The 113,172-nt window shown below is 63.6% G+C and carries 96 protein-coding genes, 1 tRNA gene and 1 pseudogene (1 of these 98 running past the window's edge); 52 read left to right on the forward strand and 46 right to left on the reverse strand.

Going from position 1 to position 113,172, the window contains the following annotated elements; translation table 11 throughout:
* A protein-coding gene (locus VM621_RS02505; RefSeq protein ID WP_325467414.1) for an ATP-binding protein crosses the window boundary here: on the forward strand, positions 1 to 137 show its 3' end. It extends 1,249 nt beyond the left edge of the window; the window shows 137 of its 1,386 coding nt (coding positions 1,250–1,386); the start codon falls outside the window, past its left edge; the stop codon is at positions 135 to 137.
* A gap of 36 nt (positions 138 to 173) precedes the next feature.
* Here VM621_RS02505 and VM621_RS02510 read toward each other — a convergent pair whose 3' ends face one another.
* Entirely contained in the window at positions 174 to 938 is a 765-nt protein-coding gene (locus VM621_RS02510; protein WP_325467415.1) for a M90 family metallopeptidase, read from the reverse strand.
* A gap of 19 nt (positions 939 to 957) precedes the next feature.
* Positions 958 to 1,296 (reverse strand): hypothetical protein, encoded by a 339-nt coding sequence (locus VM621_RS02515; protein WP_325467416.1) that lies wholly within the window; start codon positions 1,294 to 1,296, stop codon positions 958 to 960.
* A 203-nt stretch (positions 1,297 to 1,499) separates the two neighbouring features.
* On the opposite strand from VM621_RS02515, the gene VM621_RS02520 reads away from it, so the two are divergent.
* From VM621_RS02520 to VM621_RS02535, 4 genes are all read left to right on the forward strand, one after another.
* Positions 1,500 to 2,480, forward strand: a complete 981-nt coding sequence (locus VM621_RS02520) for a biotin--[acetyl-CoA-carboxylase] ligase (RefSeq protein WP_325467417.1) — start codon at positions 1,500 to 1,502, stop codon at positions 2,478 to 2,480.
* Positions 2,477 to 3,235, forward strand: coding sequence for a type III pantothenate kinase (locus VM621_RS02525; protein WP_325467418.1), 759 nt, complete (start codon positions 2,477 to 2,479; stop codon positions 3,233 to 3,235). Before VM621_RS02520 ends, VM621_RS02525 begins: the two co-directional genes overlap by 4 nt.
* 65 nt (positions 3,236 to 3,300) lie before the next feature.
* A complete protein-coding gene (locus VM621_RS02530) occupies positions 3,301 to 4,161 on the forward strand; it encodes an SPOR domain-containing protein (RefSeq protein ID WP_325467419.1) in 861 nt (286 codons plus the stop codon).
* Positions 4,162 to 4,177: 16 nt separating this feature from the next.
* Positions 4,178 to 4,253, forward strand: a tRNA-Thr gene (locus tag VM621_RS02535).
* A 50-nt stretch (positions 4,254 to 4,303) separates the two neighbouring features.
* Here VM621_RS02535 and VM621_RS02540 read toward each other — a convergent pair.
* On the reverse strand, positions 4,304 to 4,750 hold the full coding sequence (locus VM621_RS02540) for an RES family NAD+ phosphorylase (RefSeq protein WP_325467420.1): 447 nt from the start codon (positions 4,748 to 4,750) through the stop codon (positions 4,304 to 4,306).
* Positions 4,750 to 5,205 carry an antitoxin Xre/MbcA/ParS toxin-binding domain-containing protein gene (locus VM621_RS02545; RefSeq protein ID WP_325467421.1) on the reverse strand — a complete coding sequence of 152 codons (456 nt, stop codon included), beginning with the start codon at positions 5,203 to 5,205 and terminating at the stop codon, positions 4,750 to 4,752. The genes VM621_RS02540 and VM621_RS02545 overlap by 1 nt, the downstream gene beginning before the upstream one ends.
* Before the next feature lie 254 nt (positions 5,206 to 5,459).
* Between VM621_RS02545 and rocF the strand changes: the two genes are divergently transcribed.
* From rocF to VM621_RS02560, 3 genes are all read left to right on the forward strand, one after another.
* On the forward strand, positions 5,460 to 6,380 hold the full coding sequence (gene rocF, locus VM621_RS02550) for an arginase (protein ID WP_325467422.1): 921 nt from the start codon (positions 5,460 to 5,462) through the stop codon (positions 6,378 to 6,380).
* Between the two features lie 106 nt (positions 6,381 to 6,486).
* The gene (locus VM621_RS02555) at positions 6,487 to 7,860 is read left to right on the forward strand and encodes a tryptophan--tRNA ligase (RefSeq protein ID WP_325467423.1); all 1,374 of its coding nucleotides are present in this window, start codon (positions 6,487 to 6,489) and stop codon (positions 7,858 to 7,860) included.
* A gap of 2 nt (positions 7,861 to 7,862) precedes the next feature.
* Positions 7,863 to 8,189, forward strand: a complete 327-nt coding sequence (locus VM621_RS02560) for a hypothetical protein (protein WP_325467424.1) — start codon at positions 7,863 to 7,865, stop codon at positions 8,187 to 8,189.
* A gap of 197 nt (positions 8,190 to 8,386) precedes the next feature.
* Here the strand turns inward: VM621_RS02560 and VM621_RS02565 are convergent, their stop codons facing one another.
* The 4 genes from VM621_RS02565 to pdhA form a co-directional block, all read right to left on the reverse strand.
* Positions 8,387 to 8,848, reverse strand: coding sequence for a DUF1456 family protein (locus VM621_RS02565; protein ID WP_325467507.1), 462 nt, complete (start codon positions 8,846 to 8,848; stop codon positions 8,387 to 8,389).
* Positions 8,849 to 9,114: 266 nt separating this feature from the next.
* A complete protein-coding gene (locus tag VM621_RS02570) occupies positions 9,115 to 10,503 on the reverse strand; it encodes a dihydrolipoamide acetyltransferase family protein (protein ID WP_325467425.1) in 1,389 nt (462 codons plus the stop codon).
* A gap of 13 nt (positions 10,504 to 10,516) precedes the next feature.
* The gene (locus VM621_RS02575; RefSeq protein WP_325467426.1) at positions 10,517 to 11,497 is read right to left on the reverse strand and encodes an alpha-ketoacid dehydrogenase subunit beta; all 981 of its coding nucleotides are present in this window, start codon (positions 11,495 to 11,497) and stop codon (positions 10,517 to 10,519) included.
* Positions 11,498 to 11,509: 12 nt separating this feature from the next.
* The gene (pdhA, locus tag VM621_RS02580) at positions 11,510 to 12,589 is read right to left on the reverse strand and encodes a pyruvate dehydrogenase (acetyl-transferring) E1 component subunit alpha (protein WP_325467427.1); all 1,080 of its coding nucleotides are present in this window, start codon (positions 12,587 to 12,589) and stop codon (positions 11,510 to 11,512) included.
* A 225-nt stretch (positions 12,590 to 12,814) separates the two neighbouring features.
* Between pdhA and VM621_RS02585 the strand changes: the two genes are divergently transcribed.
* Positions 12,815 to 13,663, forward strand: coding sequence for a tryptophan 2,3-dioxygenase (locus tag VM621_RS02585; RefSeq protein WP_325467428.1), 849 nt, complete (start codon positions 12,815 to 12,817; stop codon positions 13,661 to 13,663).
* Between the two features lie 69 nt (positions 13,664 to 13,732).
* A complete protein-coding gene (locus VM621_RS02590; RefSeq protein WP_325467429.1) occupies positions 13,733 to 15,241 on the forward strand; it encodes a peptide MFS transporter in 1,509 nt (502 codons plus the stop codon).
* A gap of 316 nt (positions 15,242 to 15,557) precedes the next feature.
* Here VM621_RS02590 and VM621_RS02595 read toward each other — a convergent pair whose 3' ends face one another.
* Positions 15,558 to 16,007 (reverse strand): MarR family winged helix-turn-helix transcriptional regulator, encoded by a 450-nt coding sequence (locus VM621_RS02595; RefSeq protein WP_325467430.1) that lies wholly within the window; start codon positions 16,005 to 16,007, stop codon positions 15,558 to 15,560.
* Between the two features lie 89 nt (positions 16,008 to 16,096).
* On the opposite strand from VM621_RS02595, the gene hppD reads away from it, so the two are divergent.
* The 3 genes from hppD to VM621_RS02610 all read left to right on the forward strand — a co-directional run bounded on the left by hppD (position 16,097) and on the right by VM621_RS02610 (position 19,582).
* A complete protein-coding gene (hppD, locus tag VM621_RS02600; protein WP_325467431.1) occupies positions 16,097 to 17,185 on the forward strand; it encodes a 4-hydroxyphenylpyruvate dioxygenase in 1,089 nt (362 codons plus the stop codon).
* A gap of 90 nt (positions 17,186 to 17,275) precedes the next feature.
* A complete protein-coding gene (gene hmgA, locus VM621_RS02605) occupies positions 17,276 to 18,586 on the forward strand; it encodes a homogentisate 1,2-dioxygenase (protein WP_325467432.1) in 1,311 nt (436 codons plus the stop codon).
* 15 nt (positions 18,587 to 18,601) lie between these two features.
* On the forward strand, positions 18,602 to 19,582 hold the full coding sequence (locus VM621_RS02610) for a fumarylacetoacetate hydrolase family protein (protein WP_325467433.1): 981 nt from the start codon (positions 18,602 to 18,604) through the stop codon (positions 19,580 to 19,582).
* Positions 19,583 to 20,799: 1,217 nt separating this feature from the next.
* Here VM621_RS02610 and gap read toward each other — a convergent pair.
* A complete protein-coding gene (gap, locus tag VM621_RS02615) occupies positions 20,800 to 21,816 on the reverse strand; it encodes a type I glyceraldehyde-3-phosphate dehydrogenase (protein WP_325467434.1) in 1,017 nt (338 codons plus the stop codon).
* Between the two features lie 173 nt (positions 21,817 to 21,989).
* Between gap and VM621_RS02620 the strand changes: the two genes are divergently transcribed.
* From VM621_RS02620 to VM621_RS02635, 4 genes are all read left to right on the forward strand, one after another.
* Complete coding sequence (locus VM621_RS02620; RefSeq protein ID WP_325467435.1) at positions 21,990 to 22,811, forward strand: S1/P1 nuclease; 822 nt, start codon at positions 21,990 to 21,992, stop codon at positions 22,809 to 22,811.
* Positions 22,812 to 22,815: 4 nt separating this feature from the next.
* Positions 22,816 to 24,285: a pyruvate kinase gene (gene pyk, locus VM621_RS02625; protein ID WP_325467436.1), complete on the forward strand. Its 1,470-nt coding sequence runs from the start codon at positions 22,816 to 22,818 to the stop codon at positions 24,283 to 24,285.
* A 390-nt stretch (positions 24,286 to 24,675) separates the two neighbouring features.
* The gene (locus VM621_RS02630; protein WP_325467437.1) at positions 24,676 to 25,119 is read left to right on the forward strand and encodes an energy transducer TonB; all 444 of its coding nucleotides are present in this window, start codon (positions 24,676 to 24,678) and stop codon (positions 25,117 to 25,119) included.
* A gap of 107 nt (positions 25,120 to 25,226) precedes the next feature.
* On the forward strand, positions 25,227 to 26,252 hold the full coding sequence (locus VM621_RS02635; protein WP_325467438.1) for a class I fructose-bisphosphate aldolase: 1,026 nt from the start codon (positions 25,227 to 25,229) through the stop codon (positions 26,250 to 26,252).
* Between the two features lie 125 nt (positions 26,253 to 26,377).
* Here VM621_RS02635 and VM621_RS02640 read toward each other — a convergent pair whose 3' ends face one another.
* Together VM621_RS02640 and VM621_RS02645 are read right to left on the reverse strand one after the other, a co-directional pair.
* A complete protein-coding gene (locus tag VM621_RS02640; RefSeq protein WP_325467439.1) occupies positions 26,378 to 26,959 on the reverse strand; it encodes a porin family protein in 582 nt (193 codons plus the stop codon).
* Between the two features lie 216 nt (positions 26,960 to 27,175).
* The gene (locus VM621_RS02645; RefSeq protein WP_325467440.1) at positions 27,176 to 27,907 is read right to left on the reverse strand and encodes an outer membrane beta-barrel protein; all 732 of its coding nucleotides are present in this window, start codon (positions 27,905 to 27,907) and stop codon (positions 27,176 to 27,178) included.
* A 225-nt stretch (positions 27,908 to 28,132) separates the two neighbouring features.
* On the opposite strand from VM621_RS02645, the gene tkt reads away from it, so the two are divergent.
* Complete coding sequence (tkt, locus tag VM621_RS02650) at positions 28,133 to 30,145, forward strand: transketolase (RefSeq protein WP_325467441.1); 2,013 nt, start codon at positions 28,133 to 28,135, stop codon at positions 30,143 to 30,145.
* Between the two features lie 222 nt (positions 30,146 to 30,367).
* Complete coding sequence (locus VM621_RS02655) at positions 30,368 to 32,470, forward strand: acyltransferase family protein (RefSeq protein ID WP_325467442.1); 2,103 nt, start codon at positions 30,368 to 30,370, stop codon at positions 32,468 to 32,470.
* On the opposite strand, the gene VM621_RS02660 is transcribed toward VM621_RS02655, so the two are convergent.
* From VM621_RS02660 to VM621_RS02670, 3 genes are read right to left on the reverse strand one after another with little or no spacing between them, the layout of a single operon-like run.
* Positions 32,467 to 34,383: a hypothetical protein gene (locus tag VM621_RS02660; protein ID WP_325467443.1), complete on the reverse strand. Its 1,917-nt coding sequence runs from the start codon at positions 34,381 to 34,383 to the stop codon at positions 32,467 to 32,469. The genes VM621_RS02655 and VM621_RS02660 overlap by 4 nt on opposite strands.
* A gap of 49 nt (positions 34,384 to 34,432) precedes the next feature.
* Positions 34,433 to 35,083 (reverse strand): HAD hydrolase-like protein, encoded by a 651-nt coding sequence (locus tag VM621_RS02665; protein ID WP_325467444.1) that lies wholly within the window; start codon positions 35,081 to 35,083, stop codon positions 34,433 to 34,435.
* The gene (locus VM621_RS02670) at positions 35,083 to 36,264 is read right to left on the reverse strand and encodes a phosphoglycerate kinase (RefSeq protein WP_325467445.1); all 1,182 of its coding nucleotides are present in this window, start codon (positions 36,262 to 36,264) and stop codon (positions 35,083 to 35,085) included. The genes VM621_RS02665 and VM621_RS02670 overlap by 1 nt, the downstream gene beginning before the upstream one ends.
* 394 nt (positions 36,265 to 36,658) lie before the next feature.
* Here VM621_RS02670 and maiA point away from each other — a divergent pair, with 394 nt between their 5' ends.
* Positions 36,659 to 37,306: a maleylacetoacetate isomerase gene (gene maiA, locus VM621_RS02675; RefSeq protein WP_325467446.1), complete on the forward strand. Its 648-nt coding sequence runs from the start codon at positions 36,659 to 36,661 to the stop codon at positions 37,304 to 37,306.
* Between the two features lie 345 nt (positions 37,307 to 37,651).
* Here the strand turns inward: maiA and VM621_RS02680 are convergent, their stop codons facing one another.
* Positions 37,652 to 38,761 carry a PilT/PilU family type 4a pilus ATPase gene (locus VM621_RS02680; protein ID WP_325467447.1) on the reverse strand — a complete coding sequence of 370 codons (1,110 nt, stop codon included), beginning with the start codon at positions 38,759 to 38,761 and terminating at the stop codon, positions 37,652 to 37,654.
* Between the two features lie 220 nt (positions 38,762 to 38,981).
* Between VM621_RS02680 and VM621_RS02685 the strand changes: the two genes are divergently transcribed.
* The 6 genes and pseudogenes from VM621_RS02685 to VM621_RS02710 all read left to right on the forward strand — a co-directional run.
* On the forward strand, positions 38,982 to 39,386 hold the full coding sequence (locus VM621_RS02685; protein ID WP_325467448.1) for a DUF4398 domain-containing protein: 405 nt from the start codon (positions 38,982 to 38,984) through the stop codon (positions 39,384 to 39,386).
* Entirely contained in the window at positions 39,386 to 40,042 is a 657-nt protein-coding gene (locus VM621_RS02690; protein WP_325467449.1) for a DUF4398 domain-containing protein, read from the forward strand. Before VM621_RS02685 ends, VM621_RS02690 begins: the two co-directional genes overlap by 1 nt.
* A 293-nt stretch (positions 40,043 to 40,335) precedes the next feature.
* The gene (locus VM621_RS02695; RefSeq protein ID WP_325467450.1) at positions 40,336 to 40,563 is read left to right on the forward strand and encodes a YdcH family protein; all 228 of its coding nucleotides are present in this window, start codon (positions 40,336 to 40,338) and stop codon (positions 40,561 to 40,563) included.
* Positions 40,564 to 40,749: 186 nt separating this feature from the next.
* Positions 40,750 to 42,120, forward strand: a complete 1,371-nt coding sequence (locus VM621_RS02700) for a pyridoxal-phosphate dependent enzyme (protein ID WP_325467451.1) — start codon at positions 40,750 to 40,752, stop codon at positions 42,118 to 42,120.
* Between the two features lie 15 nt (positions 42,121 to 42,135).
* Positions 42,136 to 43,965 carry a glutamine--fructose-6-phosphate transaminase (isomerizing) gene (gene glmS, locus VM621_RS02705; protein ID WP_325467452.1) on the forward strand — a complete coding sequence of 610 codons (1,830 nt, stop codon included), beginning with the start codon at positions 42,136 to 42,138 and terminating at the stop codon, positions 43,963 to 43,965.
* Positions 43,966 to 43,985: 20 nt separating this feature from the next.
* A pseudogene (locus VM621_RS02710) lies at positions 43,986 to 44,456 on the forward strand (acyltransferase); the annotation flags it as partial.
* On the opposite strand, the gene rfbD reads toward VM621_RS02710, so the two are convergent.
* From rfbD to rfbB, 4 genes are read right to left on the reverse strand one after another with little or no spacing between them, the layout of a single operon-like run.
* A complete protein-coding gene (gene rfbD, locus VM621_RS02715) occupies positions 44,444 to 45,361 on the reverse strand; it encodes a dTDP-4-dehydrorhamnose reductase (protein WP_325467453.1) in 918 nt (305 codons plus the stop codon). The pseudogene VM621_RS02710 and the gene rfbD overlap by 13 nt on opposite strands.
* Positions 45,358 to 45,915 carry a dTDP-4-dehydrorhamnose 3,5-epimerase gene (gene rfbC / locus VM621_RS02720; RefSeq protein WP_325467454.1) on the reverse strand — a complete coding sequence of 186 codons (558 nt, stop codon included), beginning with the start codon at positions 45,913 to 45,915 and terminating at the stop codon, positions 45,358 to 45,360. The genes rfbD and rfbC overlap by 4 nt, the downstream gene beginning before the upstream one ends.
* Complete coding sequence (rfbA, locus tag VM621_RS02725; protein ID WP_325467455.1) at positions 45,912 to 46,799, reverse strand: glucose-1-phosphate thymidylyltransferase RfbA; 888 nt, start codon at positions 46,797 to 46,799, stop codon at positions 45,912 to 45,914. The genes rfbC and rfbA overlap by 4 nt, the downstream gene beginning before the upstream one ends.
* Positions 46,796 to 47,839, reverse strand: coding sequence for a dTDP-glucose 4,6-dehydratase (rfbB, locus tag VM621_RS02730; protein ID WP_325467456.1), 1,044 nt, complete (start codon positions 47,837 to 47,839; stop codon positions 46,796 to 46,798). Before rfbB ends, rfbA begins: the two co-directional genes overlap by 4 nt.
* 201 nt (positions 47,840 to 48,040) lie before the next feature.
* Between rfbB and VM621_RS02735 the strand changes: the two genes are divergently transcribed.
* The 8 genes from VM621_RS02735 to VM621_RS02770 all read left to right on the forward strand — a co-directional run bounded on the left by VM621_RS02735 (position 48,041) and on the right by VM621_RS02770 (position 59,424).
* Complete coding sequence (locus VM621_RS02735) at positions 48,041 to 49,210, forward strand: PLP-dependent aspartate aminotransferase family protein (protein WP_325467457.1); 1,170 nt, start codon at positions 48,041 to 48,043, stop codon at positions 49,208 to 49,210.
* Positions 49,211 to 49,264: 54 nt separating this feature from the next.
* The gene (locus VM621_RS02740) at positions 49,265 to 50,059 is read left to right on the forward strand and encodes an ABC transporter permease (protein ID WP_325467458.1); all 795 of its coding nucleotides are present in this window, start codon (positions 49,265 to 49,267) and stop codon (positions 50,057 to 50,059) included.
* Positions 50,059 to 51,285 carry an ABC transporter ATP-binding protein gene (locus VM621_RS02745; protein ID WP_325467459.1) on the forward strand — a complete coding sequence of 409 codons (1,227 nt, stop codon included), beginning with the start codon at positions 50,059 to 50,061 and terminating at the stop codon, positions 51,283 to 51,285. Before VM621_RS02740 ends, VM621_RS02745 begins: the two co-directional genes overlap by 1 nt.
* Entirely contained in the window at positions 51,282 to 52,631 is a 1,350-nt protein-coding gene (locus VM621_RS02750) for an FkbM family methyltransferase (RefSeq protein WP_325467460.1), read from the forward strand. The genes VM621_RS02745 and VM621_RS02750 overlap by 4 nt, the downstream gene beginning before the upstream one ends.
* Before the next feature lie 25 nt (positions 52,632 to 52,656).
* Complete coding sequence (locus VM621_RS02755) at positions 52,657 to 56,043, forward strand: glycosyltransferase family 1 protein (RefSeq protein WP_325467461.1); 3,387 nt, start codon at positions 52,657 to 52,659, stop codon at positions 56,041 to 56,043.
* A gap of 99 nt (positions 56,044 to 56,142) precedes the next feature.
* Positions 56,143 to 57,177 (forward strand): GDP-mannose 4,6-dehydratase, encoded by a 1,035-nt coding sequence (gene gmd, locus VM621_RS02760; protein WP_325467462.1) that lies wholly within the window; start codon positions 56,143 to 56,145, stop codon positions 57,175 to 57,177.
* Positions 57,155 to 58,075 carry an NAD-dependent epimerase/dehydratase family protein gene (locus VM621_RS02765; protein ID WP_325467463.1) on the forward strand — a complete coding sequence of 307 codons (921 nt, stop codon included), beginning with the start codon at positions 57,155 to 57,157 and terminating at the stop codon, positions 58,073 to 58,075. Before gmd ends, VM621_RS02765 begins: the two co-directional genes overlap by 23 nt.
* Positions 58,072 to 59,424: a phosphomannomutase gene (locus tag VM621_RS02770; protein ID WP_325467464.1), complete on the forward strand. Its 1,353-nt coding sequence runs from the start codon at positions 58,072 to 58,074 to the stop codon at positions 59,422 to 59,424. The genes VM621_RS02765 and VM621_RS02770 overlap by 4 nt, the downstream gene beginning before the upstream one ends.
* A gap of 53 nt (positions 59,425 to 59,477) precedes the next feature.
* On the opposite strand, the gene VM621_RS02775 is transcribed toward VM621_RS02770, so the two are convergent.
* Together VM621_RS02775 and VM621_RS02780 are read right to left on the reverse strand one after the other, a co-directional pair.
* Positions 59,478 to 60,890 (reverse strand): mannose-1-phosphate guanylyltransferase/mannose-6-phosphate isomerase, encoded by a 1,413-nt coding sequence (locus tag VM621_RS02775; protein WP_325467465.1) that lies wholly within the window; start codon positions 60,888 to 60,890, stop codon positions 59,478 to 59,480.
* A gap of 81 nt (positions 60,891 to 60,971) precedes the next feature.
* Entirely contained in the window at positions 60,972 to 61,856 is an 885-nt protein-coding gene (locus VM621_RS02780; protein WP_325467466.1) for a class I SAM-dependent methyltransferase, read from the reverse strand.
* 256 nt (positions 61,857 to 62,112) lie between these two features.
* Here VM621_RS02780 and VM621_RS02785 point away from each other — a divergent pair, with 256 nt between their 5' ends.
* The 7 genes from VM621_RS02785 (at position 62,113) to VM621_RS02815 (ending at position 69,758) form a co-directional block, all read left to right on the forward strand.
* Positions 62,113 to 63,063 carry a UDP-glucuronic acid decarboxylase family protein gene (locus VM621_RS02785; protein WP_325467467.1) on the forward strand — a complete coding sequence of 317 codons (951 nt, stop codon included), beginning with the start codon at positions 62,113 to 62,115 and terminating at the stop codon, positions 63,061 to 63,063.
* Positions 63,060 to 64,013, forward strand: a complete 954-nt coding sequence (locus tag VM621_RS02790) for a glycosyltransferase (RefSeq protein ID WP_414674478.1) — start codon at positions 63,060 to 63,062, stop codon at positions 64,011 to 64,013. The genes VM621_RS02785 and VM621_RS02790 overlap by 4 nt, the downstream gene beginning before the upstream one ends.
* Positions 63,997 to 64,395 carry a GtrA family protein gene (locus tag VM621_RS02795; protein ID WP_325467469.1) on the forward strand — a complete coding sequence of 133 codons (399 nt, stop codon included), beginning with the start codon at positions 63,997 to 63,999 and terminating at the stop codon, positions 64,393 to 64,395. The genes VM621_RS02790 and VM621_RS02795 overlap by 17 nt, the downstream gene beginning before the upstream one ends.
* Positions 64,392 to 64,991, forward strand: a complete 600-nt coding sequence (locus tag VM621_RS02800; RefSeq protein ID WP_325467508.1) for a hypothetical protein — start codon at positions 64,392 to 64,394, stop codon at positions 64,989 to 64,991. Before VM621_RS02795 ends, VM621_RS02800 begins: the two co-directional genes overlap by 4 nt.
* Positions 64,992 to 65,007: 16 nt before the next feature.
* On the forward strand, positions 65,008 to 67,062 hold the full coding sequence (locus VM621_RS02805; RefSeq protein ID WP_325467470.1) for a hypothetical protein: 2,055 nt from the start codon (positions 65,008 to 65,010) through the stop codon (positions 67,060 to 67,062).
* A gap of 32 nt (positions 67,063 to 67,094) precedes the next feature.
* Positions 67,095 to 68,420, forward strand: coding sequence for a hypothetical protein (locus tag VM621_RS02810; protein ID WP_325467471.1), 1,326 nt, complete (start codon positions 67,095 to 67,097; stop codon positions 68,418 to 68,420).
* A gap of 171 nt (positions 68,421 to 68,591) precedes the next feature.
* The gene (locus tag VM621_RS02815; protein WP_325467472.1) at positions 68,592 to 69,758 is read left to right on the forward strand and encodes a nucleotide sugar dehydrogenase; all 1,167 of its coding nucleotides are present in this window, start codon (positions 68,592 to 68,594) and stop codon (positions 69,756 to 69,758) included.
* 134 nt (positions 69,759 to 69,892) lie between these two features.
* Here the strand turns inward: VM621_RS02815 and VM621_RS02820 are convergent, their stop codons facing one another.
* The 10 genes from VM621_RS02820 to VM621_RS02865 form a co-directional block, all read right to left on the reverse strand.
* Positions 69,893 to 71,506, reverse strand: coding sequence for a DUF7024 domain-containing protein (locus tag VM621_RS02820; RefSeq protein WP_325467473.1), 1,614 nt, complete (start codon positions 71,504 to 71,506; stop codon positions 69,893 to 69,895).
* Between the two features lie 347 nt (positions 71,507 to 71,853).
* Positions 71,854 to 73,188 (reverse strand): NAD(P)/FAD-dependent oxidoreductase, encoded by a 1,335-nt coding sequence (locus tag VM621_RS02825; protein WP_325467474.1) that lies wholly within the window; start codon positions 73,186 to 73,188, stop codon positions 71,854 to 71,856.
* A complete protein-coding gene (locus VM621_RS02830; RefSeq protein ID WP_325467475.1) occupies positions 73,185 to 74,240 on the reverse strand; it encodes a lysylphosphatidylglycerol synthase transmembrane domain-containing protein in 1,056 nt (351 codons plus the stop codon). Before VM621_RS02830 ends, VM621_RS02825 begins: the two co-directional genes overlap by 4 nt.
* Positions 74,241 to 74,242: 2 nt before the next feature.
* Positions 74,243 to 75,010 carry a glucose-1-phosphate cytidylyltransferase gene (gene rfbF, locus VM621_RS02835; protein ID WP_325467476.1) on the reverse strand — a complete coding sequence of 256 codons (768 nt, stop codon included), beginning with the start codon at positions 75,008 to 75,010 and terminating at the stop codon, positions 74,243 to 74,245.
* A gap of 11 nt (positions 75,011 to 75,021) precedes the next feature.
* Positions 75,022 to 75,981, reverse strand: a complete 960-nt coding sequence (locus VM621_RS02840) for a glycosyltransferase family 2 protein (protein WP_325467477.1) — start codon at positions 75,979 to 75,981, stop codon at positions 75,022 to 75,024.
* The gene (locus tag VM621_RS02845) at positions 75,978 to 76,919 is read right to left on the reverse strand and encodes an NAD(P)-dependent oxidoreductase (RefSeq protein ID WP_325467478.1); all 942 of its coding nucleotides are present in this window, start codon (positions 76,917 to 76,919) and stop codon (positions 75,978 to 75,980) included. Before VM621_RS02845 ends, VM621_RS02840 begins: the two co-directional genes overlap by 4 nt.
* Positions 76,916 to 78,019 (reverse strand): CDP-glucose 4,6-dehydratase, encoded by a 1,104-nt coding sequence (gene rfbG / locus VM621_RS02850; protein WP_325467479.1) that lies wholly within the window; start codon positions 78,017 to 78,019, stop codon positions 76,916 to 76,918. The genes VM621_RS02845 and rfbG overlap by 4 nt, the downstream gene beginning before the upstream one ends.
* A gap of 136 nt (positions 78,020 to 78,155) precedes the next feature.
* A complete protein-coding gene (locus VM621_RS02855; RefSeq protein ID WP_325467480.1) occupies positions 78,156 to 79,100 on the reverse strand; it encodes an electron transfer flavoprotein subunit alpha/FixB family protein in 945 nt (314 codons plus the stop codon).
* 22 nt (positions 79,101 to 79,122) lie between these two features.
* Complete coding sequence (locus VM621_RS02860) at positions 79,123 to 79,869, reverse strand: electron transfer flavoprotein subunit beta/FixA family protein (RefSeq protein WP_107912800.1); 747 nt, start codon at positions 79,867 to 79,869, stop codon at positions 79,123 to 79,125.
* 135 nt (positions 79,870 to 80,004) lie between these two features.
* Entirely contained in the window at positions 80,005 to 80,958 is a 954-nt protein-coding gene (locus tag VM621_RS02865; RefSeq protein WP_325467481.1) for a glycosyltransferase family 2 protein, read from the reverse strand.
* Between the two features lie 354 nt (positions 80,959 to 81,312).
* Here VM621_RS02865 and VM621_RS02870 point away from each other — a divergent pair, with 354 nt between their 5' ends.
* The 3 genes from VM621_RS02870 to VM621_RS02880 are packed head-to-tail and all read left to right on the forward strand — an operon-like array spanning position 81,313 to position 85,663.
* Positions 81,313 to 82,386, forward strand: a complete 1,074-nt coding sequence (locus VM621_RS02870) for a glycosyltransferase family 4 protein (RefSeq protein WP_325467482.1) — start codon at positions 81,313 to 81,315, stop codon at positions 82,384 to 82,386.
* Positions 82,383 to 83,357 (forward strand): lysylphosphatidylglycerol synthase transmembrane domain-containing protein, encoded by a 975-nt coding sequence (locus VM621_RS02875; RefSeq protein ID WP_325467483.1) that lies wholly within the window; start codon positions 82,383 to 82,385, stop codon positions 83,355 to 83,357. Before VM621_RS02870 ends, VM621_RS02875 begins: the two co-directional genes overlap by 4 nt.
* Entirely contained in the window at positions 83,354 to 85,663 is a 2,310-nt protein-coding gene (locus VM621_RS02880; RefSeq protein ID WP_325467484.1) for a hypothetical protein, read from the forward strand. The genes VM621_RS02875 and VM621_RS02880 overlap by 4 nt, the downstream gene beginning before the upstream one ends.
* Positions 85,664 to 85,703: 40 nt before the next feature.
* Here the strand turns inward: VM621_RS02880 and VM621_RS02885 are convergent, their stop codons facing one another.
* The 4 genes from VM621_RS02885 to VM621_RS02900 are packed head-to-tail and all read right to left on the reverse strand — an operon-like array spanning position 85,704 to position 91,550.
* Positions 85,704 to 88,442, reverse strand: coding sequence for a glycosyltransferase family 1 protein (locus tag VM621_RS02885; protein WP_325467485.1), 2,739 nt, complete (start codon positions 88,440 to 88,442; stop codon positions 85,704 to 85,706).
* Positions 88,439 to 88,675: a hypothetical protein gene (locus tag VM621_RS02890; RefSeq protein WP_325467486.1), complete on the reverse strand. Its 237-nt coding sequence runs from the start codon at positions 88,673 to 88,675 to the stop codon at positions 88,439 to 88,441. The genes VM621_RS02885 and VM621_RS02890 overlap by 4 nt, the downstream gene beginning before the upstream one ends.
* On the reverse strand, positions 88,672 to 90,024 hold the full coding sequence (locus VM621_RS02895; RefSeq protein ID WP_325467487.1) for a glycosyltransferase: 1,353 nt from the start codon (positions 90,022 to 90,024) through the stop codon (positions 88,672 to 88,674). Before VM621_RS02895 ends, VM621_RS02890 begins: the two co-directional genes overlap by 4 nt.
* On the reverse strand, positions 89,943 to 91,550 hold the full coding sequence (locus VM621_RS02900) for an electron transfer flavoprotein-ubiquinone oxidoreductase (protein ID WP_325467488.1): 1,608 nt from the start codon (positions 91,548 to 91,550) through the stop codon (positions 89,943 to 89,945). Before VM621_RS02900 ends, VM621_RS02895 begins: the two co-directional genes overlap by 82 nt.
* A 150-nt stretch (positions 91,551 to 91,700) precedes the next feature.
* On the opposite strand from VM621_RS02900, the gene VM621_RS02905 reads away from it, so the two are divergent.
* Entirely contained in the window at positions 91,701 to 93,101 is a 1,401-nt protein-coding gene (locus VM621_RS02905) for an amidase (RefSeq protein WP_325467489.1), read from the forward strand.
* A gap of 313 nt (positions 93,102 to 93,414) precedes the next feature.
* Here the strand turns inward: VM621_RS02905 and VM621_RS02910 are convergent, their stop codons facing one another.
* Genes VM621_RS02910 through VM621_RS02925 form a run of 4 tightly spaced genes read right to left on the reverse strand, consistent with a single transcriptional unit; the run spans position 93,415 to position 96,908 of the window.
* Entirely contained in the window at positions 93,415 to 94,023 is a 609-nt protein-coding gene (locus VM621_RS02910; protein ID WP_325467490.1) for an ABC-type transport auxiliary lipoprotein family protein, read from the reverse strand.
* Positions 94,020 to 94,958 (reverse strand): MlaD family protein, encoded by a 939-nt coding sequence (locus VM621_RS02915; RefSeq protein ID WP_325467491.1) that lies wholly within the window; start codon positions 94,956 to 94,958, stop codon positions 94,020 to 94,022. Before VM621_RS02915 ends, VM621_RS02910 begins: the two co-directional genes overlap by 4 nt.
* Positions 94,959 to 94,962: 4 nt before the next feature.
* Positions 94,963 to 95,769: an ABC transporter ATP-binding protein gene (locus VM621_RS02920; protein ID WP_325467492.1), complete on the reverse strand. Its 807-nt coding sequence runs from the start codon at positions 95,767 to 95,769 to the stop codon at positions 94,963 to 94,965.
* The gene (locus VM621_RS02925; protein ID WP_325467493.1) at positions 95,766 to 96,908 is read right to left on the reverse strand and encodes an ABC transporter permease; all 1,143 of its coding nucleotides are present in this window, start codon (positions 96,906 to 96,908) and stop codon (positions 95,766 to 95,768) included. The genes VM621_RS02920 and VM621_RS02925 overlap by 4 nt, the downstream gene beginning before the upstream one ends.
* A 108-nt stretch (positions 96,909 to 97,016) precedes the next feature.
* On the opposite strand from VM621_RS02925, the gene gcvT reads away from it, so the two are divergent.
* Positions 97,017 to 98,126, forward strand: coding sequence for a glycine cleavage system aminomethyltransferase GcvT (gene gcvT / locus VM621_RS02930; RefSeq protein ID WP_325467494.1), 1,110 nt, complete (start codon positions 97,017 to 97,019; stop codon positions 98,124 to 98,126).
* A 71-nt stretch (positions 98,127 to 98,197) separates the two neighbouring features.
* Here the strand turns inward: gcvT and VM621_RS02935 are convergent, their stop codons facing one another.
* A complete protein-coding gene (locus VM621_RS02935) occupies positions 98,198 to 99,361 on the reverse strand; it encodes a DUF3103 family protein (RefSeq protein WP_325467495.1) in 1,164 nt (387 codons plus the stop codon).
* 218 nt (positions 99,362 to 99,579) lie between these two features.
* On the opposite strand from VM621_RS02935, the gene gcvH reads away from it, so the two are divergent.
* The 3 genes from gcvH to VM621_RS02950 all read left to right on the forward strand — a co-directional run bounded on the left by gcvH (position 99,580) and on the right by VM621_RS02950 (position 102,365).
* A complete protein-coding gene (gcvH, locus tag VM621_RS02940) occupies positions 99,580 to 99,981 on the forward strand; it encodes a glycine cleavage system protein GcvH (RefSeq protein WP_325467496.1) in 402 nt (133 codons plus the stop codon).
* A gap of 432 nt (positions 99,982 to 100,413) precedes the next feature.
* Complete coding sequence (metJ, locus tag VM621_RS19530) at positions 100,414 to 101,058, forward strand: met regulon transcriptional regulator MetJ (RefSeq protein WP_345786043.1); 645 nt, start codon at positions 100,414 to 100,416, stop codon at positions 101,056 to 101,058.
* Between the two features lie 275 nt (positions 101,059 to 101,333).
* Positions 101,334 to 102,365: an energy transducer TonB gene (locus VM621_RS02950; protein ID WP_325467497.1), complete on the forward strand. Its 1,032-nt coding sequence runs from the start codon at positions 101,334 to 101,336 to the stop codon at positions 102,363 to 102,365.
* 48 nt (positions 102,366 to 102,413) lie between these two features.
* Here VM621_RS02950 and VM621_RS02955 read toward each other — a convergent pair whose 3' ends face one another.
* Complete coding sequence (locus tag VM621_RS02955; RefSeq protein ID WP_414674480.1) at positions 102,414 to 103,772, reverse strand: serine hydrolase domain-containing protein; 1,359 nt, start codon at positions 103,770 to 103,772, stop codon at positions 102,414 to 102,416.
* A gap of 285 nt (positions 103,773 to 104,057) precedes the next feature.
* Here VM621_RS02955 and VM621_RS02960 point away from each other — a divergent pair, with 285 nt between their 5' ends.
* Positions 104,058 to 105,341, forward strand: a complete 1,284-nt coding sequence (locus tag VM621_RS02960; RefSeq protein ID WP_325467498.1) for a translocase — start codon at positions 104,058 to 104,060, stop codon at positions 105,339 to 105,341.
* Here the strand turns inward: VM621_RS02960 and VM621_RS02965 are convergent.
* From VM621_RS02965 to mtgA, 3 genes are all read right to left on the reverse strand, one after another.
* Positions 105,338 to 105,766, reverse strand: a complete 429-nt coding sequence (locus VM621_RS02965) for a CBS domain-containing protein (protein WP_325467499.1) — start codon at positions 105,764 to 105,766, stop codon at positions 105,338 to 105,340. The two genes, VM621_RS02960 and VM621_RS02965, sit on opposite strands and share 4 nt — an antisense overlap.
* Before the next feature lie 78 nt (positions 105,767 to 105,844).
* Complete coding sequence (locus tag VM621_RS02970; protein WP_325467500.1) at positions 105,845 to 106,789, reverse strand: glycosyltransferase family 2 protein; 945 nt, start codon at positions 106,787 to 106,789, stop codon at positions 105,845 to 105,847.
* A gap of 9 nt (positions 106,790 to 106,798) precedes the next feature.
* The gene (gene mtgA / locus VM621_RS02975) at positions 106,799 to 107,539 is read right to left on the reverse strand and encodes a monofunctional biosynthetic peptidoglycan transglycosylase (RefSeq protein WP_325467501.1); all 741 of its coding nucleotides are present in this window, start codon (positions 107,537 to 107,539) and stop codon (positions 106,799 to 106,801) included.
* Between the two features lie 106 nt (positions 107,540 to 107,645).
* Between mtgA and VM621_RS02980 the strand changes: the two genes are divergently transcribed.
* The gene (locus tag VM621_RS02980; protein ID WP_325467502.1) at positions 107,646 to 108,560 is read left to right on the forward strand and encodes an Hsp33 family molecular chaperone HslO; all 915 of its coding nucleotides are present in this window, start codon (positions 107,646 to 107,648) and stop codon (positions 108,558 to 108,560) included.
* A 37-nt stretch (positions 108,561 to 108,597) separates the two neighbouring features.
* On the opposite strand, the gene VM621_RS02985 is transcribed toward VM621_RS02980, so the two are convergent.
* A complete protein-coding gene (locus VM621_RS02985) occupies positions 108,598 to 111,498 on the reverse strand; it encodes a bifunctional diguanylate cyclase/phosphodiesterase (RefSeq protein ID WP_325467503.1) in 2,901 nt (966 codons plus the stop codon).
* A 260-nt stretch (positions 111,499 to 111,758) separates the two neighbouring features.
* Here VM621_RS02985 and VM621_RS02990 point away from each other — a divergent pair, with 260 nt between their 5' ends.
* Positions 111,759 to 112,715 (forward strand): hypothetical protein, encoded by a 957-nt coding sequence (locus VM621_RS02990; protein WP_325467504.1) that lies wholly within the window; start codon positions 111,759 to 111,761, stop codon positions 112,713 to 112,715.
* The last annotated feature ends 457 nt before the right edge of the window (positions 112,716 to 113,172 follow it).

The following is a 113,172-nucleotide window of genomic DNA, read 5'->3' on the forward strand; positions in this document are numbered from 1 at the left end:
ATGAGCGCGTGCAGGGCCACGGCATCGGCTTGTCGATCGTTCAGGACATCGTCAAGGCGTACCAGGGCGAGCTGCACGTCGATCGCTCCGAAGAGCTTGGCGGCGCGCGTTTCAGCGTTCGCCTTCCCCCCGGCTGACCTCGATACGCTCGGGCCCAGGCCCAGGCCCAGGCCTCAGCCTGCGGGCGACGGCCCGTAGAACGCTTCGAGCAGGCGGGCCACGTCGGCAGCCGCTTCGCGAAGCAGCGCGGGCTGCGAGAAATGAAGCTCGCTGGTCACGGCGAAGTACTCTTCCGGCGCCTCGGCGGCGTAGGGGTCGATCGCCGTCTTGCGGCCGCGGTCGACCTGTTTCGATAAGGTGTCGAAGCCGCGCTGCATGGTCTGGATCCACTCGCGGCGGTTCATCGATGCCGGCAGCGGCGGCACGCCGTTCGCGGGCCCGGCGAGCATGTCGAGCTTGTGCGCCATCTCGTGCACGACCACATTGAAACCGTCCCACGGCGCTTCGATGTCGAGCGCCACGTCGGCCAGTGAGAGCACCATCGGTCCGCGTTCCCATGCCTCGCCGATCAGGGTGTCGTCGCTGTCGGTGACCACGCCGGTGGGTGCGTCGTAGTGATTGCGCCTTACGTTGAACTCGCCGGGGTAGACCAGCACGTTGGTCCAGCCCTTGAAGGCTTTTGGGCCGTGGGGAAGGGCGGGCAGGCTGGCTTGCATGGCGATGACCAGGCGCCAGAAATCGTCCAGCGCCGCATCGCCCAGGGCATGGAAGCGTTTGGTATGCAGAAACCCCGCGGCAAGCTGGCGCAGGTAGCGGGCGCGGGGCTCGTCCAGCGCACGCACCAGGGGAAGCCGGGAGACCGCCTGGCGCCACAGGGTGTCGTCGATGGGCGGAACGGGCGCACGAAAGCGCGCTAGCAACGACTGGACGAAGCTCACTAGGGACGACCGGGCAAACTCAGAGCATCGAGCCCGGCAGCATCGACTGCCAGCTGGGCGCCGGCGAACGCATCGGTGCCGCTCCATCGTGCGGACCGTCTTCGGGGTCGACCGGGGAGGGCGTGGGTGCCGGTCCGCCATTCCGCTGGGGCGTGCCACTCGAGCGATTCGACATGACGTCGGACGCGCTGGTATCGCGGCTACCCGATGAGGAGCGCGCGCCGTTGCTATCGAACGACGACGAAACGGATCCGCCCAGCGAGAGCAGGCCACCTGTCGGGTCGATGTCGGAAGCGGCGGCGGTGCCGGCGGCACCGACGAGGCACAGACATCCGAAGATGTAAGGTCTGGCGTTCATCGGTAAACCCTGAAGAACCTCCGGACGTGCCGGGGGACGACCGATCCTCTCAGATATTTCACAAAGCTGCCAGTGCTGGAGGTCCGTCCGTGCGGGGTCGCCCCGTCGATAGGGGCGAAAATCCCGCCACTGTCCTAGAATCGCCGGATGTCCCGGCTTCCCCACCCCCCGACAGCGGCCGCCTGACGGCCCGACGGCTACCCATGCTCGCACGCGATCTTCTCGAAGCCCTTGCTGGAGGCGACGCCGTGTCCGGCGCCACCCTGGCCAGGACGGCCGGCGTCACGCGCGCGGCGGTCTGGAAACAGATCGAGGCCCTGCGCCTCAAGGGCGTACCGGTCGAGGCCAAGGTCGGTGGCGGCTATCGCCTGCCCTGGCCGACCGAATTGCTCGAGGTGCCGCGCATACGGGCCCATATGTCGCCGTCCGCGTTGGCCGATGTCGGCATGCTCGAAGTGCATTGGGAGATCGACTCCACCTCCAGCGAGCTGGCCCGGCGCATCCCCGTGCTGGACGACCTCTCGTTCGTCCTAGCCGAAACGCAATCGGCGGGCCGGGGCCGGCGCGGGCGCACCTGGCTCTCGCCGCCGGGCATGAATCTCTATCTCTCCGTCTTGAAGCGCTTCGATGCGGGTTTCGCGTCGTTGTCCGGGCTGTCGCTGGCCGTCGGCGTGATGTTGATTCGTGCGCTGGACGATCTGGGCATCCGCACCGCAGGCCTGAAATGGCCCAACGACGTGCTGGCCGGCAATGCCAAGCTGGCAGGCATTCTCGTGGAGCTTTCCGGCGAATATTCCGGTCCCTGCGCAGCGATCATTGGCGTCGGCCTCAACATCCGCCTGCCGGATTCGCTGCACGAACGCGCCGGCCAGCCGATCACCGATCTCGCCTCGCTGAGCGGTGGGCTGCCTCCGGGACGCAATCGCGTCGCGGCGGCCGTGGTCGCCTCGCTCGGCGAGGGGCTTCGCAGCTTCGAGCGGCATGGCTTTGCCGCTTTCGCCCAGGAGTACGGTTTCAACGATCTGCTGATCGGGCAGGCGTTGCGTGTCATCGATCCACGTGGCGAGTACCACGCCACGGGCGAAGGTGTCGACGAGCGTGGCGCCTTGCGCGTGCGCCGCGCCACGGGCGAGGTGGTGACGGTGGACAGCGCTGAAATCTCGGTGCGACGGAGCGGTGCATGATCCTGCTTCTCGACCTCGGCAATACACGGCTGAAATTCGCCCTGCTCGACGGCGAGGCCTTCGTGCATCGTGGCGCCTTCGGCTGGGACGCGGACATCGCGCACGAGCTGGCGACGCTGTGGTCGGAGTGGCCCCGGCCAACACGCATCGTCGGCGCCTCGGTGGTGGATACGGCGCGTGAGACCGCGGTCGCGGTGGCGGCCGGCAATGCCTTCGGCCATGCCCCGGTATGGGTGCGCACGCCGGCCGAAGCCTGCGGTGTCGTCAATGCCTACGCGGAGCCGCACCGGCTCGGCGTGGACCGGTTCCTCGCCATGGTCGATGCCCGTGCCGCGGGACGCGCGCCTTGCGTGCTGGCCAGTGTCGGAACGGCACTCACCCTGGATGCGCTGGATGCGGACGGACGCCATCTCGGCGGATGGATCGCGCCGGGGCCCCTGCTCATGCAGCAATCCGTGCTCGGCGCCACCGTGCAGGTGCGGCCAGGGCACGCGGGTTCCGTGCGCGACCTCGCGGACAACACGGCCGACGGTCTCGCGTCGGGTTGCTGGCAGGCCTGTGCGGCCCTGGTCGACCGCTTTGTCGACCGCTCCGCCGGGCTGCTTGGCGGTGCGCCGACGGTCACCCTCGGCGGAGGCGACGCCACCGTGCTCGCGCCGCTGCTCCAGCGCGAGGTGCTACTGGTTCCCGATACGGTCCTGCGTGGGTTGGCCGTCTGGGCCACGACGCACACCCAGGCGGATCATTTCGCCTAGAATCGCGACGCCACCGGTTCTTACAGGGGAACGCGCGCTGGCCCAACCGGAAATCCAAGGTCGCCATGCTTCTGCGCTTGATGTTCGTTCTGTTGATCGCCCTCAATATCGCCGTGGCCGCATGGCTGCTGCTGGGCGAATCGGGCACGCATGCGGTGGATCCGGTCGATAAGGGCGTGCCCAAGCTCAAGCTGCTAGCCGAGATCCCGGCACCGGCGTCCACCGCGCCAGCGGTTTCAGGCTCTGCCGCGACCTCGGCTCTGGCGGCAGCCGCAGGCGCTGCCACGGCTCCCGCTCCTGCGATGGAGCGCAGCACGGCTATCGCCACCCCTCCCGTCGCTCCCGCGGCAACGTCGGCCAAGCCGCTTCCGCGCGCGCCGGAGAAGAAGGCGCCCGCCGAAACGCCCGCCGCCCCCGCACTGCTCGCCGCGGCGCCAAGTGCGAACGCGCCGACCAGCGCCAAGCGCAGTTATCGTTGCCTGGCCATCGGCCCCTTCACCAACCAGGTGGACCTGCGCAGCATGCGTGCCGCTATCGCCGCGCGGACGGTGCGCAGCCGCCAACGGCAGGAGCAGACCAGCGAGTCGCACGGCTGGCGTGTGTTCCTTCCCGCCCAGGCCACGCGCGATCTCGCACTGGCCCAGGCGCGCCGGCTGGAGGCCAAGGGCATCAAGGATTATTTCGTGGTCACGGCCACTGGCGAATTGCAGAACTCCGTCGCCCTGGGCCTGTTCCACGACCCCGCGAACGCGAAGAAACGCCGCGACGAAGTGATCGCCGCCGGCTTCCCGGCGCGGATGGCCGAGCGCACCGAAATCACACCCGTCTGGTGGCTCGATGTGGTGGTCCCCGACGATGCCAATGCCGACGTTCGCCGCGGCATCCGAAGTCCCGGTGCGAGCGCCAAACCGACCGGCTGCTTCTGATAAACTCCCCGCCTTCGCCGGCATAGCTCAGTTGGTAGAGCAACCGCCTTGTAAGCGGTAGGTCCCCAGTTCGAATCCGGGTGTCGGCACCAGCGCATCATTCCAAGACGTCGTGCAACGCGGCGCAAACGAAACCCATGGCTCAGCGAAGGTAGCGTCGGTCGAACCAGAAGGGCTCGATCTCGACTTCGCTCAGCAGCGTGGGCGCTTCGGGATGCGCGGGATTGACCAGGTAGTTCGTCGAGTGCGCAAGGATGGCCGAGGGCAGTCGCAGGAGAAGGGTTTCTCCACGTGCTATCCATGCATCGCCGATAGCCTGGCTGGTCGGCTCGTTGGCTTGCCATCCGGCAGGAAGATCGGGGGTTGGCGCGATGCTCGCGGCGTCCGATACATCGATCGCGATCAACTTCAACGTGAGCGGTATGGCCGTGACGCCAAGCCGCATGTGCGCCATCGCCTCGACCATGGCCAGCGCAGGATGCTCGGAGGCGTAGAGGATGGGTTTGCCGCGCGTGTGCCAGCGACCATCCGCATGGTGTCCGCCCACCCCGCTCAGGCCGGGGTAGGACGAGATGCGCCAGAGCCGCATCAGAACATGCCGTGGGCGGTGCGCAGGATGCGCGATTCGATCAGGCGGGCGCCATTGTCGGTGGCGGCCAGTGCCATCGGGGTGACCGGTTCGTCGCCCTCGAGGTAGTCGGCGGGCGTCGTGAACCATGCCAGCGCCATGTCTTCACTGCCGAACAGTTCGACCGCTTCGGCGAAGACCCGTGCCACACGAACGACGCGTTCCGACTCGATTTCGCTGAAACGGCCTTCGGTGAGCCGCCGGCGTACGGTGCTCTCGGGGGCGACCAGGTTGACCGGAAAGCGCAGCCTCTCGGCGACGTGTTTGTAGGCGTGAACGGATATGCCCTTGTTTACGAGGCGGATGGCGTCGGCGTCCGACTCGAGCTTGAGATCGAGCAGGCGGCCCATCCGGGTGAAGACGGTTTCCCGCACCAGGTAGGGCATGGGATCGGCATCGGCGATGTAGGCGATCATGGCATCCTCCATTTGAGCGATATTCTACGCCAATTGGTGGATCGTGGCGCTATCGGCCCCGAGCCCGTTAAGGCAGCAGGGTAGACGGACGCTCGCGTAGGCCATCCCTTGGCTGCTGCACGGCATCGTCGCCGACGCGTCACCCCGTCGGATCGTCCTCGGCGTACGCATTGGAAACAACGGCCTATCCTGCCGTTTTCCGTGCCTGACGCAGTGCAACGTAGGTGTTGTAGAGGCCGGTGTAAACTTGGCGGATGAGTCCAACAACACGTTCGGTCGCCCTTATCGGCGCCCCCACCGATATCGGTGCAGGTCACCGCGGCAGTTCCATGGGTCCCGAAGCATTACGCGTGGCTCGCCTGGGCGAGCGGCTCGCCAGGCGCGGCATGCACGTCGTCGACCGGGGCAACCTCTCCGGCCCACTCAATCCATGGCTGCCACCCACTGACGGCTACCGTCATCTGGGCGAGGTGGTCGCCTGGAATACCTCGGTGCACGAGGCGGTCTACGCGGAACTGAGTGCGGGGCACCTGCCGATCATGCTCGGCGGCGATCATTGCCTGGCCATCGGCTCGATTTCCGCCGTGTCGCGCTACTGCCGGGATGCCGGCAAGAAGCTTCGCGTGCTCTGGCTGGATGCTCATGCCGATTTCAACACCAGCCAGATCACTCCGTCCGGCAACATCCATGGCATGCCGGTGGCCTGCCTGTGCGGTTACGGCCCCGACGAGCTGACCCACATCGGCGGCACCGTGCCGGCGACTACGCCGGATGTCTTCCGGCAGATCGGTATCCGTTCGGTGGACGAGGGCGAGAAACGTTTCGTCCATGAAGTCGGCATCGACATCTACGACATGCGCTACATCGACGAGATCGGCCTCAAGGCGGCGATGGAAGAAGCCCTGGCCGGCGTCGACCAGGACACCCATCTGCACGTCAGCTTCGATGTCGACTTCCTCGACCCGAGCATCGCCCCGGGCGTGGGCACCACCGTGCGCGGCGGCCCCGGCTATCGCGAGGCACAGCTGTGCATGGAGATGATCGCGGACACCGGCCGGGTCGGCTCGCTGGACATCGTCGAACTCAATCCGGCGTTCGACAAGCGGAACCAGACCGCGAAGCTGGCGGTGGATCTTGTCGAGTCGCTGTTCGGGAAGTCGACGTTGATGCGGTGAGCTGGCGGCCGCCAGCGAAGGGCAGGGTAGCGTCCGTCGCCGCTGAAGCGGCTCCCACACATGGGCTAAACTCGAGGGGTTATCGTCTGTCGCCCCCAAGGTCCCCATGCACACCCGCGTCCTCACCGGCATCACCACCACTGGCACGCCGCATCTCGGCAACTACGTCGGCGCCGTTCGTCCCGCCGTCCTTGCCAGCAAGGATCCGAACGTCGACGCGTTCTACTTCATGGCCGACTACCACGCCCTGATCAAGAGCGACGACCCGGACCGCATCGAGGCCTCGCGCTTCAAGATCGCCGCGACCTGGCTGGCCGCCGGCCTGGACCCTAACGTGGCCACGTTCTATCGGCAGTCGGATATCCCCGAGGTGCCCGAGCTGATGTGGCTGCTGACCTGCGTCACCTCGAAGGGCATGCTCAATCGCGCGCACGCCTACAAGGCGGCCGTGGACCGCAATGTCGAGGCGCAGGAGGATGCCGATGCAGGCGTGACGGCGGGGCTCTACATGTATCCCGTGCTGATGGCGGCCGACATCCTGGCGTTCAACGCGAACAAGGTGCCGGTGGGGCGCGACCAGATCCAGCACATCGAAATGGCGCGCGATATCGCGCAGCGTTTCAACCACACGTTCGGTCGCGAGTTCTTCGTCATGCCGGAAGCGTTGATCGAAGAGCAGGTCGCCACCTTGCCCGGCCTCGACGGCCGCAAGATGTCGAAGAGCTACGACAACACCGTTCCACTGTTCGAGGGCGGCTCGAAGGGCATGCGTGACGCGATCATGAAGATCGTGACCGACTCGCGCGCACCGGGCGAGCCCAAGGACACCGGAGACTCCGCGCTGTTCACCATCTTCAAGGCCTTCGCCACGCCCGCCGAAACCACGGCTTTCGCCGACGCGCTGCATGGCGGCATCGGCTGGGGCGAAGCGAAGCAGGTGCTCTTCGAGCGTGTCGAGGCTGATGTCGCTCCCATGCGCGAACGCTACGAAGACCTGATCCGCCGCCCGGACGACATGGAAGACATCCTGCTTGCCGGCGCAGCCAAGGCACGTGCGATCGCCGCGCCGCTGGTGGAAACCCTTCGCGATGCCGTCGGCCTGCGCAGCGCGCGTCATCGCAGTGCCCCCGTCGCGGAATCGGCGGCCTCCAAGCCGGCGACCAAGGCGAAGCCGCCCCGTTTCGCCAGCTTCCGCGACGAGGACGGCAGCTTCCGTTTCCGCCTGTTCGCAAGCGATGGCGAGGAACTGCTGCTGTCGAAATCGTTTGCCGACCCGAAGGCGGCCGGCGTGCTGCGCCAGGCGCTTTCGACGGCGGGTGGTTCCAGCGCGGCTATCGAATCCCAGGGCGATCATGTCGCCTTGCTGGTCGACGGTGAAGTGGTCGCCAATGGCGCCTCGTATCCGGACGAGGTGGCGCGTGCCGCCGCCGTGCTCCGGCTGCGCAGTGCGCTCGACGCACTCGCCGCCGCGCAGGATTGATCATGCGCTACCTCGCCCTGATGCTGCTGGCGCCCTGGCTGATCGTGCTGGGTTGGGCGTATTGGCACTATCCCAAGGCGCTGATAAAGAACGCTACGCGCCGCTCGTTCGACGTGCTGGCCCTGCTCGCGGCGATTGTCGTGGCGGTGCAGGCGGCAATGGCATCCTTCGATGCCGTGGTGATTCCGGCGGCGGACAAGTTCGGTCCGAAGAGCGGGGCGATCTGGCAACAGGTCGTGCCGGCGCTATGGGGCTACGGCGCGTTCCTCGCCGTACTCCTCGTCGCGTTGATCGTTCGCCAGTTCGTCTGGAAACCGCGCACCCCCTAAGTTGCGGCAGCCGCTTCAGCGTCGTCCAATGTGGAAGCCGCTTAAGCGTCATCCAATGTGGGAGCCGCTTCAGCGGCGATGCCAGACCACCTTAACCTGTAGGAGCCGATTCATCGGCGATCCCGCGGCGGCGGGTCAACCCGAGGCAGGCTCCCAATCGCCGATAAATCGGCTCCCACAAGAGCAACAAGCGGCAGTCAGCCGCGCAGGCGCTTCGTCAAACCCTTGAGGAAATTGCGCAGGAACTGGTCGCCGCAGAGACGGAAGTTGCTGTGTTTGGGCTGGCGGAAGAGCGCGTTTATCTCGCCGCGGGTTACCTTGAATCCCGCCTCGGCCATGATCGAGAGGATGTCGTCTTCCTTCAGTTCGAAGGCGACGCGCAGCTTCTTCAGCACGACGTTGTTATTGATGCGGCTTTCCACGGGCCGTGCCGGCTGGCTTTCGTCGCGACCGCGACGCTGCAGGATCAGCCCGTCGAGGAAGTGCGCCATGGCCAGGTCGGGCATCTCGACGAAGCCGGGTTCGTCTTCCTTGAGCAACCAGGGATCGACGGATTCACGGCTGGTTTCGAAGCCGCTGAGCTTGAGGATCTCGACCACATGGACCTCGCCGAGGTCGAGCATGTAGCGGATGCTGCGTAGGGTGTCGTTGTTGAGCATTTGCATAGGGTAGCACCGGGGCCAGCCCCCAAGTGGATCGCGGCTGCGCCGCGCATGCCCTCATTCGCCGATGAATCGGCTCCCACAAAAGACGGCTCCCACAAGAAAAGAGGCTCCCACAAGAAAAGAGGCTCCCACAAGAAAAGAGGCTCCCACAAGAAAAGAGGCTCCCACAAAAAAGAGGCCCGGCTTGCGCCGGGCCTCGGAACCGCACTCGCGGGATTGCTCCATGTGGGAGCCGCTTCAGCGGCGATTCCCCACAGACTTCAGTTCGGCAAGCCCAGATCGTCGATCATCGCCTTGAGGAAGCGCGCAGCCTCACCACCCGTGGCGGCGCGGTGGTCGAAGGTCAGCGACAGCGGCATACGGCGGTGCACTTCGATACCGCCCATCACCGCGACCACGTCGTGGCTCAGCTTGCCGGCGCCGATGATGGCGACGGTCGGCGGGACGACTACCGGGGTGGCGTAGCGACCGGCGAACATGCCGAAATTGGACAGGCTGATCGTGTAGCCCGACAGCTCCGACGCGGCGATGCTGCGATCTTCGACCGAGCTACGCAGGCGCTTGATCGCGGCACGGATGCCGGCACCGTCGAGCACGTCCGCATTGCGCAGGGCCGGCACGAACAGGCCGTCGTCGGTGTCCACGGCAATGCCGATGTCCACGTGCGGGTGCAATGTGCGGGTGAGGTCCTTGCCGTTGAACCAGGCGTTGAGTGCCGGCACAGCCTTGCAGGCGACCACGACCGCGCGGATGAGGCGGGCGGTGATGTCCTGCTTGCCGATCCAGGCGTGCAGGTCGGCGTCGTCGACGATCGACGTCGGGACGACCTGGGCATGTGCATCGGCCATGACGCGAGCCATGTTGCGGCGAACGCCCTTGAGCTGTTCCGGCTGGCCCATCGCTTCCTTGCCCGGGGGCGAGGTGCGAACCGCCTTGCCGGCCAGCGACACCGGCGTACGCGTCGGTGCCGGACCCGGCTCCGGAAGCGTGGGTGCGAGGTGCTGCGCCGCGGCCGGACGCGCGGGCGCCGAACCCACGGCGGCGCTGCCGTTGGCTGCGGCGTTCTTCACGTCGTTCATGGTGATCACGCCACCGGCGCCGGTCGGCTGGACGCGGGTGAGGTCGATCTTCATCTTCTTCGCGAGCGCGCGCACCGCCGGGACCGCCTTCACGCCGCCGGCGCTGGAGACCTGCTCGGTGTGCACGGCGTTGCCGCTGATCATGGCGCCGACGACGGTACCTTCGTCCTCGCGCTTGGCCGGAGCCGGACCGTCGGCATCGATCTCGCCACCGTCATCGGAGGCGACGACCTTGGACGCGTCGTCCGGAGCCTGGCTGCCGACGCCCTTCTTCGGGCCATGGTGATGACCGGTCGACTCGGCCTCGGCGCGCTGGCGCGCGTTCGGGTCGATCTCGAAGTCGGCCAGCTGCGAGCCGGTCTCGATGATGTCGCCCACGCCGCCGTGGAGCTTCTTCACGGTGCCGGAGTAGGGCGAGGGGACGTCGACGACGGCCTTCGCGGTTTCCATCGATACCAGCGGGGCATCGAGCTTGATCGTGTCGCCTTCCTTGACGTGCCATTCGACGACCGTCGCGTCGGGAAGGCCTTCGCCGAGGTCCGGCAGGTAAAAGGTCTTGATGTCGGCCATTGCGATAGGTTCCTCAGGATGCCGCGAGCGTACGCTCGGCGGCCTCGACGATGCGTTCGACGCTGGGCAGGTACTTCATTTCCAGGCGGAACAGCGGGATGTGGGTATCGAAACCGGTCACGCGCTCGACCGGCGCGAGCAGGCTGTAGAGGCATTCCTCGGACAGGCGGGCGGCGATTTCCGCGCCGAAACCGGCGGTCTTCGGCGCTTCGTGCACGATGACGCAGCGGCCGGTCTTGCTCACCGATTCGGCGATCGTGTCGAAGTCGAGCGGCGTGAGCGTGGCCACGTCGATCACTTCGGCGCTGATCCCCTTCTGGGCGAGTTCGTCCGCGGCTTCAAGGCATTCCTTCACCTGCGCGCCCCAGGTCACCAGGGTCACGTCAGTGCCGTCGCGCAGCACGAAGCAGACGTCGAGCGGCAGCGCCTCGCCGTCATCGGGTACTTCTTCCTTGTACTGGCGATAGATGCGCTTGGGCTCGAAGAAGATCACCGGATCCGGATCGCGGATGGCGGCGAGCAGCAGGCCGTAGGCACGCGCCGGCGACGATGGCATGACCACGCGCAGGCCCGGGATATTGGTGAACAGGTGCTCGTTGGCCTCGGAGTGATGCTCCGGAGCACGAATGCCGCCACCCCAGGGGGCGCGCCACACCGCCGGCACGGTCATGCGACCACGCGTGCGGTTGCGCATGCGGGCCGCGTGGCAGGCGATGTGCTCCATCATCGGGTAGATGAAGCCTTCGAACTGGGCTTCGGCGACCGGCTTCATGCCCTGCACCGCGAGGCCGATAGTCAGGCCGGCGATGGTGCCTTCGTCCAGCGGCGTGTCGATGACGCGCATTTCGCCGAACTGTTCCTGCAGGCCCTGGGTGGCGCGGAACACGCCACCGTTGACGCCGACGTCCTCACCGAGCACCACGACGCTTTCGTCGTTGCGCATTTCGTAGGCGAGCGCCTGGGTCACTGCTTCGATCAGAGTGATTTGTGCCATGGGAAGAGTTCCTTACGACTTGCGATCGAGGGAAGCGACCAGCTCGCGCTGCGCTTCGAGGTCGGCCGGGAGTTCGGCGTACAGGTAGTCGAACATCGCCGTCGCCGGCTGGTTCTTCGTCTCCAGGTACGCATTGACCTCGTTGTCCATCCAGTCGTCGCACTCGGCCTTCCAGGCTTCTTCCTTCGCGTCGTCCCACTTGCCCTTGGCTTCGAGCCACTTGCGCAGGCGCGGCACCGGGTCGCGTTCCCAGGCGTCCTTCACTTCCTGCTCGCCGCGGTAGCGACGGGCGTCGTCGGCGGTGGTGTGGTCGCCGAGGCGGTAGGTGACCGCTTCGATCACGCTGCCACCCTGGCCGGAACGGGCGCGCTCGAGCGCGTCTTCCATGGCCTTGCGCACGGCGATGATGTCGTTGCCGTCCACCTGGATGCAGAACAGGCCGGCCGCGATGCCCTTCTGGGCCAGCGTGCCGGAGCCGCTCTGGATGCGGCGCGGCACCGAGATCGCCCACTGGTTGTTCACGATCACCGCGACCAGCGGCAGGTTCTGCGCGCCGGCGACGTTGATCGCGCCGTAGAAGTCGCCCTTGGACGAACCGCCGTCACCGATGGTGCAGACGGCGACGCGTGGCTCCTTGCGGATCTTGAACGCCAGGGCGGAGCCGGCGGCGTGCAGGCACTGCGTGCCGATGGGCACGCACCAGGCGAAGTCGTGCGCGGGGGCGTCGGCGAAGTCGTTGCCACGCTCGTCGCCACCCCAGTAGGTGTAGACCTCGCGCGGCTTCACGCCGCGGTACAGCTGGGCGCCGTACTCGCGGTAGGACACGGCCAGCGAGTCCTCGCGGCGCATGGCGCTGCCGATGCCCACGTGCGCGGCTTCGTGGCCGAGGCACGAGGCGTAGGTACCCAGTTTGCCGGTGCGCTGCAGGGCGATCGACTTGGCGTCGAACACGCGCGTGGACACCATGAGCTTGTAGAGCTCGACCATGTGGTCGAGGTCCTTGGCGAATTCGGGGAGTTCCTTTCCGGTTTCCTTGCCGTCCTGGTCAAGGTATTGCAGGTATTCGATTTCGAACTTGGCGGCGATGGACACGACTCGCTCCCAGGGGAAGGGTTAGAAACGACACGCACGATTGGGGAAGCGGACGGGCCCATCCAGTGGGGCACGAGCGACTTTCGGGTTGTTGCGAGCCGGACTAGATATCAGGGGTATTATGGCCCGGCAAGGCACGGCGCAGCATAGAACCGGCCGTCTCCGGCCCCCAAACCGCGCCACGGCGCCGTTTGTGGCTGGTCCACCCTTATTGTGAAATCGTCCATGGCCAACTCCCAGCGCGACCTCGAACCGGGTATCCGCACCGATCTCGACGGCCGCCTCACCTATGGCGAGTACCTCAAGCTGGACCAGGTGCTCAGTGCGCAAGTGCCGCGCAGCCAGCCCGCGCACCACGACGAGATGCTCTTCATCGTGCAGCACCAGACCTCCGAGCTGTGGCTGAAACTGATGATCCACGAGCTGGATGCCGCGCTTGCGCACCTGCGCGCGGACGACGTCGACGGAACGCTGAAGATCCTGGCCCGGGTCAAGGCCATCCAGCGCCAGCTGTACGAGCAATGGGGCGTGCTGGAAACGCTCACCCCGGCCGAATACCTGCAATTCCGCGACGTGCTGGGCCCCTCGTCGGGCTTCCAGTCGCTGCAATACCGCATGGTGGAGTTCCTGCTCGGCAACAAGCACGCCGACATGCTCCGCGTGTTCGAGCACGACGCCGTGGCCCACGAGCGCCTGAAGGCGATCTTCGAGGCCCCGGGCCTCTACGACGAATACCTCCGTTATCTGGCGCGCCGCGGGCATCCCGTGCCGGCGGACCTGCTGGAGCGCGACCTGACCCAGCCCTGGCGAAGCCAGCCCGCGCTGCTGCCCGTGTTCAAGCGGATCTACGAAGACACCGCCCACCATTGGCCTGAGTATCATCTCAGTGAAGAACTGGTCGATATCGAAGAGTCGTTCCAGCTCTGGCGCTTCCGCCACATGAAGACCGTGGAACGCATCATCGGCTTCCGTGCCGGTACCGGCGGTTCCTCCGGCGTGGCCTTCCTGCGCAAGGCGCTGGAGCAGAGTTTCTTCCCCGAACTGATCGAAGTGCGCACCATCCTGGGAACGTAAACATTTGACGGGTGGGAGCCCGGACGGTTAAACACGCTGCACCAAGCGTCATCACGCCCAAGGGATCCCATGACACCGACCGCCCCAGCCACCGCCAGGCCCGTGCCCGATTACGCCCAGACCCTGGGTCACCCGCGTCCCCTGTGGATGCTGTTCATGACCGAGTTCTGGGAACGCTTCGCGTTCTATGGCATGCGCTGGGCGCTGACGCTGTATATCGTGGCGCAGTTCTTCCACGGCGATCAGGCGGGGCAGGGCTACGCCAGCCGCACCTACGGCTCGTACCTCGCGCTGGTCTACGCCTCGGCGATCTTCGGCGGCTTCGTCGCCGACCGCGTGCTGGGCTACCAGCGATCGATCCTGGTTGGCGCGGCGGTGATGGGCGCGGGCCTGTTCATGGTCATGGTGCCGAACCAGGACATCTTCCTCATCGGCCTGGCCACCGTGATCGTCGGCAACGGTCTGTTCAAGCCGAATATCTCGTCGCTGGTCGGGCAGATCTACCCCGTGGGCGACGACCGCCGGGATCGCGGCTTCACCATCTTCTACATGGGCATCAACATGGGCGGCTTCCTCGCCCCGTTGGTCACCGGCTGGCTCGCTTCGGTGTTGACCGATACGCCGCTGCAGGACAACTACAAGGCCGTGTTCGCCGCGACCGGCTTCGGCATGGTGGTGTGCTTTGTCTGGTTCCTGATCGGCAAGCGCCAGCTCAAGGGCGTCGGCCTGCCGCCGCCGGAGCGCCACGAGGGCAAGAACCTGGTCGCCGTGATCGTCGGGATTCTCGTCGCCATTCCGCTGGTGTACCTGCTGATGGCCAAGGCCGGCGCGATCTTCATCGCCTGGTTGCTCGGCGCGCTCTTCATCGGGGTGGCCGTGATGCTGGTTGTCGAGGCCGTACGCCACGACCGCATCCAGATCCACCGCGTCATCGCCATGTTGCTGTTGTTCGCCTTCAACGTGCTGTTCTGGATGTTCTTCGAGCAGGCCGGCAGCTCGTTCAACTTCCTCGCCCAGAACATCGTCGACCGGCACATGTTCGGCGGTTGGGAATTTCCGACCGGCTGGTTCCAGTCGGTGAACTCGGCGGCGATCCTGGTCTTCGCCCCCATCGTGGCGCTGGCCTGGGGCTGGTCGGCACGGCATCGCCTGGAGCCGTCGATTCCGCGCAAGTTCGGCCTCGGCCTGATCTTCAACGCGCTGGCCTTCCTGGTGCTGATGTATGCCTTGCAGAGCCTGGTCGGCGGCGATGGCCGCATCCCGTTCTGGCCGCTGGCCGCCTGCTACGTGCTGCAGACGATCGGCGAGCTCTGCCTGTCGCCGATCGGCCTGTCCATGGTGACCAAGCTGGCACCGATCCGCGTGGTCGGCCTCGCCATGGGCGGCTGGTTCCTCTCCACGGCCATCGGCAACAACCTCTCCGGCCTGCTCGCCGGCCACATCAGCGGCGAGACCGGCATGACCGTCGGCTCGGCCCTGAGCGGCTTCACCTTCAGCTTCGAGCTGCTGGTAGGCGCGGGTATCGTGCTGTTCCTCATCGCACCCCTGATCAACCGGCTGATGCACGGGATCAAGTAAGAACACGGGATCAAGTAAGAACACGGGATCAAGTAAGAAATAGCGGAGCCGCGTCAGCGCCGATGCTCTTCCTGTGGGAGCCGCTTTAGCGGCGATGCTTCGTGTGGGAGCCGATTCATCGGCGATGCTCTTCCGGTGAGAGCTGCTTTAGCGGCCATAGCCATCTCGCGACAGCCTTGAAAGGCAGTGCTCCGCAGGAATCGCCGGCAATAGCCGGCTCCCACAGTGGAGCTGCCTTCCACAGTGCAGCTGCCTTCCACAGTGCAGCTGCCTCCCACAGTGCAGCTGCCTTCCATCTTAGAGCCGGCGCCCTTAGTCAGGGCGCCAGCAGCTTGTCCAGGATGCTGTTCAGCTGCGCCTGCTCGCCTTCGTCGAGGCGGGCCAGCAGATCGCGTTCATGCGCCCGCGCCAACGGCGCGACCTCGTCGTGGATCGCCCATCCGGTCTCGGACAACTGCAGCACCGAACGCCGCTTGTCGCCGTCGTGGATGCCACGATCCACGCGGCCGGCGTTGACCAGGCGGGCCACGGCGCGGCTCACCGCCACCTTGTCCATGGCGCTGCGGTCCACTACTTCCCGTGCCGAAATTTCCGGAAACCGCGCCAGGATGGTCATCACGCGCCATTCGGTCATGCTCAGCTCGAAGCGGTCCTGGTATTCCGTGGCGATCGACTGGCTCACCGTGTTCGACAGGATGGACAGGCGATAGGGCAGGAAGTGCTCGAGCTCCAGCGGGGCATGGGCGGGAACGGTTTCTAGGGTCATGCTGCGCTGGTCCTTGCAAATGGTTACATATGAAACTATAAGGTCGGGGTAGACGGCGCAAGCCGTGCCCCAAGCCAGGAGTATCGCCCATGAGCGCCCAGCCCAATATTGGTATGGAAGTCACCACCTTCGAAAACCCGCAGGGTGTCGATGGCTTCGAGTTCGTCGAATTCGCCGCGCCGGATCCGGCCCTGCTGCACACGCTGTTCCCGAAGCTCGGCTTCACGGCGGTAGCAAAGCACAAGACGAAGAAGATCACCCTGTATCGCCAGGGCGAGTGCAATTTCCTCGTCAACGAAGAGCCGAACTCGTTCGCCGCGGACTTTGCCGCGGAGCACGGCCCCAGCGCCTGTGGTTTCGCCATTCGCTTCACCCGCCCGGCGACGGACGTGCAGGCAACGGCGCTGTCCAACGGCGCCGAGAAGGTCGGGCACAAGGCCGACACCCTCGCGCTGAACGTGCCGACCATCCAGGGCATCGGCGGTTGCGCGCTGTACCTGATCGATACCTACGGCGCCAAGGGCGACGTGTTCGACAGCGAGTTCGAGTGGATTCCGGGCGTGGATCGTCATCCGAAGGGTTTTGGCCTGACCTTCATCGACCACCTGACGCACAACCTGCACTTCGGCAACATGCAGAAGTGGTCGGACTATTACGAGCGTCTGTTCAACTTCCGCGAGATTCGCTACTTCGACATCAAGGGCGCGAAGACCGGCCTGGTGTCCAAGGCGATGACCGCGCCGGACGGCATGGTCCGCATCCCGCTCAACGAGTCGTCGGACGAGAAGTCGCAGATCAACGAGTACATCCGCGAATACAACGGCGAAGGCATCCAGCATATCGCCCTGTTCACCGACAACATCTACGAGTCGGTCGAAGCCATGCGCGCGCAGGACGTGGCCTTCCTGGAAACGCCGGACACGTACTACGAAGTCATCGACATCCGCGTGCCGGACCATGGCGAGGACATCGAGCGCCTGCAGAAGAACAAGCTGCTGATCGACGCCGACGACGAGACCAAGAAGAAGCTGTTGCTGCAGATCTTCACGCAGAACAACGTCGGCCCGATCTTCTTCGAGATCATTCAGCGCAAGGGTAACGAAGGCTTCGGCAACGGCAACTTCAAGGCGCTGTTCGAGTCCATCGAACGCGACCAGATGCGCCGCGGCGTGCTCTGAGCGCGCGAGGCCTTCGCGAAAGCTAGACTAAGCGCGGCGCGGTCCCGAGACGGACCGCGCCGCGATGCGTTCATCCCAAGGATCCCCACGATGAGCCACACCGACGATACGCGCGGTTACCAGACCGGTTTCGGTAATGAGTTCGCTACGGAAGCCGTGGCGGGCGCCTTGCCCACCGGCCAGAATTCGCCCCAGCGCGTCGAGCATGGCCTCTACGCCGAACAGCTTTCCGGCAGCGCGTTCACCGCGCCGCGGCATAGCAACCGGCGCAGCTGGCTGTACCGCATTCGCCCCGCTGCGCAGCATTCTCCCTTCGCCGAGCTGGCGCACGCCACGTTCCACAATCGCTTCCATGAAGCGCCGGCCACGCCAAACCAGATGCGGTGGGATCCCTTGCCGATGCCGTCGACGCCGACGGATTTCGTCGAAGGCCTGGTGACACTGGGCGGCAACGGCGGCGCGGAAGAACAGGCGGGCGTCGGTATCCACCTGTATTGCGCCAACCGCTCGATGGAAGGTCGGTACTTCTACAACGCCGACGGCGAATTGCTGATCGTGCCGCAGCAGGGTCGCTTGCGACTTCGCACCGAACTGGGCGTGGTCGAAGTCGAACCGCTGGAGATCGCCGTGCTGCCGCGTGGCGTTCGCTTCCTCGTGGAATTGCCCGACGGCGAAGCGCGCGGTTATGTCGCCGAGAACTTCGGTGCGCCGCTGCACCTGCCGGACCTCGGGCCGATCGGTGCCAACGGTCTGGCGCATCCGCGCGACTTCCTGACGCCGGTGGCAGCGTACGAGGACCTCGAAGGCGACTTCGCACTGATCGCCAAGTTCCAGGGCGCCTTGTGGTCGGCCGGTGTCGACCACTCACCCCTGGACGTGGTCGCGTGGCATGGCAACTACGCGCCCTACAAGTACGACCTGCGTCGTTTCAACACCATCGGCTCGATCGCGGTCGACCATCCCGACCCGTCGATCTTCACCGTGCTCACCTCGGCCAGCGACACGCCGGGCACGGCGAACATGGATTTCGCCATCTTCCCGCCGCGCTGGCTGGTGGCCGAGCATACGTTCCGGCCGCCGTACTTCCATCGCAATGTCGCCAGCGAGTTCATGGGCCTGATCGATGGCGCCTACGATGCGAAGCAGGGCGGCTTCGTGCCCGGTGGCTCGAGCCTGCACAACTGCATGAGCGGTCACGGCCCGGACGCGGCCAGCTTCGAGAAGGCTTCGCATGCCGATGTCTCGCGTCCGGACCACATCGTTGGCACCATGGCCTTCATGTTCGAGACGCGCAAGGTCATCCGTCCGACCCGCCAGGCGCTCGAGTCGTCGGCGTTGCAGGGCAACTATTACGAATGCTGGCGCGGGCTGAAGAAACACTTCACCCCGCCGTCGGCCTGATCGAAAAGGAAACGCATGAAACTCGCTTCGCTTAAGGAAGGCGGCCGCGACGGCACGCTCATCGTCGTCAGCCGCGACCTCTCGCGCGCCGTCAAGGCCACCGGCATCGCGCCGACGTTGCAGGCAGCACTGGATGAATGGAGCACGATCGCGCCGCGTCTCAACGCGCTGTCGGAAGACCTCAACGACGGGACGGCGCAGGGCGCCTTCGATCTGGATATGGCCAAGCTCGCCGCGCCGTTGCCGCGTGCGTATGAGTTCGTCGACGGTAGTGCCTATCTGCCGCACGTGGAGCGCGTGCGACGGGCGCGTGGCGCCGAAGTGCCCGAGTCCTTCTACACCGATCCGCTGATGTACCAGGCGACGAGTGCCGGATTCCTCGGTCCCCGCGACCCGGTCGTCGTCGGCAGCGAAGCGTACGGAATCGACCTCGAGGCCGAAGTGCTCGTGGTCACCGACGACGTACCGATGGGCGTGACACCGGCGCAGGCCGCCTCGCACATCCAGCTGGTCGGCCTGGTGAACGATGTCTCGCTGCGCGGACTGATTCCGGGCGAACTGGCCAAGGGCTTCGGCTTCCTGCAGTCCAAGCCACGTTCCGCCTTGTCGCCGGTGTTCGTCACGCCGGATGAACTGGGCGACGCCTGGATCGACGACAAGCTGCATCTGCCGATGCGTACGTGGATCAACGGCCAGTGGTTCGGCGAGGCCGAATGCGGCGTTGATATGCAGTTCGATTTCTCGCAGCTGGTGGCGCATGTCGCAAAGACTCGGCCGCTCACGGCCGGCACCCTGGTCGGCTCGGGCACCATCGCCAACGAAGACACCGGCAAGGGCGCGTCCTGCCTCGCCGAGCAGCGTACGGTGGAAACCCTGCGCGACGGCAAAGCGAGCACGCCGTTCCTGTCGTTCGGTGATACGGTGAGGATTGATGTCACTGACTCCGCTGGCGCTTCGATCTTTGGTGCGATCGAGCAGGTCATTGCTAGCTTGTAACGAAATACAATGAACGCCCGCAACGCGGGCTGTCGCGAAGAAAGGGCCTTCACATTGCTGTGCAGGCCCTCTTTTTTTGCAATTTTTGCCTACGCATAAGACAGCTTGGGCTTGCATCGAAGATGATCTCCGACGCCTATCTTGATGTTCTCCAATCCGTCTGTGAATGGTGTTGGCGTACAGACTTTTCGCGTCGCTCCCAGTAACCCTAATGGGCCCTATACGAAACCGATTAGTGCCCTTCAAACGATTGCCCAGGCGACGGTGGTCGGCATCGCTCAGTAAAGGTCGGGCGCCTGTAAGCAGGCCTGCGCGGAAATGCGTAGGCCTTTGCGCAAGCTGACCTACGGGTTTGTACGTCAAGAGTTAAGGACGCCTACGTCATATACAGAAAATGCCTACATTCGAAGCAACTTCGACAGGATACGGTGTGCTTATCCTCCCATAGGATTAACGAATGAAGGCGATATGCTGGATCATTGGATGTTCCGCGATCGCACTGGTCATTGGGCTGTGCGGGCCAGTCAGGTCGCAGGGTAGCGAGCATGATGGCGTGATCGCTGACGCCATCTCGCGCACCACGAAACTGGTCGACGGCGAGCCTCGCGCTTACGACCCTCTTCCACAGCAGAGGACCGAGCTCGCTTACGCTCTGTCTGTCCCGCCCGACGATGGTCGAGCTCGAACAAAGAGAAGCCGTGATGTTCGGTGTTACCACAATTGCCCACCACCGGTGGGCAGCGTGACCGCGTCACCACAGGTTGTGAGCGTACCTGTCGATGCTCTCGGTGACGCCACCATTCACTGGCGGTGGGACCAATCGTCCACGCAGGCGGTCGCCCAGCACAGCTGCCTTTGGGTGAGTAGGGCCGAGGAAAGCGAGGCGCATCTCGTGGATTGCGGGGCCCCAGGTCATACGCACGAGACTAGTGTGGGTTGGATCGGCATGGGTAACTACGTTTTTCGCGTCGCACCCGGTAATCCGAAGGGGCCTTTTACGAAGCCTGTAGCGGGGCTTTTCCAGCTTGCACAGACGATCGTCGTGGGCGTTGTGCGTTAGTAGCAATCGCCGATGAATCGGCTCCCACAGAAATCCGTCGGCTGAAACAAAAAGGCCCGCACGTTGCCGTGCGGGCCTTTTATTTCGTGGGGCAGGGCGCCGCTGGCGCCCATCGCCGCTTAAGCGGCTCCCACAACAGCATTCGACAGCCGTTTCCTTACTTGGCGCTCATCAGCGCCTTGGTCATGTCGAGCATGCGGTTCGAGAAGCCCCACTCGTTGTCGTACCACGAGAGGACCTTGATCAGCGTGCCTCCCATGACGCGCGTCTGCGTCGCGTCGTAGATCGACGAGTGCGGGTTGTGGTTGAAATCGATCGACACCAGCGGCTGGGTGTTCACCGAGAGGATGCCCTTCATCGAGCCATTGGCGGCCTCGTGGATGGCCGCATCGATCTCTTCCTTCGTCGTCGCGCGGGCGGCTGTGAAAACGAGGTCGACCACGGAGACGTTGATCGTCGGCACGCGCATGGCGAAACCGTCGAGCTTGCCGTTGAGTTTGGGCAGCACCAGGCCGACCGCGGCGGCGGCGCCGGTCTTGGTCGGGATCTGGCTGTGCGTGGCGCTACGGGCGCGGCGCAGGTCCGAATGGTAGACGTCGGTGAGCACCTGGTCGTTCGTGTAGGCATGGATGGTGGTCATCAGGCCGTGCACGATGCCGATCTTCTCGTGGAGCACCTTGGCCAGCGGGGCCAGGCAGTTGGTCGTGCACGAGGCGTTGGAGATGACTTCGAGCTTCGAGGTCAGCTCGTCGTCGTTCACGCCCATCACGAACGTGCCGTCCACGTCCTTGTCGCCAGGTGCCGAGATGATCACCTTCTTGGCGCCGCCGGCGATATGCGCGCTGGCCTTGGCCTTGGAGGTGAACAAGCCGGTGGACTCGAGCACCACGTCGACGTTGTGCTCGCCCCAGGGCAGCTTGGACGGATCGCGCTCGGCGAAGACCTTGATGCGGTCGCCGTTGACGATCAGGTCGCCGCCGTCGACCGACACTTCGCCCGGGAAACGGCCGTGGGCCGTGTCGTACTGGGTGAGGTGGGCGTTGGTGTTGGCATCGCCGAGATCGTTGATCGCGACGATCTGGATGTCCTGGCCGTTCTTCTTGGCTTCATAGAGCGAGCGCAGGATGTTGCGACCGATGCGACCGTAACCGTTGATGGCGACCTTGATGGTCATGGGCAAGCCTCCGGATGGGATGTGCTGACTAGGTAAGGGCGGGTGGCGTAAACGTCCATGGTAACGGAACGTCGCAGGGGCCGGCTTGCTGCGCCGCCGCGATCTGTCATCCGGGTCTCAGTCCGGCTGTGGCACACTTGGCCGTTCGCCCGTCCGGAAACGTTTACAGCTCCATGAAAACGACTCATAAGCGCGCGCTAGCCGCCTTCCTGGTCCTCACCGTCCCCGTCTTCGCCGGCACCGTCCAGGCCTGGGGCGACATCGGTCACCGTATCGTCGCCGAACTGGCCTGGCGCCAGCTCGACCCCTCGGCCAAGGCCGAAGTGGAGCGCCTGCTCAAGGCCGATGGCTCCGACTCCCTGGCCGACGTGGCCAGCTGGCCCGACCACCTGCGTAACGACCCCGACCAGAAGGAACTGGGCAAGGCCACGGCCAAGTTGCATTACATGGACTTCGTGGACGGCAAGTGCGTCTACGTCAAGCCGGTGGACTGCAAGGACGACGAATGCGTCGTCGGCGGCCTGGAGAAGTACGTCGCCATCCTCGGCGATCGCCACAAGTCCAATGCCGAGCGTGCCGAAGCGCTGAAGTTCGTCGTCCACTTCGTGGGCGACGTGCACCAGCCGCTCCACGCCGGCAATCGCGACGACAAGGGTGGCAACGACTACCAGGTCCAGTTCGACGGCAAGGGCTCCAACCTGCACAAGGTCTGGGACTCGAGCATGCTCTATACCCGCGACCTGCCGTGGCCGGCCTATACCGACCGCCTCGCCGCGGAGGGCCCGGTAGCCCTGCCCAAGCCGATCCCGCCGCTGGACAACCCCTATGCCCAGTGGGCCGAGGAGTCCTGCTCGATCGTCGCGGCGAACGGCTTCTACCCGGACAACCACAAGGTCGACGACGCTTACGTCGCCAAATATCTCCCGGTCGCCGAGACGCGCCTCCGCCTTGCCGGCAAGCGCCTCGCCGACCTGCTCAACCACACGCTGGACTAACTAAATGACCGATATCCAGGTTCGCCGCACCAAGATCGTCGCCACCCTCGGACCCGCCACGGACGCGCCGGGCATGCTCGAGAAGATCCTCGAGGAAGGCGTGGACATCGTCCGCCTGAACCTCTCGCACGGCACGCCCGACGACCATCGCGCCCGCGCCGCCGCCGTGCGCGCCGCCGCGGACAAGGTCGGTCGCGAGGTCGGCATCCTGGCCGACCTCCAGGGTCCGAAGATCCGCATCGAGAAGTTCGCCGACGGTCCGATCGACCTCATGGCCGGCGACAGTTTCGTGCTCGATTGCCGTCCGGATGCGCCGGCCGGTAACCAGGCCCGCGTGGGCGTGAGCTATTACGACCTGCCCAAGGACGTGGTGGCCGGCGACGTCCTGCTGCTCGACGATGGCCTGATCGCCCTCTCGGTGATCGAGATCTCCGGTAGCGAGATTCGTACCCGCGTGGTCATCGGTGGCCGCCTGTCCGCACGCAAGGGCCTCAACCGCCAGGGCGGTGGCCTCAGCGTCAGCGCGTTGTCCGACAAGGATCGCAACGACATCAAGCTGGCCGCCGAGATGGGCGCCGACTTCCTCGCCGTCTCCTTCGTGCGTTGCGCGGAAGACCTGCACGAGGCCCGCCGCCTCATGCGTGAAGCGGGTGGCGACGCCGCCATCGTGTCGAAGATCGAGCGCGCCGACGCCATCCCTGTCCTCGGTGAAATCATCGACGCATCCGATGTGGTGATGGTCGCCCGTGGCGATCTGGGTGTGGAAATCGGCGACGCCGAACTGCCCGGCCTGCAGAAGAAGATCATCCGCGAGTCCGTGCAGCGCAACCGCTCGGTGATCACCGCGACGCAGATGCTCCAGTCCATGGTCCGCGCGCCGATCCCGACCCGCGCCGAAGTGCTCGACGTGGCCAATGCCGTGATCGACGGCACCGACGCCGTGATGCTCTCGGAAGAGACCGCCGCCGGCGCGCATCCGGACAAGGCCGTCGCGGCCATGCGCCGCATCTGCCTCGGTGCCGAGCGCCAGTTCGAGCCGCGCGACGACCTGCGCCCGGACACCCACTCGCTCGACCGCAGCGACCAGGCCATCGCGCTCGCGGCGATGCTGCTGGCCGCCCAGGTCGGCGTGCGCGCGATCGTCGCGCTGACCGAGTCGGGTGCCACCGCCCAGTGGCTGTCGCGTTACCGCTTCGCCGTTCCCATCTATGCGATGAGCCCGTCGGACATGGCCCGCCGTCGCATGCTCATGCTGCGCGACGTGCAGCCGGTGGACTTCGAGCAGAGCAACCTCGATCCCGCGCACACGGCCCGCGCCGCGCTCCAGCACCTGTTCGCGCTGGGCAAGCTGGCCAAGGGCGACCGCGTCATCCTGACCCATGGCGACCATATCGGTCGTGGCGGCGGTACCAACACGCTGAAGCTGCTGGTCGTCGGTGACGACGGCATCGCCGACAGCCTGCGCGATCTGTAAAGCCAGAGCATCGCCGGCGCAGCCGGCTCCCACAGGGGTGCAGGGAACACCCCTCTGTGAGGGTGCAGGGAACACCCCTCTGTGAGGGGTGTAGGGAACACCCCTCTGTGAGGGGTGCAGGGGACACCCCTCTGTGAGGAAGTGCACGGAACACCCCTATGAGGAAGTGCAGGGAACATCCCTGTGAGGGGATGCAGGGAACACCCCTGTGAGGAAGTGCAGGGAACATCCCTGTGAGGGGGTGCAAGGAATACCCCTGCGAGGGAGTGCAGGGAATGCCCCCTGTGGGAGCCGCTTCAGCGGCGATGCTCGTCCGACCGCACGAATTCACACGCATCGCATGCGCGTGCAGGGTTAAACTCGGTGTCCTGGTTACTCACCGAGGGCGTCATGATCCGACTCAAGCTCCGTACCGGCGCCATCGCCGCCACCGCACTTCTGCTTGTCGCCGGCGTCGCCGAGGCACAGAACCTCCGCCGGGTCGCCCCGGAACGCCTGACCGGCTACTGGTACCTGACCAACAAGTCGGTCAACCCCGACGTCCCCAATACCGGCAAGAACCTCGACCAGCCCACCTGCGTCGCGGTGACCTACATGATCGGTTCCGACGGCCGCACCCAGAACGCGACCATCGCCAAGGTCGTGCCCGCCGGCGACCTGGGCCAGGTCGGCGTGAGCATCGTCAAGCAACTCACCTACGTGAAGGGCTCCCAGAACGGCACGGCCGTGCCGGTGCAGACCTACTACGTGACCGGCTTCAACCTGCCGGAAGATCCCGCACGCAAGGCGGCGATCCTGGACCAGTGCAAGCTGCCGGGCTACCAGACCACTTGATCGCGCCGCACAACGGCTTTCGCGGAGACGTCCCTTATACTCCGCCGGTTTTTGTCCTCGCTTAGCCCCTCGACGAGGGGCATACCACTACATCTAACGGAGTTGTCATGAGCATCGAAAATCTCGAACAGGTCGCGCTGGCGATGGTGGCCACGGGGAAGGGCATCATCGCCGTCGACGAGTCGACCAACACCATCAGGAAGCGTTTCGAAGCCGCCGGCGTCGAGAACACCGAGGAAAACCGTCGCCGCTATCGCGAGCTGCTGCTGACCACGCCGGGCCTGGGCGAGCACATTTCCGGTGCCATTCTGTTCGATGAAACGATCCGCCAGAAGACCAGCGACGGCACGCCGCTCGTCGACGCCATGAAGAAGGCCGGCATCATTCCGGGCATCAAGGTCGACAAGGGCCCGGTGCCGCTCGCCGGCTTCCCGGGTGACGTGATCACCGAAGGTCTCGATGGCCTGCGTGACCGCCTGAAGGAATATGCCCAGCTCGGCGCGCAGTTCGCCAAGTGGCGCGCGGTGATCAACATCACCGACGACAACCCCAGCTCCACGGCCATCGAGGCCAACATGCACGCGCTGGCCCGCTACGCGGCGCTGTGCCAGGAAGCCGGCCTCGTGCCGATGGTCGAGCCGGAAATCGTCATGGACGGCCCGGAGAGCACGCACGACATCGACGTCAGCTACGAAGTGCATGAAGCCGTGCTGCGTAGCCTGTTCAATGCGCTGTACGAGCAGAACGTGATGCTCGAAGGCACGATCCTGAAGGTGAGCATGGTGATTCCGGGCAAGAACGCGCCCAAGGAATCGCAGGCTACGCCGGAAGAAGTCGCCGAGGCGACCGTACGCGTGCTCCGCACCACCGTGCCGGCGAGCCTGCCGGGCATCGTGTTCCTCTCGGGCGGCCAGAGCGACGAGCAGGCCACCGAGCACCTCGACCTCATCAACAAGATGGGCCCGCACCCGTGGCCGGTCAGCTTCTCCTACGGTCGCGCACTGGTCGCCGAGGCGCTGAACGTCTGGTCGAAGGATCTGAAGGGCAATTACGAGAAGGCGCAGAAGGTCGTGCACGAGCGCGCCAAGGAAAATGGCGACGCTGCGCTGGGTCGTTGGAGCAAGCGCGCGTAATCGACTGCTGAAACATCGCGGGATATTTTTTCGCGATGCTTGTCAGCCGTAAGAGAAAAACCCGGCGCTGGGAAGCGCCGGGTTTCTTTGTTCTACGAACGGTGACTTTCAGATACCGCTAGTGCTCAGAAGCGGTATTCGGCGCTCACGGACGCTACGTTGGTGGACAGGTTCAGGCCATCCTTCTTCGCATCGTAGTGGTCGTAGTTCACGCCCAGGCTCCAGTTACGGTTGAAGTCGTAACCCACGCCTGCGCCGGCGTACCAGCTGGTCTTGTCGAAGTTGTGGCGCGTGATGTCGTCGTGGCTCACACCGTCGCCTTTCCAGCCGTAGAGGCCGGCACGGCCGCTGACGTACCAGTGCGGATCGATGTTGAAGTGGCCGTTCACGCCGGCGGTCCAGCCATGCAGGCTCGACTTGCGGCTGTCGATCGCATTGCCGCCATCGAAGATGCGCTTGGCGTGGATGTTGCCCAGGTCGTTGTAGCCGGCCTCGACACCGAGCGAAGCCCACGGGCTCACGGCCCAGCGATAGCCACCGTTGACGTCATACGCAACGTCATGCCCGTCGTAGTTGCCCTTGTTCACTTGGGCGCGACCGGCGCTGCCGTTGACGAACCAGCCGGCGCCATTGGCGTCCTGTGCAAAAGCCGGGGCCGCAGCCATGCCGGCCGCCATGAGGCCAAGTGCGATGAGCGTCTTTTTCATGGGAAGAACTCCTGCTTATTCTTGATGCGTTCGATGCGGCTGGCCTGGGGAAGCCAACGCCGCCACAACGCGCGAGCGGGGGTGCCGCGCGTCCAGGAATGAAATGCGGCGTTGCCGCAATAGATTCAATACCCATAAGTTCATTATTAAGAAAAAATTAAGCCGCGGTGATTGCTCACCGCGGCTCAACGACTTCAAAACAACAATTCGGACAGCTTAGAAGCGGTACTCGCCGGCAAGCGACACGAGGCCCGTCGAGCGCTTCAGGCCCACGCTGGTGTCACCGGTGGCGTTGTCCTTGACCTTGCCCGCGTTCGCGTGGAAGTAGTCATAGGTCAGGCCGACGCCGAAGTGCTCGTTGATGTCCCAGCCGGTGCCGACGCCGGCATACCAGCTGCCGCGGTTCGGGCGACCGCCGTTGGAGAAGCCGAGATCCTGGCCGACGCTGTTGTTGTAGTTGTTGTTGTTGTCATTGGCGCGGAAGTAACCGCCGTGACCGCTGAGGTACCAGCCCGGCACGAGGTTGATCTTGCCGTTGACACCGACCATCCAGCCGCGCAGCGCGTTCTTGGTCTTCTTCTGATTGACGTCCTGGTCCGACTCGAACGCGTTCTTTACGCGGTAGTTGCCGAGATCCGTGTAGCCCGCCTCGACGCCGAGGCCGAGATCGGGACCGACCTTCCAGCGGTAACCGCCGAGCAGGCCGTAACCCGTGCGACGGCCCTGTTCGCCGTGCAGGGGATTGAAACCACTGACATTGCTGCCGAAGCCGCCGGTGTCGCTGCCGTTGGTACGGCCGACGTTGGCGCCGATGAACCAGTTACCGCTACCCACGGCCTGGCTCGGCTGGTAATTGCCGCTGACAGCCGGGTTGCTGTCCTGGGCGAAGGCCGGAATGGCCGCGAACGAGACGCAAGAAACTGCAAGGGCAAGAGCTGCCTTTTTCATGGGAGTGTTCCTCTTATTTTCGGGGCGACTACCGATCCGTGGGGGTGGGGGAAGATCGGTTGCCGTGGTTGATTAGAGTCCTTCCAACCTGAAGAGATTCAAAAAACCGAAGGTAAAGATTAAGCGGGAGTTAACTTTGCGCTTGCAGCATGAACGTCCACGACAAGGCGAGGCCAATGCGCGACAATCACGGTTTTTCCGCCGCCTGTTAACTGGAGAACGCCGATGACGACACGTCGCGAACGCGCAAACGCGATCCGCGCCCTGGCCATGGATGGTGTGGAAGCCGCCAATTCCGGCCACCCGGGTATGCCCATGGGCATGGCCGATATCGCCGAGGTGCTGTGGGGCGATTTCCTGCACCACAACCCGACGAACCCGCATTGGCCCAATCGCGACCGCTTCGTACTGTCCAATGGTCATGGTTCGATGCTGCAGTACGCGCTGCTCCACCTGACCGGCTACGATCTGCCGATCGGCGAACTCAAGCGTTTCCGCCAGCTCGGTTCGAAGACGGCTGGCCACCCCGAATTCCACCACACGCCCGGAATCGAAACGACGACCGGTCCGCTCGGTCAGGGCCTGGCCAATGCCGTCGGCTTCGCGATCGCCGAGGAAGTCCTCGCCGCGCGCTTCAATCGTCCGGGCCATGACATCATCGATCACCACACCTTCGTGTTCGTCGGTGACGGTTGCCTCATGGAAGGCATCTCGCACGAAGTGTCCTCGCTGGCCGGTACGCTCAAGCTCGGCAAGCTCGTCGCGGTCTACGACGACAACGGCATTTCCATCGACGGCGAAGTGCACGACTGGTTCACCGACAACACCGCCGAGCGCTTCCGCGCATACGGCTGGAACGTGGTCGTCGGCGACGACGACAAGCCGGTCGACGGCCATGACGCCGAAGCGGTCAAGAAGGCGCTTACAGCTGCCACCTCGCAGAGCGAGAAACCCTCGCTGATCATCTGCAAGACGATCATCGGCTTCGGTTCGCCGAACAAGGAAGGCAAGGAATCCTCGCACGGCGCCGCGCTGGGCAAGGACGAAGTCGCTCTCGCCCGGAAGCAGCTCGGTTGGGAATACGGTCCGTTCGAAATCCCGCAAGCCATGTACGACTCGTGGAGCGCGAAGAAGAGCGGCGCCGAATCGGAAAAGGCCTGGAACGACAAGTTCGACGCCTACGCCAAGGCCTTCCCGGAACTGGCTGCGGAGCTCAAGCGCCGCCTGTCCGGCGAACTGCCGGCCAACTGGAAGGAGGGTGCGGCCGCCTTCATCAAGAAGATGCAGACCGAAGGTCCTGTCGTCGCTTCGCGCAAGGCATCGCAGATGTCGCTCGACGCCTATGGCCCGCTGCTGACCGAACTCATCGGCGGCTCCGCCGACCTCGCCCCGTCGAACCTGACGATCTGGAAGGGCTCGAAGAACATCGCAACCGGCGGCGCCGAAGGCAACTACATCCACTACGGCGTGCGCGAGTTCGGCATGACGGCGATCTCCAACGGTATCGCGCTGCACGGCGGCTTCATCCCGTACGACGCGACCTTCCTGGTGTTCTCCGATTACGCCCGCAATGCCGTGCGTATGTCCTGCCTGATCCCGGCCCATGCCATCCACGTGTACACGCACGACTCGATCGGCCTGGGCGAAGACGGCCCGACCCATCAGCCGATCGAACACCTGGGTTCGCTGCGCCTGATCCCGAACAATCGCGTGTGGCGTCCGGCCGATGCGGTTGAGTCCGCGGTGTCCTGGAAGATGGCGATCGAGCGCGCCGGTAACCCGTCGTGCCTGATCTTCTCCCGCCAGAACCTCAAGCACAATCCGCGCACCGATGAGCAACTGGCCAACATCGAGAAGGGCGGTTACGTCCTCTGGGAGCCGTCGGAAAAGTTCAAGGCGATCATCATCGCTACGGGCTCGGAAGTCGGTATCGCCGTGGAAGCCGCGCAGGCCCTGGGCGACCAGGGCGTACCGGTCCGCGTCGTGTCGATGCCCTGCACGGAAGAGTTCGACGCGCAGCCGGTCGAGTACCGCGAAGGCGTGCTGCCGTCGTGGTGCCGTGCCCGCGTGGCCGTCGAGGCGGCCAGCGTGGACTTCTGGTTCAAGTATGTCGGCCTGGACGGCAAGGTCATCGGCATGACGACCTTCGGCGCTTCTGCTCCGATCAACGACCTGTACGAGCACTTCGGTATTACGACGCCGAAGATCGTCGATGCGGTTAAGAGCGTCGTCAAGTAGGGCGCCGCGAGACACCGGAAGTGGTATCGAGAAGGGGCCTGATGGGCCCCTTCTCTTTTGCTCGGGCGAGTTACGGCCGATGGCGCCTTTTGGCCTCCAGGCCTGTAGGAAATCTCCTATGCGCTTCCCCGGCCAGGCACGAGCCGGGGCGGGGTTCAGTCTTGGGCCCCGACTTCCGATCCTCTGGTAACCTTGCCGTTCCGGGCACCGAATTCACCGTTCATGACACTGACCCACCAGCGGCACGCGTACCTCCCGTACGTCGATGGACTGCGAGCGATCGCCGTCCTCGCGGTCGTGCTCTACCACCTGAATCCGGCCTGGTTGCCGGGTGGGTTCGCGGGCGTCGACATCTTCTTCGTGATCTCGGGTTTTGTCGTCGCCGCCTCGGTGGGTGAGCGCGAGCGCACGTCGCTGCCCTCGTTCATCACCTACTTCATTTCGCGCCGCATGCTGCGCATCGCGCCTGCGCTCATCGTTTGCCTGCTCGTGACGGGCCTGGTCGCCGCCGTCTTCATTCCCGATGCGTGGCTGAGCGAGAGTAACCAGCGCACCGGAAGGTACGCATTCTTCGGTTTCGGCAACCTGATGCTGGCGCGTTACGGTAACGACTATTTCTCGCCGATCTCGGAGTACAACCCGTACACCCACACCTGGTCCCTTGGCGTCGAGGAGCAGTTCTACCTGCTGTTTCCGATCATGTTCTGGGCCTGGAGTTTCCGTGGGCACTGGCGCGGCGTTGTCGCCGGCCTTTTCGTCGCGGGTGGCCTGTGGTCCTTCGTGCATGCCATGGCAATGGGGCCGGTCGACCATGCCGGCGCGTTCTACCTGCTCGCCAGCCGTTTCTGGGAACTGGCCGTGGGTGTGCTGCTTTACCTGGGCATGTCGATGGCGGGGCGGCAGTTCGATACCGTGGACCTGGCAAGGCCACGGTGGTTGATGCCCGCCGCGGCCGTCGCCTCCATCGCCTTGTTGGTGAGCCTCATCACCTCCGAGCCAACGACGTTCCCGGCCCCCGGTGCGGTTCTGCCGGTGCTTGCCACGGCAGCGTTGCTGGGCTTGCTACATGGCCGCCCGATCGACTTTCCCTTCGTACGTGCGCTTACGTGGCATCCCATGCTTCGGGTCGGGCGATTGTCGTACTCGCTCTATCTCTGGCATTGGCCGGTATTCGTCCTGTTTCGCTGGACGGTGGGGACAGGATCGCTCGCCACGCGCATTGCCGCGCTGGCGATCGCCGTGATCCTTGCCGTCTTGTCATGGCGCTACGTCGAAACCACCGTGCGTCGTGCCCCCCGCCTCAAGGCCATGCCGCGTCTTGCTGTCGTCGCCTGCGGTGTCCTGGCGCTTTACGCTGGCATGTGGGTCAGCGGTTGGGTGGACCGACGGCAGCCGTCGATCTCGCTCAGTGCCGTTTCACGTCACGCCGAGGATTGGTATCCGTCGCGCAAGGCGACGGTGACGAGCGCCCTCGGATGTTCGGTGACGCCGAAGCGCGAGCCTGTCGGCGACAGCTTCCGCGTGGTTTTCGAGCGCGAGGCTTGCGCAGGCGCCGCCACGGCGCCCGACGTCTTCGTGATCGGCGATTCGCACGCCATGGCGTATGGCACGATGTTCAGCGAGTACGCGCTGGATACCGGTGCGAAGGTCGTCCTGTACAACAACGGCGGTTGCCCCTTCCTCAGCCTGCAACCCTGGCGGGAACACACGCCGCATTGCCTCAAGGTCGCGGGACAGGCGCTCGAGCACATGTTGCCGCGGTTGGGTACGGGCGATGTGGTCTTCATGCCGTCGCTGCGGGTGCCGCGGTTTGTCGACCAGTGGGACCGACTGCCCCAGGACGGTATTCCGGCGCTTGTGTTCGGCGATGCCGCGACGAAGGAGCGCGATGCGGCCGTCCGGGACGGTGCGCGTGTGCTCCAGCGTATCCAGGCCACCGGCGCGCGGGCGATGCTCGAAGCCCCGGACCTGGTGATGAAAGCTCCGCTGTTCCGTTGCGCGGATGCCTGGACGACGACCAATCCGGTGTGCGCCGATGGGACCACGGTGAATCGTGCCGAATTCGAACGACTGCGCGCGCCCATGCTCGGCTCCATCCAGTCGTTGGCCGGACAGGCGCCGGGGTCCCATGTTTGGGATCCGTTCCCGGTGCTGTGCCCCGTAGGCGGGGAATGCAACGGCTTCCTCAACGGAAAGCCGCTGTTCTTCGATGGGGATCACTTGAGTGGGTTCGCCAATCGGCTGTTGCTGCCTTCGTTCACCGAGGCTGTTCGCCAACTGCAGAACGCGGCCGCCACGCCGGCCGCCACGGCGGCCACCGACTAAGATCGCGGCGTCAGCAAGGTGCGCAGGCGGTCCGGCGTTCCTTCGATCCGCTGCAGATGGGGATAGCGCAACGGGCCCGTCGGTCGCAACACGACGGTCGATGACGTTCCATCCATGGTCGTCGTCAGCTGCACGGGCGCCGGCGTCGCGGCCTTGAGCGCGTCTTCAAGCCGCTCGGGCGTATAGGCCTGTCCATTCACCGCATCGATGCGTGCACCCGGAGCGAATCCCGCCCGGAACGCGGGGCCATTCCAGGACACGGCTTTGACGACACCGCCCTTGCCGATGCCGAGTCCGATGGCGCTCGAAAAGTCACGCGCGCCGGCATCGATTTCGCTCTGCCGAACGTAGTCCGAAGGCGTTCCGTCGAAGACGAGCCGGTAGCCTTCGCGCTCCAGACCGCCGATCGCCTCGCCCGCTTCATGGCCGTCGAGGCGCGAACGCAGGAAGGTGGCCCAGTCATTGGGTACGACCCTTTGCAGCGTCGCGCAGACATCCTCGAAGGTATAAGTCGACGTCGTCAGGTCGTCTTGCGTTCCACCGCCGAAAAAGGCGCGCGCAAAATCGTCCAGACTCTTGCGGTCGTGTGTCTTCTCGCGAATCTCGGCATCGACGGCCAGCCAGAGAAACACCCCCTCACCGTAGTAGTCCTCACGGCGTTGCCAATCCCGCCAGGACAGCGGATGGCCCGCGGCGATGAGCGGATCGTTGGTACTGTCCTGCAGCGATTTCCATGTGCGTCCGATCTGGCCAAGGACATTCGCGGCGCCGACCGCAAGCGCGTCGAGCGTCTCCTGGGTCGTGCGCAATCCGGCGCGCGCGGCGAGCACGCGTCCCCAGAATTCGGTCTGCCCTTCATAGACCCAAAGCAGGCTGCCTCGCATGGGTTCGTTGAACGTGGCCGTCCATAGATCCGCAGGCTGCCGGTAACGACCGTTCCACGAGTGCACGAACTCGTGCGCGAGCAGGTCGCGGTCGACGAGATAGTTTTCGTTGTGCCGGAAGAAATCCGGAGGGAGGACGTCGCTGCTGGATTGCGCCTGTTCGATGCCTCCGGGACCGGGCAGGTCGTCGCTGAGGGCGAGCATGAAGTCGTAATGGGCGTAGTGGCGTGTCGGCAGCAGCTTTCGGGTCTGCTCCACCATGGCACGCAGGAGGCCGAGTTGCCCCGCATCGATCGCGACATCGTCGGCATGGGCGGCGAGCGTGGTCAGCCGCACTGGGGCGTCGCCCGCTCGAGCGAGCTCGTAACGCCGAACCTCACGACCGGCGACGATAGGGGAGTCGACCAACCGTTCCAGCGATGTCGTGGCGAACGCGCCGCGGACGCCCGGCATGTCGTCGAGCGCGGTGACGTAGTCGAAACCGGAAGGCAGTACTACGCGCGCCGCCACGGGGATGTTCCGGACGAAGTAACCCGCCGGATAGAGCACGACGCTCTGCCACGGGACCGTGACGATGTCCGGTGTCGTGCTCACCAGGCCCTGCCGCGCGGAGAGCGGGGACAGGAACTGAAACGCCAGCTCGAGTTCCGTGACGCCCTTTGGGACGTTCACATGGAAGGCAAACGGGTTGCTCGTGTCGCGCTGCCAGGGGAGTGCCTGGCCTTGCGCGTGAATCGTCAGACCGGCCAGCGCGGAGACCGAAGCGGTTGGCGCATGGCTGCCGGTTTCCCATTGCGGGTAGAGGAGCGTCATCGCCCCGTCCGCCTGCACTGGAATCGTCTCGTGAATGCGATAAATGCGCTGCGCGGTGTCGCTGGCGTCGACATCCAGTTCAACAGTGCCCTTGAACGGAATATCCCTCGGAACGGGGACGGGCGGCGGGAGGGGCAACGGCTGCGGCCCCTCCGACGCTTGTGCTGCGGCGGTCGTGGCCAGCGCGAGAACGAGGAACCGAGCGATGCCCTGCATGTCGCGCCAGCCTGAGTTGTGTGGAACGAACCTTCTACCGTCGACCGGGTTAATCGGTCATGACCGCTGCGGTGACGGTGGCGATATCGGCAGGCGTATCGACGACCTTCCACGCACCGGCGCCTTCCAGCTCCTCGCGATCGCCGAAGCCCCACGACACGCCGATGCCGCGTACGCCATTGGCGACCGCGCCTTCCATGTCATAGAGGCGGTCGCCCACCATGATGGTGTCGTCGGCCGGATGATCGAAGTCGGCCAGGGCGGCCGCGATCATCGTGGCTTTCTCGCTGTGCGCCGTCGACAGGTCGGGGGCGTACACGCGTTCGAAATAATGCCCGAAGGGCAGGTGGGCGATGATCGGGCCGGCGTGCGGGAGTGGCTTGCTGGTGACGACGGCCAGGCGATGGCCGGCTGCCGACAGTGAGGCGATCAATTCGGCAATACCGTCGTAGACGGTGTGTTCCGACCAGCCCACGTCGCGGAAGCGTTCGCCGTACGCGGCGACGGCAGCCTCGATGCGTTCGCTATCGTCACCGAGGATGGCGGCATAGCTCACGCGCAGCGGCGGACCGACCCAGGCGCGCAAGGCGGCATCGTCCGGCGCTTCGGCACCGACGCTCGCCAGGGAATGGCGAACGCCCGCGAAGATGCCGATCTCGGAATCGATGAGGGTGCCGTCGAGATCGAAGAGGAAGAGCATTACTTCGTCTCCGCGCGGGCCTTGAGCGCCGCGACCGCCGGCAGTTCCTTGCCTTCGAGGAATTCGAGGAACGCGCCGCCGCCGGTGGAGATATAGGAAACGCCGTCTTCGATGCCGTACTTGTCGACCGCGGCCAGCGTGTCGCCGCCACCGGCGATCGAGAACGCCTTCGAGGCGGCGATGGCGCGCGCCAGCGTTTCCGTACCCTTGCCGAAGGCGTCGAACTCGAACACGCCGACAGGACCGTTCCAGACCACCGTGCCGGCCTTGGCGATCAGCTCGGCGTAACGCTTGGCCGTGTCCGGGCCGATGTCGAGGATCATCTCGTCGTCGGCGACATCGCCGACGCTCTTGACCGTGGCCTTCGCCGTGGCGGCGAACTCGGTGGCGACGACGACATCGGTCGGCACGGGCACGTCGGCGCCGCGCGCCTTGGCGGCGGCGATGATGTCCTTTGCCGTATCGAGCAGGTCGGCTTCGACCAGCGATTTGCCCACCTTGTGGCCCTCGGCCAGGATGAAGGTATTGGCGATGCCGCCACCGACGATCAGCTGATCCACGCGGCCGACGAGGTTCTTCAGCAGCTCGAGCTTGGTCGATACCTTGGAGCCGGCGACGATGGCGAGCAGCGGTTTGTCCGGGTTCTCCAGGGCCTTGCCCAGCGCGTCGAGCTCCTTCGCCAGCAGCGGGCCGGCCGCGGCGACCGGCGCGAAGCGGATCACGCCATGGGTGGAGGCCTGGGCGCGATGCGCGGTGCCGAAAGCATCCATGACGAACACGTCGCACAGCGCGGCGTACTTCTTCGAGAGTGCTTCGTCGTCCTTGCCCTCACCGACGTTCATGCGGCAGTTCTCGAGCACGACCACCTCACCCTCGGCGACGTCGACACCGTCCAGGTAGTCGCGCACCAGGCGGACGTCCTTGCCGAGCTTCTTGCCCAGCCACTCGGCGACCGGCTTCAGCGAGGAGGCTTCGTCGAACTGGCCTTCTTTCGGGCGACCCAGGTGGGAGATGACCATGACCTTCGCCCCGGCGTCGCGTGCGGCGACGATGGTCGGCAACGAGGCATCCAGGCGCTGGGTGGAGGTGATCTTTCCGTTTTCCACGGGGACGTTGAGGTCCTCGCGGATCAGCACGCGCTTGCCGCGCAGGTCGAGGTCTTGCATGCGGATGACGGACACGTTGGACTCCAGCTTCGGTTCGGAGAAACGGCCATTGTCGGTCTCTGGCCCTGTAGCAGGCAAATCGCGGCGGGGCATTGCCGATGAATCGGCTCCCACACCAAGCCGGGAGCATCAACCGCAGGGCAAGTGTCAGGTGGGAGCCGGGAGCATCAACCCCAGGGCAGGTGTCAGGTGGAAGCCGGGAGCATCAGCCCAGGGCAGGTGTCATGTGGAAGCCGGGAGCATCAGCCGCATGCAGGGCAGGTGTGTTGTGGGAGCCGCTTCAGCGGCGAAGGTGGGAGCCGCTTCAGCGGCGAAGGTGGGAGCCGATTCATCGGCGATCGCGCGGCAGCGCGCCATGGCATCGCCAGACCCTCCGGCTAGAATCCAGCCGTCCCTTCAAGGAAGCCCCATGTCCCTCGTCCTCTACACCTACTGGCGCTCCAGCGCCGCCTACCGTGTCCGCATCGCCCTGAATCTGAAGGGCCTGCCTTACGAAGCCCGCCCGGTGCACCTGGTGAACGAAGGCGGAGAGCATCTGAAGCCGGCTTACCGTGAGATCTCCCCCCAGGCCCAGTTGCCGACCCTGCTGGACGGCGACCGGACCATCCGCCAGTCCATGGCCATCCTGGAATACCTCGACGAGACCCGGCCGGAGGTTCCCCTCATGCCAGCCGATGCGCTGGGCAGGGCACGCGTTCGCGAGCTGATGCAGGCCGTGGGCACGGATATCCATCCGCTGGGCAACCTGCGGGTGCTGAGGGCGATCGAGGCGGAGTTCGGGGCGGACCAGGCGGTCAAGGAGAGGTGGTCACGGCGTTGGATCAAACAGGGCTTCGACGGGATCGAGGCCTTGCTGGCGCGGGGATCGTCCGGACGCTTCAGCTACGGCGAGACGCCGACCCTGGCCGATTGCTGCCTGGTGCCGCAGTTCTACAACGCGGTGCGTTGGGGGGTGGATCTGGCCCCGTACCCGATCATCCGTCGGGTCGTCGAGGCATGCCAGGCGCTGGAGGCTTTCCAGAAAGCCGCGCCCGAGGCGCAACCGGACGCCCAGTAAGCAAGGCGGTCGCCCGGCTCGATAGGGCAGATCGCGGCGTGGGCCACCGTGTCGCGGGAGCACGGTGCTGTGGGAGCAGGAGCACAGTGCTGTGGGAGCACGGTGCTGTGGCAGCACGGTGTTGTGGGAGCCGCTTCAGCGGCGATCCCGCGGCAGCGGGCCAGGGTGCGGCAAGCACCCATCGCCGCTGAAGCGGCTCCCACAAATGAAGCGGCTCCCACAAATGAAGCGGCTCCCACAAATGAGGCGGCTCCTACAAATGAAGCGGCTCCCACAAACAAATGAGGCGGCTGCCACAAATGAAGCGGCTGCCACCAAAGGGCAGCCCGGCCCCGATCGGAGGCGTCAGACCCCGATCCCGTACGGGTCGCTCGACGCGAACTCGTTGCTCGTCGAGCCCTCGGACAGGCGGATCTTCAGGGCAAGGCCATCGCGCGAGTCGGCCTTGTTCAGGGTTTCCTCGAGCGTGATGTGGCCGTCCTTGTACAGCCGGTACAGCGACTGGTCGAAGGTCTGCATGCCTTCCTGCAGGCTGCGGTCCATGGCGTCCTTCACCTCGTGGATCTGGCCGCGGCGGATCATGTCGCGGATCAGCGGGGTGTTCAGGAGCACCTCGGTCGCCGGCATGCGACGGCCGTCCTTGCCGATCACCAGGCGCTGGGAGATCACCGCGCGCAGGTTCAGGGCCAGGTTCATCAGCACGTTCTTGTGCGCCGATTCCTGGAAGAAGTTCAGGATGCGCTCGAGGGTCTGGTCCGCATTGTTGGAATGCAGGGTGGCCAGGCAGAGGTGGCCGGTTTCCGAGAAGGCGATGGCTGCCTCCATGGTCTCCGTGTCGCGGATTTCGCCGATCATGATCACGTCCGGCGCCTCACGCATGGCGTTCTTCAACGCCTCGTGGTAGCTGTGCGTGTCCAGGCCCACTTCGCGCTGGTTGATGATCGAGCGTTTGTGGCGGTGCAGGTACTCGATCGGGTCCTCGATGGTGAGGATATGGCCCGAGCTGTTGTTGTTGCGGTGGTCCAGCATGGCCGCCAGCGTGGTCGACTTGCCGGAGCCGGTGGCGCCCACGCAGAGGATCAGCCCGCGCGGCTCCATGATCAGGTCGCGGAAGATCGTGGGCAGGCGGAGTTCCTCGAGCGAGGGGATCTCGCTCTTGATGGCACGGATGACCATGCCGATCTCGCCGCGCTGCTTGAACACGTTGATACGGAAGCGCCCCGCCTCTTTCACGGCCAGGGCCATGTTGAGCTCGAGGTCGCGTTCGAACTGGGGCACCTGGCCTTCGTCCATCAGCGAATAGGCGATTTTCTTCACCATGCCGCTAGGCAGGCCCGTGTTACCTAACGGGTAGAGCTTGCCTTCCACCTTGATGTTCACGGGGGCTCCGGTCGTCAGGAACATGTCCGACGCACCCTTGTCCACCATTAGCTTCAGGAAATAACCGATATCCACCTAAACCCCCGGGCGTTCGCATTACAATCGAGACGAGGTCTCCCTAGACCTTCTTATATCGACAATATCTCGCAAACCTGTAAGAGGATAACGAGTGATGGTGCACATCTTGCCGTCGAAAGCCCTTTCCAAGGGCCGCCGGCTCCTCGCCCTGGCCTCATTGGCCCTGGCGATCGCTACTCTCGCTGGCTGTGCCAGCGCTCCGCCGCCGGATGGTGCCATGAACCAGGCACTTGCCCAGCTACAGGCGGCGCGCGACGCTGGTGCAGCCGATTATGCGCCGGTCGACCTCGACTACGCGCAGGGTAAGTTCCGCCAGGCGCAAACCGCCATGGCGAGCCGCAAGTACGACGAGGCCGCCGTGCTGGCGGACGAGTCCCGTGCGGATAGCGAACTGGCCCGGGCCAAGGCCCGGCTGGGTGCCGCCCGCGCCCAGAACCAGACCAAGAGCCAGGAAAACTCGCGCATGCGCGTCGAGATGATCGACAACCATGCGAATGACACGGTGCCGATTCCGACCAACGTGCAGGAGACGGAAAGCGTCCTGCCGGAACCGACCAACACCACGCCGCCGCCCGTCGGCGGCCAGACCCAGCCGCTGAATGACCATCAGGGAGGCCAGTGATGAAGCGCTCGACCATCCTCCTTTCCGCCCTGGTCCTTGCCGTTTTTTCGGCAGGGGCGGCCATGGCCGCCACCGACGACCTCGACATCCGCCGGCTGAACTCCAGCCTGGACCAGCTCTCGGCGGACCCGGTCCTCGGCGGCTACGCCCAGGCCGAGCAGGCCCGGGCCCGCGAGGCGATCAACCAGATGGCGCAGTTCAAGCCCAAGGACAAGGAGCACGCGCACTACCTGTACATCGCCGAGCGTCGGGTGGATATCGCCAAGGCGATGGCCCAGTTCCAGGACGCCCAGACCAAGTCGGCCCAGTTGGACCGCGAGCACGACTCCATCCTGCTCGAGGCCAGCCGCCTCGACGCCGAGATGGCCCGTCGCCAGCTTGAACAGCAGCGCGCCCAGAACCAGATGATCCAGGAAGAGGCCGCCCGCCTGCAGCAGCAGGGTGTCGAGTACTCCCAGGCGCTGGAGCAGGCCAAGGCCGAGGGCGACAAGGCGCGTCAGGTTGCCGCGGCCCAGGCCAAGGTCGCCAACGCCGCCAAGAAGCAGGCCGCGCTGGCCGAGGCGGCGGCACGCGCCATGCGTGACGCCAGCTCCTCCGACGGTGCCGCCGACCCGGCGCCCACCCCGAAGAAGTCGAAGAAAGGCGGCGGCAACTAAACGCCCCCGGCCCGCTGTGGGAGCCGCTTCAGCGGCGATCGGACGCTTGCGGATGAGACGCACGATCCGCCTTGCACGAATCGCCGATGAATCGGCTCCCACACAGGCCGTGCCGGCCCCGCCAGACGGCGGGTCCGGCGCTTACTTGACGGGTAAACCGTTGCGCCTGCAACCGTTTTTTCGGTTGCCGATTGAGAAAGATCGGTCTTGCGACACCCCTCCGAGCGGAGTAGCTTCGAACTCCCGTCACGCGAAAAACACGTGACGGCCCTCCCCAACGCGAGGAGTTCGCTATGTTCGAAAACCAGCAGCGCGACGACGTAGAGCAGTTCATTCACGCCGATGCCGACACCCGTCGTCTCTTTTACCGCCACCAAGAACTCGACACCAAGCTGCATGACGCCAATATCGGCTGTCTGCCCATGGACGACCAAAGCCTGGCGGGCCTCAAGAAAGAAAAGCTGCAGGCCAAGGAGAAGCTCCAGCGAATGTGGGACAGCTGGCAGCAATCACGACACTGACCCCTCTCCGGGTTCACTCATTCAAGAAGACGGGCACGGGAACGTGCCCGTTTTTTTATGGTCCTTTGCCTACACCGTTTTGGATCGGCCGAGAAGCCGGGCATCGGTTCAGCGCGCCAGCCTTTATCATGTGCGCCCAAAGGGGCGAGGTCGCAGGGACCGCGCCCGAGAAAACACGGAGTTCCAATGAGCGTTCATGACAGCGTCCTCGATCTGATCGGCCACACCCCCATGGTGCGCGCCCAGCGTCTGGATACTGGCCGTTGCGAGCTCTTCCTGAAGCTGGAAAGCGCCAACCCGGGTGGCTCGGTAAAGGACCGCATCGGCATGTCGATGATCGAAGGCGCCGAGCGCGCCGGGAAGATCAAGCCGGGCGACACCCTCGTGGAAGGTACGGCCGGCAATACTGGCCTGGGCCTCGCCCTTGTCGCGCAGCAGAAAGGCTACCGCCTGGTCCTGGTCGTTCCCGACAAGATGAGTCGCGAGAAGATCTTCAACCTCAAGGCCATGGGTGCCGAAGTGGTGCTTACCCGCTCCGACGTGGCCAAGGGTCATCCCGAGTACTACCAGGACATGGCCGAGCGCATCGCGCGTGAGACGCCAGGCGCCTATTTCATCAACCAGTTCGGCAACCCGGACAATCCGTTGGCGCACCAGCAAACCACCGGACCGGAAATTCTCGAGCAGATGGACGGAAAGGTCGACGCCATCGTCGTCGGCTGCGGCTCGTCGGGCACGATGAGCGGCCTGACCGCCTACCTGCGCGAGCACTCGCCCAACACCCGCATCATCCTCGCCGATCCGGTCGGCTCGATCCTCGCCGAGTACATCAACGAGGGGAACCTGTCCGAGAAGTCCGGCAGCTGGATGGTCGAAGGGATCGGCGAAGATTTCCTGCCATCGATCAGTGACTTTTCGATGGTCGAGAAGGCTTTCGCCATCAGCGACAAGGAAAGCTTCCTGGCCGCGCGCGAGCTGCTGGCGAAGGAGGGCGTCCTGGGCGGTTCGTCCACCGGCACCCTGCTGGCAGCCGCCCTGAAGTACTGCCGCGAACAGACCGAGCCCAAGCGCGTGGTCACCCTGGTCTGCGACACCGGCAACAAGTACCTGTCGAAGATGTACAACGACTACTGGATGCTGGACAACGGCTTTCTCGAGCGGGAGCGCTTCGGCGATCTGCGCGACCTGATCCTGCGTCCGTACGCCCAGCGCGATACGGTCGTGATCAAGCCGGACGACATGCTGGTCACCGCCTACAACCGAATGAAGCTGTACGACGTCTCGCAGCTGCCGGTGATGGAGAGTGACCGCATCGTCGGCATCCTCGACGAATCCGATGTGCTCCTGCACGTGCATTCCGATGAAACCCGGTTCCGCGACCCCGTCTCGACGGCCATGATCGCTTCGCCGGAAATGCTCCAGGTTCGCGAGCCGATCGAGGCACTCTTGTCCGTGTTCGAGAAAGGGCACGTGGCGATCGTTGTCGATGGCGAACAGTTCCTGGGGCTCATCACCCGTATCGATCTGCTCAATTACCTGCGCCGCAAGGTCAATTAAGAAGGATTACGCCTCATGTGTGGAATCGTCGCCGCCGTCGCGCAGCGTGATATCGCGCCCATCCTCATCGCTGGCCTGAAGGCCCTCGAGTACCGTGGCTATGACTCCGCGGGCATGGCCATCGCCGATGGCGGCGAAATCCGCCGTGTCCGCGCCAAGGGCAAGGTCCGCGAGATGGAGGCCCTCTACGATGCCGATCCGGTGCCGGGCGGCACGGGTATCGCGCACACGCGCTGGGCGACGCATGGCGTGCCCAGCGAGGTCAACGCGCATCCGCACGTGCAAGGGCGCATCGCCATCGTGCACAACGGCATCATCGAGAACTACGCCTCGCTCCGCGACAAACTGCGGGCGAAAGGCCGCGTGTTCCATTCGGAAACGGATACCGAGGTCATGGGTGCGGTGATCGACGAGCATGTGCAGGCCGGCAAGTCGCTGCGCGAGGCCGTCACGGCCGCCGTGCGCGAACTCGAAGGCGCCTATGCGATCGCCGTGATGAGCCTGGACGAGCCGGAGCGGATCGTCGGCGCCCGTCGTGGCTGCCCGCTGCTGGTCGGCATCGGTATTGGCGAGCACTTCCTCGGCTCGGATGCCCAGGCGCTCATCAAGGTCACCAATCGGATGATGTACCTCGAGGAAGACGACGTCGTCGAGATCACGCGCGAAACCGTGGAGGTGTTCGGCCTCGATGGCCAGCGGGTCGACCGCACCGCGCACGAGAGCGAGATCAGCGCGGATTCGGTGGAGCGTGGCGAGTATCGCCACTACATGCAGAAGGAAATCTTCGAGCAGCCGCGTGCCGTCGCCGATACGCTGGAGGGCCGCATCGGCCCGCATGGCATCCTGCCGAACATCTTCGGTATCGACGCCGACCCGATCCTCGAGCAGACGCGCGCGATTCATATCGTCGCCTGCGGTACCAGCTACCACGCCGGCATGGTGGCGAAGTACTGGATCGAGCAGTTCGCGCGGATCCCGGTCGTCGTCGAGGTAGCCAGCGAGTATCGCTACCGCGACGTCGTGGTGCCGGAGAACACACTCTTCGTGGCCGTGTCGCAGTCGGGCGAAACCGCCGACACGCTGGCCGCCATGCGTGAGTCGCGTCGTCGTGGGTACCTTGCCACGTTCGCCATCTGCAACGTGCCGGAGTCGTCGGTGGTTCGCGAGTCCGACCTGCGTCTGATGACGCGAGCGGGTCCGGAAATCGGCGTCGCCTCGACCAAGGCGTTCACCACCCAGCTCACCGCGTTCGCGTTGCTGGCGCTGGACCTCGGTCGTCGTCGTGGGCTGGATGGTGCGAAGTACCTCGAGCACTGCAAGGAACTGCAGTCGTTGCCGCGCTACATCGAGAACGCGCTCAAGATCGAGCCGGAGATCATCAAGATCGCCGATCATTTCATCAATAAGCAGCATGCATTGTTCCTCGGCCGCGGCGCGCAGTTCCCCGTGGCACTGGAAGGCTCGCTCAAGCTCAAGGAAATCTCGTATATCCACGCCGAGGCGTATCCGGCGGGCGAGCTCAAACATGGCCCGCTGGCGCTGGTCGACGAGAACATGCCCATCGTGGCCGTGGCGCCGAACGGTCCGCTGCTCGACAAGTTGAAGTCCAATCTGCAGGAAGTGCGCGCCCGTGGCGGCGAGTTGATCGTCTTCGCGGACGAGCGCGCAGAGATGGACGAAGGCACGGAACACGTGGCCATGGTTCGCGTGGACGGCGGCGGCGACCTGATCGCGCCGGCGGTGTTTACCATTCCGCTGCAACTGCTGGCGTATCACGTTGCCGTGCAGCGGGGGACGGATGTGGATCAGCCGCGGAACCTGGCCAAGTCGGTGACGGTGGAATAGCGGCTAGCGAGCGACGTCCCATGACCAGCCAGGCAACGATCCACGCCCTTTCCGATGTTCAGTCGACGAGCGTCGGCGCCCGCACGCGGGTCTGGCAGTTCGTGGTGATCCTCCCGGGTGCGGTCATCGGCGAGGACTGCAACATCTGCTCGCACTGCTTCATCGAGAACGACGTGGTCGTGGGTGACCGGGTCACCGTGAAGAGCGGGGTGCAGCTGTGGGACGGCGTTCGTCTTGAAGACGATGTATTTGTCGGGCCGAATGTGACTTTTACCAACGACCGGATGCCGCGCTCGCGGCAGCATCCGGGGCGTTTCCCGCAGACGCATGTCCGCCCTGGTGCATCGATCGGAGGCGGAGCGACCATTCTGCCGGGGCTGGAGGTCGGCGAGCGGGCGATGGTCGGAGCGGGCGCCGTGGTGACGCGAGATGTGCCCGCACGAGCGATCGTTGTAGGGTCACCCGCGAGGGTGATCGGCTACGTCGACGACGCGGCGTCGTAATCGCCGGCCAGGACCTTCCGCAGATCGCTGCGCCAGTCCGGTGGCACGACACCGAAGGCAGCGAGGGTCTTGGTCGTGTCGAGCACCGACCACGCCGGACGCTTCGCCGGCGTCGGGTAATCGGCCGTCGCGATGGGCCGTACCGATGGCTTCGTCGGCAGGCGTCCGCTTGCCGCGACCTCGTCGAAGATAGCCGTCGCAAACCCATGCCATGTCGCAGCGCCCGCGGCCGTCAGATGAAAGACGCCGCGTCGCCGCGCGTGCGGCCTTTCCTTCAGCCACGTATCGGCGATATGCGTGGTTGCCCTGGCGAGGAAGCCGGCGCTGGTTGGCGTGCCGTGCTGGTCGTCCACGACGCTTAGCGTGTCGCGCTCCGCGCCGAGCCGCAGCATGGTCGTGAGGAAATTGCGTCCCCGAAGGCTGTACACCCAGGCGGTGCGCAGCACGAGATGGTCCACCCCGGTTGCCGCCAAAGCCTGCTCGCCGGCGAGCTTGCTGCGGCCATAGACGCCTAGCGGCGCGGTGGCATCGTCTTCGGTATACGGGTGATGCGCCGTGCCGTCGAAGACGTAGTCGGTGGAATAGTGAATCACCGCACCGCCCCAGTTCGCGACCGCGGAGCCGATGAGTCCCGGCAGGACCGCGTTGATCCGTGTCGCGGCATCCACGTCCGACTCCGCCTGGTCCACGGCCGTGTAGGCAGCCGCGTTCACGACCAGGTCGGGGCGAAGGCGGTCAAGTAGGGAGTGCACCGCCGCAGGGTTGGAGAGGTCGCAGCGTAGCGAATCGTCTGCGGCGGACCGCGACGAAGCGTGCACCTCACCGAGGGTCGGCAGCGTACGGTGCAGATAGCCACCCAGCTGACCGTCGGCCCCGAGTAGCAGGATCTTCACGGCAGGTAATCGGGAAGCCGATCGCGCGGCACGTCGTCGAAGAACGGCGCCTTGCGATCCTTTGCCGAGAGCTCGGGATCGGATACCGGCCAGTCGATGGCGAAGCGCGCATCGTTCCAGCGCACCGCCGCATCGGCGGCCGGGTCATAAAGCGTGGTGCATTGGTAGACGAAGGTGGCTTCGTCGGAGACCACGCAGAATCCATGGGCGTACCCAGGAGCGATCCAAAGGTGGCGTTTGTTGTCGCCGGAAAGCATGACCGCGACGGACTGGCCGAACGTGGGAGAGTCCGGGCGGATGTCTACCGCGACGTCATAGACCTCGCCATCGAGCACGCTGACCAGTTTGCCCTGCGGATTCGGCCACTGATAATGGAGCCCGCGCAACACACCGCGCCGCGAACGGGATACGTTGCTCTGCACGAAGCTCGCGTCGATACCGTTGGCTGCAAAGCGCGCCTGGTTGAAGCTTTCATAGAAGAACCCGCGTTCGTCGCCGTGCACCGTTGGTTCGACGATGACGACACCCGGGAGTTCCGTGGCAATGCACTTCACGCTTGTCCATCCAGTTCGGCGAGCCGGAGAAGATACTGGCCGTATCCGACTTTGGACAGGGGCTCGGCGAGGCGGCCCAGCTGTTCGCGATCGATCCATCCGTTGACGAAGGCGATTTCCTCCGGGCAGCAGATCTTCAGGCCCTGGCGATTCTCGATGGTCTGGATGTAATTGCCGGCTTCCATCAGGGATTCGTGCGTGCCTGTATCCAGCCAGGCGTAGCCGCGGCCGAGTTGCTCGAGGTGAAGTTGGTCCTGTCCGAGGTAGCGTCGGTTGAGATCGGTGATTTCCAGTTCGCCACGCACCGAGGGTCGTAGCTCGGACGCGTACGTCGGTGCATGTTCGTCGTAGAAATAAAGGCCGGTGACCGCGTAGTTCGACTTCGGTCTCGCCGGTTTTTCCTCGATGTCGAGGACTTTGCCGTTCTCGCCCAGGCTGGCGACGCCGTAGCGCTGCGGGTCGCGCACCCAGTAACCGAACACCGTGGCGCCTTCGTCGCGCGCGTCGGCCCGTCGCATGCGCTCGGTAAGGCCGTCGCCGTAAAAGATGTTGTCGCCCAGCACCAGGCAGCTCGGGGCGCCGTCGAGGAACTCCCGGCCGATCAGGAAGGCCTGGGCGAGACCATCCGGGCTGGGCTGCACGGCGTAGCGGATCGAGATGCCCCACTGCGAACCGTCACCGAGGAGGCGCTGAAACATGGCCTGCTCGTGCGGCGTGTTGATCACGAGGATCTCGCGAATACCAGCCAGCATGAGGGTACCCAGCGGGTAGTAGATCATCGGTTTGTCGTACACCGGCAGAAGCTGCTTGCTGACGCCCTGGGTGATCGGGTACAGCCGGGTTCCAGATCCGCCGGCGAGGATGATTCCCTTGCGATTCTTCATTGTCCGAGTCGTTCCATCCGATAGCTGCCGTCGAGAATGCCTGTTACCCATGCCTGATTGGCCAGATACCAGTCCACGGTGAGTGCCAGACCGGAGGCGAAATCGTTGCGCGGGGTCCAGCCGAGGTCGCGTTGGATCTTGCCTGCGTCGATCGCGTAGCGCCGGTCGTGGCCGGGGCGATCGCGAACGAAGCGGATGAGCGAGGCGCGGGGGGCGCCCGTCGGCAAGCGCTCGTCCAGAAGTGCGCAGATGGTCTTCACCACGTCGAGGTTGGTCTGTTCGCTGTCGCCGCCCACGTTGTAGGTCTCACCCGGCGTGCCCTTCTCGAGCACCGCAGCAATGGCGTCACAGTGGTCTTCCACGAAGAGCCAGTCGCGGATGTTGAGGCCATCGCCATACACAGGCAGCTCCTCGCCCGCCAGGGCTTTCTGGATGACGAGGGGGATCAGTTTCTCGGGGAACTGGTACGGACCGTAGTTGTTAGAGCAGTTGGTCGTCAGTACGGGCAGGCCGTACGTGTGGTGGAACGCCCGCACGAGGTGGTCCGACGCGGCCTTGGAGGCCGAGTACGGCGAGTTCGGTGCGTACGGTGTGCTCTCGGTGAAGCGCCCCTCGGGGCCGAGCGAGCCGTAGACCTCATCCGTAGACACGTGCAGGAAGCGGAAGTCCTGCGCCTGGGCGCCGGTCAGGCCGCGCCAGTGGTCGCGGGTTACTTCCAGCAGTGCCAGGGTCGCGGTGACGTTGGTCTGGATGAAGGCGGCTGGCCCATCGATGGAACGGTCGACATGCGACTCCGCGGCGAAATTGACCACGGCGTCCGGCAGGTGCTCGGCCAGAAGGGACGCGACGAGCGGCGCGTCGCCGATGTCGCCGTGGACGAACCGGTGGCCCGGGTGGCCACGGAGAGGCGCCAGGGTGGACAGGTTGCCGGCGTAAGTCAGCTTGTCCAGGTTGACGACGCGGTGGCCGGCCGCCACGGCCCGATGAACGAAATTGCCGCCGATGAAGCCGGCGCCGCCGGTGACCAGAAGTGTGGACATGAACGACCTTGATGTGGCCCAGGGTGAGGTCTCCCAGGCGATGGCGCCGATTATGGGCGATCGGGCGCCGACCGTCGCCTACACCGGACCTAGATGAACACCGCTTCAGACTACCCAGCCGAGAGGCCGCCAAGACGGTAATATGAGTCGCTTTACCGTGGCGCATGGTGCGCGCTCGGAACAATTATTTCAGGTAGATCAATGGCTTCCAAGAAAGCGACGCAAGTATTCGGTCTGGGCACCCGGGCGATCCACGCCGGTCAGCACCCTGATCCGTCGACGGGCGCGATCATGACGCCGATCTATGCGACCTCGACCTACGTGCAGTCCAGTCCGGGCAAGCATCAAGGCTACGAGTACTCGCGTACCCAGAATCCTACCCGCATGGCCTATGAGCGTTGCGTCGCCGACCTCGAGGGCGGTGTCGCCGGCTTCGCTTTCGGTTCTGGCCTGGGCGGCGCCTCCACCGTCCTAGATCTGCTCGACTCGGGCGACCACGTCATCGCCATGGACGACCTCTATGGTGGCACCTACCGGTTGTTCGAGCGCGTTCGTCGCCGCTCCGCCGGGCTGGACTTCACCTTCATCGATCTCAACGACACGGCGGCGCTCAAAGCTTCGCTGAAGCCGAACACGAAGATGATCTGGGCGGAAACGCCGACCAATCCGATGCTCAAGCTCGTCGACCTGGCCAAGCTCTCTGCGTTCGCGAAGAAGCACGGCCTGATCCTCGTCGTCGACAACACCTTCTGCTCGCCCATGCTCCAGCGCCCGATCGAATACGGCGCGGACCTGGTGCTGCATTCGGCTACCAAGTACCTCAATGGCCATTCGGACATGGTCGGCGGCATCGTCGTCGCTGCCAACGAGGAAATGGCAGAGCGCATGGGCTTCCTGCAGAACTCGGTGGGCGCGGTCGCCGGTCCGTTCGATTCGTTCCTGGCCATGCGTGGCCTGAAGACCCTGCACCTGCGCATGAAGGCGCACTGCGAATCCGCGCTGGATATCGCGCGCTGGCTCGAAAAGCATCCGGCCATCGAGAAAGTCATCTACCCCGGCCTGAAGTCGCACCCGCAGCATGCGCTGGCGCGTCGGCAGATGGATGGTTTCGGCGGGATCATTTCGGCCGAGGTGAAGGGCGGTCTGCGTGCCGCACGCAAGATGCTCGAGCGTTGCGAGATTTTCGCGCTGGCCGAGTCGCTCGGTGGCGTTGAGAGCCTGATCGAACATCCGGGGATCATGACGCATGCGTCGATCCCGCCGGCGACGCGTAAGCGGCTGGGGATCAGTGATGGGTTGATCCGGTTGTCGGTGGGCGTGGAGGATGTGGAAGATTTGCGTTCGGAGCTTGGCCGGGCGCTGGCCCGTTGATGGCGGTCGACTTGGCCTGCCTGGCGCCCGTCCCTGCGAGAGAAGAATGATCCTATGAGCGAGTTACTACGTGCTGTCTGGCGCTACCGCAACTTCATTCTCTCCTCGGTCAAAAACGACCTGAAAGCGCGCTTTGCCCGCAGCCGGTTGGGCGCCGCGTGGATGGTTCTGCAGCCACTGGCGCAGGTTGCCATCTACTCCGTCGTCCTTTCGCGCGTCATGGGCGCCAAGCTTCCCGGAACGACGAATCAGTACGCGTACTCCATCTATCTGATGGCCGGCATGCTTGCGTGGTCGCTGTTCATCGAAGTGGTGACGCGCTCGCTGACGTTGTTCGTCGACAACGGCAATCTGATGAAGAAAATCTACTTCCCGCGCGCGACACTGCCGTTCATCGCAGTTGGCTCCGCTCTGGTCAGTAATCTTTTTCTGTTCATTGCGACAATTTTCATCTTTGCGATCGTTGGTCATCCGCCGACTTGGGCATTTCTTTGGATTCCGCTGCTGGTGGCGATTAATGTCGCGTTCTCGCTCGGACTGGGTTTGCTCCTAGGTGTCATCAACGTATTCGTTCGCGATGTCGGTCAGGTTATGGCTGTGGTCTTGCAGTTGTGGTTCTGGATCACGCCGATCGTCTATATGCCGAGCATCCTTCCCGCCGGATTTGGCCGTGTCATCGCGGCGAATCCACTTTTTTATATCGTCTCAGCATTTCAGAACGTATTGCTGTACGGACAGGGGCCTGCGCTCATTCCGCTCGCCTGGACTGCCCTTGGGAGCGTATTCCTGCTGGCGATCGCTTTTCTGATGTTCAGGCGCGCCGCGCCCGAAATGGTGGATGTCCTCTGATGTCTAACATCCTCGAAGTAAGCGGGCTGGGAAAGGCCTTCCGTGACTATGGAAGCGAATTCAAGCGTTTCGCCTCGTGGTTCGGCGTCACGGTGACCCCACGCCATGAACATTGGGTCCTGCGCGATATTTCCTTCGTCGTTGGCCGTGGGGAAGCCATCGGCATCGTAGGACAGAATGGTGCGGGCAAGAGCACGTTACTCAAGCTAATTACCCGTACGCTTATGCCAACCGAGGGCTCGGTTGCAGTGCATGGCCGGATCGCTGCCATTCTTGAGCTCGGCATGGGTTTTAGTCCTGACCTCACGGGTCGGCAGAACGTGTACCACGCTGCTGGCCTGATGGGTTTTTCGCGAGATCAGATAGACGCGGCTATTCCGGATATCGAGGCGTTCGCTGAGATCGGCGAGTACTTCGACGAACACGTTCGCACATATTCCAGCGGCATGCAGATGCGTGTCGCATTCAGCGTTGCAACGGCGTTCCGCCCTGATATTCTCATCGTGGATGAGGCACTGTCCGTCGGCGATGCTTATTTCCAGCACAAGTGTTTCAAGCGCATTAAAGAGTTCCGCGAGCAAGGGACGAGCCTATTGATCGTGTCGCATGACAGCGGCGCCATTCAAAGCATGTGCGACCGGGCAGTCTTGCTACAGGGAGGGCGTGTCGTTCGTGACGGCGACCCCGTGGAAGTCATGGATGCCTATAACGCGCTCATCGCCGAGCGCGAGAACAGTACGATGAAGGTGGAACGCCTGGAGACGGGGCAGGTACAGACCACCTCGGGTACGTTCGAAGCCGTTGTCAAAGAAATTCAGCTCTATGCCATGGATGGGGAGCGGATCGAATTCATCGACGTCGGGCAGGATGTCGAATTGCGGATAGATGTCGAGGCTCGAGCTGACATTCCGCGGCTGGTGTTGGGGTACATGATCAAGGATCGGCTTGGGCAACCGGTCTTTGGAACCAACACCTTTCATACCAGGCAAGTTGTCGACGATGTTCCTGCTGGTTGCACGGTGTCCTACGTGGCCCGGTTCACGATGAATCTGGGTCCCGGGAGCTATTCAATTTCGACCGCACTGGTGAGTACTGATACCCACCTGGTCGACAACTACGAGTGGCGTGACCTGGCCTTGATTTTTACGGTCGCCAATCATTCGCATGCTCACTTCGTCGGCAGTGCCTGGATTCCTCCGAAGATTGATATCAAGTCCCTGCCATGACTTTCGTTAGCTACGCTCAAAATTTCGAGGACGTCATGCTGCATCGTGCGTTGAAGCACGTGCGGCACGGCGTCTACGTCGACGTTGGTGCCCAGCATCCGACCGTCGACTCCGTCACAAAGGCATTCTCGCTGATGGGTTGGCGAGGAATAAATATTGAGCCTGTCCGGTACTGGTTCGACATGCTCGAGGTCGACAGGCCGCACGACGTCAATCTGAATATTGCGGTCGGCGATGGAGCCAACCTCTCTTTCTTCGAGGTGCAAGGTACGGGTCTTTCGACGACCGATCCAGCACTTGCCGCGCGATATACTGCCGAAGGTCGAGAAGTCATCGAACGTAAGGTTCGCGCCGTTCCTCTCGACGAAATACTCAGTTCGAACGCTTTCGATGAAGTGCATTTCCTGAAGATCGACTGTGAAGGTGCTGAGCGCGCCGCGCTCGCCTCTTGCTCTTTCGAGACAGTGCGTCCGTGGATCGTCGTGGTCGAAGCGACGGAACCCAACAGCCAAGTGAGTACGGCTTGGCAGTGGGAAAGTCTGCTCACCGATCGCGGCTACACGAGAGTCTACAATGACGGCCTGAATCTCTATTTTGTTGCAAAGGAACACGACGAACTCCGTGCGGAGTTCGCCTTGCCGCCTAATGTCTTCGACAACTACGAACGGGCGCGCGACAAGGAAGCGCACGAACAACGCGTGCAGTTCCATCTCCAGGCGCATAACCTGACCGATCACGTGCGTCACCTGGATAGCGAGATCAGCTCGTTGCGATCGATGGTGGCCGAGCTGTCGAGAAGTCTGGGCATGGCTACGGAAGAGCACGCCCGTTGGCGCGCGCGCGCCGAAGAGGACCTCGGTGCTGCCATCGCCCGACGCGACGCACTGCACGACGGCATGATACGGGAGCATTCCCGCGTGCTTCAGCAGCATCACGAGTTGACCAGCCGGATCGCTCAGCTCCAAGTGGAGCTTTCGCAGCGCGAATACATGGTCCATGCAATGTTGCACAGCACATCGTGGCGCCTGACGGCGCCGGTTCGGCAATTGAAGTCGCAAGCCCGGCGCGGTGCACGGCTGGTGTGGCGAATGAGTCGCCCTGCCGTCGCGCGGGCAGCCAGGGCATCAAGGCCATTGATGCGCGTGGCGTTGCGTACTCCAGGACTTCGTGCGGCGGTACGCGCCGTCGCAGGCCCGGAGACGAGGATAGGCCGGCGGGCAAGGGCGTTTCTTTTCCCTGCCGGCATGACGGGAGTTGGCGACAGCCCACCGGTTGCCATGACGGAAAGCGCAGAAGCTGTGGAAGGGCAGTTGCGCGCCGCCATTGAGCGAAAATTGGACAGTTGAGAGCGCTTTTTTTTATGGGGAGCTTATGCGCGTACTGATCGACCTGCAGGCATGCCAGTCGCCGGGTGGCCGCATCCGCGGTGTGGGGCGGTACTGTCTCGCTCTTGCAAAGGCGATGGCGCTCGCGCACAGGGAGCATGAGGTCTGGTTTCTCCTCAATGGCGCCATGGTGTCGTCCGCGGCGTTTCTGCGCGACGTTCTCCTCGATGTCGTTCCGCAAGAGCGGGTAGTCTGCTGGCAAAGTGTGCCCCCTACCGCAGCGATCGATCCGGCTAACCACGTGCGAGGTTTGCTGGCCGAGCGCGTCCGAGAGCAGTACATCGAGGCCTTCCACGCAGACGTCGTACTCACCATGAGTATGGTCGATGGCTATGGCGACGCTGTGGTCACCTCGGTTCGACCTGGGTCCTCAGCTCTCCAAGTAGCCATTGTGTTTGACTTGATTCCGCTGGTAGTGCCCGAGGTGTACCTGGCCAATCCAAATGTCGCCACCTGGTACATGCGCAAGCTCGAGCATCTTCGTCGCTGCGACCTGCTGTTAGGTATCTCCGACTTCACTACACGGGAGGCATCTAACCTGCTTGGTGTGGCGGATAGCGCTGTCGTGAACATTTCCGCGGCCGTCGATCCCGTTTTCAAGGTGCTGAGCGGCAAGGTGAGCGCCATTGCGGTTGGCCGCAAATATGGCATCGTCAGGCCGTTCGTGATGTATGCGGGCGGGTACGACCCACGAAAGAACCTCGTCCGACTAATCGAGGCGTATGCGGCGCTACCGACGGTGGCGCGCGAGACGTATCAGCTCGTGTTCGTTGGGGGGATTGGCGAGCCGGAACTTGTAGCTCTCAAGGAGGCACGTGACGCTCACGGTCTTTCTGCGGATGAACTCGTGTTCACCGGCTTTGTCAGTGATGATGAACTCGTCCGCTTCTACAACGCGTGTGCGCTTTACGCCTTCCCGTCCACACATGAAGGATTCGGGCTTCCGGCATTGGAGGCTATGTCGTGCGGTGCCGTCGTGGTCGGTTCGAATACGACCAGTCTGCCGGAGGTTATCGACTGCGACGAGGCTCTCTTCGATCCTTACGACGTTTCGTCGATAGCGGCAGCATTGCGTCGGGGGCTCACAGACGACGATTTCCGGGGGCGAATGCGCACGCACGGTCTCGAACAGGCGAAGCGCTTCTCCTGGTCGGAGTCTGCACGGCGCGCATGGGAGGCGATCGAGTGTCGTTTCGAGGCCCGGAAGGGGCTCGTGCCCGAGGCGCTGCCTCCTGTCGATCGTCGATCTCGACGAATCGCTCTGCTCAGCGCGGGACCTCCCGACCGGGAGCTGGCAACCCTGCTGGGTCGCGCGGAAGTTTTTGGTGACCTCGGCAATCAGGTGTTTGCGCATGCCACCCTCCCTTCCGGGTGGAAGAAACATTCGATTCACTCGTTTATCGGATCCATGTTCGACGAGGTATACGTCGACGTCCGAAATGAGGCTTCGTCCGCATCGTTGCTGATTGCCGCCAAGGATTGCTACGCAACCTTGTTGCCGCACGACGAAACCTGCGATGCGGTTGCCCAGGCACTGACTCGCGAGAACCCGACCCTGCTGGCGGCGATGCTCTACGGCTGGGGTGGTTATTCGGCCCTCGGTCGCCGCGAGGCCGTCGACGGACTGGCCGCCTTGCCAATGGCATTGTTGGGATTCGGATCCCCGCGTTGGCGGGTCGCGAACCCGTCGCGCCTGGAAGAATCCTCCATTGCGTCATCGAACATCGACGAACTGGTTTCGATTCCCGGCGTCTCCGCTCTCGCGACGGATGATCTTTCCAGGCTCGCTGCCGCCCTGGCCGAAAATTCCCCGCCCCGTTTCACGCAGAGGGTGCTGTACGTCGATATCTCCCAACTCGTGCTCACCGACGCGGGCACGGGTATTCAGCGCGTCGTCCGGCACGTTGTGGCGGAAATGCTCGATGCGGTACCGGACGGCTTCCGGGTCGAGCCGGTCTATATTCACCCGGGGGACGTCTTTCGTTACGCTCGCTCTTACGTGGGGAAGCGGTTTCATGGCACGGCGACGCTTCCCGGTGACAGCCCGGTTGATTTTCGTCAGGGCGACATCTTCCTTGGTCTCGACCTCGCGGCTCATCTCGTCCCCGCTCACAAGAGCACGTTCGTGCGGATGCGGAGCCTCGGCGTAAAAGTGACCTTCGTGGTGTACGACATGCTTCCGCTTCTCCGGCCGGATTGCTTTGATCCGCCTGGCCTTCCGACATTTCGTGCGTGGTATGAGGCGATCGCGGAGGTCGCCGACGGCATCGTGGCTATTTCGCGCACTGTCGCCGACGAGTTCAAGCGGTGGCTTCCTCAAGCGGGTCCATCGCGATCCACGCCGCTGCGCCTGGGATGGTTTCATCTGGGGGCGGACCTGGCCAAGGGTGTGAGAGACGTCGCTGATCCTTCGGCACTGCCGTCCGGCTTGGATTCCCAGCCGACGCTCTTGATGGTTGGGACGGTGGAGCCGCGGAAGGGCCACGGGCAGGCGTTGGCGGCGTTCGAAGTGCTTTGGCGTCGCGGAATCGACGTCAATCTCGTCATCGTCGGCAAGCAGGGGTGGCACGTCGAGAAACTGGCTTCCCGGTTGCGGAATCACCCGGAGCGCGGAAAACGCCTGTTCTGGCTCGAGAAAGCTAACGACAACGAGCTGATTTCGATGTACCACGCCGCTTCTGGCCTCCTCGCAGCATCCGAGGGTGAAGGCTTTGGCCTGCCGCTGATCGAAGCGGCGCAGTATGGTCTGCCGATCGTCGCGCGAGACCTCCCGGTGTTCCGGGAGGTGGCCGGTGAGCACGCGTACTATTTCAGCGGACTCGAGGCAGAGTCGCTGGCTGATGCGGTTGAGCGTTGGATCGACCTTCGCACGCAGGGATATGCGCCGGAATCCCGAGGTATGCCGTGGCTGACATGGCAACAGAGTGCCGCTCAATTGGTCGATGTCGTTGTCGGCGGTGCCTGGCAAGACAGTTGGTCACCGGGTGGGGATCGTCGATTCCTTGCCAGCGATTATCGCGCTGATGCCACGACCGGGGCTCTCGCCCGGGAATGCCGCGCAACGACACGTGTGCCCGGGCTACTTTTCGGGACGCCAGGGATTGAGGTTGCTGCGGGGCGGTATTCCATTCGCATAGCCGGTGACTTTCCCGTCGGCTCCGGAAGCGCCTGGGTGGACGTGGTTGCCCAGGCTGGGCGTTGGCGAGTGGTTTCCGACCCGCTGGTCCATGGTGTCGGAACGATCGGGGCGCTCGATGTCGTCCTGGACGAGGATATCAGCGACCTGCAGGTGAGGATCATGGTCGATGCCGAAGCGGAACTGGTTTTCAGGTCCGTGGAGATAGTTGCCTCAGAGATCGAATCCTCCACCTAGGCCGGCGTGCTCGAAGGCGCTTTTGGACTTGAGTCACCCGGGCCCCTCGTGGAAAATGGGGGGTCCAGCTAAATCAATTATTTACAGCGACGGAAGCAGATGAAAACAGCACTGATCACCGGAATCTCGGGCCAGGACGGCGCCTACCTGGCAGAGTTGCTCCTTGAAAAGGGCTACCGCGTCTATGGGACCTATCGGCGCACGAGCTCGGTCAACTTCTGGCGCATCGAAGAGCTGGGCATCCAAAACCACCCGAACCTCGAGCTGGTAGAGTTCGACCTGACCGACGGCGGCTCGGCGATCCGGCTGCTCCAGGCCACGGGCGCGACCGAGGTCTACAACCTGGCGGCGCAGAGCTTCGTCGGCGTCTCCTTCGACCAGCCGGCTACCACGGCGGCGATCACGGGCGTTGGCGCCCTGCATATGCTCGAAGCCATCCGAATCGTCAATCCGAAGGTTCGCTTCTACCAGGCGTCGACCTCGGAAATGTTCGGCAAGGTGCAGGCCGTCCCCCAGAAGGAAGACACGCCGTTCTATCCGCGCAGCCCGTATGGCGTGGCCAAGCTCTACGCCCACTGGATCACGGTGAACTACCGCGAGTCCTACGGCATCTTCGGCTCCAGCGGCATCCTCTTCAATCACGAGTCGCCGCTGCGTGGCCGTGAATTCGTCACCCGCAAGATCACGGACTCGGTTGCCAAGATAAAGCTCGGCAAGCTCGACGTACTGGAGCTGGGTAACCTCGACGCAAAGCGTGACTGGGGCTTCGCCAAGGAATACGTCGAAGGCATGTGGCGCATGCTGCAGGCAGATGAGCCGGACACCTACGTGCTTGCGACCAACCGTACGGAGACCGTGCGCGATTTCGTGACGCTCGCATTTGCTGCGGTCGATATCGACATCGACTGGAAGGGTAGCGAGGAGAATGAGACCGGTACCTGCCGCAAGACCGGCAAGCTACTCGTGAAGATCAACCCGAAGTTCTACCGCCCGGCGGAAGTCGAACTGCTCATTGGCGACCCCACTAAGGCGTTCCAGAAGCTCGGCTGGAAGCCCGAGACCACCCTCGAGAGCCTCTGCAAAATGATGGTCGAAGCCGATCTGCGCCGGAATGAACGTGACGCCTCGTTCTGAGGGCGCGCCCGGCCGGGTGCTGGTTACCGGCCATAAGGGCTTCACAGGTCACTACGTGGCCGCGGCGCTACGCGCGGCGGGATATGAGGTCCTTGGGCTGGTCGAACAGCCCAAGGACCTCGACTCGCCTTCGGTCAACCTGCTCGATCGCGCGGCGGTTGCCCAGTCGGTGGCCGATGCGCGTCCGGATGCTGTCATCCATCTTGCTGCCATCGCCTTCGTGGCTCACGGCGACGCCGATGAGATGTACCGTACGAACGTCGTCGGTACGCGTCACCTGATGGAGTCGCTGGCTGCCCTGTCGACGGCTCCGCGTGCCGTCTTGCTCGCCAGCAGCGCCAATGTCTACGGCAACAGCGATGTAGAGCTGCTGAGCGAGTCGGTAGAGCCGTCGCCGGCGAACGATTACGCCGTCAGCAAGCTCGCGATGGAATACATGGCGAAGCTGTGGTCCGATCGTCTGCCGATCGTTCTCGCAAGGCCCTTCAACTACACTGGCGTGGGGCAGGCGGATAACTTCCTGCTTCCGAAAATCGTCTCGCACTTCCAGCGCGGCGAGCGTGTGATCGAGCTCGGCAATATCGATGTCGCGCGTGACTTCCAGGACGTTCGTTTTGTCGCAGACGCGTACGTTCGCCTGCTGTCCGCGAACGCCGCCGGCCAGACCGTCAATCTGTGCTCGGGGACGTCCGTCTCGCTGATGCAGGTCATCGGCATGATGCAGGAGATCGCCGGCTACGAGATCGAGGTTCGGGTGAATCCCGCGTTTGTCCGTGGCAACGAGGTGGCTCGTCTCACGGGCGACAACCGCCGCCTGCAGTCGCTGGTGGGCCCGCTCGACATCATTCCGTTGCGCACCACGCTCGAGTGGATGTTCGCCTCCAGGAAAATCGCATGAAGTGCTTCAAGGCTTACGACATCCGCGGCCGGGTTCCGGATGAACTCAACGCGGATATTGCTTACCGGATCGGTCGCGCCTTTGCGCGAACGGTGGGCGATGGCGAGGTGGTCGTCGGTTATGACATCCGCCTGGATAGCCCCACGTTTGCAGCCGAAGTGGCCCGGGGCCTCGCCGACGAAGGTCGCCAGGTGATCGATATCGGCCTGTGCGGCACGGAAGAGGTGTACTTCCAGACCGCGTACCGTGGCGTCGCCGGCGGCATCATGGTTACCGCCAGCCACAATCCGATCGACTACAACGGCATGAAGCTGGTGCGCGAAGATGCGCGTCCGATCAGCGGCGACACCGGTCTTCGCGATATCGAGCGCATGGTCGAAGAGAATGCGTTCGATGAGCCGGGTCCGGCTCGCGGCGCTGTCCGTACGGACCACGACAAGTCGGCATATATCGCGCATTTGCTTAGCTATATCGATGTGGCGGCCCTTCGTCCGCTGAAAATCGTGGTCAACGCGGGAAATGGTGGTGCAGGGGCGATCGTGGATCTGCTCGAGACGCACCTGCCTTTCACCTTTGTCCGCGTGAACCACGAGCCAGATGGCACTTTCCCGAACGGTATTCCCAATCCTCTCCTGCCGGAGAATCGCGATGCGACGGCGAAGGCCGTGGTCGCTTCGGGTGCGGATATGGGCATCGCCTGGGACGGCGACTTTGATCGCTGCTTCCTGTTCGACGCACAGGGCGGCTTCATCGAGGGCTATTACATCGTTGGCCTGCTTGCCGCCCAGTTGCTCGAGAAGCACCCAGGTTCGAAGATCATCCACGATCCGCGCCTCACCTGGAACACCGTCGACATGGTCGCGGCGGCTGGCGGTATCGCTGTCGAGAGTAAAACGGGCCACGCATTCATCAAGGAGCGCATGCGCTCCGAGGATGCCGTCTACGGCGGCGAGATGAGTGCGCATCACTACTTCCGTGACTTCGCTTATTGCGACTCCGGGATGATCCCGTGGCTGCTCGTGGCCGAACGCATCGGCAAGACCGGTACGTCGCTGACCGACATGCTTGTCGAGCGAATGGCGGCGTATCCGTGCAGCGGCGAGATCAACTTCCGCGTAGACGAGGCCCCGGCGACGGTGGCCCGCATCGTTGCGCATTACAAGGCCGCAGCCGAGAGCATCGAGAATATCGATGGTGTCAGCATGTCGTTCGGCACGTGGCGCTTCAATCTTCGCTCGTCGAACACGGAGCCGCTGCTTCGCCTGAATGTTGAGGCGCGCGGCGATGCGAGGCTGATGGAGGCCAGGACGGCCGACTTGCGTAGCCTCATCGGCGGAACTTCAGCATAAAAAAGCGGGCCACTTCTTAAGTGGCCCGCCGTTCTTCGTCTGAACGTTCGGACTTACGCGCGCCCGTAGACATCCTCGAAGCGCACGATATCGTCCTCACCCAAATAGCTGCCTGACTGCACCTCGATCAGCTCAAGCGGCACCTTGCCGACATTGCGCAGGCGGTGCGTTACGCCCAGCGGAATGTAAGTGCTCTGGTTCTCGGCGAGCAGGAACACCTTCTCGCCACAGGTAACCTCGGCGGTACCCGACACGACGATCCAGTGCTCCGCGCGATGGTGATGCATCTGCAGGCTGAGAACGGAGCCTGGTTTGACGACGATGCGCTTCACCTGGAACCGCTCACCCATATCGATCGAGTCGTAGCTGCCCCAGGGGCGATAGACCTGGCGATGTGCTAGATGCTCGCTGCGGCCCGCGCTGCTGAGCTGGTCGACGATCTTCTTGACGTGCTGGACCTTGTCACGTGCGGCGACGAGGGTCGCGTCGGGCGTGGCGACTATCACGACGTCGTCGAGGCCGATAGTCGCGACCATATGACGCTCGTGAGTGCGCACCAAGGTATTGCGCGTGTCGTGCATGATGACGTCGCCATGAGTCGCATTGCCGTCAGCATCCTTGTGGGCGGCTTCCCACAAGGCGGACCAGGAGCCTATGTCGCTCCAGCGGCAGCTCACTGGAACTACGGCAGCGCGATCGGTCTTCTCCATGACTGCATAGTCGATGGAGTCGTCTGGGACCTCGACCATGGCGGCCTTGTCGAAGCGGACGAAGTCGAGGTCTGGCTGGGCCGAGGCGAATACTTTTATCGTGGCGGCATGGATCGCCGGCGAATGCTTCTGCAGCTCTTCGAGGTAGCGCGAGGCTTTGAACAGGAACATACCGGAGTTCCAGTCGAAATCACCGCTCTCGACGTACTTGGCAGCTGTTTCCGCATTCGGCTTCTCGACGAACTGCGCGACCTTGAAGCCGGCATCGGAAACACCTTCGGCGCGCTTGATGTAGCCGAACCCAGTCTCCGGGGCCTCGGGACGAATGCCGAAGGTAACCAGCCAGTCCTGGGTCGCAAGCGGCGCGGCACGCATGACGGCGGCGACGAAGCTCGCTTCGTCGCCGATCAGGTGGTCAGCCGGCAACACCAGCAGGATGGCGTCTGCGTCATTCCTGGCCGCCTGCATCGCGGCAAGGGCAATCGCGGGGGCCGTATTGCGCGCGGCGGGCTCGAGCAAAATAGATGCCCCGGTCACACCAAGCTCCTGAAGCTGCTCGGCCACCGTGAAGCGGTGGTCCTCGCTGCACACCACGATGGGTGCGCCGGCGTTGCCCAGCTTCCGCGTGCGCTCGACAGTCTGCTGGAAGAGCGTTGTGTCACCGACGAGGGCGAGGAACTGCTTAGGGCGGTTCTTCCGGGAGAGAGGCCAGAGGCGGGTCCCGCTACCGCCGCTGAGGATGACTGGGACAATCATGGGTTCCGCTCCAAGGGTACGTTTACCTGACGATTATAACGGGACCCCGGCCGTCTGGCCGGGGGAATCCGGAACGGCCGTTCAGTCGCAGAGCTCGGCGTCGGGATAGCTCCGGTAGAGCCAGCGGGGCTTGCCCGCCTTGGCGGGGCGGTTGCTCCGGGCCCGGACGAAGATGTATTGCCCCAGGTCGTACCCGCGGTTGGGCGTGGAAAGGATCTGCTCGGCGAGCCGATCTGTCGGGTAGTAGTGATCAGACAGATTCTCGTGCACGTCCGACGAAAACATCAGCTCAAGGTCGAAGCCGAGGTGGTCGAGCATGAGGTGCAACTCGTGCTTGTTGTACTCGCGATTGTGGCGGCCATAGACGCCGTAGCCGGAGATCGGGTCGTAGATGTTCGCCCCCGCCATCATCTTGGCGACGTTCTCGAGTCGGTTCACGTTCGGGGTTGTGAGTACTAGGGTCCCACCCTGTGCCAGCCGCTCCTTAATGCGCCTGAGCGCATTCAAAGGATCCGAGACGAGATGCTCGATAACCTCACAAAAAAGAATGACGTCAAAAAGGCCGTCATACGGGATGTCCTGGACATCCACGTTGTTGTTCAGGTAATCGATCGGGAATGCTTCGCCCGTTGGTGTGTGGACGACGGTCTGTTGTCCGCCACCGCCGTCGACTCCAAAATAATTGCTGCAATGGATGTCGTACTGGCGGAAGCGCTTGAGCAGGATCGTCGTGAAATACGGATTGGCACCAATTTCGAGTAAGCGGCCCGTCTGATCGGGAACGAGGTCCAGCGTGTACAGGAAACGTCGGAAATCTTCGTTCAGGTAGTTGGCGAGCTCGGCCTGGGGGGCTCCGTCCAGGGATAGCTCCCCTAGCCAGGCTCGGAGCGATGCTTCGGTCTCCCCTGGAGGTAACGCCAAGGGCTGAACAATTCCCGTAAAGCGGCTTTCTACAGCAGACGACATCCGAATCCTCCGGCTGAACACAAGACCCGAGTCTAGACGAGTGGCACGTGTTTGGGGCGGCCTCCGGGCCCGACGTAGTATCATGCGACCCGCTCGCGCTGTGCCCCGAAGGGCGCACCAAAGGCGCACCAAGGGCGGAACCTCCGCGCTGGCTGGCGTCGAGTTCGCATACAATCGAAAGAATTAGAGGGGGCGGTTGGCAACGCGGCGGGCTGCGCGCCCCAGTGCCGACACCCGTGGATCCCGAGGAATGGAAATGTCTGTAAATCAACAACGTGTGCTGGTAACCGGCGGAGCTGGCTTCCTTGGGTCCCATCTGTGCGATCGCCTCATCGAGGCCGGCCATGATGTTCTGTGCGTAGATAACTTCTACACCGGCAGCAAGGCCAATGTGGACGGGCTCCTGTCCCATCCGCGCTTCGAACTCATGCGCCACGACGTCACGTTCCCTCTGTACGTCGAAGTCGATCGCATCTTCAACCTGGCGTGCCCGGCATCGCCGGTGCACTACCAGCACGACCCGGTGCAGACCACCAAGACCAGCGTGCATGGTGCGATCAACATGCTTGGCCTGGCCAAGCGCGTCGGTGCCCGCATCTTGCAGGCCAGCACCAGCGAAGTCTATGGCGACCCGGAGATACACCCGCAGGTGGAAGGCTACTGGGGCCGCGTAAACCCGATCGGTATCCGCAGTTGCTACGACGAGGGCAAGCGTTGCGCCGAGACCTTGTTCTTTGACTACTGGCGCCAGCACAACCTCGAAGTCAAGGTCATGCGTATCTTCAATACGTACGGTCCCCGCATGCACCCCAACGATGGGCGCGTTGTCAGTAACTTCATCGTGCAGGCGCTCAAGGGCGAGCCGATCACCATTTATGGCGATGGCATGCAGACTCGCAGCTTCTGCTACGTCGACGACCTCATCGAAGGCATGCTGAGGCTCATGGAATCCCCAGCGGATTTCACCGGTCCGGTGAACATCGGCAACCCGGGCGAATTCACCATGCTCGAGCTGGCCGAGACCGTGGTCGGTCTCGTCGGTGGTACCTCGACCATCGTCTATCGGCCGCTGCCCTCGGACGATCCGAAGCAGCGCCAGCCGGACATCAGCCTGGCAAAGGCGACGTTCGACTGGGAGCCCAAGGTCAACCTCGAGGATGGCCTGAAGGAAACGATCGCGTACTTCCGGCACCGCCTGCAGGCATGAGTACGATGGCGATAACGAAGGTGGTGGTAATGCCGGTGTACGAGGATGTCGAGGCATCCACCCGGCTTTTCCAGGAACTGGCACGGACGCAGGGGGCCGACACCTACATCGTCGCTGTTGACGACGGTTCTGTTCGCCAGCCGCTCGATGTAGCCGCTATCGCGGTTGCAGGCCTTGATGGCGTTGTCGTGAGGCTGCGCCGCAACGTTGGCCATCAGCGCGCCATTGCCATTGGCCTGAGCTACGTCGCCGAGCACTTCGGCGACGACGCGACGGTGATTGTCATGGATTCCGATGGCGAGGACACACCGGAAAGCATTACGGAGCTCTTGGCTGGCCTGTCATCTCCCGACGTCGATGTTGTAGTGGGCGAGCGCAAGAGTCGCGTAGAGTCGGTCAAATTCAAGACGTTCTACGTCGTATACAAAACGCTTTTCTCGCTGCTCAGCGGGCGCAAGATCAGCTTCGGCAACTTCATGGCGGCGAAGATGCCGGCCGTACGTCGACTGGCGTCGATGCAGGAATTGTGGACGCACGTAGCCGCCTGCGTGCTCGGGTCCAAGCTGCGCGTGCAAAGCTGTCCGCTTGATCGCGGCCCGCGCTATGCGGGCAAGAGCAAGATGAATTTCGTCGGCCTCGCGCTTCACGGATTCCGCGCCCTCATGGTCTTTGCTGAAGACGTACTCGTTCGCGTGGGTATCGCCTGCACGCTCGTGGCCGGCCTGTCCGTCGTGGGTGGAATCACCGCGATGCTCCTCAAGGCGCTCGGCTTCGCCACGCCAGGCTGGTTCTCGCTTGCCTTTGGCATTCTTTTGCTAGTGTTCCTGCAGACTGCGGCACTCACGCTGATCATCCTGATGCTGTCCGGCATGATGCGTGGCGGCGGGGTGCTGAGCGTCGGTGGCTATCGCGAGTTTGTCGACGAGGTGCTGCATGCCCGCGAGCGCTAAGGCGGCGCTGGGTGGGCAGGTCGTCCGCTACATCATCAATGGACTCGTCGCGACGGCGGTTCATTTTGGCATGCTGCGCTTCTGCATGGAGGTGCTGCACGTGCCCCTGGCAGGGGAGGCCAACGCCATCGCAGCGTGTTTTGGCATAACCGCCTCGTTCCTGGGTAGCCGCTATTTCGTCTTCCGCGGGCAGGAAGGCAGCGTAGTGAAACAAGGCTCGCTGTTCCTTGGCGTATATGCCGTTATCGCACTGCTGCATGCAACAGTGATGTACGTCTGGGCAGATCGCCTTGGGTTCGACTATCGCGTTGGGTTCGTCCTTGCAACATGCATGCAGATGGCTTTCAGCTTCGTAGCGAACAAACTCCTGGTATTCAAATGAACAAGTATTTACGCGCGCTGGTTCCCTCGGTGGTCTTTGTCGTCGCGTTGTTGGCGATCTATTACATCCACATGCGGTTCTTCCGTGTCAACGTGGTGTTCTACGCCACGATCCTCGACGCTGTGATTGCGGCGGCGCTGGTTATCGGCGCGTTTGCCGCATGTCGCTGGTTTCGAGAGTTCACCGGCCTGGAAGTCGCGCAACTCGTCCTCATCTGGCTGCTCGGCGGCTATGCATTCGCCATTTCGGTACCGACGGTGATCGATCGCTCGCTTTCGTTTTACATCCTCGAGAAGCTCGAGCAACGCGGCGGTGGTATCCGCGAGGATGCGTTCCGGCAGGTGTTCACCGAAGAGTATGTTCGTGAACACCACTTGGTCGAGGTGCGTCTTACGGAGCAGCTCCAGTCGGGGACCATCGTGATCCAGGATGGCTGCGTGAAGCTGACGCCGTGGGGCATGCGCCTCGCCACGTTCAGCCGTTTCTACCGACAGAACCTTTTGCCGACCCATCGCCTGCTGATGGGTCAATACACCGATGCGCTGACCGACCCATTCCGCAACAGCGTGATGGCGACGGACTATCGCTGCCACTGACCGCGAAGGAATCGCGATGCACCCTATCTCTCATTCTCATTCTGCTCATGGCCAGATGGAGAGTGGCTGGGCCTGGCGTTGGGTCGCACCGCTGCTGGTGCTTCTCGTCGGCTTCTGGTTTGTGCCGCTCGCGCAGACCTGCCATCTGGCCTGCGTGCCCGGCGACCTTGGTGATGCACGTTTCAATAGCGTCGTGCTTGAGCATTTCTATCGCTGGGTAACTGGTGCCGATCGCAGTTTCATGAGCCCGTCGTTCTTTTACCCAATGCCGGGCACCCTGACGTTTTCCGACAATCATCTGGGTACCGCTTGGCTCTATTCGGTAATTCGCTCGCTGGGATGGGATCGTTACGACGCTTTCGACCTCTGGTATCTGTCGGGATACCTGGTCAACTTCATCGTCTGTCACGTTGTGCTTCGCAAGTTGCGGTTCTCGCCCTTGGCCAGCGCACTGGGTGCGTTCGCCTTTACCTTCCCGTTGCCCGTCATAGCCACCCATGGGCATGCGCAGCTGACATTTCGTTGCCTGATCCCAGCGGGCCTGCTGTTGTGGCAGCGTTTTCGCGAGACCGGTGAATGGCGGTGGCTCGGCTGGCTCGCACTCGCCACAGTCGCGCAGTTTTACATCGCCATCTATCTTGGCTACTTCATGTTGTTGCTTATCGGCGTGTGGGCCGTGGCTCAGTGGATAGTCGAGGGTTACGGACCACAGCATTGGTTTGAGCAGTGGCGCCGGTGGCAGGAGCCAGCGACTCGGCGACAACTGATTCAGGCCGTGACGATGATCGTCATGGCGGTACTTGCCCTGATCTGGCTCATGCATCCGTACCTTCACTATTCAAAGGTCTACGCATTCCAGCGGGCTCCCGAAGAAATCGTGACGATGCTTCCGCGGCCGCAGAGCTACCTATTGGCCGATGCGTCGACAATTTGGGGTGATTTGAGCCGCCGTTTCGTGACCTCGGTACCGATGCGGCCCGAGCAGCAGATGTTTTTCGGTATTGGCATCCTGGGACTGGTAATCGTTGCACTGATCCACTCGACGCTTCGCATGCGGTGGGTGGCATTCGTTTCCGTCCTGCTGCTTGCGGTACTTACGTTGAGTGTGGGTGGCCATTCGCTGTACATGGTTATCGCGAGGCTTCCCGGCATTACATCGGTTCGGGCGGTCTCACGAATCGTGGTGGTGATGACGCTGCCGGTCGCTTTGTTGGTGGCGATCGGCGTAGATGCCATGAGCTCCGTGAGGACTCACTGGAAGATCCTCGGCGCGGCGCTCGTGGTTATCATGATCGGCGAGTCCGGCGCCACCACCACGATCAAACTGGATATGGAACAAGCCCGAGGACGCATTTCGCATCTTGCCAGCGAGCTTCCTTCGCCCATGCCCGCTCGTGCCATCGTTTTCAATCCTCTGAGGACGGACGTCGCGTCCTACGATTCTGAGCTTGATGGCGTGATCCTGGCACAGGACAAGGGATTGCCTACGCTGAACGGCTACTCGGGGAACATCCCGCCTGGCTACGATCCACGCGGAGACGAAAGTCCCTGTCGGCAGGCGTCGGATCGGCTCGACTCAGCGAAGGCGTTCTTTGCTCAGCGACTCAAGAAGCCCTTTCCCAAGAGCGCGGCGGAGCCGATAGTTATCGTCGGCCAGACGTCCTGCTCGGAAGGCGTTCTGAGCGAAATTCCCGTGAACGAGATCTCCGGGATATCTCTGCGGATCGAGTCTCTGCAGCGAGTGGGTGACTCATACCGCGTCACAGTGGCGATCTCAAATGGGTCGCTTCACGCGTTGGCCGCTTGGTCCGCGCCTAATCCGTTGCGTCTTTCCTGGCAGAAGGTTGGCGACCAAACCCCGATTGATCCTGACGGGTGGATCCCGCGCGTGGACATCGGCGGCGACTCGGACATCATGCCGGCAGAGACTCGCAGGGTAACTTTCACCGTGCCGGTGACTGCAGGTGAACATGGGCATCTGGTCGTAAGCGCGGTTCTCGAAGGGCGGCTGTGGTTGCACGACCGTGGCGTGGCTCCTGCCTCGACGGAGCTGAATGAGCTCGCACCGTGACGAGGGGTAAGGAACGCCTGAGAGGAAGGGATATGAAGACTCTGTTCAAGGCGTGGGAGTGGGCGCTTATCTGCACGGGCTTCATTGTGCTGTTTTTTACCCTGCACCCCACCATTGATGGAGACGGAGCAGTGCGATTCCAGACTGTCCGGGCATTCTTGGGCGGCGATGAGGGGTTCTCGAAGTTTTCCTTTGTGCAGCCAATTCTATCCATGCCCCTTGCATGGCTTGGGCGCTTCGTTGAGGCCGAGCTTGTCGGATTCGTCGCGTGGTTCAACCTTGCCGTATTTGCGGGATTCGGCATCTTCATCTATCGCGAGTTGGCCGCCCGGTACGCGCCGGGCGTTGGCCGTGCCTGGTGGCTGCTGATGTTGTCTGCGTCGATGTTTCCACACCACCTGCAGAACTATTATGGCGAGGTGTTGACGTCTCTGTGTGTGTTCCAGGCCGCGTTGCTATTAGACCGGCGGCCCGCGATATCCGCTGTGTTGTTTGCCCTGGGATGCGTGAATACGCCTGCGTTGCTCCCTTCGCTTGTCGGGTTCGCGGTCATCTTGTTTCTCGTATACAAGAGGAAGGCGCCCCTTGCCGCTGTCGGCATTGCGGTCGCCCTTGTCTTGCTTGAGATGTGGTTCAAGCATGCTGGGCTCGGACAGGGATATCTTTCGGCTGACGAGCACGGCAACGTTACAGTCCTGCCGTATTCTGGAAAGCCGGGTTTCAGCTATCCGTTGCTATTGGGCCTGATGGCCATCACTCTTTCGTTCGGCAAGGGACTGGTATTCTTCATGCCGGCCCTGCTACTTGGCTTGTCCCGCGATGTCCGGAGGGCCACCGGTTTGGATCGGGAGGCTACCTTGGTCGCTTTTATTGCTCTTGCCTTGCCTGTCGTGACCTATGCAAAGTGGTGGGCCTGGTATGGCGGCTCATTTTGGGGGCCCCGCTTCTTTCTTTTCCTGTCGGCCCCCGCATCGCTCCTGCTTGCCGTCGGCCTGCGATCGGCGCGGGCTGAACCGATACGCTGTGCTTTGATGTTGCCGGTCCTTCTGCTCTCGGCGTGGGTTTCGCTGGACGGCTACTTGTTCGGCCAGAGGGAGATGGATGTTTGCTGGGCAAACAACTATGCGCAAGAACATCTTTGCTGGTACGCCCCGGAGTTCAGCGCACTCTGGCGACCATTCGTGACGGGATCTGCGTGGAAGATAATGAGCAACGTCCGTTGGCCGTATGTGTTGTGGCAACTGGTGGTGATTTCCTACCTGGCTCTTCGCTTGGCGGCACCACTTGTCCAGATAACGCGGCGCAGGTTGAATGAAGCCCGGAGTTCGTCTCTCGACAGTCATGCAAGACACGCGTGACCTCGGGATGTGACATGCCGGTGGATAGCTGACGCTTATCCACCGTCGCCGATGTATCTTCCGTCGACTGACCTCTGAAAGGCCGGAACGAACGAGGCCTGGCGACGATCCAGGTAGCCATCGTCCCGATGAACGGGTCGCCTCACACAATCAGTTGGAATGAGCATGACTATGAAAATTGCCGTCGTTGGAACTGGTTACGTAGGCTTGTCAAACGGCGTCCTGCTTTCTAGGGCCAACGAAGTCGTCGCCCTGGACATTGTGGAGAGCAAGGTCAGCATGCTGAACCAGAAGCGCTCCCCGATCGTCGACGCAGAGCTTGAGGCTGCGCTTTCGGGAGGCGGGTTGAACTTCCGCGCGACGCTCGATCCGAAAGATGCCTATGAGGGCGCGTCGTTCGTCGTCATTGCCACGCCAACCGACTACGACCCGGACACCAATTACTTTAATACTAGCTCGATCGAAGCCGTGGTTCGGCAAGTGATCGAGATCAACCCCCGGGCGACCATGGTCATAAAGTCGACCATTCCGGTGGGTTACACGAAGAAGCTGCGCGAGAAGTTCGGGGTGGATAACATCATCTTCTCGCCCGAGTTTCTGAGGGAAGGCAAGGCACTGCACGATAATCTCTACCCCTCGCGCATCATCGTGGGCGATCATTCGCCGGCGGCGAAGATTTTCGCTGGCCTGCTCGAGATGGGTGCCGAGAAAGAGGACGTGCCCGTGTTGTTTACGGACTCAACCGAGGCCGAGGCTATCAAGCTGTTCGCCAATACGTATCTCGCGATGCGCGTATCTTACTTCAATGAGCTGGATACCTATGCGGTAACGCACGGGCTAGACAGCCGGCACATCATCGAAGGTATTTCTCTGGATCCGCGTATCGGTGGTGGCTACAACAACCCTTCCTTTGGTTACGGCGGCTATTGCCTGCCCAAGGACACCAAGCAGCTGCTTGCTAACTACCAGAGCGTTCCGCAGACGCTGATCAAGGCGATCGTCGAGTCGAACACGACGCGAAAGGACTTCATTGCCGACGATATTCTTCGCCGCAAGCCGAAAGTCGTCGGGATATATCGCCTGATCATGAAGAGCGGATCGGATAACTTTCGTTCGTCCAGCATCCAGGGAATCATGAAGCGCATCAAGGCGAAGGGTGTTGAAGTCATCGTCTACGAACCGGTGCTCGAGTCGGAGAGGTTTTTCCACTCAGAGGTCGTGAACGACCTTGTCCGGTTCAAGCAGGAGGCGGATGTCATCATCAGCAACCGTATGTCAGAGTCGCTTGCTGACGTTGCTGACAAGGTCTACACAAGAGACTTGTTCGGCGACAACTGATTTGCGTTGCAACCATAGAAAAGGCCGGGTGCAGACTCCCGGCCTTTTTCAACCTGTGTGGACCTAATAAAACGGACCGCAGGGAGATGACATCCGCTGGTCTAACCCATCAAGGCGCCGCGACATCGACGCTTTCATTGAAGGGTGAGCCTCTTCAGCATGAGCCCAAGCTTGCGACCATCGGAGCTCAGACCAGCTTCCTTTGGTGAGAGTGCATTGGGAAGCGAAAGTGACACGTTGAGCGCGTGATGATCGTTGCGAGCTGCTTCGGGGAGAGTTACCGTCAAGGTGGCGGCATCGGTGAGCGAATACTTCCCCACGGAAACGCCGTCGATTGAAATCTCGACAGCCTGCACGTGACCGTTGGGGCTGAACGGTTGAACGTCGAGCTTGAGCTGCGTCCAGTCAGGGTCGCCCTCCGCCCTGCGACACGTGATCGTTGAGCGACTCCCTTCCGTCCAGCGCCCCCCCTCCTCGGCGTTGCTGAAACCCGTCATCATGCTCGTTGAAAGGAATCCCTTGAAGGAGAAGATTAATGTCTCCCGGCACGCATCGGAAAATCTTGCGCGTATGCACTGCCCGCTGCTCACGACAAAGCCGCCGTCGAGACGGGTCCGAACGCAGCCGTCATCCGACCAAATGCTAGGATTGTTCGTCGAACTGAATATGGCGCCTACGGTTTCGGGTGCCGGAAACTCGCGGTCGTACAATGGCGCGAAGACGTTCCCGTCGCGTGGGGCGCCGAAGATGGCCTGCGATACGAGGTAGTTGGCAACATTGCTCATGTCGCCAAGGACGAGGCCACGAGCGTAGGCTGGGTGTTCGCCGTTAACGGCTCCAATTTCCTTAGCTACCGTGGCGGCGTTTTCCAGGGCTAGAAACGACGGCGCGTCCACGTCGGGACGACTGCCGGAGAACGAAAAGATCCATAATGCAGCGAGAACTATCGCTGGCTGCGACCAGGCAAAAGGCGCGCGCGCTGAATCTTGCGCAGAGCGTTTCGAGAAGAATACGGTCACGAGCAGAGCGATCTCCATCAGGAGAATCGTGGAGAGCCCAAAAGCGTACTTGCGCACCGCGTATTCCGAACCTAGATGCGCGGCTGCTGCGACCGCCTGCAACATGCACAAGAATGCGATTGCGGCTCCCGCAGACCCGATGTGGCGCGCCACGGTCGCTACTCGCGGCAGATGGAAACGATACCAAGGCAGCGAAATCCAGATGAGGGCCAGCGACGCGAGGCCGGTAGTTACGGCGAGTAGCATTAGTCGGGGAAGTGTCGTAACCGAAGAGAGCGGGAGGAAGCCGTTGTTCTCACTGATCGAGCGCGACGCAGCAAATGCCGGGTGCAAGTAGATCGCCGCCGCCCCGATGCCGACAGCGCCTAGCAGCACGGCAGACCGTAGCAGCCAGGTCCGCCTATCCGATAATGCGTGCGCAGAAAGCAGGACTAATCCATATCCCAGTCCTTCGATTGCTGGCACAAGGTGGATGCCGGCCATGAGGACGGCCAGTGCAATCACCACAAACGGCAAGACGATGCCGGATCCCTTGTCGGCCTCTGCACGTGCGCACAATGCGACGATGGCCAGAAAGCACGCTTGCCCAGCTAGTTGCGAGAAGAAATAGTTGACCACGATTTCGTGCCCAACGAGATCTAGACTGATGGTTGCCTGGTTCGCCGCGATGAGGACGACGAAGGTGCAGACGAAGATCCACGATGCACGGCCACGCAGGAGCTGCGACATGGAAGCGAGCGCTATCCAGCAGGCAACGAGCGATGCTGTGGTGACGAGCTGCATCCCCAGGAATGGCGAGTGTGCGGCGGTGCCTAGGACAGCGGCTAATATGTGCGCGTATCTTGGATAGATGCTCATTTCGCCAAGGATCGATGCAGCGTCCCCAGAGACGCCCCAATGCTCCATCAACCAGCGGATGAGGCCATAATGATGTGCTAGATCCGGACTGGCGCTGTACCCATACGGGAATGCCCAAGCGAAAATGCATGCGCCGAGCGCGAGCGTGGCCGCTACCGTGAGCGAACGCCCGCCGCGCACCAAGTGAGAGCCGATGTTGCCTCGTCCGTCATCCATGATCAGGCATCCTGCTTTGACAAATCCGAAAGGCGCTCCGCCATGCGAGTGCCTTCGCGGATGGCATAGTTGGTTCCGCGGTCTTCGGGATAGATCTGGGCCATGGTCGAGATCAGGGCATTTCTATAAGGCGTCTCTTCCGCCGGCACGTATTCCGAGTAGCCGCGCTCAGTGACCGGCTGCGCGTAGTCAGCACGCCAGATACGGAATTCTTTCACCCAGTCCCGACGGAACTTGGGGAACATCCGCTCAAGGTGAGGTAGCGCGTACTGGAGGTACTCGTCGTCGCTCATGGACCAAGTCTCGTCCGAGGTTGCGAGATAGCGGGAGAGGAATACGATATGACGCCCCGCGTAGTGAGAGCTGTCGTCGAGATTCGTGTGCTCGATGACGCCAACAAACGGGAAGCCTGGGTCATTGACGTTGATCCAGTAGGTATCCGACAGGCTGTGCGTCAGTTCCATGACAAGGCAGACGTTGCCGAGGTAGTTGACACGCTCAAGCGAATTGAGCCAAGCCTTTGGCGCATCCTTCAGAATCTTCGCGATGATCTTGAAGGACGGTGTGAACAGGAAACTCTTGGCAGTGACCTCATCGCCGCCCGTTTGCAGCGCGTGGATCCTGTCGCCGGCCGTGATAGTGCCAGTAACCGGTGCGTTGTAGCGGATCTCGCCACCAAGAGACACGATCCGCTCCGCAATCGCTTCTGCGAGGCGGCCAAAACCGCCACGGAAATAGGCAAGCTGTTCGCCGCCCTTCGGATCGCGGGTGCTGCCACGAAGCACGAGCTTCTTCCAGAACCATACCGCGTTGATGTCTTCGGCAAATACAGAGAACTTCGAACGAATGAGCGGCTCCCAGACAAGCTCGAACACCTTCTTTCCACAGAGGGGTTCGAGCCACTCGCGAATGGTCAGATGTTCGATCTCCTTCCAATCCTTCACCTTCCGGACCTGAAAAACCAACCAGCCAAGGCGAATGCGGTCGATGAACGGCAGGGGGCTGAAGCGAAGTACGTCGAGCGGCGTGGACAGCTTCCAGAGGCGGCCGTTGTAATACATGCCCGTCCGAGAGGGCAGCGTCAGGATGAGATCGCTAAGGCCAAGTTCTTCAACGAGCTTCGGGACGTATGCATCGTTGTTGAACCAGTGATGGTAAAACTTCTCGATGCGTACGCCATCGTCGAAATCGAAGGTTCCGGCGAGGCCGCCTGGGGACGAATCCGACTCTAGCACCACGACTTTCTTGCCTGTTTGGGCGAGGCGCAACGCGGCAACGAGACCGGCGAAGCCTGCACCCACGATGGCGGCGTCATAAACAGGGGCGGGGTGGTTCATGTTATATCTCCGGGTGCCTCGAGTGAGGCCTGGTTGCGCGCCGCATTGAACAGGTTGCGATTGAAAATCATGACGGTCGCGCCTGCGATCGTCGTAGGAAGCCACACGCCCAGATGGCACAGGACGGCTAGCGTCATGGCCTGCGTTGACGATCCACCCATCAAATGCGCTGCGGTGAACGCGGCGAGGTGGTAAGGGCCAACATAGCCGGGCGAGGAAGGTACCAGCGTCGCTATCGTGGCCATCGACATAAGCAGCAGGCCTCCAGGCAGGGAGAACGCCATGCCGATACCTTGCATGAGCGCCAGATAGAGGCCGAGTTCGCCCGCCCAGGCTACAAACGATATGGCGAGCGCGGCGAAGACCGTGCGCATGCGCGAGATCGACTGCAGTGCCTCGACGAGGTCGGCGATCGCCCGCACGACAACGACCACTTTCGTCGGTGCCTTCGGCTCGATTCGCCTAGCGAACCACCGAACAAAGCGCACGATGAGACCCGTAAAAAGGATCAAGCCAAGCAAGGCGACACTACCGATCACCGAGAGGACGATGACGATATCCACGACCGAGGCGGGAAGCGCACCCTTCGGAAAGAAGGACGCGGCGACCGCGAGGCACATGAGCAACGTGAGCAGGTCAACCAGTCGCTCAAGAACGAGAGTGGCGGTCGCACCGGTTTTGGTTACGCCCAGGGCAGCCGGAAAAACCAGTGCCCGGACAACGTCTCCCAGGCGAAACGGTAGGACATTGTTCAGTGCGATCGAAGCGAGGAAAGGACTGGCACATGCTACCGTCGTAACCTTTGGACCGCATGCCTCGAGTAGCAGCTTCCAGCGGAAGATACGTGCCGTGTAACCAACCGCGAGGGAAAGCACACCGACGATCAGATACGGCCAGTGAAACGTTGCGAGTGCGCGCCCGACTTCCTCGAACCTAATGTTACGGAATACAAAGTAGAGGCACACGGCGGACAGGGCGCAGCCAATGATCAGGCGAACGATGCCGTTCTTGCCCTTCGTCGGAGCGGTGAGGGGTACGGGCTCATCGAGCATCGTCATACCTTCCAGGGAGCACTGCCGGTATCCCATAGCGCCTGCAGTTCACGCTTGTCGCGCAGCGTGTCGCAGGGCTGCCAGAAGCCGTGGTGCTGGAATGCCATGAGCTGTCCGTCCTTGGCAAGGTTCGCAAGCGGGGCACGCTCGAAGGATGTGTCGTCGCCCTCGATATAGTCCAGCGCCGACGGCTCAAGGACAAAGAAGCCGCCGTTGATCCAACCGATCTCGTCCTGGGGCTTCTCTTCAAAGCTCGCCACGTTTGCGTCTTTTCCCAGGTTGAGGACACCGAAGCGGCCCGGCGGCTGTACTGCAGCAACGGTGGCCAGCTTGCCGTGCTCTCGATGGAACGATACTTCCCGCGAAATGTCGATGTCGGACAGACCGTCGCCATAGGTCAGGCAGAATGTTTCCTCGCCGAGGTACTGGCGAACACGCTTTACCCGGCCGCCGGTCATCGTGTCCTGGCCCGTGTCGATCAACGTGATCGTCCAGTCCTCGGCTTGCGTATCCAGCACCGATGCCTCACCCGTGCGGAGATTGATTTCCAGATCGGCTGTGTGGCGGTAGTAGTTGAAGAAGTACTCCTTGATCACGTAGCCCTTGTAGCCCAAGCAGATCACGAAGTCCTTGATCCCGTGCTTCGAGTAGCTCTTCATGATGTGCCAGAGCAACGGACGACCGCCGACCTCGACCATCGGCTTCGGTTTGTAATCGGACTCTTCCGCGATACGCGTGCCGAGACCGCCTGCAAGGATGACTGCCTTCATGTTTGGGCCACTCAAAGTTTGATTTCGTCGGAATCCAGGTTCAGCGAATCCTGGACGATGGCGATGGGCTCTTTGCGAAGAATTCGGTATATGCGTAGCAAGTACTCTCCCAGTATTCCAAGCAACAACGACTGGAAGCCGATTCCGAAAAGGATGAGGATATGTAGGCTAGCCAGCCCCCGCGGAAAGTCCGGAAAAAGCAACTTGAGCACGAGGTAATACACAGTGCCGAGCGCGGACAGCGATAGGATTACGATCCCGGCCACAGTCGCAAGGCGGAGCGGTACCAGCGAGTGATTGAATACGCCGGTGAGGCCCAGGCGCATCAACTGCGCCACACCGAACTTGCTCGAGCCAGCGACGCGTGCTGATCGGTCATAGGTTACGCCGATCTGACGAAAACCCATGCCAGCGATGAGGCCGCGAAGATATGGCTCGGCCGAACGTTGCTTCTCAAGCGCCTGGATGACTTTTCGGTCGACCAGCCGGAAATCGCCGGCATTGCGTGGGATGGGGTGTTCGCTGATTCGGTCGATGATCCAGTAACCCAGCTTTCGGAACGAATGGATGAACGTGCCTTCCGGGCGCGACCTGCGCACGCCGTACACGACGTGATAGCCCTGCTTCCAGAGTGCAAGGAACTCCTTCAATAGCTCGGGTGGATCCTGCAGGTCGGCGTCGATCTGAAGGACCGCATCGCCGCGGGTATGCAGGTAGTTCGCCATGATGGAGCGCTGGAATCCGAAATTCTTCGAAAACCGGATGGCCCTGACGCGCTCATCTTCTGCCGCCAGGGCTTCGAGCATGCACCATGTCGCATCAGTCGAGCTGTTGTCGCTAAAGACGAACTCCAGGCGGCATTCGTCAGCCACCGAGGCGGAGAGTGCGTCGAGCCGGCTATACAGCGCCGCGATGTTCCCTTCCTCGTTATAAACCGGAATAGCTATCGATATCAGCGGTAGTGAGGTCATGGCATTCCAGCGCGTTTGACTAGATGAGAATCACGGAGCGTTTCAGCGATGCCCTCGATAACGGACAATCGCGGCCGCCATTCCGTGTGCGACTCGAGGGCAGATGGATCACCAACGACCTGGGGTTGGTCATCCGGGCGCATGGGTATCATGCCGAAGCGAAGAAGCGAGGGATCCGCGTTCATGGCATTCGCTACACCCAGTGCAAAGGTGCGTACGCTCGTGCCTTCGCCGGTACACACGTTGTAATGGCCGGTTGGAAGAGTGTCGTTCATCACCCCGAAAAGGGCTGCCATGAGGGCCGAGCAAGCGTCGTCGACGTGGACAAAGTCGCGTACCTGATGGCCCTGGGAAAGGGGAACGTCTTTACCTTGGAGAAGTGACTTGAAGAGAGCCGGAAGCAGGCGATGTTGAGCTTCACCGGGACCGTAAACGTTGAACAGGCGTAGGTTTGCGCAGGGCAACCCCAACGCTGCGCCGGTCGCGAGTGCCATGAGCGCGCCTGCGGCCTTCGTCGCTCCGTATACCTTCGTCGCCTCGAGCGGAGCGTCTTCCCGGATGCGGTCGCCGTCGAAACGGGCATATTCCGAATTACTCCCGGACATGACGAAGCCCCTAGCTCCCAAAGCGTGTGCCAACTCCACGAGTTCACCCGGCAGCATCCCGTTGATCGTGCGTAGATTGCCGACATCTCGATCACCGGGACTCACGCCCGCTGCGGCTAGGTGGACGACTGCATCGATCGGCGTTTCTCCGACTGCCTCGCGCACCTGTTCCGCAGCAAGCCGTGAGACGACACGGTGGTCGGTGGTCGTCTCATGGCCGTTGCGTAGCGCGCCGCGCCCGACTGAAATCGCGTCAATATTTGCGATCGCGAGATGCGCAAGGAACCTGCTTCCGATAAATCCGGATCCGCCGGTCAGTAGGATGCGAGTCATGCAGGGTGGTGTTTACGTTCAAGCAACGTGTCGCGCCAGGCCGAAATCTGAGCCGCTGTAATCACGGCCGCTCCTTGCTCGCCCACGTAGAAGTCGCGATACCAGGCAGCGGTGCGCTCGATGGTCTCCTCGACGTCCCAAGCGGGGCTCCAGCCAAGCACGTCACGCGCAAGGGTGCTATCGAGCGCCAGAAGCTGGGCCTCCTTTACAGGGTTATCCAGATACTCGAGATTCGGTCGGGTCCAGGTTTTCGAGAGGCTCTCCAAGACGGCGCGCACAGTCAACGCGCGCCCGTCGGCGGGCCCCAGATTCCAACTGCGAGCCGCGGCTTTGGGAGATTCCATGAGCTTCGCTGCAAGCATGAGGTAGCCCTGTACAAGGGCAAGAACGTGTTGCCAGGGACGCGTTGCGTCGGGATAGCGCAGAGTAAGCGCCGATCCGCTCGCGACGGCTCTCACGAAGTCAGGAACGAGTCGGTCCTCCGACCAGTCGCCCCCGCCGATGATATTGCCGCCCCGTGCAGTGGCGACCGGGAGCGCATGACCGTCGGCCGTCTGGAAAGCGTACTGATAACTCTGAATCACCATTTCAGTGGCGGATTTGGATGCGCTGTACGGATCCTTCCCGCCGAGAGAATCGTTCTCGCGATAGGGCCACGGCCATTCCTTGTTCTCGTAGACCTTGTCTGTCGTCACGCAGACGATGGCTTCGAGACCGGGAACACTACGGGCGGCTTCGAGTACGTTAAGCGTGCCCATGACGTTTGTATTAAACGTCTCAAAGGGTTCGCGATAGCTACGGCGGACTAGTGGCTGCGCAGCCAGGTGAATGATCACCTGTGGGGCGAACGCAAGAATGGCCTTGTTCAGGGCCTCGCGATCACAGATATCGCCAATGATTGACCGCATACTCCCCTGGAGGGCCAGTTCTTCCCACAGGCTCGGAGACGTTTCGGGGGCGAGTGAGAAACCGCAGATGTCAACACCGATCTGTGCCAGCCACGAGCACGCCCAGCTCCCAGTGAAACCCGTGTGGCCGGTCACGAAAACCCGCTTGCCACGGAGTGCAGCCTCAAAGGCAAGAAGTTCGGTAGCTCGCATCGTTACACGTATCCTTGTCAAGCCGTGAATTCGGAATGCCTGTCTCGTTCCGAAGGCGTCAATGGCATTGTAAGTCCGGGACAAGCGAGACGCTTGAGCGTCCTGCTTGTCCCGCTTCCCTCGGCATCGGCTGCCGTCACTGGCCGATAGCGGCTTCCAGTTCAGGCAGGATCTTGAACAGATCCCCCACCAGGCCGATATCCGCAATCTCAAAGATCGGCGCCTCGCCATCCTTGTTGATCGCGACGATCGTGCCGGCATCCTTGATACCCGTCAGATGCTGGATCGCACCCGAGATGCCGATAGCCATGTACAACTCCGGCGCGATGATCTTGCCGGTCTGGCCGACCTGCATCTCGTTCGGGCAGTAACCGGCGTCCACCGCCGCGCGCGATGCACCCACGGCGGCACCGATCTTGTCGGCGAACGTGTAGATGATCTCGAAGTTTTCCTTCGAGCCCACGCCGCGGCCGCCGCTGACGACCTTGGCCGCACCCTGCAGGTCCGGGCGGTCGCTCTTGCCCTGCTGCAGGTTCACGAAGCGCGTGTGCGAGGGCAGGGCGGCATCGACGGTCAGCGCTTCGACCGGCGCATTGCCGTTAGAAGCGGCCGCAGGCCATGAGGCCGTGCGGATCGTGGCGACGACGGTCGAGGCCGCGTCCACTTCCACCGTGACGATGGCGTTACCGGCATAGATCGGGCGCTTGAAGCTGTGCGCGCCTTCGACGCTCATCACGTCGCTCACCTGGGACACACCGAGCAGGGCGGCCACGCGCGGGGCGAGGTCCTTGCCGAAGGTGGTGGAGGGGGCGAAGACGTGCGAGTAGCCGGCCGCGGCCTTGGCGATCTGCGGCGCGAGGATGGCAGCGAGAGTATGCGCGTTTTCGGCACGCGCCACGGTAAGCACCTTGCTGACGCCGTCGATCTTCGCGGCTTCGGCGGCGACGGTGTCGGGGGCGTCGGACAGGACGATGACGTCGATGGATTCCGGCTTGGCGGCAACGGCGGCACTGACGGCACGAGCCGTGGCGCCATTGAGTTTGCCGTCGAGGTGTTCGGCGATAACGAGGATCTTGGACATGTCGATTCTCCGGTCGGCTGCTTTACAGCAGGCCCTTCTGCTTGAGGGCCGCGACGAGCTCGGCGGCGTCCTTCACCATCACGCCCTTCGTGCGCTTGGCCGGGGCGGCATAGTGCGTGGTCTTGATGTGGTCCGCGGCATCGATGCCCAGCGAGCCCAGCTCGATCACGTCGATGGGCTTGGCCTTGGCCTTCATGATGTCCGGCAGCTTGATGAAGCGCGGCTCGTTCAGGCGCAGGTCGGTCGTGATAACCGCGGGGAGGTCCGCTTCGATCGTCTCCAGGCCGGCATCCACTTCGCGGGTGACCGTGGCCTTGCCGTCGGCAATCTCGACCTTGCTGGCGAAGGTGGCCTGGGGGCGGTCCCACAGGGCCGCCAGCATCTGGCCGGTCTGGTTGGCGTCGTCGTCGATGGCCTGCTTGCCAAGAATCACCAGACCAGGCTGCTCTTTCTCAATCAGCTTGAGAAAGGTGCGGGCGGCGGTCAGCGGCGAGACGGCATCGGCGGTCTGGACGTGAATGGCGCGGTTGGCGCCCATGGCCAGGCCGTTGCGCAGGTGGGCCGTGAGGTCCGCCGGGCCGATACCGACCACGATCACTTCCTCGGCCACGCCCTTCTCACGCAGGCGCAGGGCCTCTTCGAGGGCGATATCGTCGAACGGGTTGGCGGAGAGCTTGACGCCGTCCGTTACCACCCCGGTGCCGTCAGGCTTCACCTGGATGCGGACGTTATAGTCCACGACGCGCTTATAACCGACCAGAATCTTCATTTAGGGCCCTTTGGCAGACGTTCGGGCCGAGGCCCGGCGACAGATGGACGAGGTGACCCAGGATTATAACGCGGTGGCGGCATGCGGCATCGTGCGTCGCAATAGCACCTGACTGCCTGGCGCCTGGCGCCGGCTCTACTTGACGTGGTTGTCGTGATGTTCCAGGTGCTGCAGCCGGACATCCACCCGTTCCAGGAGTTTCCTGTTCGTCGCAATAAGGTCGCCGATCAGGCCCATCATGAACAGGATGAGCCCGACCAGGATGCACAGCGCGCTGAAAATCACCGACTGGATGTGGCCCTCGCCGGAGCCGCTGATGTAGTAGTACAGGAACCTCACGCCCGCGACGAACCCGGCGAAGCCAAAAACGCCGCCGAGCCACGCAAAGAACGCGAGGGGACGGTAGATGATGAACATGCGCAGGATCGTAAGCAGCGATCGCTTGACGTAAATGTAGATGCTTCTGACCAGGCGCGACGGGCGCAGATCGGGATTTGTTCTGATCGGCACCGAGACCACGCGCATGTTGCTCTGGCCCGCCTGAATGATGGTTTCAAGCGTGTATGTGTAAGCGTTGAAAACATTCAGGCGCATCGCCGCTTCCCGCGAGATCGCACGGAAGCCGCTCGGTGCGTCGGCGACATCCGTGCGGCTGGCGACACGAACAGCCCAACTGCCAACCCGTTGCAGTCGCTTCTTGATCCAGGAGAAATGTTCGGTCTCCCCTATGGGGCGAGCACCGATCACGATCTCCGCGTTACCAGCGATAATTGGAGCGGTCAGGCACGGAATATCCGCTCCGTTGTATTGGTTGTCCGCGTCGGTATTGACGATCACATCCGCCCCAAGCCGCAGGCACGCGTCGAGGCCAGTCATGAACGCCTCGGCCAGCCCCTTGTTTACGGAGTGGCGAACCACGTGGTCCACGCCATTCGCGATGGCGATCTGCGCCGTATCGTCGCTTGAACCATCGTCGATGACGAGCCACTCGACAGAATCAAAACCCCGCACTTCCCGCGGCAGATCAGCGAGCGCGATCGCCAGAGTCTGGGCCTCGTTGAGGCACGGAATCTGAATTATCAGCTTCATAACGGCCCCTGGTATCGGTCGGCTGTCATCGTTCCCTCCATGGCGAGCCATTCGTAAATCCCGCACTTAAAAGCGTTACAGGGGCTCAAACATATAATATATTTCATTTTTATGTCAGTGATGACGGAGATCGCCGGTGCCTACGTCACGCAGGAAAGTCCGTCGTCGGCCGATTTTTTTTGCGATCTTCACGCAGACTTTCCGTAAGACAACGCCTCGCGGTCGCATGCGTTGACGAAAGCAGTGGCTGCGCCGCTCAGGGCACAATGAGCGTCGACTTGGTTCTTCTGGCTATGGGAAAGCCTTTTGCCGCAGGCCTCACTGAGAAATATCTCAACACGGAATCTTTGCCCGATGCACCAGCGTGTCCTTTTCATTACTCGCAAATGGGCACCTGCCGTCGGTGGTATGGAGACGTACTCGATCAAGCTGACCGAGGCACTCGCGGCACGCACAGTCCTTGAAGTAAAGACGTTGGCCGGTCGCGCGGATGGAACTCCGCCCGGCATGATTTCACTTGCGATGTTCCTCGTGAAATCCGTGGGGCTGCTCATGCGGCGAAAAGTAGACGTGGTTCACATTGGTGACCTTGTTCTGTGGCCGCTGGCGCTGATCGCGCGGTGGGCGAAGTCCGCACCACGGGTCGCCATGACAGCGTATGGCCTCGACCTGATTTACGGCCGAAGGCGGGGTGCGCTGCCATGGATATACCGTCGGTATCTGAAGCTTGGCGTTAGACTGACCCGTCGCTCTGCACGCGTCATCGCGATTTCGCGGGCCACTGCCGCGTTGTGTCGAGAAGCCGGTTTCAGCGACGTCATCGTCGTGACGCTTGGCGTGGATGCACCGTCGCCACTGCCGGCGGCGGTGGAGGCGCCCGCGTCCCGTCCGTTCGTGCTCTTCGTCGGACGATTGGTGCGACGTAAGGGCGCTGCATGGTTCGCGCGCGAAGTTCTGCCGCTGTTGCCGCCGCCTCTGCGACTTGTCGTTGTCGGTAAATGCTGGGACGTTCGGGAAATGGAAGCACTGCAGGGGTCGGAGAGAATTGAGTACCGTGATTTCGTATCGGATGATGCGCTGCATGCTCTCCGGCGCGAGGCGACGGTCATCGTCATGCCCAACATTCCTTCCGATGGGTTGGACGCCGAAGGCTTCGGCCTGACTGCTCTGGAAGCCGCGGCCGATGGCGGCGTGCTGCTCGCCAGCGGCATCGAAGGCATCGTGGACGCTGTCGTGGATGGGGAGACCGGCTTTTTGCTGCCGGCAGGAGACGCCGTCACCTGGGCAGCAAAAATCCGTGAGATCGAACGATGGACGAGCGCGGAGCGACGCGCATTCATCGGACGGGCGCAACACGTCGTTTCCATGAAATTTTCGTGGGCGGCGGTCGCCGAGCAAACGATCGATGCTTATCGGATGGGCGAATGAAGGACGCAAGCCGCTCCCTCGTGAAGAGAGTACTCGGCTGGCTGGTCGGCGCTACGGCGATGGGCTTCTTCATCCAACGCGTTGTTGTACATGCCGGCCACATGCCGCACGTCGCGTGGGACGCCAGTACGGTAGCGGTCGGTATCGCCTCTACCGTCTTCGCGGCCTTCGCCATCGTACTGTCGGGGGTCATCTGGCAGGTGCTGCTCCGCGATCAGGCGATTCGCTTTCCATGGGAGCGCGTCCTCAGCCTGTACCTGGTCGCTCAGTTCGGGAAGTACCTGCCCGGCAACGTCGGACAGTATGTAGGACGCGTTGTGCTGGGCAGGGATATGGGCATTCCGGTTCCTGTGACATTGGCGACAATGGTGACGGAGGCCCTATGGGGCGCCGGCACGGCACTAGGTTTGGCCGCGCTGTCGCTTTGTCTCTTCTTTGATGCTGGTCTTTCGTTCCTCCCACCATGGGCAAATGCGACCGGGCTCATGATCTGCTTCCTAGGGCTGCTTGCCTCGCCCTGGCTGAGCATTACGTTGGCCAAGCGTTTCGTGCCAGGTCTTGTCGTGAGAGTGTTCGGTGAGAACGGTATCAGCCCGCCCGGCTGGCTGGCGGCGCTTCAGGTCTCGTTCCTCTACGTGGCGTGCTCGCTGTGCATGGGCGGCGTGCTGCAATGGCAGTCGCATTATCTGTTTGGTGCCCCGCCGGCGCCGTTGCTCCAGGTCAGCGGGTTCTTCGCGCTCGCGTGGCTGGCTGGGTTCGCGTTACCTGGCGCCCCCGCTGGCATCGGCGTTCGCGAGTCCATAATGGTCCTCCTTTTCACGCCGATCGTTGGCGAAGGAACGGCACTCGCCCTAAGCGTCACATGCCGGCTTGCGACAACGCTGGCCGACGTCCTTGCGTTCGTGATTGGCTGGGTATGGCGGTCTGCACAGTCACGATCGCCGCAGCCTCCGCAGGAAATAAGCCAATGAGGAACGTCATCGCCCGTCACGCTATCGCCGTGACGGTCTTGTCTATCGCAGGTTTGCTCTGGACGCTGTTCGTTAACGGTGCCGTTCCCTTCATTGCGACACCCACGCTCGGGCAGGCCGCCTCGATGATGGGCTACGCGCAGGCGTTTGCGAATCAACATTGGTACTCGGTCTACGGGCACGCCTTCGGTTATCCAGTCCCAGCGGCCCTGGCGACGGGTTTGCCGTTGGCATGGGCTGCCGCTTGGCCGATCCGGTTCGGCACAGGAGCCGCTGATGCGTACTCGCTTGCAGTGGCCTTATGGCTCACGGTGGGATACGCCGGCGCGTACCGGTTGACCCGTATGCTCGGTGCTCGTGAGTGCATCGCCGTGCTCTCGGCGACTGTGTGGATGAGCCTGCCCATGGTTTGGGCACACCAGGGGTACTCTTCGCTGGGGCTCGGTCTGGGGATGCTTCCTTTGTACGTGTCGAGCTCCCTGGCCATCCTGGATGCCGGCGCTCTTCCTTTGCTCGCGCGCTCGCGCCGCGTCGCCTGGTTCATCGCACTGTGCACCGTTGCGATCTTCATGGATGGCTACAGTTTCATGATGTTTGTGACCGCAGCCTCGGTCCTCTTCGTGTTCCGCACGATGACGAACGATGGCAGCCGAGCAAGACTTGTCGGGTTTGCGGCTCCGGTGTACGCGGCAGGCTTCATTGCCGCATTTCTCGTCTACACCCGCTATGTCGGCCGTACCGGCTTCGAGCCTTCACCGTTGGATTTCTTCCGTGGCTGGTCGCTCGATCTGGCCTTCGCCGCGATGCCGACGAGCGGTGAGTTCTGGCTCTGGGATCTGCTGGGCTGGGCACGGGCTCGCAGCGAGGCACTCTATTTTGGCGATGCCTCGGTATGGACCACCACATTTGCCCTGCCGCTTGCAGCGGCGGGCCTCTATTGCATGATTTCCATGCGCGCGCGCCCTCCTCGTACGTGGGCCATGTTGGCGATCGCGTTGTTCGGTCTTTACATGGCGCTCGGTCCGACGATCAAGATCGACAGCGTCAAGCCCGACGGCATGGCTGGTCCGCTGATGTCGGCTCATCAGGGCCTTATGCCTACGGGCAGCGCGATTCTTTCAGAGCACGTTCCGGGACTGAAGAGCATGCGAGCCCCGTATCGGTGGGAGGCTCTGTTCCTTCTTGGGATGTGGGGGCTTGTCGCCATGAAGGCCGCAAGCTCGACATGCCCGCGTGCGTGGCAATGGGGTGCGCTGTATCTGTTGCTGATCGCCATGGGCGCGCCCCATCCGCTCGCGCTATGGGGCGATTACAAGGCATTCCACCGGGATTTCTCGACGATCGACCGCGACGTCGTCCTGCCACTCGCCGCCCGCGTGGCGCCGGGTTCACGGGTCTTCTTCGTGCCCTACACCAATGATGTCATGGCAAATTATCTCAGCCCCAAGCTGCGTGTCGTGTCTTACAACATCGGCGGCGACAAACAGATCGAGATTGCCCGCGGTGCGTGGCCAACCGGGCTGCGTCAGTTTGACATGAATCGCTTTGACGCCACCGATGTTCCGAGAATACGTAGCGCCCTGCTTGAGGGCGATGTCGATGTCGTGATCGTTCCATATTTCAACAGCCTTTGGGCCGCACACATGTGGCCGTGCGTGGCGGAAGCTCGGGGCTTCTCGAAGTTCACACTAGACATCTATCGGCGCGCCGATTTCCTCTGTCCCGATCAGATCCGGGCCAAGGACGCCGCGACTGTCGCCGCCTTGAGTGGTGACGAATTTCTCGATGTCGATTCTCAGCCGCTATTTGCCCTGATTACCCTTAAGCGGAAATATTCCGATGCGGCGGGCCGGGAAAGGGCGAGGTTACGCATCTTGTCCGACGTAACGTTCCCGATCGACATCGTGCGTGACGAGAAGGCGGCGGGACTGGTTCTCGGTGAGGGTTGGTATCCCCCGGAGCCTTTCAACCGCTGGTCACAGGCCAAATCGGTGCTGACTTTGCCCGTACCGCCCTCCTGCGTCGAGAACGGATGTAAGGCTGTATTCCGCTTCGCTGCATTCTCCGCGTCGGCCCCTCGACCTGTCACCGTGCTGTTGAGCATGGCAAATCGGCCTGCGGTCGCATCTTCCGCCACGATGGTCGACGAGGGCGAGCACGAGTTGGCGCTCGTCATTCCGAAAGGCGAGCGCGTCGTCACGGTGAATGTCGCTGTGCCTGCGGCGACCTCTCCCTCCGCGCTGGGAGTCAGTGTCGACGCGCGTGTTCTAGGCATTTCGCTGAAACGAATCGACTTTCAGCCATGACGCGTTCCGGCAGATGGGCCGCTCCCACATGGCGAGACCGTTATCCTGTCGGCGAACCGGGGCCCGAGTTGGCTTTGATCGCGTCCTGGAGAGAGGCCGCGCTCTCCTTCCACGATCGCCAGACGGGGTGGCTTCCGGCAAGCGGGCGGTCGACAATCCATCGAGCCAGAAAGGTTGCAAGTCCCTCGGGGGTATCGGTGTGAAAATACGAGGGGTAATCACCCGCAACTTCCCTGAATACGGACAGCGATCTTGCGATAACCGGCTTGCCTCGCTGCGCCGCTTCGATGAGGGGTAGTCCATAGCCTTCGCCATGCGAGGCAGCCAGGAGCGCGGTAGCCCGCTTATATACCGTCTCCAGTGTCTCGTCGTCGGCATCGTCAAGCCAGAACAGGCGCTTGCCCTTCTCTGCATGCATCTGGAGTCGCTCGGCGAGTTCCTTCACGAGCCAGCCGCGGTGGCCCACGATGATCAGGCCGATGTCCGCGCCCGATTCCCAAAGCAGCTCCATGGCATCCAGTACCTGCTCATGCCCCTTGCGCGGTTCGACTGTACCGACCATCAACAACGAGGGTCGTGCGCACATGGCGTGCTCGAGGCGTGAGTCGAGACTACCGCTCCGGCGCTCCTTGCCCGCCTCGGCGCCGAGTTCGAAGCTGGTGATGACCGGCTGACGTCCGGTCGTGTGCTCTCCCAGCCATGTCGCGACTTCACCGGCCGTCGTGCGCGAGATGCAATGCAGCGCATCGCCAACGTCGGCAATCGTCGTCATCCACTCCGTGAAACGCTCCTGGGACTGTGCATGGAACGCCCATGGCATCGTGATCGGCAGAAGGTCGTAGACGATGAAATGTACGGGTACGCCGGCCCGCCGCCAGGTGCGCAAAAGCGGCGCGCTGGAAGGCAGGCTTTCCATCGCCCAGTCCAGTCCGACGTACACTTCGTTCCCGGTAATGGCCACGATGTCGTCGGGCAAGTCGCCAGGCGGATCGATTCCGATCAGCCGGCACGCATAGTCATGGGCGTGGTGGAAACGCCCCTCGCGGTACGCGACCGGTTCGATCCGCACACCTTCTGGCGGGTGGGCGAGCCACTCGCGCAGGATCGAGCGGACGACACGGTGAACTCCCGTGCCCAGGTCGTTCGCGGCGATATGGGTCACGTCGACAAGCCAGCGAACGTGCTTGCCTGGCGCCGCCCGGGTCAAAGCGTCCGCGACGCGGGCGAGATCGTCATCCGACAGAACGGGCGCGACCGACGCGGCGATCGCCTGTTCGACCACGCACTGCTGCGCCAGCGCGTGGTTTCGCGCTAAGCCGGTGTCTTCCTCCTCCAGCAAAGTAAGCCAGTCGGCCGCGGACGTCGCCCCCCGCAATCGCGCATACCCACCCAGGCGATACCGGTCGGCGGCGAGCGCCGGGCCGGCGTCGGGCAGCGGGCCCGACCATGCCACGCTACCTGGCCACCGTCGCAGCCGAGGCAGGGTCTCGGCCACATTTGTCGCGTTCACCCGATAATGCGGCAAACGCGGTAGGGAGCGAATAGTGCTCTCGCGGACCTTGCGACCGACTCCGACGACTGCGGATTCGATTGCTGCACACGCACGCGCGGCAACCGCCTGCCAACTGAATTGCGAGGCGCGTTCGAGTCCCTGGCGGCGCAGGCGCACTGCCAACTCGGCATCGGTCAGCACAGCTTCCATGCGGGCGCTCATCGCGCTGGGTTGGGTCGCGTCGAACATCGCGTCTGGACTTCCGACGACTTCGGGTAGGCTGGTGGCATCGTTGACGATGGTCGGTGCGCCGCATGCCATCGCTTCCAGGGGCGGAAGGCCAAAACCCTCTCGCGTCGAAGGAAAGACAAAAAGCGAACACGCTTGGTAGAGGCGGACGAGTTCCGCATCCGTTACGTAACCGGTGAACACCACATCGTTCGCCCGTAGGCGCGTCGCAGCCATGGTCTCGGCGATACGCTCGGCTGCCAGGGCATCGACGCGTCCGACGAGGACAAGGGTGTGTTTGGCTCGGAGTGCGTCGGGCAGGGATGCATATGCTTCGACGAGCGCAAGAGCATTCTTCCGAGCGTCGAACCCGCCGTTGTACATGATGAAGGGACGCGTGATGCCAAAGCGTTCCTGCAGAAGCGTCGTGTGACTGTCGCCAGGGGGTGACGGTGCGAAACGCGCGTCGACGCCAGCTCCGATGGCGACGATCCGTTCGGGGGCAACGCCCAGCCGTTCGATCGCGTCGGAGCGTACCCACTCGGAAATGGCGAGCAGCAGGTCGCAGCGTTTCAGCACCTCGATCCGATGCATATACCAGTCACGGGGCCTCGCTTGGCCGAGTTGCCTTGGGTCGTGCAGGGGGATGAGGTCGTACAGCGTCGCCACGGTGAATGCCTGGGGCAGCTCGTGTGGGACCAACGCGTCGTCGTTGAGTCCCTCGATGACACTGCCGAGCCAGACGACGTCGGGCCTCTCCACATCAAGGGCATGTGTGAATATACGCTCGGCTGCCTCGCGCCGTGCGTCGTTCGCGTGATCGTCGAACGATGTATTCCGTAGTGGGCCGACGGTGCGCCGTCGGACGTGCTCGCGACCGTCGGCCAGCGCGTCGATCGCCTCGTCGACGCCATCGAGCGCCGCATTGAACAAGACCGTGGTGTCATGCACGCCGTGAGATAGTCCGGCGAACGCACGAGTCACCGACATGCAATACCGACCAATGCCACGGTGTCGGCTGTCGGTCTGCACGCCCTGCATGTCGATGACGATCTTCACTTCCTGGGATCCCCGCGCATCCGGTCGTAGGCACGCCGGCTCGCATCAGGCAGCCGCGACGCGTCCACATCGAGTGCCGCCTCGGGATGGATGGCCCGATGGGCCGCGGTGCGCAGCTTGCCGTCGAGTGCGGGAAATCGGTACACGAGGTCGACGATCGCACGCTTGAGCGCGGGGTGGCGTCCCAGGAAATGGAGGAGGTTGCGGAGGCCGCGCCGGAACAAGGCGTTCATGCCGGTGGCTCATCCAGTGCGCGGCGCAACGCCGCACGCGCACCCTCGACGGAGAAGTGGCGGCGGACATTTTCCAACCCGGCATCGGATAGCCGCAGCCACAGCGCCTCGTCGTGATAAACGCGATCGATCGCGTCCGCCATAGCCTGCGCTTCGTCATGGATCAATGCGTCCACCCCGTCCTGCAGGTACATTCCCTCCGCCGCCAGCGTCGTCACTACCACAGGCAATCCGTGGCTCATCGCCTGGTTTACCTTGCCTTTGACGCCCGCCCCGAACCGCAACGGCGCCACGGAAATCCGCGTCCCCGCAAGGATGGGTGCAAGGTCTTCGACACGACCATGGATCGCCATGCCTTCGCGTTGGATAGCGCGACGCGTGGTGTCGTCGATGTCGCCGACCACATGGAAGATGATCGACGGGTCGCGTTCGCGCACCTTGGGCAACACATGCGTGGAGAACCAGCGCACGGCGTCCTCGTTCGGTGGGTGTCCAAAGCCACCTACGAAAAGCAGGCCACTTCGCGAGTCGAAGGCTGCCGCTCGCCCAGCAACGTCGTGGATGTTGCTAACGAGCTCGACGCGCGAATGCGGCGCCTCGTTCGTGAGAATGTCTCGTTCGTCTTCGCTGACGACAAGAGTCACGTCGGCACGCTCGACCATCGCCAGCTCTCGCCGGCGCGATCGTGCGGCCTGGCGAGCGAGCGAGGCGTTCAACGTCAGCGTCGCGGCGCGTTCTTCGCGTATATAGTGGAGGTCCACGGTGTCGAAGACGATACGAGCCCGTGGCGCCACGCGGCGGGCGAGGGCGAGATACTGGTCGGCCACCGGCAGGCGGCAGAGCATGATGGCGTCCAGTGTGCCGCCGTGCTCGCGCATCCACGCGGCGGGACCACTGCGATGAACCTGGACTCCGAGTTCGGCGAGGCACGCCACATCACGCGCCGTCGCATCGGCGTCATCCGCGATGAAGTCGACATGCCAGCCATCGGCATTAAGCAGTTCGAATATCTGGCACAGGCGCATCGAGCCGGAGTCACGCGTCGGATCAGGCGTCATCCTTTCAATGACGAGGATTCTTCGGGTGGTGCTGCCGCCGGTCGGCTCACGCAGAACGATGGGACTTAAGTCTTCGTAAGTCGCCTTGGCGTCGACGCCACGATCGCGCATCATTCGCCGCAACGTCCCGCGCCAGCCGCGAATAGCGATGCTGCCCTTCACACGGCGTAGCAAATGGCTTATCCGCCGCAGCTTCCACCCAATATCCATCAGAGGTTCTGGTAATTCGGCCCCGAGCCACCTTCCGGCGTCACCCAGGTGATGATCTGGTAGGGATCCTTGATGTCGCATGTCTTGCAATGCACGCAATTGGCCGAGTTGATCTGCAAGCGCTTGCCGGCGTCGTCCTGGACGATTTCGTAGACGCCCGCCGGGCAGAACTTCTCGCAGGGATTGCCGTATTCGGTGGTGCAGCGTTCGATACAGATGGAGGTATCGGCCACCTTCAGGTGCACCGGCTGGTCCTCGTCGTGCTCGGTGGCGGCGAAGTAGACGCTGGCCAGGCGATCGCGCGGGGCCAGCGTGCGGTCCACGTAATCCTTCTTCGCGGCTTCGTACTGGCCGAGCTTGTCCAGCGACGACCAGTCCGCGTGGTTCTTCATCGTCCACGGCGAACGACCGCCGGTCACGGTTTCCCAGGCGGCATTGATGAGGCCGAACCAGAGACCCTTGTTGAAGCCGGGACGGATGTTACGCACCTTCTTCAGCTCGCTCATCACGGCCGAGGCGCGCAGCTTCGCGTCCCAGCCGGCCGGATCGAGCGTGTTCGCGGCCAGGTGCTCCGCGGCGAGCATGCCCGAGGCGATCGCCTGATGGGTGCCCTTGATCTTCGGCACGTTGACCAGGCCGGCGGAGTCGCCGATCAGGATCGCGCCAGGCATCTCGACCTTGGGCAGCGACTGGAACCCGCCCTCGATGATCGCGCGCGCGCCGGCCGAGAGGATACTGCCGCCCTCGAGCAGGCCCTTCACGTTCGGGTGGTGCTTGAACTGCTGGAACGCCTCGAACGGCGAGAACGTCGGGTCGGGATAATCGAGGCCGACGACAAACCCGACTGCGACGCGATCCTTGTCCAGGTGATAGAGGAAGCTGCCACCGTAGGTGTCATTGGCCAGCGGCCAGCCGGCGGTGTGCACCACCTTGCCTGCCTCGCCACGACCCGGAGGCAGCTGCCAGAGTTCCTTGATGCCGATGCCGTAGGTCTGCGGATCGCTGTCCTTGTCCAGGTCGAAATGCTTGATCAGCGACTTGCCGATGTGGCCGCGGCAGCCTTCGGCCAGCACGGTGACCTTGGCGCGGATGTCGATACCTTCGGTGTAGCCGGGCTTGTGCGTACCGTCGCGCGCCACGCCCATATCGCCGATGCGCACCCCGTTCACCGCGCCGGCCTCGTCGAACAGCGCCTCGGACGCGGCATAGCCGGGGAAAACGTCCACGCCGAGCGCTTCGGCCTGTGGGGCCAGCCACGCGCACAGCGCGCCCAGGCTGACGATCACGTTGCCGTGGTTGTTCATCTGCGGCGGCGTCACCGGCAACTTGGTGCCCGAGGCGTGATCGCGCAGCAGCCAGAATTCGTCCTTCGTCACCGGGACGCACACCGGCGGCGGACTGTTACGCCACTCGGGTAGCAGTCGGTCCAGCGGCGCGGTCTCGATGACCGCGCCCGAGAGGATCTGCGCCCCGATGGTGGAGGCCTTCTCGATCACACAGACGGTGATCTCCGGATTGAGCTGTTTCGTACGCATCGCGAACGCCAGTCCGGCGGGGCCGGCCCCGACGACGACGAGGTCGTATTCCATGGTTTCGCGTTCGCTCATGGCTGGCTCACTCAATCTTGGCTGGCGACAGGGGTCAACCCGGCATTGTCCGGCTTCCCCCGCGCGCGGGCAAATCGCCGTTTAAAACTGGGCGGGTTGCACGACCTTCACATTCGGCGTTCATAATCGACCCATGCGCAAGGAGAGTTCATGAATACGATGCCGCCGGTGGCCGACACCGACATGCGCCGCGCCACGCTGTTGCAGATACTGCATTGGCTGGCGATCGGAAGGGTCCAACCCCAGGCCCTCTCGGACGTCTACCAGAACGCGATAGAACGCCTGAACCCCCGGCTCAACGCCTACGTGGACTTCAGCGTCTCCCTGATCCAGGAACAGTCGCTTGCCGCCGATCGGCGGCGCCGCGAGGGCGTGATCGGACGCCTCGACGGCATTCCCATCGCCATCAAGGACAATTTCGACGTGGCCGGCGTGCCCACGCGCGCGGGCATGCGGCGTCGCGGCAATGTGCCGGAGGAGGACGCGCACATCGTTGCGCGCCTGCGCGCTTCGGGCGCCGTCCTGCTGGGCAAGACCAACATGGACGAAGGCGCGCTGGGCCTGACCACCAACAATCCGTTCCATGGCGCAACGCACAATCCGCATCGCCTTGGATACACCGCGGGCGGTTCGTCCGGTGGCGCGGCGGCCGCCGTGGCCTCTGGCCTGGCTGTCGCGGCGATCGGCTCGGATACCCTCGGCTCCATTCGTGTGCCGGCGAGCTACTGCGGCGTCTACGCCCTCAAACCGACGCACGGCGAGATCTCTGCCCGCGGCCTGGTTCCGGCAGCCCGTCGCCTGGACGCCGTGGGCTTGCTGGCGCGCGGCATCGACGATCTCACCGTGCTCCTGCAGACACTGGCCGGCTACGACGCCGACGATGCTCGCTCACGCCGCCGCCGCGTCGCGTTCTCGCCGCCCGATTGGGAGCCGGGCAACCTGCGCGCAGGTTTCCTGCCGGATCTCGCCACGGTCGGCGTCGAGCCCGACGTGATCGAGGTCTTCGAGGCCGCCCTGGTCAAACTCACCGGCGAACTGGGCGAGCGTCGTACCGTCGATTTCTCGGACTGGGATTTCGCCAGGACCCGCCGCGCCGGCCTGTTGTTGATGGAAGCCGAGATGCTCAACACGTTTGCGGACGAGCTGGCGGATGAGGCCTACCCGGTCTCGCCGGGTTTCCGCCAGATGGTCGATTTCGCGGCGCGCAAATCGGCGGCCGACTATGTCGCCGCGGATCGTGTGCTCGACGACGCGACGTTGAAGATGCGTCGTCTTTTCGCGCAGGTCGATGTGCTGGTCATGCCGACGACGCCGCAGGGTGCTTTCCCGCTGGATGGCCCCGTGCCTGCCTCGCAGGCGGACCTGTGCAGCTTCGCCAGCCTCGCCGGATGCCCTTCGGTAAGCATCCCGATGGGCACACTGGCCAATGGCATGCCGATCGGGATGCAGCTGGTGGGCGCGCGTGGTTCGGATCTGCGCCTGCTGGAGCTGGCGGCAGTGTGTGCGTCGTCGCTGGACGCCGAGCCGGCGTATCCGGTTGAGCCTGGCTGAAAGCATCGCCGCTGAAGCGGCTCCCACAGAAAGCCCGATGCCTGTGTGGGAGCCACTCCCAGCAGGGCCCAGGCCCGGTGTGGGAGCCGATTCATCGGCGATGCCCTCTGTGGGAGCCGATTCATCGGCGATGCCCTCTGTGGGAGCCGCTTCAGCGGCGATACCCCTGTGGGAGCCGATTCAGCGGCGATGCCCTCTGTGGGAGCCGATTCATCGGCGATGCCCTGTAGGAGCCGCTTCATCGGCGATGCCCCTGTGGGAGCCGATTCATCGGCGATCCGCGCATCAGCGCGACCAGGTCACCAGGAGGACCTCACTTCGCCGCCGCGCCCGTCTCCAACGTCCACCCCACGACCTCACGCGACACCTTATCCATCGCCCGCCCAAACGCTTCGACCACCCGCGGCACGTCCTTTCCATCCACCGGCTCGTGCACTTCGAAGCGACGACTGCCGACGATCTGGTGTTTGCGGGTGGCCGCGAGCACGGCGTCGTAGCGGATCACCACCTCCGGCTTGCCGCCGACGTATTCCGTCTGGAACGCCGTGAGGGCGCCGCCGAGCTCCACATCCGCGCCGAGATTGCTTTCGTCGGTGCTCAACGCGGCGACACGGCCACTGTCACGAAACGCATCGGCCAGGCGATCGCGGAACAGGTGCGTGGTGCTGTCGCTCCACCGCGCGCCTGCGTAAACGGTGATCTGGTTCGACTCGGGGACGACGGCGATGCGGGCGTTGTCCAGGGCGCGCGGCGCATTCGGCGCGGCGATGCGCAGCGCCCAGGGCACCGGCGTGGTCGCGGCCGGACGTGCGCCGGGCGCGGCAGGCAAGGTGTAGATCTTCGGCGTCTCGGCCTTGGGCAGGATCGAGCACGCCGTCAGCAGCGCGAGGAGCAGCGGAGTGGCGAGGCGGGCACGCTTCATGGGGTGAACTCCTTCACTTTCTCGCGGCCAAAGAGGTAGCCACTGGGGTTCTCGTCGAGGCGACGGGTGATCGAGCGTAGCGAGGTCAGCGTGTCGCGCAGCTCGCGCAGGGCCGGGGCCAGTTCGCCCAGGCTCGCCGCGCCACCGTTGATGGCGTCGCTGTTGTCGTTGAGCAGGCGGTCGACCGAGGCCATGGAGTGCTCGAGCGAGGCCATCGCGTGTTGCGCGCTCTCCAACGTGGCCTTGCCCTGGCCCTCGATCAGGCCGTTGGCGTTGTGCACCAGCTTCTGGCTTTCGGCCAGCGTCGCGTTGGCCTGGGTCGTCGCCGTGGTGAGCTGCTTGATCAACGTGCGGATGTCCTCGCGCTCGTCGGCGATCACGCCGGTGGTCTGGTCCAGATGGTCCAGCGTACGTTCGATCCGATGCACGTTCTCTTTCGAGAGCAGTTCGTTGGCCCGCACGGCGGCCTGGCTGATATTGGTGATGAGGTCTTCGCCATTGGCAAGCAGCCGCGCGAGCGGCGACGGATCGGCGATGATCACCGGCACCTCGCCGTCGTGACCGACCAGCAATGGGCTTCCGGGCGATCCGCCCGACAGCTGGATGATCGCCACGCCGGTGACACCGGTGAGTGCGAGCTTGGCGTGGGTGTCCTTGCGCAGCGGGGTGTCACCGACCACGCGGACGCGGGCCAGCACCCGGCGCGGGTCTTCGGGGTCCAGCCGCAGTTGCATGACGTCGCCCAGCCGGATGCCGTTGTATTGCACGGCACCCCCCTTCGACAGGCCGGTGACGGCCTCGTTGAAGACAATGTCGTAGTAGTTCCATTCCTGGTCCGAATGGGCCTTCGCCAACCAGACACCAAAGCCGAGGCCGGCGAAGACAACGAGGACGGTGAACAGTCCTATGAGGATGTGATGCGCGCGCGTTTCCATGGTGTCAGTCCTTGCCTTTGTGGGCGGCGAAGGTGGCCGCGCGACCGCGCGGTCCGTTGAAATAAGCCTGTACCCAGGGATCGTCGGTGCGGGCGACCTCGTCGATCGGCGCGGCGGCCAGCACGCGCTTCTGCGACAGCACGGCCACCCGGTCGCAGGTGGAGTAGAGGGTGTCGAGGTCGTGTGTGACCAGGAAGACGGTGAGGCCCAACGCGTTGCGCAAGGTCACGATGAGGCTGTCGAACGCGGCCGCGCTGATCGGATCCAGGCCCGCGGTCGGCTCGTCGAGGAAGAGGATTTCCGGATCCAGGGCCAGTGCGCGGGCGAGAGCGGCACGCTTGATCATGCCGCCGGAAAGCTCCGACGGGTATTTGCGTCCCGCATCCACGGGCAGGCCCGCCAGGGCGAGCTTCACACCGGCCAGGCGCGTGGCGTCCATGCGGGGCAGGCCGGCATGTTCGATCAGCGGCAGCGCCACGTTTTCGGCCACGGTCAACGACGAGAACAGTGCTCCGCTCTGGAACAGCACGCCGAACCGGCGTTCCACCTGCGAGCGACGCTCCTCGGGCAGGGACAGCAGGTTTTCGCCGAACACCCGCACCTCGCCGGCGATCGGCCGCACCAGGCCGATGATCGTGCGCAGCAGCACCGACTTGCCGGTGCCCGAGCCGCCGACGATGCCGATGATCTCGCCGCGATAGACGTCGAGGTCCAGGTTTTCGTGCACCGTCTGCGTGCCGAACCGGTTGATCAGTCCGCGCACCTCGATGACCGTTTCACGAGCCGGGACATTGGCTGCCTGTGCGTTCACCAGCCCATCTCCATATAGAAGAGTGCGGCGAGGGCATCGAGCAGGATCACCACGAAGATCGACTGCACCACCGCCGAGGTCGTGTGTTCGCCGACCGACTGCGCGCTGCCGGACACCTTGAAGCCTTCCATGCAGCCGATCACCCCGACCATGAAGGCGAACACCGGCGCCTTGGCCATGCCGACCAGGAACTGGGTCAGCGACATGTCCTCCTGGAGCATCGACAGGAACATCGACGGCGACATCTTGAGCACCGTCAGGCAGACCACGCCGCCGCCGACGATGCCGGCGATCATGGCGATGAAGGTGAGCAGGGGTAGCGCGATCAGCAGCGCGAGTACGCGCGGCAGCACCAGCAGCTCGATCGGATCCAGGCCGAGGGTGCGAATCGCGTCGATCTCCTCGCGCGCCTTCATCGACCCGATCTGGGCGGTGAAGGCACTGGAGGTGCGGCCGGCCAGGAGGATGGCGGTGAGCAGCACACCGAACTCACGAAGGAAGGCGAAGCCGATCAGGTCGACGGTAAAGATGCTGGCGCCATAACTGGCAAGGGCCGTCGAGCCGAGGAAGGCCACCACCGCGCCGACCATGAAGGAGAGCAAGGCCAGGATCGGTACCGCATCCAGTCCGGTCTGTTCGATATGGGAGACCAGCGCGGTGACGCGCCAGTGTTTCGGCCGCAGCACGGTGCCGGCGAAGCCCTGCAGGGTGATGCCGATGAAGCCCAGCAGCTTCGCCGTCTGCTTCCAGAACGAGCCCATGGCCTTGCCGATGCGCTCGAGCAGGACGACGAAGCCGGCGTCCCTCGGCTTCCTCACACCTTTACAATAGGTGTCGATCGCGTCGCCGACCGTCTTCAGCAGGGCACGGCGTGCCGGCGGGAGCGTTTCGTCCTGGGCCAGTGCCTGGGTGCGCTGGCTGCCGAGCATCTCGGCGATGACAAACGCACCCGAGGTATCCATGGCGCCGAGGCCGTGGATGTCCACCGTCACGTCGTTACCCACGGTCCCGGCCAGTTCGTTGGCCCGGGCCTGCAACGCCATGTAATGGACCAGGGTCCAGTCCCCGCTCAGGGCAAGGCGCGCACCACCCGCATCGCGGGTGAGGTGGGCCGATCCGGGCAGGGAAGGTGGCGTCATGGGCGAAGGCTAGCAGATGCCGATGCTGCGTTTGCGCTTGGCCTGACGGCCTTCGCGGCCCGATAATGCGAGGCTGCTCCCGCCGACATTCCCCTCCAAGGTACGACGATGACCGACAAGACCGAACTCAACGCCTCCCACCGTGAACTCGGCGCCCGCATGGTCGACTTCGGCGGCTGGGATATGCCGATCGCCTACGGCTCGCAGATCGAGGAGCACCACGCGGTGCGCAAGGACGCCGGCATGTTCGACGTCTCCCACATGACCGTGGTCGACCTCACCGGCGAGCGCACCCGCGAGTTCCTCCGCAAGCTGGTCGCCAACAACGTCGACAAGCTGGCCAAGTCCGGCAAGGCGCTCTACACCTGCATGCTTGACGAGACCGGTGGTGTCATCGACGACCTCATCGTCTACTTCCTGCGCGAAGACTTCTTCCGCCTGGTCGTCAACGCCGCGACCCGCGCGAAGGACCTGGCCTGGATCGAGAAGCAGGCCGCCGCGTTCGGCGTCACCGTGCGTGAGCGCCCCGAATTCGGCATGATCGCCGTGCAGGGTCCGAACGCGCGCGAGAAGCTCATCGGTCTCCTGCCGGAAGACATCCGCGAGAAGGCGCGCAAGCTCGGCAAGTTCGCCGCCCTCGAATGCGAAGGCCCGAACGGCATGCCGCTCTTCCTGGCCCGCACGGGTTATACCGGCGAGGACGGTTTCGAGGTCGTCGTGCCGAACAAGCGCGTGGTCGAACTGTGGAACCTGCTGCGCGAAGCGGGGGTAGCCCCGGCCGGCCTCGGTGCGCGCGATACGCTTCGCCTGGAAGCCGGGATGAACCTCTACGGCCAGGACATGGACGAGACCGTCACTCCCTGGGAGGCCGCGCTTGCCTGGACCATCTCGCTCGACGAAGGCCGCGACTTCATCGGCCGCCAGGCCCTGGAGAAGCAGAAGGCCGACGGCGTGCCTCGCGTGATGGTCGGCCTGGTGATGGACGAGAAGGGCGTGCTCCGTCACGGCCAGAGAGTCATCGCCGCCAATGGTGAAGGCGAAATCCTTTCCGGCGGTTTCGCCCCGACCCTCGGCAAGTCGGTCGCCTTTGCGCGGCTGCCGGTCGGCGAGCACGGCGCTGTGCGCGTCGATATCCGCGGCCGCGAAGTGCCGGTGCGCGTGGTGAAGTTCCCCTTTGTCCGTGACGGCCAGCCGATGCCGGGCATCGTCGACGGTTGATTCGCCTTACACATATATATATGTAGCTGACGAAGGGGTCGCCGAGAGGCGGCCCCTTCGTGCTTACCGGCTCAGCGCTTCCCGACCTCGTGGGGCGCGAGGACGATATGGGCTTCGCCGCGGGCTCCACTGAGCGGCTTGTCGTCGGTGCCGTAGTTCCCGCCGCGCTCGATCACGTAGAACGAATCGATATAGTCATTGGCGTTCTCGAACCATGCAGATGGCATGGCCTTGAGGATCTCATGGGCGATCTTCGACACGCCGGCGACGATGAGGGCGGGAGGCGCCTCCGGCGCGATCAGTAGGGAAAGGTCGCCCGTCGCCTTGGTCACGGCTTCGGCGAGTTCCTTGAAGTTCGTATTTCCGTCTTCCTCGAACAACTGCACATTCACGTAGTTCGTGCCGTAGTCGGTCCAGTTGATGAGATCCATGCCGGGGGTGTACAGGCGCTTGTCGTGATCCAGCCAGGGCATGTCCTTGGTGATGATCTGGGCCTTGCCGTCGGCACCGACGCCCGAGACGATCGCAAAGACCTCGGCATCGCCCTCGATGTTCGGTTCGTGGTCCTTGGTCAGGTAGATGCTCTTGAGCAGGGTGAGTTGTTCGCCGGGGCGACCATCGGCGATCCCGGTCAGCTTGATGTTCGAGCGCGAGGCGCTCTGCAGGAGCGGCCGGCCGTGATCTTGCAGTGTCGCGTTCATCACGCCGACGCCGGCGCGCAGCGCCGCGCCGCTGTCCGATTCGACGATCAACATGGGCGCCGCGGGCACCGCGTCGAGGTCGTAGCGATGCTCCGCACCGGTGGTATCGAATGCCACGACCTGCTTGGCCCCCGACACCGGATCGCGACTGATCGTCGCCGTCCAGAAGCTCGCCGCCGGTAGCGGCTGCGTCGCGTCGACGCCGTGTACGCGCAGGTCGATCATGGTGTCGAGTGCGCCGGTCAGCCCGCGCAGTTCGATCGCCTGGCGTTCCAGGTCGCGCAGGTGAGCGACCTCGTCGGCGCTGGTCGGGCCATGCAGTTCGCGAAGGACATCGGCAAGGGATGCCTTGCCCTTGACGAGGTGTCCGCTCAGGGCGCCGTCGAAGCCCGGGTCGGTTGCAAGGGCGGCGACCCCCCGGGCCATGTCCTCGCGGACGTCGCCGATCGTGGCGGCGTCCTTCGCCATGAGCGAGGCGGGCAGGGCGAGCGAGATCATCGCGCCGAGCAGGCGGGTGGTGAATATCCGTTTCATAGGGTGCTCCATTTGAGGGAAGGGCAATGCCGTCGCGGTGTCGGGGATTCCCTAGCCGCGAGATGAAACTAGCTCAGCGTGGAAATGAAGCGATGCCGGGGATGTGGCCGCCAGCGTGTAAGGGGTCGCTGGCGACGGCGCTTTCCCGCGCCGCGCATCCCGGTACAATTGACCGGCGCACCACCCCGCCCCGGCCCCGATTCAACGAGGAACTCCCCATGAGCGACAAAGAAATTCCTGGCGATCTGAAATTCCGAAAGTCCCACGAGTGGGTGCGCGTCGAGCAGGACGGCACGGTCACCGTCGGCATCTCCGACCACGCGCAGGCCGCGCTGGGCGATCTGGTTTACGTCGAACTGCCCGAAGTCGGCTCGACCGTGAAGGCTGATGAAGGCGTGGCCGTCGTCGAGTCGGTCAAGGCGGCTTCCGATATCTACGCGCCGCTCTCCGGCGAAATCACCGAGGTCAACACCACCCTGAGTGACAATCCGGAAACGATCAACGAAGACGCATACGGCGAAGGCTGGATCTTCAAGATGAAGCTCGACGACAAGTCCGAACTCGACGGTTTGTTGACGGCCGACGAGTACGCCGAGGTTGCCGAGAACGACGACCACTGAGCCGAGTCGGCACGCTCGATCTTCACGCCGGTCGTCCTCGACCGGCATTTTTTTGTCCGAAATGCCTCTCCGGCGAAATTTTTTTTTACCGTCAGTAGAGCTTCGTTCATCCGCCAAATCTGCCCCGACGCACCGTGTCGGACGGCGCCTCTTTTTTCTCCGATCGTCGCGTGTCGTCGGCGGATCGTTCGTGGCAATGAACAAGAAAACATCTTTATTTAAGCTATTTGCTGAACCGATGAAGCGCGCCGGTGTTTTTTATTTTGGAAGGCCATTCCCTTTTCGAGCTAACCGATAAGCCCGCGTCATGCCCCCCAAGAGGTCGCCGACGGAAGGGTTATGCATCCGCAAGGTCTTCAATTCATAGCCAAAGTTTATTGACAGCGGATATGTTCAGGAATAGCTTTTGCGTCAATTGACGGGGAACCCGATATGGAATTAGGAAAATTCATCAGGCCGTACGTCGAACACGGCAACAAAGCGGGGGCGGTTCGCAAGATCACTGTCTCCATTCCGCTGCATGTGCTCCGACTGCTTTCCGATGAACGTACTCGCCGCCAGGTGAACAATTTAAGGCACGCAACGAACAGCGATCTGCTGGTTGAAGCGTTCCTTCATGCTTTTACTGGGCAACCACTGCCAACTGATGAGGAGCTGAGACGAACCATGGCCACTGCCAAGAAAGCCACTGCCAAGAAGTCCGCCGCCAAAAAGGCGACGAAGAAGTCCACCGTGAAGAAGACCGCCGCGCGCAAGTCGCCGGCTAAGAAGGCCTCGACCCGTAAGGTCGCGACCAAGAAGGCTGCGACCCGCAAGTCGCCGGCCAAGAAGGCTGCTGTCAAGAAGGTCGCCCGCAAGGCTTCCGTCAAGAAGGTCGCCGCCAAGAAGGCCGTGAAGAAGGCCGTCAAGAAGGCTTCCGTAAAGAAGACGGCGCGCAAGGCTGCACCGCGCAAGGCCGCCGCTCCGCGTAAGGCTGCATCGAAGAAGGTTGCCGCCGCCAAGGTCGTTCGTGCGACCAAGGCTGCCAAGCCGGCGAAGGCTCCGCGCGTCGCCAAGGCCGCCAAGGCAGCCAAGTAATAAGCGTTACCTTCCAATAAGAAAGCTTGTTACGAATTATCTCCCCGCGGTGCCCAGCGCGGGGAGACACTTCGAAACCTTGACCCCGGCCCTGCCGGGGTTATTCATTTCAGGGCCGCGGTTTCTTGCCCCCCGGAAAACCTCCTAGACCGCCGCGCTGGATTCACGCGGCCATTACGGTTACCTTGTCGCCACATCGCGCTGCGGAGGACGGGGGGTCCTTCGCGTCAAGCCATCAGGGGGCGCGCGCTATGCGGAGTCCGCTTTCGACCGCCATGGATAATCGTCATCGCATTCCTTCGCGCCATTTCGCGCGCGGCGCCGTCAATCCCGTGACACTCACCGTTATCGCCATTGTCCTGGCGCTGGCAGTCGCGGCCTGGTTCCTCATCATCAAGCCCTACCGCGATGCCAATGCCGGCGTCGCACCGGTGACCGCCGCGGCGACGAAGCCGGGTGCCACGCGCGACACCCCGGCCAACGTCGATGCGCTCAGTGTCGACCAGCTCCTGGCCGAGGCGCGCACGGCGATGAACGAGCAACGCCTCGTCGCCCCGTCGGGCAACAATGCTTTCGAGTTCTATATGAAGGTATTGCAGAAGCAGCCGGGTAACCCCGTCGCGGCCGACGCACTACGCGAAACCTTCTCATACGGCGCCGCCGCTACCGAACAGACGATCAACCAGCGCGACTTCAACGAAGCCCAGCGCGAGATCGACCTCCTCGCCAAGGCCGACCCCGAAAACTACACGCTCACGATCCTGCGCTCCAAGCTCGACGCCCAGCGCAAGACACTGGACCGCGAGCAGCAGCAGGCGGTCGACGCCCAGAAGGCCCAGCAGTTGGCCCAGCAGAACGCCGCGAGCGCGGCCAAGCTGCAAGCCGAACAGCAGGCCGCCGCGGCCGCCGAGGCGCAGCGACTGCAAGCGGCACGTGAGCAGGCCGCTCGCGTCGCGCAGCAGCAGCCAGCGGCAGCAGCGGCACCTGTCGCCGCCGCGCCGCGTCCGGCCGCTCGCGCGGCATCGGACGAGTCGATCAGCGAGGCCGTGTTGATCCGCCAGGTGAATCCGCGCTACCCGACGGCGGCCATGCGGGCGAATCAGGAAGGCTGGGTCGATGTCGAGATGACCGTGGGCGCCGACGGTGCCGTGGGCAACGTCTCAGTGGTCGACGCACAGCCCAAGCACGTCTTCGACCGTTCGGCGATCGACGCGGTGAGCAAGTGGGAATTCAAGCCCGCCACCCGAAATGGCGAGGCGATCTCGGTGACCCTCCGCCGACGGTTGCAGTTCAACCTCGGCAGATAAAACAAGGCCCCGCGAGGGGCCTTGTTTTATGCCGACTCCCCGTTTTCTTCAGGGCTTCTTTTTCTTCGTCGTCTTCGCCGGTGCAGCCTTCTTCGAGGCGGCTGCTTTCTTCGTGGTGGCCGCTTTTTTCGTCGTCGCCGCTTTCTTCGTCGGCGCGGCAGCCGGTGCGGTGTGGGCCGAGCCTTCCACGCCGGCCCAGTCGACGTGATTCAGGCCGAGGAGGTCGTCGAACACCATCGGCATCAGGCCGGCCGGGATCGGCCCGGCGCCATTCCACATGGTGACCACGCCGGCGTGATACTTCGGGAAGAAACCGATCATGGTGCGGTAGCCCGAGACGGCGCCCGCGTGGAAGATCAGGTCCTCGTTGGCGTACTTGAACACGCGCCAGCCCAGCGCGTAGTGCGCGTCGGTGACGCGGGCGCGACGCCAGGGCAGGGAGTGCACCTCGGACGGCGTATCGACCTCGGCGGCGTGCAGCACGTCCAGCGAGGGCGTGGGCAGCACATCGGGCCGGCCGCCCATCTGCGCCATCAGCCATTGCTCCATGTCGCGCAGGCTGGCATTGACGCCGGCCGCGGGGGCCACGCGGTAGTAGCTGTCGTTGGGTTCGTAGGGAATCCAGTTGTGCGGGCCGCCGCGATGCGGTCGCGCCCAGCTCTTGCTCGCCTCGAGGGCGTCGCGGCCGTAGCTGGCGGTGGTCATGCCCAGCGGCGCGAAGATGCGGCGCTCCACCTGACGGAAGAAATAATCGCCGGTGGTGGCGTAGATCACGTCGCCGATCATGCTGAAGGCGACGTTCTGGTACCCGTAGCAAGCGCCTACCTTGCAGGACAGGTCGACCTCGTCGAGCTTGCGCACGAGTTCTTCGTACGGCATGTCGGCTTCGAGCATGTTGTCGTAGGTGTTGCGCGGCAGCCCCAGGCGCTGGCCGAGGATATCGCGTACGGTGGCCTGCTGTGCGGCCTGCATGTCCTTGAGCTTGAAGTAGGGGATCGTGTCGATCAGCTTGGTGTCCCAGCTGAGGAAGCCCTGGCGGACGAGCACGGCGGTGACGCCGGTCGCAAAGGCTTTCGACAGCGATGCCAGGCGAAAGACGGTTTCCGGGGTCGCGGGTTCTTTCGTCTTGGCGTTGGCATAGCCGATCGCACGCTCGTAGACGACCTTGTCGTCCACGATCACGGCCGTGACGATGGCCGGCGCGGCGTCGCGGGCCTCGGCGGCGTCGAGCCAGCGCTTGTAGTCCTCGACCGTTTGCTTGATGCGTTCGGGCGGCAACTTCACGGCTTCGGGATCGGCGTGGACGACCGGCGGTTTTTGCGGCGGTGGCGCCGCGGCCATGGCGAAAGGAGCGGCGACGGCGCAGGCGATGGCGCAAGCGAGCAGGGAAGCGGAACGAAACGACATGCTTATCTCGCGGGTCGAGGCGTGGGGACACGCCGCGGGAAGGGGGGACGTCAGCGCGCTGATCGTCATCCGGGTCATTGTCTTTTACTTCATGGCCGGGAACAACGCATGGTTGTGCACAACGCTGAATGGAGCGCATCGCCCGTGAAGCGGCCGCGGCGGCGTGTCGGGGCGTATCGCCGATGAATCGGCTCCCACAGGGGCGCTCTCGCAAGGGCGCTGCGGCGGCGCAGCAAGAGGCGTGATAGGCTTTCGTCAGCTCCCATCGGATCACGTCGGCCACCTGTGAATACACGTCGACATCCCACGCTGGGCGAGGGCGCGACCCTGGCTCTTTCGGTCATCGCCTTTTTCTTCGTGATGACCTCTTACTACGTGATCCGACCGGTCCGCGACCAGCTGTCAGGCGCCGCCGGCTCGTCGTCGCTGCCGATGTTCTACGCGATCGTGCTGGTGGTGATGCTGGCGCTTACGCCCGTATTCGGCTGGCTGGTCTCGCGTTTTCCGCGCAAGCGCGTCCTCCTGGGAAGTTACCTGTTCTTTGCCGCCTGCCTGGTCGGTTTCATCCCGGCGTTTGCGGCGCAGGACCGTATCGGCGCGGTCGCGCTAGGCCGAGTCTTCTTCGTCTGGGTCAGCGTGTTCAACCTGTTCGTCGTGTCGCTGTTCTGGAGCTTCATGGCGGATATCTACCGCAGCGTGCAGGCGCGGCTGATGTTTCCGTTCATCGCGTTCGGCGGGATGGCGGGCGCGCTGGCCGGGCCGTTGACGACGTCCCTGCTCGTCGCTCGCATCGGCGTGCCGGCACTGCTGCTGGTCTCCGCGGTGGCCCTGCTGATCGCCCTGGGCCTGTTGCTGGCGTTGTCGACCGGCGGCACGGCCAACGACACCAGCGGTGGCGCGCCGGTCGGCGGCTCGTTGCTGGACGGCGCGAAGGCGGCGTTCGCTCAACCGTTCCTCCGCTACATGGCCATCCTCATGCTGCTCAGCGACGGTATCGCCACGCTGGCCTACGCGCTGATGGCCGACTACACGAAGCTCCATTACCCCGGTATCGCGGCGCGCACGGCGTTCTACGCGGACCTGGACCTGGCGATCAATGGCTTCGGCGCCGTGCTGCAGCTCACCATCACCCCGCTGATCCTGCGCGGCCTGGGCGCGCTGTGGGCCATGGTGCTGCCTACGCTGGTCAATTTCGTCCTGCTGGCTCTGCTCGGTATCTACGGGCCCGCCGACATCGCGCTGTTCGGCTCGGTCGTGTCGCTGCTGACGATCGTGCAGATCGGCACGCGCGGGATGACCTACGGCATGACCAAGCCGGCATCGGATGCGTTGTACACACGGATGCCTCGCGACGCGCGCTACAAGGGCAAGAATTTCATCGAGACCACCGTGTGGCGCTTCGGCGATCTGCTGGTCACCTCGGCCCTCAGTGCGCTGCGCGGGCTCGGCGTCGGCATCGCCGGGCTCGGACTGATCAGTGCCGCGCTCTGTGGCGTGGCCACTATCGTGGCCCGTCGGGCGGCGACGTCGCCCGACCTCCTGCCGGAGTCGGGCGCGAAGGACACCTAGCTGGTGATATAGCTCTCGAGCTGGTTGATCGTCTGTTTCTGCTCGGAGATCACCGCCTTGACCAGGTCGCCGATGGAGATCACGCCGACGACGCGGTCGCCGTCTCGCACCGGCAGGTGGCGCAGGCGTCCATCGGTGCACAGGCGCATGCAATCGTCCACCGTGGCGCTGGTCGATACGGTGATGACCGTCGGCGTCATGATGTCGGCGACCGGCGTGTCGCGGGACGACCGGTCTTTCAGGATGACTTTCCGGGCGTAGTCACGCTCGGAAACGATCCCGACCAGCTCGCTGCCCTTGAGGACGACCAGCGCGCCGACGTTCTTCTCGGCCATCTGGCGAATCGCCTCGTAGACCGGCGCGTCGGGCGCCACCGCATAGACTTCCTTGCCCTTCGATTCCAGGAGATGCTTGACCTGCTGCATGCTCGACCCTCCGCGTGGAGGCGGCGCGTCGCCGCGATGGCTCAGTGTAACGCCGCTTGCGGCCCCAGGGGGTCATGCTCAGGTGAAAGGCGGCTGGCCGCCATGGCGGGAGTCCACGTAGTAAAGCGGGCGCCGCTTGGATTCGGCATAGGTCCGGCCGACGTATTCGCCGATCACGCCCAGGGCGAGCAGCTGGATGCCGCCCAGGAACAGGATCACGACCATCAGGGTGGGGTAGCCGCGCACCGGGTCGCCCCAGAGCAGTACCTTCATCAGCACCCATATCCCGTAGAGGAAGGCGAGTACGGCGGCCGAGAGGCCCACCCAGGTCGCCAGGCGCAAAGGCGCGGCCGAAAAGGAGGTGATGCCCTCGATAGCGAGGTTGCCCAGACGCCAGTAGTTCCACTTGGTCGTGCCGGCATAGCGGGCATCGCGGTGGTAGGTCACCGCGGTCTGCCGGTAGCCGATCCAGGCGAACAGGCCTTTCATGAATCGCTGCCGCTCGCGCAGGCCGCCCAGGGCGGTCACGGCGCGGCGCGAAAGCAGGCGGAAGTCACCGGTGTCGCGCGGCAGCGGCGTGTCGGAGAGACGCTCCATGAGGCGATAGAACGCGGCGGAAGTGAATTTCTTGAAGCGGGTCTCACCGTCGCGGGCGCCGCGTGTCGCGTAAACCACATCGAAGCCTTCGCGCCAGCGCTCGATGAGCGCGGGAATGAGCTCGGGAGGGTCTTGCAGGTCGGCGTCGATGACGACGACGGCGTCGGCATCGGCGGTGTCCAGGCCGGCGGTCATGGCGGCTTCCTTGCCGAAGTTGCGTGATAGCCGCAGTGCCACGGCACGCCCGTCCGCACCGGCGATAGCGCCGAGCTTCTGCCAGGTGTCGTCGCTGCTGCCGTCGTCGACGTAGATGACGCGGGCGCTGGCGTCGATACCGTCGAGTACCGCGCCGAGTCGCGCGTGGAACGCGTCGATGACGTCGCTCTCGTTATAGGCGGGGACCACGATGGCCAGGGAGAAGGTCATGGCGCTCCTTCAGCGAGTGCGGCCGGCGACGGGCGCAGGCCGGGTGAGGTAAGCAGGCCCGCCGAGCTGCTCCATCTGCTGCGCGATCCATGCCGTGCGCTTCTGCACATAGGCGCTTGGCGCGTCGACACGGAAGCGGCGCGGGTTCGGGAGCACGGCGGCAAGGCGCGCGGCCTGGATCGCGCCGAGGCGATCGGGCGTCGTGTGATAGAAGACGTCGCTGGCTGCGCCGACCCCGTAAATCCCGTTGCCGAGCTCGACGATGTTCATGTAGACCTCGAGGATCCTGCGCTTGGGCCAGGTCGCTTCGATCAGCACGGTGAAATAGGCTTCCAGGCCCTTGCGGATGAAGCTGCGGCCGTTCCACAGGAACAGGTTCTTCGCCACCTGCTGGCTGATCGTGCTGGCGCCGCGCAGGCGCTTGCCTTCGTCCGATGCGTCGATCGCGTCCTGGATCGCGTCGATATCGAAGCCGTGATGGAAGGGGAACTTCTGGTCCTCTCCGGCGACCATCGCGAGGCCCACCTGGGGCGATACGGCATCCCACGGCACCCAGCGATGGCGGAAGCTGAAATCGGGTTCGTGCGTGACGAAGGCCTCGACCCGGCGCTCCATCATCATCGCGCTGGTCCATGGCGGCACGAAGCGCAGGATCAGCACGACCAGCCACGACAGGGCGAGCCAGGCCAGGATGAGCAGGCCGACGAAGCGGGCGATGCGAAAAGGCAGCGGGCGGGGCGTCGGGCTCATGGCGGCGCTGTGGCGAAGGATGGCGCAGTATAGGGGGCCCGCGCTTGTCGGGCTTGTCGGCAAGCGAGGATGGCCCCATCTTTCGTCGGATCACCAGGAGGCCACCGTGACCGAGTCGATCGTCGAAACCCTGTCATCCGAAGACGTACTTCATCGCTTCATGCTCGAGAAAGCGGGCGTGCGTGGCGTGCTGGTCCGTCTGGGCGCCAGCTGGCGCGAGATCGCATCGCGCGGCGACTATCCTTCGGATATCCGCAACACGCTGGGCGAAGCCGCGGCGGCGAGCGCGCTGCTCACCGGCAACATCAAGTTCGACGGCTCGCTGTCGCTGGAATTCAAGAGCGAGGGGGCGCTGCGCCTGCTCTTCGCCGAGTGCACCGACCAGGGGCACCTGCGTGGCCTGGCGCGTTACGACGCCGACACCATGCCGGCGGCGCTGCACCTGAACGAACTGCCGAATGCGCTGCTCGCCATCACGATCGGGCAGGTGGACCGTGGTCGCTACCAGGGTGTGGTGGATCTCGACGAACCGTCGATCGCGAAGGCGCTGGAGAACTACTTCGAGCGCTCGGAGCAGTTGCCGGCGCGCATCCTGCTCGCGGCGAACGCCGAACACGCGGTGGGACTCATGCTCCAGCCCATCGCGGGCGAAGGTGGCCACGACGCGGCCGAGGACGACGACGCCTGGACGCGTGTCGGCATGCTCACCGATACCCTGAGCAGCTCGGAAATGCTGTCGATCCTTCCGGAGGAACTGCTTTACCGGCTGTATCACGAAGAGACCGTGAGCGTGTATGAGGCCAAGGGCCTCGCCTTCGGCTGCACCTGCTCGCAGGAGCGGGTGGAAGGCATGCTGCGTGCGCTCGGCCGCACCGAAGTGGAAGCCACGCTGGACGACCGCGACGGCGAGATCGAAGTCGTCTGCGAATTCTGCGCCACGCGTTATGTCTTCGACCGCGTGGACGCCGAGCGCCTGCTCACTCAGGTGGAAACCCCGCCGTCTCCCTCCACCCTGCAGTAACTCGGCTCCCGTACGGAGCCGCCCGGCAGATTCGCTCTTACGCGTCGAGGGAGAGCGGCGCGCCCAGCCACTTGCTCGCCGGCTGCGGCTGGGCGAACAGGAAGCCCTGGCCGAAGCGACAACCGATGCGGCGCAGGGCGCGCATCTGCGATTCGGTTTCGATGCCTTCGGCAATCACCTGCATGCGCAGCGAATTGGCCAGTGCCTGAATCGCCCGGACCACGGCCGTGCTGTGTGCATCGGTGTCGGTGTCTTCGGAGGGCAGTTCGATCACGAAGGAGCGGTCGATCTTCAGCGTTTCGATCGGGTACTGGTGCAGGTAGCTCAGCGACGAATAGCCCGTACCGAAGTCGTCCAGCGCGATGCCTACACCGTGGTCGCGCAGGTTCTCGAGGATGCGTTTGACCTGTGCCGGGTTCTCCAGCAGGGCGCGCTCGGTGACTTCCACGCGTACGCAGCGCGCCGGTACGCCATGTTCGGCGAACAGGTCCAGCAGGCGCTGGTCGAGATCCGGCGAGCGGAAGTGGCTACCCGATACATTGATGCTGACGAAGCCTTCGTCGCGCGTCAGGGCGCGCACCTGGCGCGCGACCTGCTCGAAGATCTGCCAGTCGATCGCCTCGGAACAGCCGGTGTCCTCCGCCACGGAGAGGAAATCCCCCGGTGGCAACAGGCCTCGCTCCGGATGGCGCCAGCGCAGCAAGGCCTCATAACCGACCACGCGGCTGTCTTCGAGATCCACGATGGGCTGGTAGAACGGCACGAATTCGTTGCGCGTGAGGGCGCGACGCAGGTCGCCTTCGAGTTCGAGCAACGACAAGGCTTCACGACGCAGGCGATCGTCGAAGACGGCGGCGCGGTGACGGCCTTCGTCCTTCGCGCGATACATGGCCGAGTCGGCGTCGCGTAGCAGCTCTTCCGGACGGGTGTATTCGGGGGTGGGCAGTGCGATACCGATCGACGCCGAGGTGAAGATTTCCTTCGCCCCCAGGCGAAACGGTGTCTGCAGCTGCGCGATGATGCGTTCGGCGATATGCGTGGCCGCCTGTGGATCGGTGATGCCTTCCACGAGCACGGCGAACTCGTCGCCGCCCAGTCGCGCCACGACGTCGCGTGTCTTCAGGCACGCGCGCACGCGCCCGCCGACCTGGAACAGCAGATCGTCGCCGACCAGGTGGCCGACCGAATCGTTGATGACCTTGAAGCGGTCCAGGTCGATGAAGAGCACCGCGAAGAGATCGGCGGGGTTCTCGCGATAGTGGTTGAGCGCCTGCTCCAGACGCTGCAACAGCAGCGTGCGGTTGGGCAGGCCGGTGAGCGAATCGTGCAGGGTTTCGTACTTGAGCCGGCGCTCGACGCGCTCGCGCTCGGCGATCTGCTCCCGCAGGTCGCGGTTGGCCAGGGCCAGGGCGCGCGTGCGTTCGGTCACCCGGCGCTCGAGGCTGGCGTACGCCTGCTTGAGCGACTCGGTGGTGTACTTGCGTTGCAGCGCGTTGGCGATGTGGTAGCTGACGAAGGTCAGCAGCTCCTGGTCGCGCGCGCTGTACGTGTGCTCGGGCGAATAGCTCTGCACTGCCAGCACGCCCATCGATTTTTCGTTCCAGATCAGCGGCACGCCCAGCCAGTGAAGCGAGCGCGCGCCACTGGTGGACAGCACCTGGTCGCGATTGAGTCGATCGATCTCTTCGCGGTCGGCGAGCAGCGCCTTGCCGTTGCGAAGCACGAATTCGGTCAGCCCGCGGCCAAGCTCGCGCGGTTCGCGCGAGCCGTCCAGTTCGTCCACCGAATAGGGGAAGGTCAGCTTGTTCTGGTCTTCGGAAAGCAGCGCGATATAGAAGTTGCGCGCGTACAGCAGGCCGCCGATCACGCGGTGCACGGCGGCGTAGAAGTTCTCGATGCTGTCCGAGGTATTGGCCAGCTCGGCAATGCGGAACAGCGCGGCCTGCAGGCGCTCGCCGCGCTGGCGCTGCAGCACCTGCTGGCGCAGCACGCGGTTGGCTTCGCGCAGTGCGGCGGTGCGCGTGGTGACGCGGCGCTCGAGTTCCTCGTGCGCCTGGCGCCGTTCGAGTGCCGTCTGCACGTGCTGGGCGACATAAGTCAGCAGTTCGCGATCGTTCTGCGTGTAGCGCGTGTCGTCGCGGTAACTCTGCACGACCAGCGCGCCCACCACGTCTTCGCCGCGCTTCATCGGCACGCCGAGCCAGTCGTCGCTGGGCGGGCCGATCGATACACGCGGGCCGGGGAGGTTCTTCTCCAGCTCCGTGCTCGCTCCCATGAGCGACTTGCCGCCTTGCAGCACGTGCCAGGTCAGCGAATTCTCGATGGCGTCGATCGGCCGTATGCCTTCCGGATCGGGGATGTCGGGATCCAGCGAATCGACGAAGTACGGGAAGCGCACCGTGCGGTTCTGGGCGTCGAACAGCACGATGAAGAAATTCTCTGCATACATGAGGCTGCCCACGATGGCGTGGAGCGCGGTCATCATGTCCTTCATGTTGTGCTCGGCGCCGGCCTGCTCGGCGATGGCGTAGAGCGCGCGCTGCAACCGTTCGGCGAGGGCCAGGCGGGAGATCGCCTCGTAGAGGTTCGCCGTTTCGGCAAGCTGTCGCAGGCGCGCCGCGGCGAGCCTGCCCAGCCAGTCGATCAGTTCGGCCGCGTCGCCGGAGGCGTCCTCGTCGGCGTGCAGTTCGAGGGCACGCCCGGTTTGCGGATCGATGCCCAGTTCGAGGACGGTGCGACCGGTCGGCCGCAGCTCATCCACGCCGCGCCAGACCACGCGCGCCCCCGGCACGAGGTGCCGGGCGAAAGCCTCGCTCTCGCTCCGGACCACGTCGGCCTCGGCCGCCCGAAGCAACCGCTCGACAGCCTCGTGCAACGGCGTGCTGTCACCGTGACCGGGCGCCTTGAGGGACGGGCTTTGAGTAGGAGCGATAGTCATCGCCTGGCGAGGATTCCGGTGTGGTCGGTTCAGTCTATATGCGTTAAGGCGGCCGCGCGATGGTGCGTGGAACGCCAGTCTCAGAGGCCTTGCGCCAGCTCGGAACGATTCCCCCTGATGGTCATAAACGGCAGCTATCCTGATTCCTGAAGGCACCGGTCCGGGGTGTTAGTAAAACGTAAAACGCGATACACTGGGGCCGTTTCCGCGAGGCTGAAGCGGGACCTCGGGGATTTCAGCCACCTGCCGATATGACGACCATGCGCAGATCCTTTCTCACCTTGCTACTGCTGATGCCGCTCGCCGCGGCAGGGCAGACTGCGCCGGTGGGTTCGGACGCCACGGCCACCCGGCTGCTCGGCCAGCAACCCGACGCCTACGCCCAGAACGCACAGGGCTCGGTGCCGCTCTGGCGCGCCCCGGACGGACGCATGCTCGCCCTCAAGGCGGACGACCGGACCGACAACACCCAGCCGCTCGCGCTGCATGCGGTGGATGCCGGCCCCTTCCTTTCCAGTGGCCTGCAGTACGACCTGGGCCCGCGCGTCCAGGCCCACGCCAACATCACCGGCCAGGGCTGGATGAATTCCGTGGAATCCTGCGGTACGTCCGCCACCCCTCACGGCGACCTCTGCAACTCGCCGGGCGCGCCGCCACGCATCGTCGGCAGTGAAGTGGGTGCGACGTATCGCGGCACTGGCTACAGCCTCGGCGTCGGCGTCGGCGCCAGCCGGCCCACCGGCACGGGTGCCGCCCTGCCACGCGTGCTTCCCGGCCTGGCCACTGCGTCCGGCCTGCCGATCACCGCGCTGTCTTCCAGCACGGAATTCAATGCGCATGGCAGGGTCGACCTGGGTTCCCGCAGCGGCATCGACCTGGGCGCCAGCATCGGGCGCATCCGCCTCACACCGGGCAATCTGCTCGGCATCGGCTCGGTCGACCAGAAGGCGCTGAGCTTCGGCGTCGATCGCGGCTCGCTGTCCGGCCTGATCACCGGTCGCACGATGCAGCCCGAAGCCACGGCGATCAACCAGATCAACGGCGACCGCCGCTGGAGCGCCATCGACCTCGGTGTCACCTGGCGTCTGCCCTGGCGCGGCGAGCTCTCGGTCGGTGCCCAGAACGTCTGGTCGTCCGGCACCGCGCCGAACAGCCCCACCGGGCCCGAGCCCGACCAGTCGCGAACCCCTTACGTCCAGTACCACCAGGACCTGTAAAAAAGGTTCTTCGCGGAAGTCCGGGGACGCCGACGCCGAAGGCATTGGTTCACTCAGCGGCTGATGCCGCGGCGAGCGCGGACGTGGCGGCGCGGAGCCTTCGGTGCCCACCCTCGCTGCTCAGACAGGTCCTCCGCGTTTCGTACCGGAAAGGCCGCTGCGCGGCCCATGTACCTATTTGGCCTACGGCCGCTCCACTTGTGCGGAACTCGCCTCGAGGGTGGGCACCGAAGACTCTCCCGAACCGTGAGGCTCGCGTGGGTCGAGCCAAAGCGCGCGGCAGCATCACCAGCAAGCACGCCGACACACGCGCTACGAAGGTATTGGGCAACCGGGTACCAGCAACCGCGTCCGCTTCGCCCGGATGTTCCGGGCGCGGCCGGGGCCGACGACGGCACCACACAACGGCTCTCCTGCCAGCTGACCGTATCGTCGTGAGAGACCTTGGCGTCCACCC

Source organism: Luteibacter sp. (assembly GCF_035539195.1).
Lineage (GTDB): Bacteria > Pseudomonadota > Gammaproteobacteria > Xanthomonadales > Rhodanobacteraceae > Luteibacter.

Bases quoted from the DNA above. Each gene is read 5' to 3' on its own strand.
- VM621_RS02515 (WP_325467416.1), bottom strand. From the start codon at position 1,296: ATGAACGCCAGACCTTACATCTTCGGATGTCTGTGCCTCGTCGGTGCC.
- VM621_RS02520 (WP_325467417.1), top strand. From the start codon at position 1,500: ATGCTCGCACGCGATCTTCTCGAAGCCCTTGCTGGAGGCGACGCCGTG.
- VM621_RS02525 (WP_325467418.1), top strand. From the start codon at position 2,477: ATGATCCTGCTTCTCGACCTCGGCAATACACGGCTGAAATTCGCCCTG.
- VM621_RS02530 (WP_325467419.1), top strand. From the start codon at position 3,301: ATGCTTCTGCGCTTGATGTTCGTTCTGTTGATCGCCCTCAATATCGCC.
- VM621_RS02540 (WP_325467420.1), bottom strand. From the start codon at position 4,750: ATGCGGCTCTGGCGCATCTCGTCCTACCCCGGCCTGAGCGGGGTGGGC.
- VM621_RS02545 (WP_325467421.1), bottom strand. From the start codon at position 5,205: ATGATCGCCTACATCGCCGATGCCGATCCCATGCCCTACCTGGTGCGG.
- rocF (WP_325467422.1), top strand. From the start codon at position 5,460: ATGAGTCCAACAACACGTTCGGTCGCCCTTATCGGCGCCCCCACCGAT.
- VM621_RS02555 (WP_325467423.1), top strand. From the start codon at position 6,487: ATGCACACCCGCGTCCTCACCGGCATCACCACCACTGGCACGCCGCAT.
- VM621_RS02560 (WP_325467424.1), top strand. From the start codon at position 7,863: ATGCGCTACCTCGCCCTGATGCTGCTGGCGCCCTGGCTGATCGTGCTG.
- VM621_RS02565 (WP_325467507.1), bottom strand. From the start codon at position 8,848: ATGCTCAACAACGACACCCTACGCAGCATCCGCTACATGCTCGACCTC.
- VM621_RS02570 (WP_325467425.1), bottom strand. From the start codon at position 10,503: ATGGCCGACATCAAGACCTTTTACCTGCCGGACCTCGGCGAAGGCCTT.
- VM621_RS02575 (WP_325467426.1), bottom strand. From the start codon at position 11,497: ATGGCACAAATCACTCTGATCGAAGCAGTGACCCAGGCGCTCGCCTAC.
- VM621_RS02585 (WP_325467428.1), top strand. From the start codon at position 12,815: ATGGCCAACTCCCAGCGCGACCTCGAACCGGGTATCCGCACCGATCTC.
- VM621_RS02590 (WP_325467429.1), top strand. From the start codon at position 13,733: ATGACACCGACCGCCCCAGCCACCGCCAGGCCCGTGCCCGATTACGCC.
- VM621_RS02595 (WP_325467430.1), bottom strand. From the start codon at position 16,007: ATGACCCTAGAAACCGTTCCCGCCCATGCCCCGCTGGAGCTCGAGCAC.
- hppD (WP_325467431.1), top strand. From the start codon at position 16,097: ATGAGCGCCCAGCCCAATATTGGTATGGAAGTCACCACCTTCGAAAAC.
- hmgA (WP_325467432.1), top strand. From the start codon at position 17,276: ATGAGCCACACCGACGATACGCGCGGTTACCAGACCGGTTTCGGTAAT.
- VM621_RS02610 (WP_325467433.1), top strand. From the start codon at position 18,602: ATGAAACTCGCTTCGCTTAAGGAAGGCGGCCGCGACGGCACGCTCATC.
- gap (WP_325467434.1), bottom strand. From the start codon at position 21,816: ATGACCATCAAGGTCGCCATCAACGGTTACGGTCGCATCGGTCGCAAC.
- VM621_RS02620 (WP_325467435.1), top strand. From the start codon at position 21,990: ATGAAAACGACTCATAAGCGCGCGCTAGCCGCCTTCCTGGTCCTCACC.
- pyk (WP_325467436.1), top strand. From the start codon at position 22,816: ATGACCGATATCCAGGTTCGCCGCACCAAGATCGTCGCCACCCTCGGA.
- VM621_RS02630 (WP_325467437.1), top strand. From the start codon at position 24,676: ATGATCCGACTCAAGCTCCGTACCGGCGCCATCGCCGCCACCGCACTT.
- VM621_RS02635 (WP_325467438.1), top strand. From the start codon at position 25,227: ATGAGCATCGAAAATCTCGAACAGGTCGCGCTGGCGATGGTGGCCACG.
- VM621_RS02640 (WP_325467439.1), bottom strand. From the start codon at position 26,959: ATGAAAAAGACGCTCATCGCACTTGGCCTCATGGCGGCCGGCATGGCT.
- VM621_RS02645 (WP_325467440.1), bottom strand. From the start codon at position 27,907: ATGAAAAAGGCAGCTCTTGCCCTTGCAGTTTCTTGCGTCTCGTTCGCG.
- tkt (WP_325467441.1), top strand. From the start codon at position 28,133: ATGACGACACGTCGCGAACGCGCAAACGCGATCCGCGCCCTGGCCATG.
- VM621_RS02655 (WP_325467442.1), top strand. From the start codon at position 30,368: ATGACACTGACCCACCAGCGGCACGCGTACCTCCCGTACGTCGATGGA.
- VM621_RS02660 (WP_325467443.1), bottom strand. From the start codon at position 34,383: ATGCAGGGCATCGCTCGGTTCCTCGTTCTCGCGCTGGCCACGACCGCC.
- VM621_RS02665 (WP_325467444.1), bottom strand. From the start codon at position 35,083: ATGCTCTTCCTCTTCGATCTCGACGGCACCCTCATCGATTCCGAGATC.
- maiA (WP_325467446.1), top strand. From the start codon at position 36,659: ATGTCCCTCGTCCTCTACACCTACTGGCGCTCCAGCGCCGCCTACCGT.
- VM621_RS02685 (WP_325467448.1), top strand. From the start codon at position 38,982: ATGAACCAGGCACTTGCCCAGCTACAGGCGGCGCGCGACGCTGGTGCA.
- VM621_RS02690 (WP_325467449.1), top strand. From the start codon at position 39,386: ATGAAGCGCTCGACCATCCTCCTTTCCGCCCTGGTCCTTGCCGTTTTT.
- VM621_RS02695 (WP_325467450.1), top strand. From the start codon at position 40,336: ATGTTCGAAAACCAGCAGCGCGACGACGTAGAGCAGTTCATTCACGCC.
- VM621_RS02700 (WP_325467451.1), top strand. From the start codon at position 40,750: ATGAGCGTTCATGACAGCGTCCTCGATCTGATCGGCCACACCCCCATG.
- glmS (WP_325467452.1), top strand. From the start codon at position 42,136: ATGTGTGGAATCGTCGCCGCCGTCGCGCAGCGTGATATCGCGCCCATC.
- rfbA (WP_325467455.1), bottom strand. From the start codon at position 46,799: ATGAAGAATCGCAAGGGAATCATCCTCGCCGGCGGATCTGGAACCCGG.
- rfbB (WP_325467456.1), bottom strand. From the start codon at position 47,839: ATGTCCACACTTCTGGTCACCGGCGGCGCCGGCTTCATCGGCGGCAAT.
- VM621_RS02735 (WP_325467457.1), top strand. From the start codon at position 48,041: ATGGCTTCCAAGAAAGCGACGCAAGTATTCGGTCTGGGCACCCGGGCG.
- VM621_RS02740 (WP_325467458.1), top strand. From the start codon at position 49,265: ATGAGCGAGTTACTACGTGCTGTCTGGCGCTACCGCAACTTCATTCTC.
- VM621_RS02745 (WP_325467459.1), top strand. From the start codon at position 50,059: ATGTCTAACATCCTCGAAGTAAGCGGGCTGGGAAAGGCCTTCCGTGAC.
- VM621_RS02750 (WP_325467460.1), top strand. From the start codon at position 51,282: ATGACTTTCGTTAGCTACGCTCAAAATTTCGAGGACGTCATGCTGCAT.
- VM621_RS02755 (WP_325467461.1), top strand. From the start codon at position 52,657: ATGCGCGTACTGATCGACCTGCAGGCATGCCAGTCGCCGGGTGGCCGC.
- gmd (WP_325467462.1), top strand. From the start codon at position 56,143: ATGAAAACAGCACTGATCACCGGAATCTCGGGCCAGGACGGCGCCTAC.
- VM621_RS02765 (WP_325467463.1), top strand. From the start codon at position 57,155: ATGAACGTGACGCCTCGTTCTGAGGGCGCGCCCGGCCGGGTGCTGGTT.
- VM621_RS02770 (WP_325467464.1), top strand. From the start codon at position 58,072: ATGAAGTGCTTCAAGGCTTACGACATCCGCGGCCGGGTTCCGGATGAA.
- VM621_RS02775 (WP_325467465.1), bottom strand. From the start codon at position 60,890: ATGATTGTCCCAGTCATCCTCAGCGGCGGTAGCGGGACCCGCCTCTGG.
- VM621_RS02780 (WP_325467466.1), bottom strand. From the start codon at position 61,856: ATGTCGTCTGCTGTAGAAAGCCGCTTTACGGGAATTGTTCAGCCCTTG.
- VM621_RS02785 (WP_325467467.1), top strand. From the start codon at position 62,113: ATGTCTGTAAATCAACAACGTGTGCTGGTAACCGGCGGAGCTGGCTTC.
- VM621_RS02790 (WP_414674478.1), top strand. From the start codon at position 63,060: ATGAGTACGATGGCGATAACGAAGGTGGTGGTAATGCCGGTGTACGAG.
- VM621_RS02795 (WP_325467469.1), top strand. From the start codon at position 63,997: ATGCCCGCGAGCGCTAAGGCGGCGCTGGGTGGGCAGGTCGTCCGCTAC.
- VM621_RS02800 (WP_325467508.1), top strand. From the start codon at position 64,392: ATGAACAAGTATTTACGCGCGCTGGTTCCCTCGGTGGTCTTTGTCGTC.
- VM621_RS02805 (WP_325467470.1), top strand. From the start codon at position 65,008: ATGCACCCTATCTCTCATTCTCATTCTGCTCATGGCCAGATGGAGAGT.
- VM621_RS02810 (WP_325467471.1), top strand. From the start codon at position 67,095: ATGAAGACTCTGTTCAAGGCGTGGGAGTGGGCGCTTATCTGCACGGGC.
- VM621_RS02815 (WP_325467472.1), top strand. From the start codon at position 68,592: ATGAAAATTGCCGTCGTTGGAACTGGTTACGTAGGCTTGTCAAACGGC.
- VM621_RS02820 (WP_325467473.1), bottom strand. From the start codon at position 71,506: ATGTCGCAGCTCCTGCGTGGCCGTGCATCGTGGATCTTCGTCTGCACC.
- VM621_RS02825 (WP_325467474.1), bottom strand. From the start codon at position 73,188: ATGAACCACCCCGCCCCTGTTTATGACGCCGCCATCGTGGGTGCAGGC.
- VM621_RS02830 (WP_325467475.1), bottom strand. From the start codon at position 74,240: ATGCTCGATGAGCCCGTACCCCTCACCGCTCCGACGAAGGGCAAGAAC.
- rfbF (WP_325467476.1), bottom strand. From the start codon at position 75,010: ATGAAGGCAGTCATCCTTGCAGGCGGTCTCGGCACGCGTATCGCGGAA.
- VM621_RS02840 (WP_325467477.1), bottom strand. From the start codon at position 75,981: ATGACCTCACTACCGCTGATATCGATAGCTATTCCGGTTTATAACGAG.
- VM621_RS02845 (WP_325467478.1), bottom strand. From the start codon at position 76,919: ATGACTCGCATCCTACTGACCGGCGGATCCGGATTTATCGGAAGCAGG.
- rfbG (WP_325467479.1), bottom strand. From the start codon at position 78,019: ATGCGAGCTACCGAACTTCTTGCCTTTGAGGCTGCACTCCGTGGCAAG.
- VM621_RS02855 (WP_325467480.1), bottom strand. From the start codon at position 79,100: ATGTCCAAGATCCTCGTTATCGCCGAACACCTCGACGGCAAACTCAAT.
- VM621_RS02860 (WP_107912800.1), bottom strand. From the start codon at position 79,869: ATGAAGATTCTGGTCGGTTATAAGCGCGTCGTGGACTATAACGTCCGC.
- VM621_RS02865 (WP_325467481.1), bottom strand. From the start codon at position 80,958: ATGAAGCTGATAATTCAGATTCCGTGCCTCAACGAGGCCCAGACTCTG.
- VM621_RS02870 (WP_325467482.1), top strand. From the start codon at position 81,313: ATGCACCAGCGTGTCCTTTTCATTACTCGCAAATGGGCACCTGCCGTC.
- VM621_RS02875 (WP_325467483.1), top strand. From the start codon at position 82,383: ATGAAGGACGCAAGCCGCTCCCTCGTGAAGAGAGTACTCGGCTGGCTG.
- VM621_RS02880 (WP_325467484.1), top strand. From the start codon at position 83,354: ATGAGGAACGTCATCGCCCGTCACGCTATCGCCGTGACGGTCTTGTCT.
- VM621_RS02890 (WP_325467486.1), bottom strand. From the start codon at position 88,675: ATGAACGCCTTGTTCCGGCGCGGCCTCCGCAACCTCCTCCATTTCCTG.
- VM621_RS02895 (WP_325467487.1), bottom strand. From the start codon at position 90,024: ATGCGACATCAAGGATCCCTACCAGATCATCACCTGGGTGACGCCGGA.
- VM621_RS02900 (WP_325467488.1), bottom strand. From the start codon at position 91,550: ATGAGCGAACGCGAAACCATGGAATACGACCTCGTCGTCGTCGGGGCC.
- VM621_RS02905 (WP_325467489.1), top strand. From the start codon at position 91,701: ATGAATACGATGCCGCCGGTGGCCGACACCGACATGCGCCGCGCCACG.
- VM621_RS02910 (WP_325467490.1), bottom strand. From the start codon at position 94,023: ATGAAGCGTGCCCGCCTCGCCACTCCGCTGCTCCTCGCGCTGCTGACG.
- VM621_RS02915 (WP_325467491.1), bottom strand. From the start codon at position 94,958: ATGGAAACGCGCGCGCATCACATCCTCATAGGACTGTTCACCGTCCTC.
- VM621_RS02925 (WP_325467493.1), bottom strand. From the start codon at position 96,908: ATGACGCCACCTTCCCTGCCCGGATCGGCCCACCTCACCCGCGATGCG.
- gcvT (WP_325467494.1), top strand. From the start codon at position 97,017: ATGACCGACAAGACCGAACTCAACGCCTCCCACCGTGAACTCGGCGCC.
- VM621_RS02935 (WP_325467495.1), bottom strand. From the start codon at position 99,361: ATGAAACGGATATTCACCACCCGCCTGCTCGGCGCGATGATCTCGCTC.
- gcvH (WP_325467496.1), top strand. From the start codon at position 99,580: ATGAGCGACAAAGAAATTCCTGGCGATCTGAAATTCCGAAAGTCCCAC.
- metJ (WP_345786043.1), top strand. From the start codon at position 100,414: ATGGAATTAGGAAAATTCATCAGGCCGTACGTCGAACACGGCAACAAA.
- VM621_RS02950 (WP_325467497.1), top strand. From the start codon at position 101,334: ATGGATAATCGTCATCGCATTCCTTCGCGCCATTTCGCGCGCGGCGCC.
- VM621_RS02955 (WP_414674480.1), bottom strand. From the start codon at position 103,772: ATGTCGTTTCGTTCCGCTTCCCTGCTCGCTTGCGCCATCGCCTGCGCC.
- VM621_RS02965 (WP_325467499.1), bottom strand. From the start codon at position 105,766: ATGCAGCAGGTCAAGCATCTCCTGGAATCGAAGGGCAAGGAAGTCTAT.
- VM621_RS02970 (WP_325467500.1), bottom strand. From the start codon at position 106,789: ATGACCTTCTCCCTGGCCATCGTGGTCCCCGCCTATAACGAGAGCGAC.
- mtgA (WP_325467501.1), bottom strand. From the start codon at position 107,539: ATGAGCCCGACGCCCCGCCCGCTGCCTTTTCGCATCGCCCGCTTCGTC.
- VM621_RS02985 (WP_325467503.1), bottom strand. From the start codon at position 111,498: ATGACTATCGCTCCTACTCAAAGCCCGTCCCTCAAGGCGCCCGGTCAC.
- VM621_RS02990 (WP_325467504.1), top strand. From the start codon at position 111,759: ATGCGCAGATCCTTTCTCACCTTGCTACTGCTGATGCCGCTCGCCGCG.